Source organism: Variovorax saccharolyticus (assembly GCF_030316765.1).
Lineage (GTDB): Bacteria > Pseudomonadota > Gammaproteobacteria > Burkholderiales > Burkholderiaceae_C > Variovorax > Variovorax saccharolyticus.
Map to the genome: position 1 here is coordinate 167,585 of NZ_JASZYT010000010.1, position 111,058 is coordinate 278,642.

Consider the following 111,058-nt stretch of genomic DNA (forward strand, 5'->3'; position numbering starts at 1 on the left):
GAGATCGTGGTGCTGGTCTTGCTCATGCCCTTCTGCAGGTAGGCTTGCACTTCGGGCTCGTTGGTGTTCAGCAGCGCATAGGTGCGCACGCTGTTGGTGCTGGTGCCGAGCAGCCATCCGGCGGCCAGCCTCTCCTTCACGAGGGATCGCTTCGCCAGGTCGTTGGTGGCATCGCCCACGGCCTGCAGGCGCAGCACGCCGATGCAGGCGATGGCAGCCACCAGGGCCAGGATCAGTGCGAACCCGCCGCCGAGGCGGGTGCCAATCTTCCAGTCTTTCATTCCAGTGCTCCGATCGCTTCGTTGCTTGTCTCTGAGGCTTCGATGCGGCCGCTCTTCAGGCGGCCATCTTCTCGATCAGGCCCATGTCGTCGCTGGACATCAGCCGGTCGATATCCACCAGGATCAGCATCCGCTCGTCCAGCGTGCCCAGCCCGATCAGGTAGTCCGTGTCCAGCACCGAACCCATCGCTGGCGCCGGCTTGATCTGCTCCGCCGTCAGCGTGATCACGTCCGACACGCTGTCCACCACCATCCCCACCACCCGGCCTCCGATGTTCAGCACGATCACCACCGTGAACTGGTCGTAGCTCGGCGTGCCCAGCGCGAACTTGATCCGCATGTCGATGATCGGAACGATGATCCCCCGCAGGTTCACCACCCCCTTGATGTACTCCGGCGCGTTCGCGATCCGCGTCACCGCGTCGTAGCCCCGCAGTTCCTGCACCTTCTGGATGTCGATGCCGTACTCCTCGTCGCCCAGGGTGAAGGTGACCACCTCCAGGCGGTTCGCGTTCGCGTTCGCGAGGGCCGCGGCGGCAGCGCCGGCCGCATGGGATTGAAGGCTCGTGATCTCTGCCATGGGATTCCTTTGGATGGGGTGTGAGGGGTTGTTAAGGAAATGGATGCCGCCGGATCAGCCGAACTTCTGCATGATGCGAACCAGCTTCTGGCCGTACTGCGGATCGGTGGCGTAGCCCGCGCGCTGCAGGCCGTGCGCGGCTTCGGTCGGGTCGTCGGTCGCCAGCACATTGGCGTAGCGCGGATTGCGCGTCATGAAGCGCGCGTAGTCGGTGAAGGCTTCCTCGTAGGAGGCGTAGGCCCTGAACTTGGCGCGGATGCGCTGGGGTTCACCGTCCACGTATTCGGTGGTGGTGGTCTCGACCACCGGCCCCTGCCAGCTGCGGTCGGCCTTGATGCCGAACAGGTTGAAGCTCTGCGTGCCGTCGTCGGCACGGATCTCGCGCTTGCCCCAGCCGGATTCGAGCGCGGCCTGCGCCAGGATCAGCGGCGCCGGCACGCCGCTGGCGGCGCTCGCGGCCTGCGCGGAAGCGCCCATGCGGTTGACGAAGCTGTCGACGTGGCCCTGCAGCGATGCGACCGCACCGGCGGTGCCGCCCGAGCGATCGTTGTTGACCTGGTAGGCACTCAGGTCGGCGCGGACCGCGGGTGTGGCCTGCGAGGGCGAGGAACCCAGCGGGATGCCGGCCTGCGCCGACAGCGGCAGGCCGCCGCGCGGCAGCAGCGAGGTGCGCGCTGGGTTCGGCTCGCCGTCGTCCGCGCCCGAGGCCGCGGCTCTCTGCAGTTGCGCCAGCATCGCCTCGGCCAGCCCGAGTCCGCGGCCCGACAGGTTCTGCGACAGCTGCTGGTCCAGCATCGAGGTGTAGATCTTCTGGTTCTGGCCTTCGAGCAGGCCGCTCGACGGCGTCGCCTCGCGCATGCTCTTGAGCACCATGTTCATGAACATGGCCTCGAACTGCCGCGAGACCTGCTTGAGACCTTCCTCGGGCGAGGTGCGCACGGTGCGCCGCAGCGCATCCACACCCTGGACGTCGAGCGCGAAACGCTGGTCGAGCGCGCCGGCGCGACTCGCCGCGTCGGTGCCCGCCCATGAGTTGGCTGCAGAGATCGACATGCCGGCCTCAGATGATCTCGAGCTCGGCGCGCAGCGCGCCGGCCGACTTCATGGCCTGCAGGATGGACACCAGGTCCTGCGGATTCGCGCCCAGCGTGTTGAGGCCCTTGACCACATCGGCCAGCGAAGCGCCGCCGCGAATCATCTGCAGCGCGCCGCCAGGCTGGTTGATCGAGATCTCCGAAGTCTGCGAGACCACCGTGCGGCCGTTCGAGAACGGGCCGGGCTGGCTCACCAGCGGGTCGGTGTTGATGACCACCGACAGGCTGCCGTGCGCCACCGCGCAGTCGTTCACCCGGACCGCCTGGTTCATCACGACCGAGCCGGTGCGGGCATTGATGACCACCTTGGCCACCGCCTGCGTCGGCGTGACTTCGAGCCCCTCGAGCCGTGCCAGGAAGCCCACCCGCTCCTGCGGCGATTCGGGTGCCCGCACGCGGATCACGCGGGCATCGACCGCATCGGCCGTGCCACCGCCGAACTGGCGATTGATCGCCTCGACCGCGCGCTGGGCGGTGCCGAAGTCGGAACGCATGAGCTCGAGCGTGAAGGCGCCGTCGCCGCCCACCGAGGCCTCGACCACGCGCTCCACCGTCGCGCCGGCCGGGATGCGGCCCGAGCTCAGCTGGTTGATCTGCACCTTGCTGCCGTTGGCCGAGGCGCCGACGCCGCCGACCACCATGTTGCCCTGCGCGATGGCATACACCGCGCCGTCGACGCCCTTGAGCGGCGTCATGAGCAAGGTGCCGCCGCGCAGGCTCTTCGCATTGCCCATCGACGACACGGTGACGTCGATGTTCTGCCCGGGCCGCGCGAACGACGGCAGCTGGGCCGTGACCATCACGGCCGCGACGTTCTTGAGCTGCATGTTCACGCCCTGCGGGATCGTGATGCCCAGCTGCTGCAGCATGTTGTTCAGGCTCTGGGTCGTGAACGGGGTCTGCATGGTCTGGTCGCCGGTGCCGTCCAGGCCCACCATGAGGCCGTAGCCGATCAGCGGGTTGTCGCGCACGCCCTGGATGCTGGCCAGTTCCTTCAGGCGCTCGGCCCGGGCCGGCAGGCAGGCCGCGAGCGCGCACAGCGCCAGCAGCACCAGGCCCGCGCGGCGCGCGGAAGCGGAGATCGATGGGTGGGTCATGACTAGAAGGGCATCACGTTGAGGAAGAAGCGCTGCATCCAGCCCATGTGCTGGGCCTCGTCGATGTAGCCCTTGGCCGTGTATTCGATGCGCGCGTCGGCCACCTGGGTCGACAGCACGGTGTTGTTGCCGGTCACGGTGCGCGGGTTCACCACGCCCGAGAAGCGGATGAACTCGGTGCCCTGGTTGATGCCCATCTGCTTCTCGCCGCTGACCAGCAGATTGCCGTTGCCGAGCACGTCGACCACCGTGACGGTGATCACGCCGTTGAATGTGTTGGCCGCGTTGGCGCCGCCCTTGGCGGTGAGCGCGTTCTTGCCCGAAAGCTTGGCGTCCTGGTCGCGCAGCAGTCCGCCGAGCACCTTGGGAATCGAATCGAAGGCAGCCGACACGCTGCCGTCGCGGCTCGCGTTGGCACCCGAGTTCTTGCTGGCGTTGACCTTCTCGCTGATGACGATGGTCAGGATGTCGCCGACGTTGCGCGGGCGGCGGTCCTCGAACAGCGCGATGCCGCGGTTGGTTTCCTGGAAGATCGATCCGCTGGCCGCACGCGCCGGCGGGATCGGCTGCATTTCGGCACGCGCCGTCATCGGCTGGTGCACCAGCGGATCGCGCGGGATCTGCGCGCAGCCGGTGGCCAGCGCAAGGGCCAGCCCGGCCAGAAGAAGACGCGTGCTTTCGATCACAGCTGTGCGAGCCTTTGCAGCATCTGGTCGGAGCTCTGGATCGCCTTGCTGTTGATCTCGTAGGCGCGCTGCGTGGCGATCATGTTGACCAGTTCCTCGACCACGTTGACGTTCGAGGCCTCGACATAGCCCTGGCTCAGGATGCCGGCGCCGTCCAGGCCCGGGTTCACGAGGTTCGGGGCGCCCGAGGAATCGGTCTCGTTGTAGAGGTTCTCGCCCATGCTCTGCAGGCCGGCCGGGTTCAGGAAGGTGGCGAGCTGCAGCTGGCCGACCTGCACGGTCGCGGTGCTGCCGGCCTGGGTGATCGAGACGATGCCGTCGCGGCCGACCGTCATGCTGGTCGCGTTCTGCGGAATCGTGATGGCGGGCTGGATCGTGAAGCCGCTGGCGGTCACGAGCTGGCCATCGCGGTCGGTCTGGAACGAGCCGTCGCGGGTGTAGGAGGTGGTGCCGTCGGGCATCAGCACCTGGAAGAAGCCCGAGCCGTTGATCGCGACATCCTTCGGGTTGTCGGTCTTGGTCATGTTGCCCTGCGCATGGATGCGCTCGGTGGCGACCACATGCACGCCGGTGCCGACCTGCAGGCCCGAAGGCAGGCGGGTCTGGTCGGAGGTCTGGCCGCCGACCTGGCGCAGGTTCTGGTACATCAGGTCCTCGAACACCGCGCGGCTGCGCTTGAAGCCGGTGGTGCCGACGTTGGCCAGGTTGTTGGACACGACGTCGAGCTGCGTCTGCTGGGCTTCGAGGCCGGTCTTGGCCACATAGAGGGAACGGATCATTGAATTACTCCTGCGGGGGGATTTGCGAATCAGCCGTAGGCCAGCAGCTTGTTGGCCGACTGCGCGTTGATGTCGGCGGTCTGGATCGACTTCATCTGCATCTCGAAGCTGCGGCCGTTGGCGATCATGGCCACCATGGCCTCGACCGGATTGACATTGCTGCCCTCGACCATGCCGGCCGCGACGACCACGCTGTCGTCGGCCGGGGCCGGCGGCAGGCCGTCGCGCATGCGGAACAGGCCGTCGTCGCCGCGCACCAGGTCGGCGCTGGACGGGTTGACCAGCTTGAGGCGGCCGACCTCGGCCACTCCGGTGGCCGGGTCGCCGGCGCCGCGCGCCGCGATCGAGCCGTCGGAGGCGATGGTCACGGTCGAGCCGGGCGGGATCACCAGCGGACCGCCGTCGCCGACCACCGGCCGTGCGCCCATCGTCATCACCTGGCCATCGGCACCGACCTGCAGGTTGCCGACGCGGGTGTAGGCCTCGCCGCCGCCCGGCGTCTGCACCACCAGCCAGCCCTCGCCGCGCACCGCGACGTCGAGGTCCCGGCCGGTCTCGGTCAAGGCGCCGTGACTGAAGTCGGCGCCCGGCGTGGTGGCGGCGACGAAGGCGCGCGTCGGCGCCTCCTCGCCCACCACCGGCACCGCGCGGAAGCTGTTGATCTGCGCCCGGAAGCCCGGGGTCGAGACGTTCGCCATGTTGTTGGCGACCGAGGCCTGCTGCTCCATGGCCTGCTTGGCGCCGCTCATGGCGACGTACAACATTCGATCCACTGTGTGCTCCTGGTGTTGAGGGACTGCGTCGATTCAGAACACCGCGTCAGCGGATGTTCATCAGCGTCTGCATGACCTGGTCCTGCGTCTTCACGGTCTGCGCATTGGCCTGGTAGTTGCGCTGGGCGACGATCAGGTTGACCAGCTCGGAAGTCAGGTCGACGTTGGAGGCTTCGAGCGCACCCGCGGCCAGCGAGCCCTGCTTGGTGCCTTCGCCCGGCGTGCTCGTGAGGGCCGCGCCCGAGGCCTGCGTCTCCGCGTACATGTTTCCGCCCTTCGGCTCGAGCCCGTTCGGGTTGGCGAAGGAAGACAGCACGACCTGGCCCAGCAGCTTGGACTGCTCGTTGGAGAACTTGCCGGTGATGGTGCCGTCGGGATTGACCGAGAAGGAGGTCAGCACGCCCGAGGTGTAGCCGTCCTGGCTCAGCTTGCTCATGCCGTTGGCGGTACCGAACTGGGTCGTGCCCGTGAGGTCGAGCGTGATGTTGACCGGCGCCGAGCCGTTGCCGAAGGTCTTCGGCGGCACGACGATCGTGCCGCCGCCCGTGAGGTTGCCGTTGGCGTCGAAGGTCATGCTGGACAGCGCACCGGCGCCGATCGCCGCACCGTCGTACGTGCCGTGGACGTCCCAGCCGGTGGCGGTCTTCACGAAGTAGACCGACAGGTCGTGCGAAACGCCCAGCGAGTCGTAGATCGGGCCGGCCGCGTTGGAGTAGTTGAAGGTGTCCGAATCGGTCGGGTCGAACGGCGTCTTGGTGGGCACGCCCTTGCGCGAATCGAGATTGAACTCGGCGTCGACGCTGGTGGTGGCGTTCGGGGTCATGGCCTGGGTCGGGATCTGGATCGCCGACGGCGTGCCGCCGTTGATGCCGCCGCTGGCATTGACGCCGTAGCCGGTCAGGCGCAGGCCGCCGGCGTTGACGATGTAGCCGTCCTTGTCCTTGGTGAACTGGCCGTTGCGCGTGTACATGACTTCGCCGCTGGTGCTGGTCATGCGGAAGAAGCCGTCGCCGCTGAGGATCGCGACGTCGAGCGGACGGCTGCTGGTCTGCGTCACGCCCTGCGTGAAGTTCTGCACCACGCCCGACACCGAGGCGCCGAGTCCGACGCGCGAGCCCGCGTAGATGTCCTGGAAGGTCGCTGCCGCCGACTTGAAGCCGACGGTGCCCGAGTTGGCGATGTTGTTGCCGATCACATCGAGGTTGGCTGCGGCCACGCCGAGCCCGCTGACGCCCTGGGAAAAGCTCATGATGAATCCTTGGTTCGAAGCGTTGAAGAGAAGGCCCGCGACCGGGAGGCCGCCGGCGGAAGAAAGTGCGCGAGGGTCCTCAGAGGAACATCCGCACGTCGGCCAGCCCGATGCTCTGGCCCGATGCCAGTTCGAGCGTGACGCCGGTGGCGCCCTGCTTGACCGCCGCGACCTGCGCGAAGGTCAGTGCCGTGGCTTCGACGGCGGCGCCGCCGTTGGTCGCGGCCACCGTGAACTTGTAGCTGCCCGCGGGCACCACGTTGCCGGCGTCGTCCTTGCCGTCCCAGGTGACGGCGTTCACGCCTTCGGTCATGCTGCCGGCGTCGATGGTGCGCACCGTCTTGCCCGAGCCATCGACGATCTTGATCTCGACGTCGGCGGCCGTGCCCGGCAGCTGCACCGCGAAGGCCTGGATCGAAGGGTCCTTGCCCTCCTCCGGCGTCTGGGTGGCGAGCGTGTTGCCGGGCGACAGCACGTTGTAGCCAATCAGCGATGCCGCCTGCAGCACCTGGTTGGAGCCGGTCTGGCTCACCAGGCCCGACAGCGTGCTGTTGAGCTTCTCGATGCCGCTCACCGTGCTCATCTGTGCCAGCTGCGAAGTCAGTTCCGCGTTCTCCATCGGATTCAGCGGGTCCTGGTTGTTGAGCTGCGTCACCAGCAGCTTCAGGAAGCGCTGCTCGCTGTCGGCATTGGCGACGCTGGTCGTGCTGGCCGCCGCGCTGGCGGCGTTGGCGCCGGAAATGGAAGAGGTATCGGTGATGGCCATGAAGGGCTTTCTGGAGTGTTGTTACTGGCCGATGGTCAGCGTCTTGACCATCAGCGTCTTGGCGGTGTTGAGCACCTCGACATTGGCCTGGTAGCTGCGCGAGGCCGAGATCATGTTGGTCATCTCCTCGACCACGTTGACGTTCGGCATCGCGACATAGCCGTCGGCATTGGCGAGCGGGTTCCTGGGATCGAAGAGCATCTTGGCGGGCGAGGAGTCCTCGATCACGCCGGCGACCTTGACGCCGCCGATGTCCTGGCGGCCCGAGGCCGCGACCTCGAACACCACCTGCTTGGCGCGGTACGGCTGGCCGTCGGGGCCGGCTGCGCTCTCGGCATTGGCGAGGTTGCTCGCGGTCACGTTCATGCGCTGGGATTGCGCTGCCATGGCGGAGCCCGCCACGTTGAAGATGTTCATCGATGCACTGGGAAGCGGCATGGCGTTCTTTCGTTGTCTGCCGCTTACTGCTGCACGGCCGACAGCAGCGACTTGATCTTGGCGTTGATCACCGTCAGGTTCGACTCGTAGCGCAGCGCGTTGTCGGCGAAGTTGATGCGCTCGGCATCCATCTCGACCGTGTTGCCGTCGATGCTCGACTGGCTCGGCACGCGATACAGCAGGTCCTGGTCGGGCATCGATTTCGACTCGCCGGCCAGGTGGCGCGAGGAGGTCGTGGCAAGCGCGAAGGACTGCGACTGCCGGCCCTGCTCCACCGCCTGCGTCAGGCGGCTGGCGAAGTCGAAGTCACGCGCCTTGTAGTTCGGCGTGTCGGCGTGGGCGATATTGGCCGCCAGCACTTCCTGGCGCTGGGCCCGGAGATTGAGGGCTTCGCGGTTGAAGGCGAGTGCCGCATCGAGCTTGTCGATCATGGAGTTCCATCGGTTGGCGTCGCGTCCGCACTAGACGGCATGGCGACAGATGGAAAGCGAGTCTATGCATGCATCGCGTTCGCAATGGGCTGAACAAAGGGGCATTTCGCCAGCACTTCGCGACTTCGTGCCGCGGGGACCGTTCCTAGAATGACCCGGCGCCGGTGTGTGTCCTCCTTCCCTGTCCACCTGCGCTTGCCGAGGCACTCCCATGCAACATCGTCCCTTCCGGAACCGCTTCCTGCGCATCGCGCTGCCGGGGCTGCTGGCCGTGGCCGCCGCCTCTTCGGCAGCAGCTGCGTCGCCGCTGCCCGAGGGCGCGCGGGCGGCGATCGAAGCCCTGCTGCAGAAACAGACCAACGGCCTGCCCGGCAAGGTCAGTTTCAGCACCCAGGCCGCTGCCCTGCCGCCGTGCGACGACTTCGAGGCCTTCCTGCCCAAGGGCGCGACGCCCCGGGGCCGGATCTCGGTCGGCCTGCGCTGCCGCGGCGACAAGAGCTGGACCCGCTTCGTGCCGACCCAGGTCGCGGTCGAAGGCCGCTACTACGTCGCCGCGAGGGCCATCGAAGCCGGGGAGAGCCTGGGCGCCGCCGACGTGGCCGAGCGCAGCGGCGACCTCGGCGACCTGCCGCGTTCGGTGATCACCGAAGGCGCCGCGCTGCAAGGCATGGTGGCGACCAACCGGATCGCCGCCGGCGCGCCCTTGCGCAAGGAGTCGATGCGCGGCGTGGTCGTGATCCAGCAGGGCCAGACCGTGCAGCTGGTGGCCCAGGGCGCCGGCTTCACGATCAGCACCGAAGGCAAGGCCATGACCCGGGCCGAGATCGGCGCCACGGTGCAGGCCAAGACCCGCGACGGCCGCCTCTTGACCGGCGTGGCGTCCGAGGACGGCCAGATCCGACTTTCACAGTAGCCATTGAAGACGTTCTGTTTCGCCTGGTTTTCCACCTGGGCCGCCCGTCGAATTTTGTGCAAACTTCGCCTAAAGATCCTGCTGAAACCGCCGATATACGGGTCAGCCCTTTGAGGAACCATCTTGAAAATCGATCCACCCGGCCCTTCGGCCACGCCCCTCAGCCGCCCCACCAAGGCGGCAGCAGCCGCGACCAGCGGCATCGACGGCGCCGCGGCGCCCGCCACGGACGGAGCGCAAGCCATGGGACAAGTCCGAACCATGCCCAGCGCGCCCGGTGGCAGCGACTTCGACGCCGCCCGCGTCGCGGCGATCCGCGAGGACATCCGCGCCGGCCGCTACGAAGTTCACCCGGAGCGCATCGCCAGCGGCCTGCTGGCCAGCGTGCGCGACCTGCTCGATCCGGACGCCAAGCCATGAACACCATGCTGCTCTACCTGCACGCGGAGAAATCCTGCGTCGAGGAATTCCTGGCCGTGCTCGACCAGGAAGAACACGCGATGGCGAATGCCCGCTTCGGCGAACTTGCCGCGATCACCGAGCAGAAGATCGCCCTGCTGGACCGCATGGCGACCCTCGACCGCCAGCGCGAGACCGCCCAGGTGGCGCTGGGCTTCGAGCCCGGTCCGGCCGGTGCGGACGCCGCGGCAGCCGCCGCCGGCGAGCCGACCCGCCAGGCCTGGACGGCCCTGCTGGAACTCGCCGACGAAGCCAAGGCGCGCAACCTGCGCAATGGCTCGATGGTCCACACGCACCTCGACTTCACCCAGCGCGCGCTGCACTTCCTGCAGTCGAGCGTGCAACTGTTCTACGGCCCGGACGGCGCCCGCAAGACCGCCGGCGGCGGCAACCGCCTCGCCCTCGGCTGATTGAACTCTCCCCCACGCGCAACGCGTGGGGGTCGCTGCCCCCGAGCGGGCCGCCGGCCGTCCACGGCCGCCCCCTGATTGCCAAGCGCCAGTCCGAGCCTTCGGCCGTTCACCCTCCCCGCGAGTCCTTGCTGCGCACCGCGTCGCGCCAAGGCTGAGTCGCGCGCCTCTTCTCGCTCGGCCCCGACCGATCCGGGCCGGCCACCCCTTCCGAAAAGCACCATCGCGCCGTCCTGGAGCGCGGCCGCAGGCATGGCGCCGGTGTCAAGGCGCTGTCATCTGCTGACAGCAAGATCTGAGGCAAGTGTGGTGATTGTGGATTTTTGTGCGATTGATGCGCGAGCGATCGACGCCCTCGATTCCGCCACTTCACTGCCCCGGTCCTTCCCATGCCCTCCCCACCAAAGAAAGAGCTCCCATGCATGCCCGCTTCGCTTTTCCTCCCGCAGTACCCCTGACGGGCTGGCGATCGGTCGTCGTGTCGCTGTCGGCCGCCCTGGCGCTGAGCGCCTGCGGCGGCGGCAGCGACTCGATCCCCGTCCTGCCCTCGACCTCGAACCCCGCCGCCTCCGCACCGAACGCCGGCGGCAACACCGGCCCCGACGCGCCGGCGGCCGCGGCCAAGCCCGAACTGCGCTGCGCGCCCTGATTCCATCGAACGAAAAGAACCATGACTTCAAGACGCAACTTCCTGCGCGGCGCCGCCACCACGGGCATCGCCGCCGCCACGCTCGCTTCCTTCCCGCCGGCGATCCGCCGCGCGCTCGCGATTCCCGCCAACAACGCCACCGGCACGATCATGGACGTCGAGCACGTCGTGATCCTGACGCAGGAAAATCGCTCCTTCGACCACTACTTCGGCACGCTCCCGGGCGTGCGCGGCTTCGGCGACCGGTTCGCGATTCCGCTTGCCGGCAACCGCACGGTTTGGGAGCAGGAATACCTGGCCGGCCAGATCGTCACGCCCTACTACCTCGACAGCACCAAGGGCAACGCGCTGCGCGTGAAGGGCACGCCGCACGACTGGAACGACGGCCAGAACGCCTGGGACGGCGGCCGCATGAGCAAATGGCCGACCTACAAGAAGACCTCGACCGCGCCCTTCACGCAGTCGATGGGCTACTACCAGGAGGCCGAGCTCAAGTTCCAGTTCGCACTGGCGAACGCCTTCACGCTGTGCGATGCCTATCACTGCGCGATGCACACCGGCACCAACTCCAACCGCAGCTTCCTGTGGACCGGCACGAACGGACCGACCGGCGCCAACGTGGCGATGGTCACCAACGAGTGGGACGACATCGGCCCCTCGACCAGCGGCTACGACTGGACCACCTACCCCGAGCGGCTCGAGGCCGCGGGCGTCAGCTGGATCGTCTACCAGAACATGCCGTCGAACTACACCGACAACCCGCTGGCCGGCTTCAAGCAGTACCGCCGGGCCAACGAGGCCTCGGGCAAGCCCGTGAGCCATGACGGCAGCGTGGTGTCGCCGGCCTACGACCCGGCGACCGACAACGTCGGCAACCCGCTCTACAAGGGCATCGCCAACACGATGCCGGACGGCGGCTTCCTCGGCACCTTCAAGCAGGACATCCTGAACGGCAAGCTGCCGCAGGTCAGCTGGATCGCCGCGCCTTCGACCTACTCGGAGCATCCGAGCCCGTCGAGCCCGGTGCAGGGCGCCTGGTACATCCAGGAGGTCCTCGATGCGCTCACCGCGGTGCCCGAGGTCTGGAGCAAGACCGTGCTGATCGTGAACTTCGACGAGAACGACGGCTTCTTCGACCACGTCCCCTCGCCGGCGGCGCCTTCCAAGGACGGCGCCGGCGTGGCCGCAGGCAAGACCACGCTGAGCGACGCCGACATGGGCTTCGAGTACTTCACCCATCCGGCGCCTCCGGGCACCGTCGACCAGGACACCCCCGACGGCCGCGTCTACGGCCCCGGGATCCGGGTGCCGATGTATGTCATCTCGCCCTGGAGCCGCGGCGGCTGGGTCAACTCGCAGGCCTTCGACCACAGCTCCGTGATCCGCTTCCTCGAGGCCCGCTTCGGTGTCAAGGAGAGCAACATCAGCCCGTTCCGGCGCGCCGTGTGCGGCGACCTCACGAGCGTCTTCAATTTCGCCACGCCGAACTCCGAAGTGCTGCCCACGCTGGCCGGCCGCACGACCAAGGCCGGCGCGGACGCCCTGCGCGCTGCGCAGGACGCGCTGACGCAAGTGGCGCTGCCGGGCACCGCCGCGCTGCCCAAGCAGATCACCGGCACGCGTCCCTCGCGGGCCCTGCCCTACGAACTGCACACCAGCGCACGCTGCGACGCCGGGAGCGGCGTGGTGCAGCTGCTGTTCGCGAACACCGGCAAGCAGGCGGCCGTCTTCCATGTCTACGACAAGCTGCACCTGGACCGCCTGCCGCGCCGGTACATGGTCGAAGCCGGCAAGACGCTGGACGACAGCTGGGCCGCCATGACCGACGACGCCGGGCTCTACGATCTGTGGGTGCTCGGGCCCAACGGCTTCCATCGCCACTTCAAGGGCGACCTCAACGCGCTGCGCGCGAACGGCGCCGCCAACCCCGAATTGCGGGTGTGCTATGACATCGCCAACGGCAACGTCTACCTGAAGCTGGCGAACCCGGGCCGGAACGCCGCCAGGTTCACGGTCCGCGCCAAGGCGTACCGCACCGATGGCCCGTGGACGGCCAGCGTTGCCGGCGGCGCCGTCGTCGACGACCTGCACTGGGAGCTCGCCGGCAGCGGCCAGTGGTACGACTTCGCGGTCACCTGCGACAGCGATCCGCGCTACTACCGCCGCTTCGCCGGCCGCGTCGAGACCGGCAAGCACACGGTCAGCGACCCGGCGATGGGCCTGGCAGACCTCTGACCAGGCGCCACGCCGGCGGCGTCGAGGCGCCGCCCGATGCCCGCGTTCCGGCGCCGTTGCCGGAACGCGGGCGCAGTCGCTGGGGCGGCGTGTTCCAATCGCCCTCGCAGCCGAAGCCCGAACTCCTCCATCCATGCTTCAAGCCGAACGTTTCCTGCGTATTCGCAGCCTCCTGGCCACCTTCTCGCGCGTGAGCGTCGACCGCATCGTGCAGGACCTCGAAGTCTCGCGCGAGACCGTGCGCCGCGACCTGCTCGAACTCGAAGGCTACGGCGAACTGCGCCGCGTGCACGGCGGCGCCGTGGCCGCGGGACCCGAGCCCGAGCCACCGCTGTCGGTGCGGCTGATCGCGCGGCAACGCGAGAAGCGGGCCATCGCCAAGGCCACGGCGAGTCTGCTGAAACCCGGCCAGACCCTGTTCCTGGACGCCGGCAGCACCACCGCGATCCTGGCCGAGGAAATCGCGACGCTCAGCGGGATGACGGTGCTCACCAATTCGCTGAGCATTGCGCTGAAGCTCGCCGGCGCCGACGAGGGCCGCGCTTCGGGCAATGCGGTGCGGCTGCTTGGCGGCCAGATCGATGTGAAGAGCCAGGCCACGCACGGCGACGGCACCCTCGAGGACATCCGCCGCTTCTGCGCCGACGTCGCGCTGCTGTCGCCCGTGGGCCTGCATCCGAAGCACGGCGCGATGAGCTTCGAGCACCACGAGGCCGCGGTCGCGCGCGCCATGGCGGCGCAGGCGCGGCAGGTGGTGATCCTGGCCGACCACAGCAAGATCGGGCAGGCCAGCCGCGTCACCTACCGGCGCACCAGCGAGATCGACATCATCGTCACCGATGCCAAGGCGCAGGAATGCGGCGCGCTCGCCGCCCTGCGCAAGGATGGCGCGAAGGTGCTCATCGCCTGAGTGGTTCACATTCCCGACGCTGTCGTTGCCACACAACGAGTTTCCATCGCGTCGGTCGAGTTTGCATAGTTCCTGGTCGACTTTGCATAGGGCTCACGGGCACGCAATGTCGCTCGGATGCAATAGCCACAACTTCCCAAAAGGAGGTTGGCCCGGGGTCCGGCGGGAGCACCAAGTGCCAGTCACGGTGAGCCCTTCGCACCGGAGCCTCTGTTTAACCTTGGAGAAACTTGCAATGAAAAAATCTCTAGTCGCCCTGGCTGCTCTGGCTGTTGCCGGTATTGCCTCGGCTCAGTCGTCGGTCACCCTGTTCGGTGTGGTCGACGCCACGATCAGCAGCTTCTCGAACAAGACCGAAGGCCTTCTGGGCCAGAGCGTCACGACCAGCCAGACCGTGCTGCGCAGCGGGGGCTACAACTCCAGCCGCCTGGGCTTCCGTGGTACGGAAGACCTCGGTGGTGGCCTGGCAGCCAGCTTCTGGCTCGAAGGTGCTCTGAACAACGACGACGGCACCGGTGCAGCTACCGGCGGCGGCCAAAACTGGCAGCGTCGTTCGACCGTGAGCCTGGCCGGCGGCTTCGGTGAACTGCGCCTCGGTCGCGACTACACCCCGACCTACTGGAACGATTCGGTGTTCGATCCGTTCGGCACCAACGGCGTTGGTACCAACCTGATCTCGACCGCCAACGGCTACAACAACCCGGGCAGCATCATCTCCCAGGGCGGGTTCACCCAGAACACGACCTACCAGCGTGCCAGCAACTCGATCGGCTACTTCCTGCCGCCGAACCTGGGCGGCTTCTACGGTCAGTTCATGTACGCGTTCAACGAGAAGACCAGCTACGACCCGGGCACGCTGACGCCTCCTGGCGCTACGGCCTTCATCGCCAACCCGACGCAAGCCGGCCGCAACGAACGCGCCGGCCGCTACATCGGCGGTCGCGTGGGCTATGCCAACGGTCCGCTGGATGTCGCCCTGGCCTACGCTCAAAGCACCATCGCCTCGAACTACTTCGCCGGCACCACGAACAACCTCGACACGTTCAACCTGGGCGCTTCGTATGACTTCGGCGTGGTCAAGCTGTTCGGTGAGTACTCGAAGGCCGACCTGAAGCAAGACACCTCGTCGAACTTCGTTGCCGGCGCTACCAACCCGTTCGGCTTCCGTGAACCCGGCGCTGACGGCTGGCTGATCGGTGCCACCGTTCCCGTCGGTCCTGGCCTGATCCGTGTTTCGTACTCGGCAGTGGACTACAAGAACACCGGCGCTTTCATCAACCAACTGTTCGGCTTCCAACCCGATCCGAAGGCTGACAAGTTCGCCCTGGGCTATGTCCACAACCTGTCGAAGCGCACGGCCCTGTACGCAACGGTGGCTCGCGTGAGCAACAAGAACGGCGCCGACCTGACCGTCGGCGGCCCGGCCTTCTTCGCCGGCAACGCTGCTACCGGCGTGCTGACCCCGAAGAACTCGACCGGCTACGACTTCGGCATCCGCCACTCGTTCTGATCCGGCAACGGAATCACTCGGGTTCTCTGAGTCATTCCCGAAGGCGGTCCGGTGAACGCCGGTCCGCCTTCTTCCATGGTCAAGGAACGTCAAGGGAAGGTCTTCATGCAGAACGGTACTTCGTCCACCTGCGTTGCAGAGAAGCTGATCGACCTCAACGATCTCCGCATCTTCGCCTACGTCGCTTCGCTCTCCAGTTTCTCCCTGGCGGCCGATGCACTGCAGATCCACAAGTCGAGCGTGAGCAGAAGCATCTCCCGACTCGAAGCCATGCTGGAGACGCCGTTGCTCCAGCGCACCACACGCAAGGTCCTGCTGACCCAGCGCGGTGTCGATCTCGGTGAGCGCTGCGTCGAGCTGCTCTCGAAAATCAATGAAACGATCGGCCAGGTCGGCGGCATCGACACCGCACCGGTGTGCCTGGCGATCGGCCCCGGGCCCGCAACCATCGCCGATCCCGGCAAGGGCACGGCGGCGGTCGAGCGCAAGCCGCTGCATGCGATCGGACGCCTTCAGGCCCGGCTCGCGGCCGGGCGCATCGGGCGGCCGGCGGACACCGGCCGCTTTGCTCCGGCCGCGGCCTTCACGCCCTTGCCGAGCCACGGTTAGAGAGGATCGGCCACGCACCGAGGCGCGGCCGAACCGCCGCCGGCTCAGTGCTGGCTGCTTCGAAGACTCTGCCGCATCTTGCTGGGCGGGACGCGATACCAGTCCTTGAACTTGCGGCTGAAGTTCGTATGGTCGTTGTAGCCGAGCCGCGATGCGATGTCCTCGATCGACAGCTCCGTGTGCTGCAGATACCAGGCGGCATGCGTCTTGCGCAAGTCGTTCTTGATGTCGGAAAAGCTGAGGTCTGCGTCGGCGAGCCTTCTCGCGAGAGTCCGCGAGGAAACGCCCAGGTCCGGAGCCAGCGCGTTGAGATCGGGATTGGCGGTCAGGCGCTCGAGCAGCGCTTGCCGGACCCGATGAATGAACTCGAGGTGCCCGAGCTCCGACGCCATCTTCTGGCAGGCCTGCGCGGCGGCGTCGAACGCCTTCGCGTCGGCGGAGGGCGAAGGGCAGTCCAGCAGGTCGACGGGCAGTTGAAACGTCAGGCACTGCTGGTCGAACTCCACCCTGCGGACGTAGCGCAAGCAAGGCTCATCGCCGCCCTCCGGCCGGGCGTACGGCAAGCCCACCGTGAGTTCATCGACCGGCCGCCCCCCGATCGCCTCGACCATGCGGCAGTGCGCGCCGACGATGGACTGCATGACGAACACGTGCGTCTCGAACAGCGGACGCAACGGCCTGATCCTGAGGGTGCTCCATCGAGGGCCGTTGTCCAGCTGGAAATGCATGCTCCTGAAGATCAGCGTTGCGTGCCGGCTCAGGAATTCGAGCCCCTGTCCCAGGTTCGGGCTGGTCACCGCCGCGATGCCTACCGGGCTGTGATAGGGCTGGAGCATCGCGCCTGCGATGAGGCCCAGCGCGGGTTCTCCGCTGCACTGGATGGCCTGCACCACGAACCGGCGGAAGACGGAAAAATCCAGCAGCGGCTTCCCGTCGCCGAGATCCTGCCAGGACAAGCCCGCACGGGCGAGCACCTCCGAGGGCCTGATGCCGCGACTGTTCAGGCAGTCCAGGACGCCTCGGACGTAGATCGGATGCACGAACGGAATCGCGGCTTGGCTCTGGATGCTCATCAATCGGTCGGTCTTGCATGGCCGGGCGCCGCCCGGCGTTGCCGCGGGCCCTCAGGTCGATGCGTTGGATGTCGTGCCCCGCGACGGTCGATGACTCTTCGCGGAGAGAACCTCCCAATCTAGTCGCCTTGAGTGACACGACCGTGGCGGCTGCGTGACCGCCCGTGCAGCGCGAGGCAGCGCGCGGCGCCGACTGCGCGCCTGCTGCTACTTGTTGGGGTTGAGCAGGGCCTTCTCGCCCGTCGCGTGGCGCGAATAGACCGCGATGCGGTCCAGGCTCAGCGCCTCGACCAGCGAGAGCTCCGCCGTGTAGTGGCTCGCGAAGGTGGTCTTGAGCTCGGCCGCCACCCGCGCCTTGAGCTTCGCGGCGCCCTCGGGTCCGATCTTCTGCAGGAACGGGAACAGCAGCCAGCCTCCCATGCCCCAGGTCATGCCGAAACCGCGCGTGAACTCGGTCGGCCCGCGGTCCAGGCCGCCGTAGATGTAGACCTGCTTGTGGGTGCTGGAGCCGTAGCGGCTGTACTCGGTCGCCGTCTTGTTGAGTGCCGCTTCCATGCAGGTCAGGATCTGGCCCGCCAGCTTGCCGCCGCCGATGGCGTCGAAGGCCAGGGTGGCGCCGGTGGCGACCAGCGCATCGGTCAGGTCCTGCATGAAGGTGGGCGATTCCGTGCTGCAGACGTACTTGGCGCCGAGGCCGCGCAGGATCTCCTCCTGCTCCTTCTTGCGCACGATGTTCACGAGATCGATGCCGTCCTTGAGGCAGATCCGGTTCAGCATCTGGCCCAGGTTCGACGCCGCGGCCGTGTGCACCAGCGCCTTGTGGCCCTCGCGGCGCATGGTCTCGACCATGCCGAGCGCGGTGAGCGGGTTGACGAAGGCCGAGGCGCCCTCGGCCGCCGTCGTGCCCTCGGGCAGCGCCATGCACTGGGCTGCGGCGATCGAGCGGTACTGCGTGTACATCGCGCCGCCGAGCACCGCCACGGTCTTGCCGAGCAGCGCCTGCGCCTCGGGTGCCGCACCTGCCGCCACGACGACGCCAGCCCCTTCGTTGCCGACCTGCATGGACTGGTCCAGGCGCCCGGCCATGCTCTTCATCGCGGCTTCGGGAATGCTGGCGGTGACCACCGGCCGCTCGGCCGTGCCCGATGCCTTCGCGGTGCGCAGGTCGGCGGCACCGAACAGCAGTCCGAGATCGGACGGATTCATCGGCGCGGCCTCGACCCGCACGATCACTTCGTGGGCGGCCGGCTGAGGGATCGGGTCCTCCGACAGCGAGAGGGTCAGTTCTCCCTTGCTGCTGACGAGCGAGCGGATCTGAAGGGTGGTGGCGGGCAGTGTCATGGCGGTCTCCGGGTCTGGGGCCGGCCAGTATAGGAGTGGCGATTCAGGCGCGCTCGGCGCGCTGATTCAGCCTCAGGGCGTTGTCGGCGCAGGTCTTCCTGAACGCCCCGCCGATGCGCCGGTCGGCGGCGGCCCGGGTCCAGAACGCGAGGGCGGCCGCGCAGGCGGTGGTCCACGCCGCGCGCTGGGCAGGCAGCGGCAGCGGCGGCTGGAACTCCCGGGCCGGCACTTCGCCGCCAGCCAGCGGGGCGTAGAGCATCGGCAGCATGTCGTAGGTCGGAGCCAGCGCCAGCTCGCCCTGGGACGGCCGAAAACTCAGGTTTCCCAGGTGCATGTCGGTGTTCGCGATCAGCCGTCCGAACCACCAGAGATGCAGGATGCGCAACTCGTCTTCGGCCGAGAGCCAGCCGGCACCGGCCAGCCGGGCTGCGAGCCTCGGCCAGTCCATCACGCCCTCCCCGATCAGCGTGGCATTGACCGTGTCGAGACTCACGAGGCGGCTGCGGCCGAACATGCCGACGCGATCGAAGCGCTCCACCTCGAGAAAGGTGCGGCCGGCATGCACCGCCACCCGGCTGCGCGCGCTCTGCACGCCAGGCAGGGTGGCCGCGCAATCGAGCGCCAGATGCTCGGCCACCAGCAGATCGGCCCAGCGACGCACCGCCGGCGACCCATCGGCGCCGGAGAACTTCACCAGCACGTGCGGCGTCGCCTGGCGATCCAGGTCACGCAGCGCCGGGAACTTGGGAAACTCGCCGGCCGCGCTCGACCCGGCCACACCCTGCGCGATGGCCTGCTCGGCCAGTCGCCCATAGGCAGCGCCGACCCGCCTGCCCGGAATCGGCTCAGGCACCGACACCTTGGCCTGCAGCCAGCGCTCGCACGCCGGGTCGCCCAGGATCAGGTTGCCGCTGACGTCCGAGCCGCTGCGGCTCAGCACATGAAGAATGTCGTCGTCCGACCATTCGACCGGATTCGCCGGCACCTCGAACCGATGGTGCTCGGCCCGCGCGAACTGGCGCCCCATGTAGCCTTGGGGCCGCATGTCATGCAGCGGATAGGGAAGCCCGCCCCACCAACCGTCGCGCGCCTCGTCGACCAGGGGCCAGCCGGTACCGTCGAGCGGCATCATCGTGCCCTCGGGCATCACGGGGGCAAGGTGCGAGACGAGAGCGGCCTGCCCGTCGGCATCGACCTCGTACAGCGGCAGGTCGGACAGCACGCCCCGCAGCGGCCGGCGCAAGGCATAGCGTGCCCGGCGCGCCTTGCCACCGCTCACGATCCGATGGCCGAGCGCCTGCAGCATCCGGTGCAGCGTCGGCACGCTGACCCCCAACGACCGGGCCAGATCAGCCGCACTTGCCATGGGCTGCCGCGCAAGCACGGTTGCCAGTTGATCAAGGGCGGTCGGGCGTCCGGCTTCCACACTGAATGCTTGAGAAGATTGATGAGAAGATTCTTTTCATTCTCCCACAGGAGAAAACAATAATCTCCTCCCGGTTCCCGAGAAGATTCTCAGACGATCCGAGGCTCAGGGCGCCAGGTCGGCCGCCCCCGCGTCCGGGTAGGCCAGCACCCGATCGATGCGCTTGCCTTCGAGCGCCGCCACCTCGAAGCACCAGCCTGCGCAGTCGATGCGCTCGCCGACTTCGGGCAGCCGGCCCGAGACGAACATCAACAGGCCCGCCACCGTGTTGTAGCGGCCTCGATCCTCTTCGGGCAGTTCGCGGATGCCCAGGCGGGCGCGCAGTTCCGACACCGGCATCAGGCCATCGAGTTCCCAGACGCCGTCGGGACGCTCGCGGGCCCAGGCCTCGGCATGGGTGGCGACCTGCAGTTCGCCGGTGATCGCCTCCAGCAGATCGCGCGGCGTCATGAGGCCCTGCACCACGCCATACTCGTCGACCACGAAGACCAGCCGGCCGGCATGCGAGCGGAACTGCTCGAGCAGTTCCATGCCGGTCAGCGTCTCGGGCACGAACACCGCGGGCTGGGCCGAAGGCTCGATCGGGCCTTCATGGGCGGGGCCGAGCCTCAGCAGGTGCGCCACGCTGATCACGCCGACCACGTCGTCGAGCGAACCACGGCAGACCGGATACCAGGAATGCACCAGGTTCAGCGCCCCGGCCGCGGACACCTTCTGCAGGCACTCGGCCACGGTCCACGAGGCCTCCAGCCACTCGATGTCGGCCCGCGGAATCATGAGCGAGGTCAGCCGGCGGTCGTCCAGGTGGAACACGTTGCGCACCATCTGGTGCTCGTGCATCTCGATCACGCCGGCATCGACGCCCTCTTCTAGGCTGGCGGAGATCTCTTCTTCCGTCACCACGCGGGCCGCGTTCGAATCGATGCGCAGCAGCTTCAAAGTGGCGGCGGTGGCGCCCGACAGCAGCAGCACGAAAGGCTTGGCCGCCGTGGCCAGGCCGCGCATCGGCCGAGCCACGAAGCGCGCCACCGGCTCGGGGTAGAGCTGGCCGATGCGCTTGGGCACCAGCTCGCCGAAGATGATCGTGAAGAAGGTGATGCAGGTCACCACCACCGCGGTCGATGCGATGCTGGCCGTGCCGGCGCCGATGCCCCATCCGCGCATCGAGTCCGCCAGCGGCTCCGCGAAGGCGGCCTCGCCCACGATGCCGCTGAGCATGCCGATCGAGGTGATGCCGATCTGCACGCTGGACAGGAACTGCGTCGGATCCTCCATCAGCTTGAGCGCCGCAGCGGCGCCCGCATCGCCGGTCTCGGCCAGAGCCGCGAGGCGCGCCCTGCGGCTGGTGGACAGGGCCATTTCGGACATTGCGAACAACGCGTTGAGCGTGGTCAGCAAGGCCAGTAGAAATACATCCATGAAGGGGGGAGTGAATGGGGACACGGCACTTTACTTCACCTGTGGCATGCCGAGTCCAAACGGGCCACGCCTAGAAATACCTTGGCCGCGACCAGTCCTTTAGATACATTTAGGTACATATACAACACCCAGGTGGAGCGGAGATGCAAGACGGCTGGTGGTTCGCAAGCGGCGAAGAAAGGAATGGACCGCTCTCGACCGAGCAACTCCAGGCACTTCTCGACGCGGGTGCTGTCGGTCCGGCCACGCTGGTCTGGCGCCCGGGGCGCTTGGCCTGGAAGCCGGTGGCCGACGTGTCCGACTTCCATCAGGACCGCACGAGCGTTCGCGTCCACGGTGCAGTTGCCGAACCCGCGCACCGGCGTGAACCTGTCTTCGACCTCGTGACGCTGCCCGCCCCGAGGCTCGAATCGATCCGGCAAGAAGACCTTCCCGACTGGGCTCGTACAGGAGCGCCGAGCTCGAGCTTCCCCGTGCAGCCTGCGGTCCTGCACCTGCCGCTGGCGGGTCCGTGGCGACGCTTCTTTGCCCAGCTGCTCGACATCTGGTCGCTGTGTGTTCCCGTCGGCTACCTGCTCGGCATGGTCGCCGGCCGCTTCTGGCCCGCTTTCGGCCTCTGGATGTCGAGCCCGAGCTCCGGCACCGGCCTTGGGTTCTTGATGATTCCGCTGGCCCTGATTGCGCAGGCCTTCGTATTCGGCCTGTTCGGGACGACCCTCGGCAAGGTCTTGTTCGGCGTGCGCGTGACCTTGCTTGGCGGCGCCCGGCCCACGTTTCTCCAATACTTCGGGCGACTGCTGGGGTTGTACTGGGCGGGGCTGGGGCTGGGCGTTCCTTTCGTCAATCTGGTGACGATGTGGCGACAGTACGCACGCGTGAAGTCTGGCCAACCAGCGAGCTACGATGCCGCGCGCTTCCAGGTGCATGCCGTGTCGATGGGCGCAGCCAGGCGCTCGGTCGCCGCGTTCTGTGTCGTTGCGATGGTGGCGGTCTTCGGCTATCTGCAATACGGCGACTCGGAGGCGAACAAGAAATACTTCGCCGGCTTCGAGTGGATCAATCCCATCTCCAACAAGCGCGTGGACATCCCACCCGGCTGGGTATTCACGCAACAGGTGAATGCCGAAGGTGACCCCATCTTCACGTTCAGCTCCCACGCGGCCGGCGTGGTCAGCGTCTTCGCCCTGGAGGATGTCGACGAATCGGTGACGCTGGAGCAGTATCAACGCGCGTGGATTTCTGCAGTGCGTCCACAGATGGCCATCGATATCCGAGCCGATCCGATCAACGTCAAGGGCCGCTTTGGGCTGCAGATGCGCGGCGTGATGGTGAACAACGCCTCGCGGCGAATCCACACGACATTGGTCAAGAACGGAAGCCAGGTCTGGCGGGTGGTCAGTGTCGGGATGAACGGCAGGGAGCCCGAATCGGCAGCCACCGAGGGTCTCAGAGCCGCGCTGCTTCAATCCCTGCCTGACCGTCCCGAGCGGCCTCGGCGCGCCGCCCCGACCGAGGGGCGAGGCGCGGCGATCTAGCCGGGGGGCCGCCCCGCACGACGGAAAGGCATGGCCAAGGGCAAGGCCGGCTTGGTGAAACCGAGCATGGTGGAAACGCCCCCGATAAAGAATAGTCCCGACTCGGCGGATCGCAGCAGGCGGCCAGTTGCGGACGCAAGCCAGCATGCCGCAGCCCCATGCAAACGCCATGATCGAATCCCCTATTTCCAGCGCCCAGATCGTCGTACGGGTCTGCCTCTTCCTGGCAGGCGCCATCGCTGTATCCGGCGGCTGTCTGCAGATGGTGCTTGGCCAACCACAGACTGCGCCGCGCCTGGACAATGTCCACCGGTTCATGGCAGGCATCTATCTCGGCACCGGCATCATCTGCTTCTGGGCGGGCTGGACCGTGCGCCAGCAGGGGACGCTGATCTATCTGCTGGCGTTGGGCATCTTCATCGCCGCATGCGGAAGACTGCTTTCGATGTCGAAGGTGGGCCTGCCGAAACCGGCCGTCGTCTGGCTTGGCTACCTCGCACCGGAACTTGTCCTTCCGATCGTGATGGTGGTAGCGCAGGCTATGCAGTGAATTACAGTGCTCCAATGACCGACACGACGACGTTCCCTCCTGAACTTCAAGCCGCGATGCGTGAACGCGACGAAGCCTTCTATGCGGTCGATGCGGCGAAGTGGGGCAAATACACCGCGAGCCGCTTCACGACTGTCCAGCAGAACGGTCAGTTCATGTCTCGGAGCGAACGGATCGGCAACCTCCAGGCGCAGAAGCAGCGGCCCTATGTCCCGCGCGAACGCGAGCAACTCGAACAGCAAGGCGACCTTGCAGTGACTCGCTTTCTCAGCGGCGGACTGTGGGTCGTGGAGGTTTGGAAGCGCATCGACGGTGCATGGGCAACCGTCATGACTCAGGCCACCACGGCGTCTGCCGAAAAGCCCTGACAGGCCCCCACGCGCCTACCGGGCGCGCGGCACGGCACTCGTCAGCAGCGCCAGCGCCTGATTCAGTGTCGTGGTGGCGAATCGTTCGCCCTTCGAATATCCGATGCGCACCACCACGAGGTCGTGCGATGGCACCACGACGACGAACTGCCCGGCGGCGCCGAGCATGTAGTACGCCGAGGTCGGCACTGCCAGCGAACCGGTTCCATTGATCCAGAAGAAGCCGCCATAGATCGGGCGCTTGTCCGCGGCCCACGCGGGTGCCACGGTGCTCACGAAACTGACGAATCCCTCGGGGAGAATGCGCTCGCCATTCCAGACACCGTCCTGGAGGTAGAGATTGCCCAGCCGCGCCCAATCTCGCGCCGACATGAAGTCGTATCCCTGCGTGAGGAGGTTGCCGTAAGGGTCGGTCTCGATCACCATCGAGCGGATGCCGATCTTGTCGAAGACATTGCGCTGCGGGAACGACAGGTACTCCTCGCCGCGTTTCTCGACTGCAAGGCGCACGAGGTAGTTGGCCAGCACCGGATCGGTGTTGCGGTAGCGGCCCACCGCATTCGGTGGCCACTGCTGCGGCCGTGTCGACGCATAGTTGAAAGCATTGATCCGGCCTGTGTAGTAGTAGAGGTGGTCCGGATAGGTTCCGTCGGGATCGAAGTCCGGATCGTCCGGCGCCTTGATTCGCAGGCCACTGGACATGCGCATGATGTCCGAGATGCGGATCTGCTTGCGAGCATCGCCTTCGCCCTGCCACTCGGGAATCGGGGCAGGCTGATCGAGTTGATACACGCCCTGCTTGATGAGCACCCCGATCATCGTGGCGGTCACGCTCTTGCCCATCGACCAGGATTCGAGCGGCGTCGCCACACCGACGCCGGCCTGATAGCGTTCCCCGACGATCCGCCCCTTGTGCGTCACCACGAAGGCGGAGGTATAGGCCTCTGGATTGGCGAACGCGGCATCGACCGCCTGGGTCAGCTTGGCAGCATCGATGGCGGCCGGCAACGGATCGGACGGCAACACGTCTCCCATCGGCCAAGCCAAGGTCGAGGGGTCGGCCAGCGCGCTCTTGACTTGCACCGGCTTGAAGAAGACCTCGTCCTTCCCGGTCGGCAGCGTGATGCAGCCTTGCGAGCCGAAATGGCGCGCGACCAGCGTCGGGCCGTTCGGAATCGCAACCCGGACTTCATTCTTGCTGCGATCGACGACGGGTGCGGCCATCAGCTTGCGCTGGGCATAGGGCGCCACGAAGTAGCCAAGGCTTTCGGCAGCGACCGCAGGATCAAGTCCGGTGATGAATACGGCCGAACACAGGGTCTTCGCAAAGCCCGATGCGTGGTGCTCGAGGACGTTGCCTGGTGGCGGCACATAGGGCGTATTCAGTTCGAGGCACTTGGCCCGCGCATTCAATGCACTGGCCGCCGGCAATTGACTCGTGATGGAAGCTGCGTCGCATGCCGGGGCTGCGGACGTTGCAGCCGCACCGTTGCCAACCCCGACACCAACCCCGCCGCCGCCACCACCGCCCCCGCCGCCACAAGCGCCCAGCACCACGGTCAGGACCAGCGCCGCGACACTCGGCAGCCGCCTTCCGAAGCGCGTGGCGCATCGCTGCTGGCCATCGTCGTGGCGTCGTGGGCGCGGGTGTCTCCACCTCGGGAATGCTTCCAGGTTGCGGCGCAATTGAGTCTCCTCGTTGGAGGGCCAGTGTGCCTTAGCTGGATTCAAGACCCGGAAGACCTTCAGAAAAGTGCTTGCTGTGCGCTGGTCAGCGTCATGAAGTTCTCCCCCATGGGCTGGAGGATGGCATCGGCGATCGGCTGGATCTGCTTGCTCAGATAGTGTTCGTAGTCGATGCGGGAATGGCGCGTTTCCAGCGGCTCCGGCCCGTTCAGCGTCATGACGTATCGAATCCAGCCACCCCTTTGGTACTGCCGAGGTCGGTTGACCCGGCCGTTGTATTCGTCGGCGATGCGCGCCGCGCGAACCTGCGGCGGCACGTTGACCTGGTAGGCGTCGAGGCGATGGCGCAGGCGCTTCCGGTAGATCAGCAGGTCGTCCTTCCGGCCAGCCAATGTCGACTGCGCGTAGTCGGTCACGAACTCCTTGTAAGGCTCGCCCTGGAAGATGCGCGACAGCAGGCCCTCCTGGAACTGGCGCGCCAACGGGGTCCAGTCGCTGCGGGCCATCTCCAAGCCACGGTAGATCATCTCCTCCTTGCCCGCAGCATCCACGCTCAGGCCCGCGTAGCGCTTCTTGCTGCCGACGTCCGAGCCACGAATGGTGGGCATGAAGAACTTCTTGTAGTGGGTGTCGAACTCGATCTCGAGGAAGTTCGCGAGGCCGTGCTCCTCGCGCAGGACACGCGTCCACCAGTCGTTGATGTCATTCACCAGACTTGCCGCGATGGCGTGCGCTTCCTCGTTGCTGCGGGTGCGCTTGAGCCAGATGAAGATGGAGTCGGTGTCGCCATAGATGGCCTCGTAGCCCCGGCTCTCCACGAACGTGCGCGTGAGCTTCATCATCTCGTGCCCACGCAGGGTGATGGCGGATACGACCTCGGGATTGAAGAAGCGGCAGTCGGCCGCACCCAGCACCCCGGCGAAGGAGTTCATGAGCAGCTTCAGGGCTTGCGAGAGCGACTCGTTCCTGACCCGCTTGGCCTCGTCCCGAGCCCGCCAGAGGGTGGTCACGATTTCCGGCAGGCAATGCTTCTGGCGCGAGAACGCGGTCCCTCCCGGGCCCTTGACCACCATGGCGGAGTCGCTGGCGTTCGAGCCGTCCACGAAGCCGACGGGGTCGACCAGGAAGGTTCGAATGATCGAGGGGTACAGGCTCTTGTAGTCCAGGACCACGACCGAGTCGTAGAACCCTGGCTTCGAGTCCATCACGTACCCGCCAGGGAAGGCCTTGCTCGGAATCTCGCCCACGTTCGGCGCCACGTAGCCCAGGCGATGCATCCGCGGCAGATAGTGGTGGCTGAACGCGGCAATGGAGCCGCCGAGGTGGTCCAACTGCAGGCCCGTGGTGTGGGCGCGTTCGATCATGAACTGCAGCAGCTTCGCCTTGTCGAAGATGCGCAGCACCAGTTCGCAGTCCCGGATGTTGTAGAGCGCGAGCGCAGGCTTGTCCTCCTGGTATCGCCGCTCGATCTCCGCCATCTTGTCGTACTCGTCGCCGATGGCCTTGCCCTCGCCCAGCAGTTCCTGTGAAACGGCTTCGAGGCTGAAGGAGGGAAAGCTCCTCGACGCGGCCTTCAGCGCGTCGATGCCGTCGATGACCACCCGGCCGGGCGTGGCCGCGAACAGATAGCCCTGCTTTCCCGGGTGGGTTCGCCAATCGATGGGCCGGCGCTCCCGCCCCAGCAGGAGCTGTGCCCCGCAGCTGTCGGCCGCCTTCTGCAGCACTCGCAAGTCGAACTGAATGACGTTCCAGCCGATGATGACGTCCGGGTCGTTCCTCTCGAACCAGTCGTTGAGCTGCTCCAGCATGGCCTTGCGGGTCGGGCAATGGATGAGGGAGAAGCCCAGGGGCTCACCCGGCTCAGGTGGCGGCTCAGGTGGCGGCTCGGGTGGCGGCTCTCCGAGCATGAAGACGACACGCTCGCCCGTGCCATCCAGCGCAATGGAATAGAGTGCCTCGTCCTGGCTGGTCTCGATGTCCAGCGACACCACCTGCAGCACCGGCCGGAAATCGGGTGCCGGCTTCAGCTTGCAGTCGACGATGGAGAAGCGGTCCGTCCTCCCTCCTTCGACCAGCACGCCGGCAGTGATGAACCGCTCCATCAGGAAACGGTCGTGCGGTCGCACATCGGCTTCGAGGAGCGCGACGCCCTGGTCCCGCAGCGCACGCGCCAGTTGACCCAGTTGGCGAAAGTGCTTCGCGTAGACACCGACCACGGGTGCCTGCTGGAAGGTCTTCAGCGGAAGCTCGCGGAGCTCCATCCCCGGCATGGCGGCAAGCTGCGCTTCGACCGACTTCCTGTGCTTCGCATCGACGAATGCGACGGAGGTCCGTGACGACAGGATCACCTTCCTCGGCCCGGCATCGGTGGCGAGCCAGTACTCGATCTCGGTGCCGGCCGCGACATCACGCCAGCGGCGCGTGAGGATGAAGCCCTTGAATTCGGTGGGGAGCACGAGAGCCTGATGAATGGGGTGGCAAGGAAAGACGGGCTTGGACAGGACCGATTTTCGCGCTGTTGTCGCCGCCTTGCGCAGGCGAACGGGCGGTGCGTCGGAGCCGTGATCCGCGCTGGATGCGCTTCATGATAAAAACTGGCGCCGACCTCTCCGTGTTCGCGTGTGACAAGCCCCAAGCCAGAATGAGTGCCGCAGATTTTCTCCTCGCTCCCGAAGTCCAGAAGTTGCTGAAGATCGTTTTCGCAGCACCCGCCAGCAAGTTCTCCGTCGCGCAACTCGCAAAGATGGCCAGGCTGGAGGTCGACGAAGTCGAGCGGACCCAGGAGCATCTCGTCAAGAGCGGCATCCTGACCCGGCACGAGCCCAAGGCCGACGAAGCCGGGACGGTCGAAGCGAACATGTCCTTCGTTTTCTACGACGAGCTTCGGTCCATTGCGCTCAAGTCGTTCGCCGCCGCCGAGCCCATCCGCGCGATGCTGCGTTCGAAGTTCAAGGATTCGGTCCTGCGCGCCTTCGTGCTGGGGGAGGACAAGGACGCCACAGTGCAACTTGTCGTGGTCTACGGCCAGCTGGTGCCGGATGAAGCGAAGATGTCCATCGCGTGCCAGAAGCTTTCTGCATCGATCGGCCGGCACCTCGACGTTCACGTGATCTCCGGCGCCAGGTACGCGGCCCTCACGCCACGCGACGAGCTCGGGGCCAAGCTGGCTGACCACCGTGCGGTCGAGATCATCGGCCAAGGGGAGACCAAGGCGAAGCCGGCGGCGGAACGCGAAGGTCTGTTGCAGATCGCCAGGAAGAAGCTGAGCGCCCTGGCCCGATAGCTTCTGCGGCGCGTCGGAGCGCGCAGCAAGCCACCCTCTTCTAAGAAGCCTTCAGTCCGCCTCGCTCAACGCCAGCGGCTTGCGGAACACGCAGTTGCGCTTGACCGCGATGAAGCCGCACTCTTCGTAGATGCGGTTCGCGCCGTTCAGGTTCTGGCTGTCGACGCCCAGACCGGATTCCTGCATGCCCCCAGCGCGTTGGGCTCGCAAGCTCAAGGAGATCAGCGCGCGAGCGAGGCCCCGTCCCCGCCACGGCTCGCCCACGCTGATGAATTCCGTCCAGCCTCGCCTGAGCCCGTTCGCGGAGTTCCATGTCTCATCGATGTAGGTTCGCACCTGGCCTGCAACCTCGCCGGTGCGGACGTCCCACGCGACCTGCCAGAGATGAGGTTGAAAGACCTGGCTCACTTGCCATCGCCGGAAATCTGCCTCCACGGAGGGCGAGAAGCCCCAGTGGGTCCGGAACGCGCGTTGATGGGCGTCCCAGATCGGGCGAAAGTGTTCGGGCTGAACCGGCCGCACTTCCAGGCCCGGCGGCATGGCGAAGTCGGCGACGTCGTCGAGCGTCGGTCGCACCATGGTGAAGAAGTAGCGCTCGGGTCGATAGCCTGATTTCTCCAGGAGCGCCGCGCGCGCGGTTTCGCCCTGAGTGACGAAGGCATGGTGCGCATGCATCGGCGCGCTGCAGTGAGCCGCCGCCATCTCGCGCTGTCGCGACTCCAGCCAGGTGTGCAACGAGGCCCCTATTCCCCTCCGGCGCCAGCGTGGTGCGACAACGCCGAACTGCCCGTAGAGCTGGAGTCCGTCCGCCTGCGCCCAATGCCATGCACGCACATAGCCGGCGATTTCTGTGCCGGCCTGGGCGATCCACACATCTCGTTGCGGCACGCAGTCGGTGAAAGAGGCATAGTCCCGCGCCACCTCCTCGACCGTCCGGAAGAACCCGGTCTGGTCGGCGGCGAAGCTCGCGTTGGCGCAAGCCACCATGGCTTCGAAATCCGATGGGCCCGCAAATGCCCGAAAGCTCACGCCCTGTCGTCGACTATGCATCGATGCTCACTGCGGGCGGTTCTTGTAGATGATGCCGTCCTTCATGATGACCGCGAAGCTCTGCTCGGGTCGTGCCACCAGGCTGATGTCGACCGTCGGGTCGCCGTTGACGAGCAGCAGGTCGGCCAGCGCACCTTCGCGGACCACACCGACCTGGCCCGCATAGGGGCTGCGCTTGCCGGACAGCGCCAGCAGTTCGGCGTTGGTGCCGGTGGCCATCACCAGCACCTCCGACGGCGAGTACCAGCGCGCCAGGCTCGCGAGGATCGCGCCCTGCTGGCCCGCCAGCGCGCTCGAAAAGAGGACGTCGGTGCCGAAGGCCGTCTTGAGCTTGTACTTCTTCGCCAGCCGGTAGGTCTTGTCGGTCCCGGCGAACACTTCCTGCGCCTTGTTCCACTGGTCCGATCCGCGCGGAAACGCGTCGGCCATTGCGTCGGGGAAAGGCTGGGTGCTCAGCCAGGTCCCCTTGCTCGCCATGAGCCGGGCTGTTTCCTCATCCATCAGGCTGCCGTGCTCGATGCACAGCACGCCCGCGTTGACGGCTTGGCGGATCGCATCCGGCATATAGGCGTGCACCGCGACGTAGGTTCCCCAGTTCTTCGCGGCGACGACGGCGGCCTGAAGCTCGGGCTCGGTGAAGGTGATGGCATCGAGCGGACTGTGCGGCGACGAGACACCGCCCCCCGCGGTGAGCTTGATCTGCGATGCGCCGCGCATGAGTTGTTCACGCACGCGGATGCGGACTTCGTCCGGGCTGTCGGCAATGGCGGTGTCGCCCACCAGGTCATGCCGCGAGCCGGGCGCGCCCAGGGCGCGCGGCAGGTCAGTGAATTCGCGGAAGTCGCCATGGCCGCTGGTGACGCTGATCATCGCGCCCGAGGGATAGATGCGGGGCCCGGGAATCAGGCCGTCATCGACGGCCGATTTGAGGCCGAAGGCGGCCCCGCCCATGTCCCGCACGGTCGTGAAGCCGCGCATCAGCGCGCGCGTGGCCTCCACGCCGGCCACCACCGCGAGATACGAACGCTCGGCCTGCATGGCGACGGCCAGCGACGGGCCTGCGAACATGCTGTGCCAGTGCATGTCGATCAGGCCGGGCATCAGCACGCGGCCCGCTCCGTCGATGACCAGCGCATCGGCATCGGCTGGCAGGCCGGTGGCGATCCGCTCGATGCGGTTGCCCTTCACGAGCACGTCGCGCGGCGCGGACACCTGGCCCGAAAGCCCATCGAAGACCCGCACATTGCGGAACAGGGTCGACGCAGGCCTGGGGGGCTGCGCCGGCGCGCTTGCCGCCGGCTGGATGCCCGCTGCGACCTCGTGTCCATGGGCGTTGAGCGCCAGCCCCGCGAATGCGGCGGCGAACAGGAGTGCGAAGCATTGCGCGGTTCGCGAAAGAGACCATCTCGACATCGATTGACCTGGAGAGTTGCCGGTGCCGGGAACTTTGCCACAAGTAGCGGCGAGCATGAAGCGAGTCTCAGGCGCGAGCCTTGCCCATCCCGTCAGGCAGGAATGGGCGGATGTTGCCCATGGCCCGCGCAACGAACGCGTCCTTCTCGCCCACGGGCGCCACGTAGTGCAGCGCAGCCTCCGCGGCCTCGACGCCTTCCAGCCGCGCAATGACCCACGCGGCCAGGTAGGGTGACGCCAGGCAACCCCCCGCGGTCGCCACATTGCCGCGGGCGAAGAAGGGCTGGTCGAGCACATCCACGCCTGCCTCCTGGACCCAGGGCTTGGTGGTCAGGTCGGTGCAGGCGGAGACGCCCTCGAGAAGTCCCAGCCTGGCGAGGACCAGGGTGCCTGAACACTGCGCCGCAAGCAGCTGTTTCGCAGGGTTCAGTTGCAGGCGCGACATCAGGGCAGGGTCTGCCACGACATCGCGCGTGAGAAGCCCGCTGCCCACGATGACCGCATCGGCGCTGGCCGCGTCCTCCAAGGTGGCTTGCGACTCCACCACCAAGCCGTTCATGGAACGCACCTTCGCGCCGGGGCTGGCGATGGAAACGCGCCAGTCGGGCTTCTTGATGCGATTCAGGATTCCGAGTGCGACGAAGGAGTCAAGCTCGTTGTAGCCCTCGAAGGTCAAGATGGCGATGTGCATGGGGTTATCCTCGACGATTTGTACGCCTGCGCAGGCCATTGTTGCCGGACAACGGGTCAGTGCGCACGCGTTTCAAGGCTCGAGGGCCCATGGCACTTTTCTTGATCGGCGACGTGCAGGGCTGCGACGAGCCCCTGCAGCGCCTGCTGGACGACATCGCTTTCTCCCCCAGCCGGGACACGCTGGTGCTGCTCGGCGACCTCGTCAATCGCGGGCCGGCGTCGCTCGAGGTGCTGCGCCGCGTGCAGCGCCTGGGCGCATCCGCGTTGAGCCTGCTGGGCAACCACGACCTGCACCTGCTGGGCGTCGCCCATGGTGCCCGCAAGGCGGGCCGCAAGGACACGCTGCAGGCCATTCTCCAGGCCCCCGATCGCGACGCCCTGCTCGACTGGCTGCGCCATCAGCCGATGGCGCTGCATCGGCGCGTCGGCGACGGCGACCTGCTCATGGTGCACGCGGGCGTGCTGCCGCAATGGAGCGTCGAAGACACGCTCGCCCTCGCGGCCGAACTCGAATCGGTGCTGCGCGGCCCCGCGCTGGCCGACTTCCTGCAAACCATGTACGGCAACGAGCCGGCCCGCTGGAACGCTGCGCTCTCGGGCAGCGCGCGGCTGCGCGTCATCGTCAACGCGTTGACCCGGCTGCGCTTTTGCAGCGCCGAGGGCGAGATGGAGTTCGAGAGCAAGGATGGGGCGGCAGCGGCGCCAGCAGGCTTCATGCCGTGGTTCGACGTCCCCGGCCGGCGCACGGCGGCAGCCACGGTGGCATGCGGCCACTGGTCGACACTGGGTTTGAAGTCGCGGCCCGACCTGCTGTCGATCGACACCGGCTGCGTCTGGGGCGGTTGCCTGAGCGCCGTGCGCATCGGCGCGACGCTGCAGGACCGGGAGTTGATCCAGGCGGCCTGCCCCCAGGCTCAGAAACCCGGATGAATCAGCTCGACTGCTCGGTCGCCTTGAAGAGCGCGGCGACCTTGCGCTTCGTCTTGATATTGGCCGAGATGCCGCGCGCGGGCGCGGCCTTGGCGGCGGATTCCCAGGCCGGAGCGCCCTCGCGCTCGACCGGCGCCTCGTAGGGCTGCTCGAAGAACGGGTCGCGCGGCGCCGCCGGCGCGCGGTGCGGCCGGGTGCTGCGCACCGGCCGGCTGTCGCTGCGTTCGCGCGGGCGGTCGAGGGTGTCGAGCACATCGCGCGCATCGCCGGCCTCGCCCTCTTCGCGCCAGTGGCGGCGGCCGTCGTTGATGCGGCCGCGCGGACGGTCTTCCTCGAACTCGACCGGCTCGAGTTCGATCTTCTTCTTGATCAGCTTCTCGATGTCGGCCACCAGCCGGACGTCGTTGCCGCCGCTGGCGAAGCTCACGGCCAGGCCGGAGGCGCCGGCGCGGCCGGTGCGGCCGATGCGGTGCACGTAGTCCTCGGCGTTGAACGGGATGTCGAAGTTGAACACCGCCGGCACGTCCTTGATGTCCAGGCCGCGGGCGGCGACGTCGGTGGCCACGAGCAAGTCGACCTCGCCAGCCTTGAAGGCGGCCAGCGCCTTCAGGCGCTCGTCCTGGCTCTTGTCGCCGTGCAGGGCCGTGGTCTTGAGGCCCTCGCGCTCGAGCGAACGTGCCAGCCGGGCGCAGCCCAGCTTGCTGTTGACGAAGACGAAGGCCTGCGTGATGCCGCGCTGCCGGATGATCTGCTTCAGGGCCCGGCGCTTGTCGTCGTCGCTGACGCTGAAGAAGCGCTGCTCGACCGTGGAGGCGGTTTCGTTCGGCCGCGCCACTTCGATGGTGACCGGGTTCTGCAGGTAGCTGCCGGCCAGGCGCTTGATCTCGGGTGAGAAGGTGGCCGAGAACAGCAAGGTGGTGCGTTGCTTGGGCAGGTAGGACAGGATCCGCTGCAGATCGGGCAGGAAGCCGATGTCGAGCATGCGGTCGGCCTCGTCGAGCACCACGTACTCGACCTGGTTCAGCACCGCGTTCTTGGCCTCGATATGGTCCAGCAGCCGGCCCGGCGTGGCGACCAGCACCTCGACGCCCTTCTTGAGCTCGAGGGTCTGGGGCTTCATGTCGATGCCGCCGAACACCACCGCGCTGCGCAGGTTGGTGTATTTGGCGTAGAGCTTGACCTGCTGCGCGACCTGGTCGGCCAGCTCCCGCGTGGGCAGCAGCACCAGGGCCCGCACCGGGTGGCGCGCCGGCGAGGTGGAACTGTTCTCGTGCTTGAGCATCCGCTGCAGCAGCGGCAGCGAAAAGGCCGCCGTCTTGCCGGTGCCGGTTTGCGCGGCGCCCATCACGTCCTGGCCCGACAGAACCACCGGAATGGCCTGTTCCTGGATCGGCGTCATGGTCTCGTAACCCATTTCGGCTACGGCACGCGCGAGGGGTTCGGCCAGGGAAAGATTGGAGAAGGAGCTTGTCATTAAGCCCTCTATTGTCGCACTTTGGCGAAAAACGCCAGTGACAGCACGGTAACTGCCGCTTTTTCCCTCGAAGACGCCGTCGCCGGCTACAGCGTCTTGGCCGCGAAAGTGTCGCAATCCTGCATGTTTCCGGACTTGAAACCGGCCCCGAACCAGCGCTGGCGCTGGGCGCTGGTGCCGTGCGTGAAGCTGTCGGGCACGATGGCGCGGCCGGCCGAGCGCTGCAGGGCGTCGTCGCCGATCTTCTGGGCGGCATTCATGGCGGCCTCGATGTCGCCCGGGTCCAGCCACTGCTTGGACTGCTGCGAGTGATGGGCCCAGACGCCCGCCAGGCAGTCGGCCTGGAGTTCGACCCGCACGCTCAGGGCATTGTTCTGCGCCTGGCTCAGCCGCCCGCGCATCTGGTCGACCTTGCCCGTGATGCCGAGTTCGTCCTGCACGTGGTGGCCGATCTCGTGCGCGATCACGTAGGCCTTGGCGAACACGCCGGGCGCGCCAAGCTGGTTCTGCAGGGTGTCGAAGAAGCCGAGGTCGATGTAGACCTTCTGGTCGCCCGGGCAGTAGAAGGGGCCCATGGCCGACTGGCCGGTGCCGCAGGCGGTCGGCGTGGCGCCCCGGAACAGCACCAGCCGCGACGGCGTGTAGCTGCTCCCGTTGCGGCGAAAGATGTCGCTCCAGACCACCTCGGTGTTCTTCAGCACGGTCGAGACGAAGGCCGCCTCGCGATCCTCGGGCGGCGGCTTCTGCGCCGGCCCCTGCTGCTGCTGGACCTGCGGCGCCGGATCCCCGCCGCCGGCCAGCATGCCGAGCATGGTCAGCGGGTTGATGCCGAAGATCCAGCCCGCGATCAGCGCCACCGCGACCGTGCCGATGCCGACGCTGCGCCCGCCGATCGGCAGGCCGCCGAAGCCCCCGCCCCCACCGCCGCGACGATCCTCGACGTTGTCCGACTGCTCGTTGCCTTCCCATCTCATGACAAGCTCCTCGCCGTCTCCGGGACGGCCGTCGCGGAATGGTACGCGCTCATCGCGACGCCACGTAACCGACCTTCATCACGTCGCGGGATGGCTGCGGCCGGCCGGATGCGGCCGGCACGGCCGTGGCCGGCGCAGTCGCGGCGGCCGCGTAGTGGGCCTCGGCCTTGCGCACCTGGGACCGCGTCACCATGGCCATGGCCACCACCTGGACCAGCACCACCAGGGCCAGCACCGCGATCAGCAGCAGGCGGTAGGGATGGATCTCGCGAAGCTTCTGGAAAATCGGCATGTTCTCGCTCCTGGGGCCCCGCGGACGCCGCGTGGCATGGACTCCGAGAATGCCGCGCCGCGCCCGGTGGCACAGGCCGCGCAGCGCCCAAGACGCTGTAGGACCGCGCCGAACGACCCGTCAGCGGCTCAGGCCTTGGGCAGCGTGACGCCGCGCTGACCCTGGTACTTGCCGCCGCGGTCCTTGTAGCTCACTTCGCAGACCTCGTCGCTCTCGAAGAACAGCACCTGGGCGCAGCCCTCGCCAGCGTAGATCTTCGCCGGCAGCGGCGTGGTGTTGCTGAATTCGAGGGTCACATAGCCTTCCCATTCGGGTTCGAAGGGCGTGACGTTGACGATGATGCCGCAGCGCGCATAGGTGCTCTTGCCCAGGCAGATGGTCAGCACGTTGCGCGGAATGCGGAAATACTCCACGGTGCGCGCCAGCGCGAAGCTGTTGGGCGGGATGATGCAGCTGTCGCCGTGGAAGTCGACGAAGCTCTTCTCGTCGAAGTTCTTCGGGTCGACCACGGTGCTGTGGATGTTCGTGAAGACCTTGAACTCGGGCGCGCAGCGGATGTCGTAGCCGTAGCTCGAGGTGCCGTAGCTGATGATCTTGTGGCCGTCCTGCTCGCGGATCTGCCCGGGCTCGAAAGGCTCGATCATGCCGTTCTTCTCGGCCATGCGCCGGATCCACTTGTCGCTCTTGATGCTCATGTCGGGGTCCTTCCTCGGGGCCGCTATTCTAGGCAGCCCGCAGGGCTACCCCGCCTGGGAGATGACGGTGCGCTCGATCAGGCGGTCGTCGCCGAGCACGATCAGCGAGAACAGCAGCTCCTCCAGGTTGTTCGCCAGCGCGGTCTTGCGCGCCAGCAGGGGCGTGGCCTTCGGGTCGATCACCAGGAAGTCGGCCTCGCAGCCCGGCTGCAGGTTGCCGATGACCCCGTCCAGCCCCAGCGCCCGCGCCGCGCCGCCCGTGTGCCGCCACCACAGCTGCGAGGGTGGAATGCTGACGCCGGGTTTGGTCTGGCCCTCGCGGCCGACGTAGTAGGCCGCCAGCATGGTCGCGAAGGGGCTGAAGCTGGTGCCGCCGCCGACATCGCTGGCCAGCCCGTAGCGATAGCCGATGCGGTCGGCGCCCTCGAAGTCGAAGAAGCCGCTGCCCAGGAACAGGTTGCTGGTCGGGCTCACGGCCGAAGCGGTGCCGGTGTCGCGCATCAGGCGGCGGTCGTCGTCGTCGAAATGGATGCAGTGGGCATACACGGCCCGCTCGCGCATCAGGCCGAAGCCGGCGTAGACGTCGAGGTAAGAGCGGGCGTGCGGGAACAGCTCGCGCGCCCACTTCACCTCGTCCTTGTTCTCCGCCACGTGCGAGTGGATCCAGGTGTCGGGGTACTTCGCCGCCAGCTCGCCGGCGCCGCGCAGCTGCGCATCGGTGCTGGTGGGCGCGAAGCGCGGGGTGATGGCGTAGCCCAGGCGGTCGCGGTTGTGCCACGTCCGGATCAGGGCCTCGGTGTCGGTCAGGCTGCGTTCAGTTTGATCCCGTACACCGTCAGGCGAATGCCGATCCTGCAGCACCTTCCCCGAGATCATGCGCAACTGCCGCCTCTGCGCCGCCTCGAAAAACGCCTGCACCGACTGCGGATGCGAAGTGGCGAAGGTCAGGGAGGTGGTGACGCCGTTGCGCAGCAGCTCGTCGAAGAACACCTCGGCCACCTCGGCCGAATGGGCCGGGTCGGCGAAGCGGCTCTCGGCCGGGAAGGTGTAGTTCTCCAGCCAGGGCAGCAATCCGTCGGCCGGCGCGCCGATGATGTCGGTCTGCGGAAAGTGGATGTGCATGTCGACGAAACCCGGCGCCAGGATCCGGCCCGGCCAGTGCGTGACCGCGGCGCCCGGATGACGGGCCGCGACCTCGGCGAAGGCGCCCGCATCCTGCACCCTTTGCCGGCCCTGGCCGTCCGGGCCGATCACCAGCAAGCCGTCGGTGTCGAAAACCGGCTGGCCGGCGGCGTCGAATCGCAAAAGAGAAGCTCGGTAGGCGTGCATGGCACGGAGGGTAAGTCAGGTCTGGCGGTATGCAATGTGCTTGCGCATATGAAGGCTATATGTCACGAACGAATCGGCGGCCGGCGGCTTGCTGCCGATCGGCACCCAGTTGCTCGAACATAATCCAGCGCAACTTCCCCATCCGTTGTCGCCTGACGACCTCTCGCGACCCCAGGACCGCCGCCAAAGATGAAAGTGCTTCTCGTCGCCAACTACGAGCCCGATGGCCAGAACAGCATGCTCGCCTTCCGTCGGGTGCTGGAGCGCGAACTCCCGCGGCAGGATTGCGAGGTGCGCGTCGCCGCCCCGGTCGCGCGCGTGCTGCGCCTCGCGCCCTCGCCGCGCTGGCGCAAATGGTTCGCCTACGTCGACAAGTTCGTGCTGTTCATCCCGTCGCTGGTGCGCGCCGCACGCTGGGCCGACGTGGTGCATGTGACCGATCACTCCAACGCCATGTACGTCCGCTGGCTCGACAGCCGGCCCAACGTCGTCACCTGCCACGACGTCATCGCGATACAGGCCGCCAGGGAGACGGGCGCCGACGCCAGCGTCGGGCGCACCGGCAGGCTGTTCCAGCGGCTGATCGCCAAGGGGCTGGGGCGCGCCGACCTGATCGCCTGCGTGTCGGACCTGACGCGCCGCGAGCTGCTGGCGCTCGAGCTGGCCGATGCGGGCAGGGTGACGACCGTGGTCAACGGCCTCAACGACGATTTTTCCCCGGTGCCGCCCGACGAGGCGCAGCGCCTGCTCGCGCGCTTCGAGCTGGCGCCGGAGAACGGCTATCTGCTGCATGTGGGGATGAACCTCCCGCGCAAGAACCGGCCGGCGGTGGTCCAGGCCTTCATCGCGCTGCACCAGCGGGCGGCGGCGAACGGCCGGCCTGCGCTGGCCGGGACGCTGGTGTTCGTGGGCCCGAAGCTGTCGTCCGAGCTGGTCGAGCTGCTTCGCACGCACGGCCTGGCCGACCGCGTCAAGGCGATCCAGGATGTGTCGCACGCCGAACTGCGGGCCCTCTATTCCGGCGCCACGGCCCTGCTGTTCCCATCGCTCCAGGAAGGCTTCGGCTGGCCGGTGATCGAGGCCCAGGCCTCGGGCTGCCCGGTGTTCACCTCCGACCTGCCGCCGATGAACGAGATCGGCGGGCCGGGCGCGGTGTACGTCGACCCGCGCGACCCGGACGCCATGGCCGCGGCGATCGAGCATGCCGCTCCCCGCCTGGGCGAGATGCGGCGCCTCGGCCTCGAGAACGCGACCCACTACAGCGCCGCGCAGATGGCCGCGAACTACGTCGCAAGCTACCGCCGCGCGAACACCGGGCGCGGGGCGCATCCATGAGGAAGCTGCTGCAACTGCTCGTGGTTCCGATGCCCTGGACTTTCAAGCGCTGGCTGCTGCGCCGCTTCTGGGGCTACCAGATCGCGGACGGCGCCCGCATCGGCCTGTCCTATGTCTTTCCGCGCCACCTGGTGATGGGGCAAGGCGCCTACATCGGCCACCTGAACGTCGCCATCCACCTCGATCGGCTGGAATGCGGCGCGCATTCGATCATCGAGCGCTCCAACTGGATCACCGGCCACGCGCGCTCGGGGAGGCACTTCAAGCACCGGACGGAGCGCGACCCGGTCCTGCTGCTCGGCGAACACGCGGCGATCACCAAGTCGCACATCATCGACTGCACCGACAAGGTCGAGATCGGCGCCTTCACCACGATCGCCGGCTATCACTCCCAGCTCATCACGCACGGCATCAACGTGGTGGAGGGCCGCCAGGACTGCAAGCCGATCCGGATCGGCGCCTACTGCCTGGTCGGCACGCGAGTCACCGTGCTGGGCGGTGCGGCGCTGCCGGACCGCTCCGTGCTGGGCGCGGGATCGGTGCTCAACAAGGCCCACACCGAGGAATTCGCGGTCTATGCGGGGCAGCCGGCGGTGCGGGTCAAGGAGCTGCCGGCCGACGCCGCCTACTTCCATCGCCCCCGCGGCTTCGTCAACTGACCCGGCCGCGGGGCGGTCGGGCCGAGGCAGGGTTCAGGGCGCTCTGCGGGCCACCTTGCCCTGCACGCCCTCGACCAGCCAGTTCATCTGCAGGATCTGCTCGTCGCTGAGGCTCTGGCCCTTGGCAATCACGACCCGGCCCTCGTTGTCGCGCACGTCGGCGAACGCCTGAAAGGGCTTCAGCTTGCCGGAGGCGATGTCCTGCTGGCGCGCCATCACCTCGTCCTGCACCGGCTTGGGCACCTTGCTGCCGAAATCGCCGACCCGGATCATCCCCTCCTTGACGCCGCCCCAGACGCTGCCGCTCTTCCAGCTGCCGTCGAGCACCGCGCGGGCGCGCTGCGTGTAGTAGCCGCCCCACTGGTGCGTGACCGCGGCGATCTGCGCATCGGGCGCGACCTTGCGCATGTCGGAGTGATAGGCCACGGCCAGCTTGCCGCGCTCCTGCGCCGCCGCCATCACGGCGGTCGAACCGGTGTGGAAGGCGATCACGTCCACATCCTGGTTGAACAGGGTCATCGCCGCCTCGCGCTCCTTCGGCGGGTCGAACCAGACGTCGAGCCACACCACCTTGACCTGCGCCTTCGGGTTGACCGAGCGCATGCCCAGCGTGAAGGCGTTGATGCCCTGCAGCACCTCGGGAATCGGAAAGCCCGCGACATAGCCCGCCACGTTGCTCTTCGTCATCCGGCCGGCCGCCACGCCGGCCAGGTAGCGGCCCTCGTAGTAGCGCGCATTCGCGATCGCCACGTTGGGCGCCGTCTTGTAGCCGGTGATCGACTCGAACTTCACGTCGGGGAAGTCGCGCGCCACCTTCAGCGTCGGCTCCATGTAGCCGAAGCTGGAGGTGAAGATGAGCTGGTTGCCCTGCCGCGCCAGGTCGCGGATCACGCGCTCGGCATCGGCACCCTCGGCGACATTCTCGACATAGGTGGTCTTGACCTTGGCGCCGAGCGCGGCCTCGACCGCCTTGCGGCCGTCGTCGTGCTGGCGGACCCAGCCGGCATCGGTGACCGGCGCGACGTAGACGAAGCCGATCTTCAGCGGATCGGCCGCGGCTGCGGGTTGGGAAAAAGAAGGCGATAAAAAACAGGCGGCCGCAAGCGCGGCTGCGAGGTTTTTGTACATGGTGTTCCTCTACATGGCCCCGGAATGAAAGAGGCGCCGCGGGGCAGCGGCGCCGACCTTCATTTTAACGGAGCCGCGGGCGCCGGCCCGGCGCGGCAGAATGCGGGCACCAGGAACGCCCTCATGCAGCGATCAAACCCCTTCGACCGCCACGGGAAACGCCACGCATGGCGCTAGATGCAGCCCTGCCCGCCGCCGCAGGGGCGACCGCCGACCCGGCGGCCGACGCCGAACGCCTGGCGCGCGAGCGCCGCCGGCTGCTGCGATTCCTGCTGCGGCTGGGGCATCTGCTGCTGGCCACGGGCGCGGCGGCCGGCGTGGTCGAGACCAGCCTGCGGCGCGTGGCCCAGACCTACCGGGTCGAGCACTTCAACGCCCTGGCGCTGCCCACCGTGGTGTTCGTGAACTTCACCGACGAGGAGTCGCAGCAGATCGAGTTCACCGCCGAGCAGGGCCTGGTGCTGCGCTTCGACCAGATCGAGGCGGCCTACGAGCTGGCCCGCGACGCCGAGCGGGCGCCGATCGATCCGGTCGAGGGACTCAAGCGCATCAACGCCATCCTCGCCATGCGGCCGGCCCTGGGCCTGGCCTGGGGCGTGCTGGGCCACGTGCTCGTGACGGTGGGCATCGCGCTGGTGCTGCGCCCTTCGGCCGACGTGGTCGGCGCCGCGGCCTTCTTCGGCGGCATCGTCGGCGTCCTCAAGGTGCTGGCGCGCAACCGCGGGATCATCACCACGCTGCTGCCCACGGTGGCTGCCTTCGTGGTGACGCTGGTGTCGCTGCTGGCGGCCCGCCACGGCTTCGCCGCCAGCCCGATCTACGTGCTGGTGGCTTCGCTCGTGACCTTCCTGCCCGGCGGCACGCTGGCCATCGCGACCATCGAGCTGGCCTACGGCGACGTGGTCTCGGGCGGCACGCGCTTCGTCTCCGGCCTGCTGCAGCTGGTGTTCCTGGTGCTGGGCATGCTGGCGGGGGCCTCGATCGTCGGCCTGCCGCCGGACACCCTGTTCCCGCCCGTGCCGGATACCGCGGTCCGGGCCTGGGCGCCGTGGCTCGGCGTGCTGCTGTTCGGCGTCGGCCACACGCTGCACTACTCGGCGCGGCTGCACACCCTGCCCTGGCTGCTGGTGCTGCTGTGCGTCGCGCAGGCCGGCCAGCTGGCCGGCAACGCGGTCTTCGGCGGCTACATGAGCGGCTTCTTCGCGGCGCTGCTGATCACGCCGGCCTCCTACCTGGTGCAGTACCGCCTCGGCGGGCCGCCGTCGATGGTGACTTTCACGCCGGCGCTCTGGCTGCTGGTTCCGGGCTCGCTGGGGCTGATCGGCATGGCCGAGCTGGTCGGCAGCGACCGGCTCGCCGGGGTCGAGAACTTCGTTGCCACGCTGTTCTCGATCGTGGCGATCGCGCTCGGCTCGGTCATCGGCACGGGCGTCTACAACGCGCTGTTCGATCCGGTGCTGCAGCGCGCCGGAACCATGGCCGACGCGATGCTGCGCTACCTCAAGCTGCGGCGCTGACGCCGCCGGCCCGGACCAGGCCGGGCCCGGGCACGCCGACGCTGTCGCGCACCGCCTCGCGCAGCAGCGCGGCCAGGCGCGCCACGGGCGCCGCCGGCTCGGCCTGGGCGCAGGCCATCGCCAGCGCGATCTGCGGCAGGGCCGGCAGGCCGGTGCCGGCGCGATCGAGCACGCGCACGTGGCGCGGCAGGCCGAAGGAGGTCCGCGCCGAGAGTCCCAGGCCGGCCGAGGTCCCGGCCCACAGCGCCGACAGGCTGGCGCTGGTGAAGGCGTGCCGCCACGGAATGCCGGCCCGATCGAGCACGCGGGTGACGATCTCGCGCAGCGGACAAGGCGCGTCGAGCAGCACCAGCGGCAGCGGCTCCTTCGACCGGCGCGGACCGGCGCCCAGGCGCTCGGCCCACCAGGGCGCCTCGACGGCTTCGGGCCCGGCCGACGCGATCCATTGCAGCGGCAGCCGCACCAGCCGCTCGGTGTGGGGCAGCGGCTCGGCGCCCTCCACTTCCCAGATCAGCGCCAGGTCGAGCTGCCCCAGAGCCATGCGCTCGCGCAGTTCGGCGCTGCGCGCCACGCAGGCCTCGATGCGCAGCCTGGGATGGGCGCGCGCGAAACGGCCGAGCACGCCGGGCAGCAGGTTCTCGCCGAGGTCTTCCTGCAGCCCGAGGCGGACCCAGCCCTCGAGGTCGGCGCCACGCATCGCCGCCGCGGCCTCCTCGTTGATCTCCAGCAGGCGATGGGCGTAGGCCAGCATCGTGTGGCCGGCATCCGTCAGTTCGAGGCCGCGTCCGGCCTTGCGCAGCAGCGGCGTGCCGGCCTGGGATTCGAGCTTCTTGAGCTGGGCGCTCACGGCCGAGGTCGAGCGGCCCAGCTTGTCGGCCGCCCTCGCATAGCTTCCGAGGGCCACGCCGGTCGAGAAACTGCGCAGCACATCGAGGTCGAACAGCACTTGGGTCATCGTCGATCATCCCATTTTTGTGGACGGATGATCGATTATTCTCTGATTTTCAAAACCTTTGCAGAGGCGGACACTGCGCCGCATGACGCCATCCGCCCGCATTGATTCCTCCCCGTCGCACCGCTGGAAGGTGCTCGCCGCCGGCGTCGCCGCGAACGCCGCCTTCTCGGTGGCCTTCAGCGGCATTCCGATGACCGCGGTGCTGATGCGCACCGGCTACCGGCTCGACAACGCCACCCTGGGCCTGGTGCTCGGGCTGATGGGCCTCGGCATCGCGGTCAGCGAACTGCCCTGGGGCCTGCTAACAGACCGCTGGGGCGACCGGCCGGTGCTGCTGACCGGCCTCGGCGCCACCGCGGCGGCCCTGGTCGGCATGGCATGCCTGGCAGCGCCCTCGGGCTCGCAGGTGCCGGGCATCGACTGGCTCGGCAGCGGCCTGCTGCTGGTCGGCTTGCTCGGCGGCAGCGTCAACGGCGCCAGCGGACGGGCGGTGATGGTCTGGTTCGCCGAAGGCGAGCGCGGGCTCGCGATGAGCATCCGCCAGACCGCCGTGCCGCTCGGCGGCGCGCTCGGCGCCTTGCTGCTGCCCGCGGTGGCGCTGCGTTTCGGCTTTGCCGCGATGTACGGCCTGCTGGCCGCGTTGTGCGCGCTGAGCGCGCTGCTGGCCTGGGCCTGGGTGCACGAGCCGGCGCCCTCGGCGCAGCGCGCCGCGTCGCCTATCGGCGCGAAGCCGGCGCGCCAGGACGGCCCGCTGCGCGATGCCCGGGTCTGGCGGCTGGTGGCGGGCATCGGCATCCTGTGCGCGCCCCAGTTCGCCGTGCTGTCCTTCGGCACCGTCTTCCTGCACGACTTCGGCCATGCCGGCCTGGCCGCGATCGCAGCCGCGATGACCGTGGTCCAGATCGGTGCGATGGCGATGCGGGTCTGGAGCGGCCGCTGGACCGATCGCCGCCGGAATCGCCCGGCCTATCTGCGCGCCTGCAGCCTGCTGAGCGTGCTGCTGTTCTCGGCGCTGGCCGCCCTGGCGCTGGCCGGCGAGGCGGCCGGCGGCGCTTCGGGGCCACTGCGCGCGCTGCTGATCGGGTTGTTGGCGCTGAGCGGGATCTGCGTCTCGGCCTGGCACGGCGTCGCCTACACCGAGCTGGCCACCCTGGCCGGCGCAGCGCGTGCCGGCACCGCGCTGGGCATGGCGAACACCAGCGTGTTCCTGGTGTGCTTTCTCACGCCGCTGGGCATTCCGCACCTGTTGGCGCTGCGAGGCTGGCCGCTGGTGTGGCTCGTGGCCGCGGCCTGCGCGGGGGCCGCGCTGCCGCTGCTGGCGGCCGCCGCGAAGCCGGCTCAGGCAAAGGCGTCGAAGGCCGCGTTGAGCCGGTCGACATAGGCCCGCTTGGCGACCGCATCGACGAAGCTGCCTTCGAAGCTGTTGGCCGCCAGCTGCCAGGCATGCTGCGCCGTGAGCCCGGTGGCGGCGAAGGTCTCGGTGAAGTTCTGGTTCATGTAGCCGCCGAAGTAGGCGGGGTCGTCGGAGTTGACCGTGGCCACCAGGCCGCCGTCGAGCAGCGCGCGCAGGTTGTGCTGCGAGAGGTCGGGGAACACGCACAGCTTGAGGTTCGACAGCGGGCAGACGGTCAGCGGAATGCGGTCCTCGGCCAGCCGCTTCATGAGCGCGGCGTCCTTGGTGCTCTGCACGCCATGGTCGACGCGCTCCACCTTGAGCACGTCGAGTGCGCTCCACACGTAGGCCGGCGGGCCTTCCTCGCCGGCATGCGCAACCAGGTGGAAGCCGAGCTCGCGGCAGCGCGCGAACACCCGCGCGAACTTCTCGGGCGGATGGCCGAGCTCGCTCGAATCGAGGCCGACGCCGATGAAGCGGTCCCTGAAGGGCAGCGCCTGCTCGAGCGTCTCGAAGGCGGCCTCCTCGCTGAGATGGCGCAGGAAGCACAGGATCAGCTCGGCATCGACGCCCAGCTTCGCCTTGGCGTCGACGCAGGCGCGGTGCAGCCCGTCGATCACGGTCTGCATCGAGACGCCGCGCTCGGTGTGGGTCTGCGGGTCGAAGAACATCTCGGTGCGGATCACGTGGTCGGCCGCCGCGCGCTCGAGATAGGCCCAGGCCATGTCGTAGAAGTCCTGCTCCTTCAGCAGCACGCTGGCGCCGGCGTAGTAGATGTCCAGGAAGGTCTGCAGATTGGTGAAGGCGTAGGCGGCGCGCAGTTCTTCCACGCTGGCGTAGGGGATCGTGACGCCGTTGCGCTGCGCCAGCGCGAAGATCAGCTCGGGCTCGAGCGAGCCTTCGATGTGGATGTGCAGCTCGGCCTTCGGCATCGCGCGCAGCAGCGCGGGAAGGCGGTCGGCGGCGATGTCGCGGACGGTGCGTTGCGGGATGGTCATCAGCAGACTCCGAAGGTGATGCCGCGCATTTTGAGGTGGCGGCGGTAGAGGGAGGAGGCCTTGTCGGCCACCGTGTGAAGTTCGGCGCGCAGGTCGAGCGGCAGCCGCTTGGGGCTTTGGGATTCGAGCACCGGCTTGTCCTGCAGGAAGATGGTGTCCTGGAAGGCGCGCACGGTCGCCTCGTCGCGCTCGAAGTCGGAGGTGGCGAAGCGGAACCAGACCCGGCAGCGCTCGGCGTCGACCGGGCAGATCTGCAGCGCGATCGACTCCCGGTAGCCGTCAAGGCCGATGCTCGCCGCCTCGGGCACCTTGGTCAGCACGGCCGCATAGGGTGCCGTCACCTCGTAGCTGTATTCGACCTGTGCCGGGGCGGTCGAATTGACCGTCGACTGCGGCTGCCATGCCTTGCAGCCGGTCGCGCGCAGGCCGCCGGGCGTGGCCTCCACCCGGTAGTCGTCGATCACGGCCATCTCGCGCGCGCCGAGCCAGCCTTCGTGCACGAAGCCGAAATGCGCCATGTCGAGGAAGTTCTCGACCAGGCGCGGGGCGCTGGTCTCGACGTCGTAGGGGCCGCAGCTGATCTTGCGCATGCGCGCGTCGTCCTCGGCGGCGAAGGCGGGCAGCGGCGCATCGCCGCCCTCGGCGTCGAGCCGGACCCACACCAGGCCCTGGGCCTCGAGCGCGGCATGCGTCGCGGCCCGGTGGGTGGCGGGCGGCACGAAGTCCGGCAGCGCCGGCACCTGCACACAGCGGCCGCCGGCCTCGAAGCGCCAGCCGTGGTAGGGGCATTCGAGCGTCGCAGCGCCGTCGCAGGCCACGACCCGGCCCAGCGAGAGCCGCGCGCCGCGATGCGGGCAGCGGTCGGCCCAGGCATGGACGGCGGCCGCGCCGTCGCGCCACAGCACCAGGTTCTCGCCGAGCAGGCGCACGGCCATCGGCGCCGCCGCGACCTCTTCGGCCAGCGCCACCGGATGCCAGAGTTGTCTTTCGATCATCATCGTGGGAGCCGAAACGAAAAAGGGTTGCCCCGAGGACAACCCTTCGCACCGGGGAATCCGGTTCGTCGCCGGCTTACTTCTTGTCGCCGCCCGGCACCTTGCCTTCGACGCCCTTGACGTAGAAGTTGACGCCGCTCAGGAACTTGTCGTCGGCCACCGCGCCGGCAGCGACCACTTCCTTGCCGTCCTGGTCGACGATCGGGCCCTTCCAGATCGAGAAGCTGCCGTCTTTCAGGCCCTTCTTGATTTCCTCGACCTTGGCCTTGGTCTCGGCCGGCACGTCCTCGGCGATCGACACCAGGTCGATCGCGCCTTCCTTGACGCCCCACCAAGTCTGGCCGGTGGCCCACTTGCCGTCCAGCACGTCCTGCACCGCCTTGGTGTAGTACGGCGTCCAGTTGATGATGGCCGAGCCCAGGTGGGCCTTCGGGCCGTAGGCGGTCATGTCGGAATCCCAGCCGAAGGCGCGCTTGCCCTTTTCCTGGGCGGTCTTGAGCACGGCCGGCGAGTCGGTGTTCTGGAACAGCACGTCGGCGCCGCCGTTGATCAGGGCGGTGGCGGCCTCGGTTTCCTTGGGCGGGCTGAACCATTCGTTGACCCACACCACCTTGGTCGAGATCTTCGGATTGACCGACTGGGCGCCCAGGGTGAAGCTGTTGATGTTGCGCAGCACTTCGGGGATCGGCACCGAGCCGACCACGCCCAGCGTGTTGCTCTTGGTCATCGAGCCCGCGATCACGCCGGCCATGTAGGCGCCTTCGTAGGTGCGGCTGTCGTAGGTGCGCATGTTCTCGGCCGTCTTGTAGCCGGTGGCGTGCTCGAACTTCACTTCCTTGTTGTCGGCCGCGACCTTGAGCATCGGTTCCATGTAGCCGAAGGTGGTGCCGAAGATCAGCTTGTTGCCCTGGCCCACCATGTCGCGGAACACGCGCTCGGCGTCGGCGCTCTCAGGCACGCTCTCGACGAAGGTGGTCTTGATCTTGTCGCCGAATTCCTTTTCGATCGCCTTGCGGGCGTTGTCGTGCGCGAAGGACCAGCCGCCGTCGCCGACCGGGCCGACGTAGGCGAAGGCGATGTTCAGCGGTGCCTTCGGTGCCGGTGCCGCAGCGCTGGGCGCCGGGGCGGCAGGCGCCGCGGCGGGGGCTGCTGCCTCTTCCTTCTTGCCGCAGCCGATGAGGGCGGCCGAAGCGACCGCGGTCAGGGCAGCCAGCTTGAGCAGGGAACGCTTGTTCAGATCATTCATTGTTCGAAATCCTCGAAGGACGGGTTGGCGGAGAAACAAAAGGAAACGTGATTATGAGCCGGGGTAGAAGGGTTTCCCAATCGAAGCCGGCATGTTGACGCGGATAAATGCGGGGTTGCGCGAGATCAGCGCCAGCACCACGATCGGCGCGATATAGGTCAGCATGCTCAGGAACTGGCTCGGGATGTTGACGCCGGTGCTCTGCAGGTGAAAGCCCAGCATCGAGACGCCGCCGAACAGGTAGGCGCCGAGCAGCACCCGCACCGGCCGCCAGGTCGCGAAGGTGGTCAGCGCGAGCGCGATCCAGCCGCGGCCGGCGACCATGCCCTCGACCCACAGCGGCGTGTAGACGGTCGACAGGTAGGCGCCAGCGAGCCCGCACAGCGCGCCGCCCGCGATCACCGCCAGGAAGCGGATCCGGCGCACCGGATAGCCCAGGGCGTGCGAGGACTCCGGCGACTCGCCGACCGAGCGCAGCACCAGCCCGGCGCGTGTGCGGTACAGGAACCAGATCAGGCCGATGGTCAGCGCCACGGCGAAATACACCATCGGGTGATGGCGGAACAGCGCCGGGCCGATCAGCGGGATGTCGCCCAGGACCGGCAGCGCATAGGACACGCTCTCGGGCAGCTTGGCCTGCACGAAGTTGATGCCGACGAAGGCCGAGAAGCCGACCCCGAACAGGCTCAGCGCCAGCCCGGTCGCGTACTGGTTGGTGTTGAGCCAGATCACCAGCACGCCGAAGAAGGCCGCCAGCAGCGCGCCGGCCAGCATGCCGGCCAGGAAGCCGAGCCAGGGGTTGTGCGTGACCACCACGGTGGCGAAGCCGGCGATCGCGGCGCACAGCATCATGCCCTCGGCGCCGAGGTTGACGATGCCGGCCTTTTCGTTGATCAGGAGACCCAATGCCGCGATCGCGAGGACGGTGCCGGCGCTGAGCGTGGAGCCGAGCAGGAGTGCGTAGCTTTCCATCATGCGGCTCCTTCGGTCGGGCGGGCCACGGGGGCCGTCAGGGGTGTACTCGCTTGCAGAGAGCCGGTCCCGGAGGTCGAGACGACCATCTTGACCGCCGCCTTGCGCTTGATCCGGTAGGCGATCAGCGTGTCGCAGGCCAGCAGCGTGAACAGCAGCAGGCCCTGGAACACGCCGGTCAGGGATTTGGGCAGCCCGAGGCGCGACTGGGCGAGTTCGCCGCCGATGTAGAACATGCTCATGAGGATGGCGGAGAAGATCATGCCGACCGGATGCAGCCGGCCGACGAAGGCGACGATGATCGCCGCGAAGCCGTAGCCCGCCGGCACGTAGGGCGTGAGCTGGCCGATCGGGCCCGCCACTTCGAGCGCGCCCGCCAGGCCGGCCGCGCCGCCTGAAGTCAAGAGCGCGATCCAGACCGCGCGCCGGGCCGAGAAGCCCGCGTAGCGCGCGGCCGCCGGCGCCAGGCCGCCGACCTGCTGGGCGAAGCCGGCGCGGGTGCGGAACAGGAAGATCCACAGCGCCGCCGAGCCGGCCAGCGCGATCAGCAGGCCGATGCTCACGCGCGAACCCTTGATGAGCCGCGGGATCTGCGTCACCGCGTCGAAGGTCTTGGTCTGCGGGAAGTTGTAGCCCTGCGGATCCTTCCATGGCCCGTAGACCATGTAGCCCAGCAGCAGCACCGCGACGTAGACCAGCATCAGGCTCACGAGGATCTCGTTGGCGTTGAACTTGTCGCGCAGGAAGGCCACGATGCCGGCCCAGACCATGCCGCCCAGGATGCCCGCGACCAGGATCGCTGCGACGATCCAGCCGCCGGTGGACTTGTCGGCCAGCAGGGCAACGCCGCCGGCCGCGATGGCGCCGAACACGAACTGCCCTTCGGCGCCGATGTTCCAGACGTTGGAGCGGAAGCACACGGCGAGGCCGAGCGCGATGATCAGCAGCGGCGTCGCCTTGACCATCAGTTCGCCGAGCGCGTAGCCGCTCTTGATCGGCTCCCAGAAGAAGACCGCCAGGCCCTTGACCGGGTCCTTGCCGAGCAGCGCGAACAGCACCATGCCGATCAGCACGGTGATCAGCAGCGCCAGGATCGGCGAGCCGTAGCTCCAGAAGCGCGACAGCTGCGGGCGGGGTTCGAGCTTAAGCATGGGCCACCTCCTTGGCCGCCGCGGCGGCGTGATGCGCGCCGTCCCAGAGTCCGCTCATCCACTCGCCGATCTGCGGCACGGTGGCGGCGGCACGATCGATCGAGGGTGACAGCCGGCCCTTGGCGATGACGTGCAGGCGATCGCAGATCTCGAACAGTTCGTCGAGCTCCTCGCTGACCACCAGCACCGCGCAGCCGGCGTCGCGCAGCGCCAGGATCTCGCCGCGGATCAGGGCCGCGGCGCCGACGTCCACGCCCCAGGTCGGCTGCGAGACGATGAAGATCTTCGGGTCGGCGTCGATCTCGCGCCCGACGATGAACTTCTGCAGGTTGCCGCCCGACAGCGAGCGCGCGGCGGCGTTCGGGCCGCCGGCCTTGACGTTGAAGCGCTGGATGATCTTGCCGGCATGCTGCTGCAGCGCGCCGGTGCGGATCCAGCCGCCCTTGCCGACCGCGTTGCTGCGGGTCAGCAGCATGTTCTGCGCCAGGCCGAGGGTCGGCACCGCGCCGCGGCCCAGCCGCTCCTCGGGCACGAAGTGCAGCCCCAGCGCGCGCCGCCGGCGCGGCCTGAAATGCGCGGCCGGCTCGCCGAAGACCTCGATCATGCGGGCCTCGGCCCGCGTGTCCTCGCCCGAAAGCGCGTAGAGCAGCTCCTTCTGGCCGTTGCCCGAGACGCCCGCGATGCCCACCACCTCGCCGGCCCGGACGTCGAGCGAGATGCCGTCGAGGTCGACCCCGAACTGGTCCTCGCGCGCCAGGCTCAGGGCCTTGACCCGCAGCGCCACGCCGCCGACCTTCACCGGCCGGTGCTGCAGCGGCGGCGGCTCGGCGCCGATCATCAGCCGCGACAGCGATTCGTTGGATTCCTGCTGCGGATTGCACACGCCCGTGACCTTGCCGCCGCGCAGCACGGTGCAGGCCGTGCACAGCTCGCGGATCTCGTGCAGCTTGTGGCTGATGTAGAGGATGCTGCAGCCTTCCGAGGCCAGTTTCTTCAGCACCACGAACAGTTTCTGCACCGCCTGGGGCGTCAGCACGGAAGTCGGCTCGTCGAGGATCAGCAGCTTGGGGTCGGTGAGCAGCGCGCGGATGATCTCGACCCGCTGCATCTCGCCGACCGACAGCGTGTGGACCGGCCGGGCTGGGTCGATGTCCAGCCCGTACTCGGCCGCCTTGGCCTGGACCCGGCGCGCCACCTCGGCCAGCGCCAGGCTCTTGTCGAGCCCGAGCCAGACGTTCTCGGCCACCGTCAGGGTGTCGAACAGGCTGAAGTGCTGGAACACCATGCTGATGCCGAGCGCCCGCGCCTCTTGCGGGTTGCGCACGTTGACCGGCTGGCCGTTGAACATCACGCTGCCTTCATCGGGCTTGACCGAGCCGTAGATGATCTTCATGAGCGTGGACTTGCCGGCGCCATTCTCGCCGAGGACCGCGTGGGTTTCGCCGGGTTCGACCACGAGCGAGACGTCGCTGTTGGCGACCACCGCGGGATAGCGCTTCGTGATGTGCGCGAGCTGGAGTCTGTGGATTGTCATGCCTGTGCCTGGCCTTTTGGTTTTTAGCGACGCATTGTCGTCAGTGTCCGCCGATATAAATGAACTTGAACAGGAAAACGCCGCCGATCAGCCACACCATCCAGTGCACCTGCCGGCCCTGGCCGGTGAACAGCTTCAGCACCGCGTAGGTGATGAAGCCGAAGGCCAGGCCGTTGGCGATCGAATAGGTGAAGGGCATGGCCAGCGCCGTGACCGCCGCCGGGATCACCTCGGTCGTCTCGTCCCAATCGAGTTCGGTCAGTTCCCTAAGCATCAAACAGGCCACGAAGAACAGGGCGGGCGCCGTGGCATAGGCCGGCACCGCGCCGGCCAGCGGCGAGATCACCAGGGCCGCCAGGAACAGCACCGCCACCGTGAGGGCCGTGAGGCCGGTGCGTCCGCCGGCCTGCACCCCGGCCGCGCTTTCCACATAGGCGGTGGTGCTCGAGGTGCCGAGCAGCGAGCCGGCGAAGATCGCGCCGCTGTCGGCCAGCAGCGCCTTGTTGAGCCGGTCCATCTTGGCCGGCACCAGCAGGCCGGCGCGGCGGGCCACGCCCATCAGGGTGCCGGTGGCGTCGAACAGCTCGACCAGGAAGAACACCAGGATCACGTTGAGGATGCCGCCCGAGAGCGCTGACTTGATGTCCAGCTGCAGAAAGGTCGGTGCGATCGAGGGCGGTGCCGCGAAGATGCCGTGGAAGGCGTTGCCGGCGAAGAAGAAGGACGCCACGGTGACCGCGATGATGCCGATCAGGATCGCGCCCGGCACCTTGAGCCGGTCGAGCACCACGATCAGGAAGAAGCCGATCGTCGCCAGCACCACCTGGGGCGTGTGCAGGTCGCCGAGCGTGATGTAGGTGGCCTTCGAAGGCGCCACGATGCCGGCGCTCTTGAGCGCGATGATCGCCAGGAACAGCCCGATGCCGACCGTGATCGCGATCCGGATCGAATGCGGGATGCCGCGGATGATCAGCTCGCGCAGCTTGAACACCGTGACCAGCAGGAACAGGCAGCCCGAGACGAACACCGCCCCCAGCGCCGCCTGCCAGGTGAAGCCCATCTGGCCGACCACCACGTAGGCGAAGTAGGCGTTCAGGCCCATGCCCGGCGCCAGCGCGATCGGGTAGTTGGCGTAGAGCGCCATGATGCCGGTGCCCAGGGCGGCGATCAGGCAGGTGGCGACGAACACCGCGTCCTTCGGCATGCCCGCGTCGCCGAGGATCGACGGGTTGACGAAGATGATGTACGCCATCGTCAGGAAGGTCGTGAGGCCCGCCACCAGTTCGGTGCGCACCGTGGTGCCGTGCTCGCTGAGCTTGAATATCCGCTCCGCCCAGCCGCCCGCGGCAGGGCGCGGCGAGGTGACGCGCTCATGGGGCTCGAGCGCTTGTTCTGTCCGGTTCATCGCTTTGTCTCCGTCTCTTTATGGGGTGTCCGTGGCGTTCCTGTCGGTGTCGCGACGCCGGCGCGAAATCTCGAATCGGCCTAGTCGGGCGCCGGCGCGGCGGGCGGCGGCCGCAGCGACGCCGCCACCGCCTTGGCACGCTCGCGCAGCCAGCGCGCCGAGCTCGACGAATGGGTGCGCTCGTGCCACAGCTGGTAGTACATGAGGCGCGGCAGCGGCACCGGGCAATCGAGGATCGCGACCGGCAGCCGGTCGACGAAGCGCTCGCAGTACTGGCGGCCGGTGGTCAGCACCAGCAGGCTCGAGGCCACCATGTCGGGGATCAGCCCGAAGTGGGCGCAGCGGGCCATGATGTTGCGCTGCCGGCCCATCTCGTCGAGCATCTGGTCGATGATCCCGCGCGCGCCCGGATGCAGCGGGGTCGGCGCGATGTGCTCGGCCGCGAGCCAGCTCTCGAGGTCCCAGCCGCGGCGCACCGCCGGATGGTCCCTGCTGACCAGCGAGACGATCTCGTCGCCGAAGAGGCGCGCCATGTGCAGGTCTTCCGGCGGCTTGAGCCAGTTGCCGATCACCAGGTCGACCTGGCCGAGCGACAGGTGCGAGTGGTAGTCCGAATCGGAGGACAGCGGGTGGATCTCGATGTGGCACAGCGGTGCCTGGCTCTTGATCTGCGCCACCAGCAGCGGCAGGAACTGCGGGTCCATGTAGTCGCTGGCCGCGATCCTGAAGGTGGTGGCCGCGGTCTGCGGGTCGAAGCCGCGGGCGTCGCTGAACAACACCTCGGCCGAGCGCAGGATGGCGGCCGCCGGATCGATCATGCGCAGCCCGGCATCGGTCGGCACCATGCCCGAGCCCGAGCGCACCAGCAGCGGGTCGCCCGACAGCTCCCGCAGCCGCTTGAGGGCGGCGGAAACGGCGGGCTGGTACATCCCCAATCGGATGGCGGCTCGCGAGACGCTGCGGTCGGTCAGCACGGTGTGTAGAACCCGGATTAGATGAAGATCGATCTTGTCGAGAAGCGCCTGGTCTCTCATGACTGCCCGCCGTGGTCTGGAATGTGCGGGCAGTTATACAGCGCAGCAATCACATGAAAAGGCCCTCAGGCGCCAGCCTGAACCGCGGTGATCGCGTTCAGGATCGCCTCGCTGGTGGCGGGCGCCCGCAGCGGCGGGTCGACCTTGTGATCGCCGGCCGCCGACACCGCATCGCGGATCGCGAAGAAGACCGAGAACGGCAGCAAGAGCGGCGGCTCGCCGACCGCCTTGCTGCGGTGGATCGAGTCCTCGAAGTTCTGGCCCTCGAACAGCCGCACGTTGAAGACCGGCGGACAGTCGTTGGCGGTCGGGATCTTGTAGGTGCTCGGGGCATGCGTGGTCAGCAGGCCGGTCTTGGGATGCCAGACCAGCTCTTCGGTCGTGAGCCAGCCCATGCCCTGGATGAAGGCGCCCTCGACCTGGCCGATGTCGACCGCCGGGTTCAGCGACTTGCCGGCATCGTGCAGGATGTCGGCACGCAGGAGCTTCCACTCGCCGGTCAGCGTGTCGACGACCACCTCGCTCACGGCGGCGCCGTAAGCGAAGTAGAAGAACGGCCGGCCGAACATCTTGTCCTTGTCCCAGCTGAGGCCCGGGGTGGCGTAGAAGCCGTCGGACCAGAGTTGCACCCGGTCGAGGTAGGCCTCGCCGACCACGGTGCCGAAGGGCAAGGTGCGGCCGTTGACCTCGACCTTGTCGTTGGCGAAGCGCACCTGCGACGCTTCGCCGCCATGGCGCGCCGCGGCGCAGGCGGCCAGCCGCTCGCGGATCTGGCGGGCGGCGTCCTGCGCCGCCTTGCCGTTCAGGTCGGCACCGGTCGATGCCGCCGTGGCCGAGGTGTTGGCCACCTTCTGGGTGTCGGTCGCCGTCACCCGCACGCTCTCGAAGCTGACGCCGAGCTCGTGCGCCACCACCTGCGCCACCTTGGTGTTGAGGCCCTGCCCCATCTCGGTACCGCCGTGGTTCACGAGGATCGAGCCGTCGGTGTAGACATGGACCAGCGCGCCGGCCTGGTTGAAGTGCTTGACGTTGAACGAAATGCCGAACTTGAGCGGCGCCAGCGCGATGCCGCGCTTGAGCACCGGGCTCTTGGCGTTGAAGGCCGCGATCTCCTCGCGCCGCGCGCGGTAGCTGCTGCTGGCCTCCAGTTCGGCCACCAGCTCGTGGATGATGTTGTCGCTGACCAGCTGGCCGTAGGGCGTGACGTTGTTCTCGCCCTTGCCGTAGAAGTTGACCCGCCGCACGTCGAGCGGATCGCGGCCCAGTTCGCGTGCCACGCTGTCCAGGATGTTCTCGATCGCGATCGCGCCCTGCGGCCCGCCGAAGCCGCGGAAGGCGGTGTTGCTCTGGGTGTTGGTCTTGCCCGAGTAGCCGTGCATGGCGACGTCGGGCAGCCAGTAGGCGTTGTCGAAGTGGCACAGCGCGCGGGTCATCACCGGCCCCGACAGGTCGGCCGAATGGCCGGCGCGCGAAACCATCGAGATCTCGGCGCCGAGGATGCGGCCCTCGTCGTCGTAGCCGACCTCGTACTCGTACCAGAAGCAGTGGCGCCGGCCGGTGATCATGAAGTCGTCGTCGCGGTCCAGCCGCAGCTTGACAGGCCGCTGCAGCTTGTTCGCCGCCACCGAGGCCACGCAGGCGAACAGGGCCGATTGCGATTCCTTGCCGCCGAAGCCGCCGCCCATGCGCCGGCACTCGACATGCACCTCGTTGGCCTGCAGGTGCAGCGCATGCGCCACCAGGTGCTGCATCTCGCTGGGATGCTGGGTCGAGCAGTAGACGTGCATCGCGCCGCCCTCCTTCGGGATCGCGTAGCTGATCTGCCCTTCGAGGTAGAACTGCTCCTGGCCGCCGACGTCGAGCTCGGCCTTCAGGCGGTGCGGTGCCTTGGCGATCGCGGCCCGCGCGCCGCCATCGTTCGTGCTGCGCACCAGGTGCATCGGCGGCACCACGTACTGCCCCCTGGCATGCGCATCCTGAGGCGTCAGCACCGGCGGCTCGGCCTCGATGTCGAGCGCCTCCCTGGCACGGGCCGCGGCGCGGCGGGCGGCGTCGCGGGTCTGGGCGACCACCGCGAACACCGGCTGGCCCAGGTAGCGGATGTCGCCGCTGCAGAGGATCGGATCGTCGTGAATGATCGAGCCGCAGTCGTTGCTGCCCGGGATGTCGGCCGCGGTGAGCACGGCGACCACGCCCGGCATCGCCCGGATGGCGTCGAGCTTCATGTCCTTGAGGCGCCCGTTGGCCACCGGCGACAGGCCCAGGGCGCAGTGCAGCGTGCCCGCGAGCTCGGGGATGTCGTCGATGTAGGTGGCTTCGCCGGCCACGTGCAGGGCGGCCGATTCGTGCGGCCGGCTGATGCCGACGCGGGCGCCGTCGTCATGCGCCCGGGCCTCGGCCTTGGCGTCGATGCGCGCGGCGGTGTTGGTCAGGTAGTCGGCGAAGGCCTCGGCGGACTGGAACAGGCTGGGATCGAGGGGTTTGTTCATCTCAGGCTCCTTCGACGCTCGCGCTCGTTTCGTGGGGCATCACGCTCCAGACGCTTGTGGCTTCCACCGGCAGCGGGTCCTGGGTGCGGGTTTCGAGCCACAGGCGCTGCAACAGGTTCTGCGCCACCTGCAGCCGGTAGTCGGCGCTGGCGCGCATGTCGGTCAGCGGCTTGAAATCCTGCGCCAGCGCCAGCTTGGCGGCGTTGACGCTGGCCTGGGTCCAGGGCTTGCCCGCCAGCGCGGCCTCGGCCTGGGCGGCGCGCTTGACGGTCGCGGCCATGCCGCCGAAGGCGAGGCGGATCTCTTTCACCACCTCGCCGTCGAGCGCGATCGAGAAGCCGGCGCACAGGGCCGAGATATCGCAGTCGAAGCGCTTGCTGATCTTGTAGGCCCGCACCTGGCGCGTGAGCGCGGCGAGCGGCACCGCGAGGCCCTGCACGAACTCGCCCGGCTCGAGCCTGTTCTTCATGTAGTCGACGTAGAAATCGGGCAGCGGCATGCGGCGCACGCGTTCGCCGCGGCGCAACTCGATCTCGGCATCGAGCGCCATCAGCACCGGCGGCGAATCGCCGATCGGCGAGCCGTTGGCGACGTTGCCGCCCATGGTGCCGGCGTTGCGGATCGGCGGCGAGGCGAAGCGCAGCCAGACATCGGTCAGGCTGGGCACGCGCCGGACCAGCGCGCGGAAGGCGTTCTCGAGCGAGGCGCCGGCGCCGATGTAGAGCGAATCGGCACGCTCCTCGACCACCTTCATCTCGGCGACGTCGCCGACCGAGATGATGTCGCCGAGATCGCGGAACTGCTTGTTGACCCACAGGCCGACATCGGTCGAGCCCGCGAGCAGCTGGGCGCCCGGCTTGGCCTCGCGCAGCGCGGCCAGTTCGGCCAGCGTGGTCGGGGCATGGAAATGGTCGATGCGCTGGCCCAGCGGCGCGGCGTAGTCGAAGGTGGCGTCGTGCCTGAGGCCGGCGAGCGCCTGCACGACGGGGGCGGTGTCCAGGCGCACGCCGGGCAGGTCGAACATGCGCTGGCCGGCATCGAGGATCGGCCGGTAGCCGGTGCAGCGGCAGAGGTTGCCCGAAAGGTCATCGGCCAGTTGCTGGCGGGTCGGCTGGGTGCCGCCTTCGCGGTGGTGTTCGTAGGTCGACCACAGCGACATCACGAAGCCGGGGGTGCAGAAGCCGCACTGCGAGCCATGGCAGTCGACCATCGCCTGCTGCACCGGGTGCAGGCGCTGCACCGGATGCTTCTCGTGGCGGGCCGGATCGTGCCCGTGGCCGCACTGCGCCTTCAGGTCCTCGACCGTGAACAGGGCCTTCCCATGCAAGGTCGGCAGGAACTGGATGCAGGCATTGACCGTCTGCAGGCGCAGGCCGCCGACGGCGCCGGTTTCGCCGGCCTCGGCCAGTTCGCCGATCACCACGGTGCATGCACCGCAATCGCCCTCGTTGCAGCCCTCTTTGGTGCCCGTGCAGCGGGCGTCCTCGCGCAGCCAGTCGAGCACGGAGCGGGTCGGGTGCACGCCGCTCACATCGACGATGCGGCCGCGATGGAAGAAGCGGATCGGTTGGGTGCTCGGGGTCATTCGCATCTCGTGGGGGGTGTCGGTCAATGTCGTGACGATCAAAAAACGGGCCAAGTCGAAGTTAGTGCTTTGCGGCGCCCGATGCATATATTCGAGGCCATAGCACCTATGCGGCGAGCGGTATGCGCGGCGCGGGAAAACCCTGAGGACGGGAGCTATTGTGGCCCTGCGCGTTGCCGGGTTCCAGGGCTGGCGCCGTTGTCGCCCCGGGAGATCGAAGCTACGCTACGCGGACACGCGCGCAGGAGACAACCATGACGGCCAGCTACGTGGAAATACAAGGCGCCCAGGCGGATATCGACCTCTGGGATCGGTTGATCACGGACCAGAACGCCCTCGTCGTGGTCCTGATGCAGAAGATGTCCGAGGTCGGAAGCACCGACGCGGCGTGGCTCGACGAGCGGATCACGCAGGCGGAGAGCATCGAGAATCGCCTGGTGGTCGGGCTCGATCGCGCCCAGCGTCGATTGCGGGGCCTGATCTAGAACCCCCGGCTGCGCGATTCAGGCCGCCTCGTCGTCGACGCCGAGGTAGACCCGGCGCAGCACCGCGTCCACCAGTTCGATGGGCGTGTCGTACTCGGGCATGGCGCGGATCAGTCCGTTCATGCGCCGGTCGATCAGCAGCATGGCCAGGCCGTGCACATAGCCCCAGTCGGCGGCCGCCTCCAGCGCCTCGGCGCCGACCAGGCGCGGCGGCGCCGTCTCGCCCGAGGCCTCGCCCACCTGCATGTCGGCCAGCACGCGCATCGCCCCCGCGGTCGCCTCCGCCAGCACCGGGTTGCGCATGTCGATGCGATCGTTGCTGAACATCAGCCGGAACAGCGCCGGGTGGTCGTAGGCGAAGTGGACGTAGGCATGCGCGATGTTGCGGCTGCGCCGGTAGCGGTCGCCGCCCCCTTCCAGCGCCCGGGACATCGCATCGCGCAGGCGGCGCATTCCGACCGCCGCCAACTGGCTCAGCAGGCCCGTGGTGTCGCCGAAGTGGTGCTTGGGCGCGGTATGCGAGACGCCGGCTTCGCGGGCGATGGCGCGCAGCGCCAGGCCCGCCAGGCCGTCGCGCACGAGCACGCTCTCGGCCGCGGCAAGCAAGGCTTCCGGCAGGGCCCCGTGGTGGTAGGGGCGCACGGGTTCGGGTGACTTCCGGCTCCGGGAAGCCTTGGCGGATGGAGCGGACTTGGCCGCCTTATTGGCCGCGGCGGGGGCCGGCGACTTCTGGGCAACGGGCATGAGGAAAATCTTACCACTGTAAAAATCGCTTGACGAGAAGGGCCGAGTCGGAGATATTTCCACTGGAAAGATAATCCATCGACCCGGAGCCATGATGAACCCAGCCCCTGAGTCCCTGCCTTCGGTGGCCAAGCCCACTGCGCGCAGCCCGATCGATTTCGAGACCGACCTCGGCCCCCTGCCCCTGCGCGGCGAGCTGCCCGACGGCCTGGTCGGCGCCCTGGTCCGCAACGGGCCCAACCCGGTGTTTCCCAACCCCGCCGAGCACTGGTTCGTGGGCGACGGCATGCTGCACGCCTTCTACCTGGCCGACGGTCAGGTGCACTACCGCAACCGCTGGATCCGCACCCAGCGCTACCTGGCCGAGCGGGCGGCCGGCAAGCCGCTGCAGAACTCGCTCGGACAGGGCGGGGCCAAGGACGACGGCGTCGCCAACACCAACGTCGTGGCCCACGCCAGTCGCCTGCTGGCGCTGGAAGAGGCCCACCTGCCGATGGAAATCGACCTGGCGACCCTGGGCACCCGCGGCCCGACCGACCTGCAAGGCGGACTGAGCGGCCCTTTCACCGCCCACCCCAAGACCGATCCGCAGACCGGCCAGATGCTCTTCTTCGGCTACGGAACGCCGGCGCCGCTGTCGGCCGGCATGCGCTTCGGCGTGATCGACGCCGACGGCAGGGTCGAGCGCCTGGAACAGTTCGAGGCGCCGTACGCCAGCATGGTCCACGACTTCGCGATCAGCGCACGCCACGTGATCTTCCCGGTCAGCCCCCTGACCGGGAGCATGGAACGCGCCCGTACCGGCCGGCCGCCCTTTGCCTGGGAGCCCGAATACGGCACCCGTGTCGGCCTGCTGCCGCGCGGCGGCCGCATCGAGGACATGGTGTGGTGGCGCGGTCCCGCCTGCTATGTGTTCCACGTGATGAACGCCTTCGAGGCCGATGGCTGCGTGCACGTGGACGTCATGCAGTTCGCCGCACCGCCGCTGTTTCCGCGCATCGACGGGACGCCTGCCGCCAACGACAAGGAGGCTGCACGCCTGGTGCGCTGGACCTTCGACCTGGCGGCTGCCGAAGGCAATCCCTCGCCTGAGTTCAGCCAGCGCCTGCTCGACCCGACGCCCGGCGAGTTCCCGCGCATCGACGAGCGCTACACCGGCCGGCCCTATCGCCACGGCTGGATCGCATCGCACGTCGGCGAGGGCACCGAGATGCATCTGTACTGCGCCCTCACGCACATCGACCTGGCGACCGCGACGCGCGAGAGCTGGTTCTTCGACCCCCAGGACCGCGTCTCCGAAGCCGTCTTCGTGCCGCGCTCCGCCGACGCGCCGGAGGGCGAGGGCTGGCTGCTCGCCGTGGCGTGGCGCGCAGCCGAAGATCGCAGCGACCTCGTCGTCTTCGACGCCCAGCATGTCGCCCGCGGCCCGGTCTGCGTCGCCGAGCTGCCGCACCGCGTGCCCGGGGGCTTCCATGGCGGCTGGTTCCCGGCCGGCTTCCCCGGCGCCACGCGCTGAACCCCCTATCTGGAGAACCTACATGGGCATGCTGCTCGCCTTCGCACCGTTCATTGCCTACGCCGTGCTGCAACGCACGCTCGGCGCCCTGCCGGCCTTGACCATCGCCGCCCTGATCTCGCTGGCCTTCACCGCACGCGACGCCTTCACGCCGGGCCGCCATGTGAAGGCGCTCGAGATCGGCTCCGCCGTGCTGTTCGGCGGCCTGGCGCTCTTCACCTGGCTCACCAAGGCCGACTGGCCGATCCTGCAGGTGCGTCTCTGGGTCGATGCCGGCCTGATGCTGCTGGTGATCCTCACGCTGGTCATCCGCGAGCCCTTCACCCTGCCCTACGCCCGCGAGCAGGTGCCGCAGGAGCACTGGAACAGCCCGCAGTTCCTGCACGTGAACAATGTCATCACCGCGGGATGGGCCGTGGCCTTCGCGGTGCTGGTGCTGGCCGACCTCCTGATGCTGTACCTGCCGGACGTCCCCCTCTGGGTCGGCGTGGCGGTCACCCTGGCCGCGCTGGGCGGCGCCATCCAGTTCACCAAGTGGTACCCGGAACGCGTCCGCAATCGCGCGGCCCGCCCGCTCTGAGTATCCTGCGTGTGCGTCCGGCGCCTTTCCGGCGCGGTTCACGCCATGCGTCAGGAGTGCTCGCCATGTCCATGCGACGACTTTTTTCCGCCTTCATGGCGGCCCTTGCAACGGCCTGCTTCGCATGGGCACCGCCGGCCGCCGCGCAGTCGGGCGCCGCGGCCCTGCGTGCGTCCTACGAGAAGCTCGCGCCGAGCTTGGCCAGCAGCCCGTTCGGGCGGCCGATGGTCCTGACTTCCGCCGAAACGCAGCAAAGCCTCAAGGGCGAGGTGTACGGCGTGCTGGACCGCCCGCTGGCCAAGGTCAGCGCCGCGCTGGACAAGCCGGAGAGCTGGTGCGAGATGATGATGCTCCACCTCAACAACCGTGCCTGCCGCATCGACGCGGGCCAGAAGACCCTGACCCTGAGCGTGGTGCGGAAATATGACATCCCCGTCGAAGAGGCCTTCGAGTTGAGCTTTCGCGGCCGCCTCGTCAGCGCCACGCCCGACTACTTCGAAGCCCGGTTGAACTCCGGCAAAGGGCCGTTCGGCACGAGCAACTATCGGATTGCGCTGGAAGGCATCCCGTTGGAGAACGGCAAGTCGTTCATCCACTTCAGCTACGCCTACGACCAGAGTTCGGCGACCCGGGTGGCGTCCAAGGGCTACCTGGCCACTTTCGGGCGCGGCAAGGTGGGCTTCACGGCCGTCGGCAAGGAGCCCTCCGGCGAACCCCGGCTGGTGGGAGGCATGCTGGGCCTGGTGGAGCGCAACGCGATGCGCTACTTCCTGGCGGTGGACGCCTACACGGAGGCGCCGGACGCCTTCGACAAGCGGCTGGTGCTCTGGTACTCGGGGACCGAAAAGTACCCGCGGCAGCTGAACGATCTCAGCCAGGCCGAGTACCTGAAGCTCAAGCAGTCGGACCGGCAGCGCCAGGGCACGCAACGGCCCTGAAGCCGAAGCCCCCTGCAAACCCGGCGGCCTCCGATACGCGCCCGTCACCCAGGCGCACATCGCGCTGGCAATCGGCCTGCGGCATCCGCACAATGCCGTCGAAGGACCGACGCGAACACGCATGGAATTCGTATGCCAGCAGAACCCACTTCCTCAGCCCCGCCGCCGGCATCGTCCAGCGACCTGGCGCGGCTGAACACCGACCTGGCCATCGAGCGCACCCTGATGGCCGCCGATCGATCCCTGATGGCATGGGTGAGGACCGCGCTGTCGATGATCAGCTTCGGCTTCACCATCTACAAGGTGCTCGAAGCCATGCAGCAGCAGGCCGGAATGCCGGCGCCCACCGAGTCGCCGCGCAACATGGGTCTGTTCCTGACCGCCCTGGGCACCCTGGCCATGGTGATGGGCACCATCGAGTACTGGGTGCGGCTCAAGTCCTTGCGGCGGGACATGCGCCTTCACCTGATGCAGCCCTCGCTCATCATGGCGCTGATCATGTCCATCACCGGCCTGGGCATCTTCGCGGGAATCATCCTCAGGCTGCTTTGAGCGCGCCCGATGCCACGCGTGGCGCCGGGCGGCCCGGGTCCGTGGCCTCGCCGGCTACCTCGCCCCTGCCATGTCCGGCGTGCCGCCCTGCTTGGCCGGCGCCCTGTTGGGATTGCGGTCCTCGCGCGCCGTGGCGCGCGCCTGCCCTGCCGCCGCCGCCCTGCCGGTGCCGATGGCGTCGCTCTGGGCCGATGTCGCCTGATCGCCACCCGGCTTCTTGACCTTGCCCTGGGGCCGCGCATCGACCCTGCTCTGTGCCCGCTGCTGCGGCTTGCTGTCGGTGATCACCTGTTCCTGCGATGAGGTGCCCGCCGGGTTCTGCGCGTAGGCGCCGGCGGCGAAGAGTCCTGCCATCATCACTGCGACTAGTTTTCTCATTGCGATGCCCTCGATGTGTGTTGAAGCGCCGGCCCTTTCGAAGCGTTCACGGTCGGCGAGGCCATTGTGGAACTCCGCCGGATCAAAATCCAGACCGGCTTCCACGGGCAAACACGTACGTGGCAACTGCCAGCTCACTTCGGATCGGGGTGCACGCGACGCACCGCGGCACGCAGTTCGCGCACGCTGACCGGCCGCGCCAGGAAGTCCGTCGACTCCAGGCGCGCGATGTCCACGGCCGTGCGAAAGGCGCTGTGCGGACCCAGCACGATCACCGGCAGTGCCACGCCCCGGCGCCTCAGTTCGCGCACCAGCCGCAGCGTCGCCGCCTCGTCGACATCGGCGGAGGCAATGAGGCAATGGCTCGCGTCAGCGGGCGGCCGGGCGAGAAAGGCCTCGCCGTCGTCCACGAAGACGAGCGCATCGGCGACTCGTCCCAGCGCCGATTCGATCCATGCGCGCTCATCCTCGCTGAATCCGACGACGTGGACGGTGGTGGACATGGCTTCGGCGTCTCCCGAGGCAGTAAGGGGCCGGATGGCCCTCCATGGTGCTGCCATTCGGGCGGCGCGACCATCCCGGCGGCCACGCAGCACCACGTACGTGGATGCGCCGCTAGCGACGGAAGCCGACGAAGGCGGGCCCGCCCCAGCCGCCCCAGCCGCCCCAGTCCATGGCGTTCATCTCGTTCATCTGGGCCGCCTCCAGATTGTTGTTGCTGAGCTGCTTGGCCACGCGCAGCCGCTGGTAGTCCTGGAACTGGGGCAGGCCGCCGACATAGGCGAGGTTGTTCATCGAATCGGGCAGCACGTAGTAGGTCGTGCCCTGGTAGTTGACGGGCGAGACCTTGTCCTTCGGAAGCTTGGCCAGCAAGGCCTGCTGGTCCGGCTTCGACGGCGTGATGACCTTGAAGCCGGCGGCGATGGCCAGGTTGTCGTTGCTCAGCGCGCTGTCGGTCGCGCAGCCGGCGACCACTGCGAACGAGGCTGCAGCGGCCAGGCATTTCAATGCATCGAATCGTTGGTTCATGGTCGTTCATCCAATGAAGATTTGTTGACGGGAAGCGATGTTGAACTGCGCGCCCGCCCGGGTGTATCCGGGCGGCCACCGGCATCACGTACGTGGCGCAGACGACTCGCCTACTTGCCCCCCAGTTCGATCTGGGGGTTTTCGCCGGTGTCGTAGCGCACCACCACGCCGGTGGGATTGAAATAGACATAGAACAGGCGCGGCATGTAGTTGTCGATGTACTGCCAGCTCCACACGGCGCCATCGAAGGAGCTCACGCGAGTGACCTGATACGGCTTGCCATAGGCGCGCAGCACATCGGCCTCGGTCCACTTGTTCAGCTGGATCGGGTTGTCGTAGAGCGGATAGGTCAGCATCGAGCGCACCGCGACCACCCGGCCGGCGGCGTCGAGATCGACGTTGTCGACCTGGTAGCCCGCAGGCTCGCGCGAGTATTGCAAGCGCTCGCCGCCGCCCGGCAGCGCATAGGTGGCGGTCGGCTTGCCCAGTTGCTGCAGGGCCTGGGTGCGCGTCGAGCCGATGGGCAGGCGCGCGGGATCGGAAGCGCAGCCGGCCAATGCGCAAAGGACCGTCGCCGCAACCCATAGCGTCCAAGCCGCATGCATGATGGCCTCCTGCGGGAACCTGAATTCGAGCGGGCGTCCCGGCCCGACCGATCAGCGAATCGTCGGCCCGTCCGCCCACGACGGTCAATCCCGGCGGCTACTCAATCCACGTACGTGGACGGACACGCAGCGCCCGCCGTGCGCAGCGGCGACGCCGTCCCGGCTATCGATCGCCCTTGACGCCGGGGCTCGCGTAGTAGGCCGCGAGGGCGCTGATCTCCTGCCCAGTCAACTGGCGCGCCACGCTGCGCATCTGGGCGCTGATGTCGTTGTGCCGGCGGCCCGAGGCGAGCGCCTGCAGTTGCACTTCGAGATAGGCCCGCTGCTGGCCTCGCAGGCCGGGCGCTCCGGGCGTGAATGCGAGCGGTCCATGGCAGGCCGCACACGCCGCGATGCCGCGCAGGGGATCGCCGACCTCCACCAGCCGACGCGCCACCGCATCGGCCGATGTGCCGGCCCCGCCGCCAGCGCCCGCGAAGGGATCGGGCAGCGAGGCGTAGTGCGCCGCCAGATCGCGCACGTCCTGCGGCGACAGGCCCGAGACGTACCCACCCATCACGGCGGCATCGCGCCTGCCGCTTCGGAAATCCTCCAGCTGCTTGTAGATGGCCGCCTGGCTCTGCCCGGCAAGGTTCGGAAAGATGGCGTCGGTGCCGACGCCGTTGGCGCCATGGCAGTTGTTGCATGTGGCGGCTGCGAGCACGGCGCCCCGGGCCGCCTTGCCCTCGGACAGAAGCTGCCGCGTGGCCGCGGTCCAGGCCACGTTCGAGGCCGACACCCCGGCTTCGACGGCCGCCTGCGGATGGCGGACCGGAAGGCCGATGGCGCTGCAGATCACATCCCAGAGTGCCGGCCCGCCCGCGCCCTCCGCCTGCCTGGCCGGCAGCCAGACGAAGCCCGCCGCGACCGCCGCGACCAGCAGTGCAGCGGTCGTACCGATCCACACCGCGAAGCGGTGGTCACGGGCCGCAGGCGTGCGGCTGCGGCTCATCGCGCCTCGACCGGATAGGTCGCCACGCCGCTGCGCTGCAGTGTCAGGATCTGCGCGATCGGGAAGCCGTAGTTCACCACGGTCAACGCCGCCACCAGCGCGATCCAGACGCCGAAGCCGTTCAGCGATGCCGGCAGCCGCGAGGGCGGGCGCAGCGCCAGCGAGAAGCGCAGCGGAGGCTGCACACTGACCGGCCCGCGATGCGAGCCGAGCAGGCCGAGCACCAGCAACAGGGTCGAGAACACCAGGATCGCCCCGCCGACCGCCGAGATGCTGACCCAGAGCGCCTGCGGCGCCAGCGCCGGATCGCTGAAGTCGTAGTAGGCCATGCGGCGGGGCTGGCCCATCATGCCGACCACGTGCCAGGGTAGCGTCACGACCAGCATGCCGATGAACCAGCTCCACAGCTGCCAGTGCATGAGCTTCGGCGCGATCGCCCGCCCGGTCATCCGCGGCCACAGCTCGTAGGCGATCGCGAAGTACATCATCACGACCGAGCCGCCGTAGATCAGGTGGAAATGCGCCGTCACGAACTGCGTGTTGTGCACCGTGGCATTGAGCGCATAGCTCATGTTGATGAGCCCTCCCGCCCCGCCCAGGCCCAGCATGAGCAGCGACAGCCCCGAGGCCAGGACCAGGGGCCGCTCCCAGGGCAGTGCCGCGACCCAGCCGAAGATGCCGCGCCCGCCCCGCAGGCGCCCGGCGATCTCGAGCGAGGCGCAGATGGTGAAGATCGTGAGCAAGGTCGGCACCGCCACCATCCCGGTGAAGACCGCGTGCAGGAACTTGAAGCCGGCGCCGACCTGCGGGTCGGCAAACAGGTGATGCATGCCGATCGGCATCGAGAAGACCAGCAGTTGCAGAAAGGCGATGCGGCCCATCTTGTCGCTGTACAGCCGCCCTCCGGCGGACTGCGGCAGGAGCACGTAGAACGCGATGTAGGCGGGCATCAGCCAGAAGTAGACGATGGCATGCAGGGTCCACGAGAACAGCATCCGCGCCAGCCCCGCGTCGATCGAATCGGTCAAGCCGAAGGCGTTGGGCAGGATCAGGAAGGCGATCTCCAAGCCCACGCCCAGCGAGGTCCAGGACCACAGCAGCGCACCCGCCGTGGTGGCGAACATCGCGAGCGGAACCGGCCTCCCCGGGTGGTCGCGCTTCCAGCGCCTGAAGTGCCACACCATCAGGCCGACCCAGATCCACGAGCCCGCGACCGCCAGCAGGATGCCGCCGTAGTACCAGGGGCTTGCGAGCAGCGGCGGGTAGAAGGTGTAGAGCACCGTGGCCCTGCCCGCGGCGACCGTCGCGAGTGCGATCAGTGCGCCCGCGCACACCATGGCCAGCGAGGTCCATGCGAGCCGCATGCCGTGCATCGGCCGGCCCAGCGAAACCGCGCAGACCGCATAGCCGAAGCCCATCACGATCAGGGTCGGGAACACGTAGGCCAGCGTGGTGCCATGTGCGGTGACGGCCGCGTAGTACCGCTCCGGGTCGACCCATCGGTGCAGCGGGCTGCGCACCAGCATCTGCCACGCACCCAGTGGCACCGCGAAGGCGAGGGCCGTGAACGCCACCCAGAAGTGGGCCAGCACGAGGCGGCTACTGCCCTGCACAGGATGCCCTCGGCTGCTGGCCATGGAGGCGATCGAACTCGGCCCGCTCCAGCACCTTGACGCGGGCCCACATCCCCTCGTGGCCCACGCTGCAATACTCGTGGCAGGGCATCAGGTGATCGGCCGCCGCGTCGAAGCGCGTGCGGACCTCGGCCACATAGCCGGGTATCACCATGGTGTTGACGTTGGTTCCCGTGACCAGAAAGCCGTGGACGACGTCCGGGCTCGTGACCCGGATCTTCACGGGCGTCCCGGCGGGCAGCACGATGCACGAGGGCACGAACGAATACTGCTGCGCGATCAGCCGCACGACAGCCGTCCGGTCGGGCCGGATCTCGGTGCCTAGGTTGCTCTCGACGAACTCGCCCGACAGGTGCAGCCGGCTCGCGTCGATGGTCTCGACGCTGGCCGGCGACATCGCGGTCCAGTGCAGGCCCGAATAGACCATGACCGCGAGCACCACGGCGATCACGCCCGCCACCACCCAGGACCATCGACGCTCGAACCGGTCGACGACCCGCGCAGCCGCCAGCTCGACCGACTCAGCCAAGGGACCCTCGCGGAGCGAAGACGAAGAAGAAGAACGCGATCCACAGCGCCAGCAGGACGAACACGGCCAGGCCGGCCACCGCCAGCGCACCGCGCGGTCCCGCGCAAGCGATCTCCATCAGCTCTTGCGGACTGCCGTGGAAGGCGACGTTCTCCGCGTGCGTCGCGGCTGACACATGCCCCATGTCCGGCGGGTCGCGATTCGGGGCGGCGTCCATGGCTGCTACTTCGCCGGGGTGGCGGCCAGTGCGGCCAGCACCGTGGCCGGCCTGAACGGCACCGAGCGCAGGTGCGCGCCGGTGGCATCCAGCACCGCATTGGCGATCGCCGAGGGCACGGCCGAGGTGGTGGGCTCGCCGGCGCCCCAGGGCGCTTCGCCCGGGCGATCGATCAGGTCGATGGCGACCTCCGGCACGTCCGTGAAGGTCAGGATCGGGTAGCTGGCCCAGTCCAGGCTGGTGACCGCGCTGCGATCGAAGGCGAGCCGCTCCACCAGGGTGCGGCTCACGGTCTGGACGACGTTGCCTTCGAGCTGATTGCGCAAGCCGTCCGGGTTGATGATCTGGCCGCAGTCGTGCACGACGAACACGCGCTCGACCTGGATCCGCCCGCTGCGCCGGTCGACCGCCACGTCCGCGACCAGTCCGACGTAGGTGCGAACGAGCTCGTACTTCGCGTAGCTGACGCCACGGCCGCGCGCCAGCGGGCCGGTGTCGCGCGCGCGTGCGCCACGGGGCTGCCAGCCGGCGAAGCGGCGCAGGCGCTCGAGCAGTTCCAGGCCGCGCTTGTCGCTCAGGTGGCGCACGCGGTACTCGAACGGATCGGTACCGGTCGCGGCCGCGATGTCGTCGATGAAGCTCTCGTTGCCGAAGGTGTTCTGCATGCGCCCGGGCGCGCGGATCCAGGCGGCCGGAAGCGGCGTGTCGTGCAGCCAGTGCGCCGCAAGCTGGCTCGAGGGAAGGTCGTAGGGAATGCCCAGGCCGGGGTTGTGGGTGCCGGGGCTGTCCGGGCCGGCCTTCGGCAGGCCCGCGAGCACGGCGCCCAGCAGGGTGACGCCCGAGCGCTTCATCGGCCGCTCGGGCAGGAAGATGTCGGCCTCCCAGGCGGCGATCCGTCCCTGGGGGTCGATCCGCGCGCGGTAGTCCAGCAAGGTCGGCGGCCCCTTCGGGTCCCAGCCGTGCTCGTCGTGCCGCATCCATTGCAGCCGCACCGGACGCCCGGCCTGCATCGCGATCAGCGCCGCCTCCGAGGAGCAGTCGTCCGCTCCGTTGCGCCCATAGCAGCCCGCGCCCTCGACGTAGATGCAGCGCACGCGCTCCTCGGGCAGGCGCAGCATGGTGGCCAGTTGCCCGCGCAGCATGTGGCTCGCCTGCGAGGGGGTCCAGACCGTGAGCCTGCCGTCCTTGAAATCGGCGACCGCGCACGACGGACCGATCGAGCCATGGGTATTCAGCGGGAAGTCGTAGCTCGCGCGCAACTGCCGGCCGGCACCGGCCACCGGCGTCGACGGCCCGCCCGTGCGTTGCAGCACCTCGTCGCGATCGACCTTCGCGCCGCGCATGTAGGCCACGAGGCGAGCCTCGTCGGGCAGGCCCTCCGCGGCGCCCCACTTCGCCACCAGCGCGCGCGATGCACGGATGGCGGCCCATTCGTCGCTCGCCAGCACGGCGAGGAAGTCGCCCTGGCGCACGGCGCGCAAATAGCCCGGGATGTCGCGGCAGAGCGTGTCGTCCCATGACTCGAGCCTGGCGCCGAAGGCCGCCGGATGCACGACGCGCGCATGCACCATGTCCGGCACCCGCACGTCGTGCACGAACTCGAAGCTGCCGAAGATCTTGGCCGGAATATCGAGGCGTCGGACCGGCTTGCCGACGATCCGGTAGTCCTTAGGATCCTTGGTGCGCACCGCCGGATCGAGCTTCATCGTCAGGCTGCGGCCCTGCAGCAGCGCCGCGTACGTGACGCCCGGGCCGCCCGCCCGCGGCGCCACGGTGCCCGCCTGCACCGCCAGCTGGTCCCTGGCCACGCCCAGGCGGGCGGCAGCCTGGTCCAGCAGGGCCTCGCGCGCCGTCGCCGCCGCCCGGCGGATCTGCATGCCGCCGGCCTGGATCGACAGGCTCGAGTCCGTCGGATGCTGGTCGGGCGTGAGCAGCGTGTCGCCCTGGATCGTGGCGACACGCTCCAGCGGCACATCGAGTTCCTCGGCGACGATCTGGGTGAGCGCCGTGAGCACGCCGGTGCCGAGCTCCACCTTGCCGCTGTACAGCGTGACGCTTCCCTGGCTGTCGATCGCGAGGAAGCCGCCGACCTCTGCCGGATCGACGCTCCTGGCCGCAGCGGGCCTGCCCGCCGCTTGCGCGAACGCGATCTCCGGCGGCGGCCCGAGGGCGAAGCCCACCACGAGCGCACCGCTGCCTTGCAGGATGGCGCGACGGGAGAGCTGGGGGTGGCGGGACATCGCAGCCCTCAGGCCATCTGCTGCGCGGCCCGCATCACGGCGCGCAGGATGCGCACATGGGTGCCGCACTTGCACAGGTTGGCCGCCAGCGCCTGTCTCACCTGGGCTTCGGTCGGACGCTTGTTGCTCGCCAGGAAGGCGGCCGCCTGCATGATCATCCCGTTGATGCAATAGCCGCATTGCGCGGCCTGTTCCGCGATGAAGGCCTGCTGCAGCGGATGCGGCTTCGCGGCCGTGCCGAGCCCTTCCAGCGTCACGATCCGGGCCCCCGCCACGGCCGAGACCGGCATCACGCAGCTGCGCAGCGCCTCGCCGTCGTAGTGCACGGTGCAGGCGCCGCACTGCGCCAGCCCGCAGCCGAAGTGCAGGCCGTGCAGGCCCAGCTGGTTGCGCAGCGCATAGAGCAGCGGCATCGCCGGATCCTCGGTCCGAAGCTCCGTGGCCTCGCCATTGACGGTCAGCTTGATGGTCGTGGTGGTCAAGGTCCGCTCCCGAAGGCCAGGTCCGGCCCGTCATCGCCCCCGGGAGGCTGCCCCGGGGGCGCTGCCACGCTCAATGAGCCGCGGAACTCGACTCCTGGAGCTTGCGCAGCACTTCGTCCAGGTTGAAGGCGGCGGGCTTCTGACGCGGCGGGAACTTCACGAAAGCATCGATCTGCTGCGACACCGTCCCCTGCATCGCATAGACGATGTAGGCATGCGAGATCACCCAGTCCCAGTAGGTGTTGGAGTTCTCGTCGGCCCGCTCGAAGGGATCGCGCCGCAGGTTGAACATCTTGGGCGCCCGGTACTTGACGAAAGGCTCGAACCAGCACTGCAGCGTCTTGGCGCGCTGCTCCATCAGCACGACCTTCCAGTCGTGCATGCGGATCGCCATGATCTCGCCGTCGTCGCTGATGTAGAAGAAGGTCTCCCTCGGGCTGGCCTGCGTCTCGCCGCTCAGGTAGGGCAGCATGTTGTAGCCGTCGATGTGCACCTTGAAGCTCTTCTCGCCGACCTTGCTGCCGTTCAGGAGCTTCTCCTTGACGTCCGTCTCACCGACCGCGGCGAGCAGCGTCGGCAGCCAGTCCTGGTGCGAGACGATGCCGTTGACCACGGTGCCGGCCTTGAACTTGCCGGGCCAGCGCACGAAGCAGGGCACGCGCCAGCCGCCTTCCCAGTTGGTGTTCTTCTCGGCCCGGAAGGGCGTGATGCCGGCGTCGGGCCAGCTGTTGTAGTGCGGGCCGTTGTCGGTCGAGTACATCACGATCGTGTTGTCGGCGATGCCGAGCTGGTCGAGCTTGTCGAGCATCTGGCCGATGTGCTCGTCGTGCGCCACCATCACGTCGTTGTAGTCGCCCTGCCCGCTCTTGCCCTTGTGCTTGTCGGCGCAATGGGTGCGGAAATGCATGGCGGTCGTGTTGTACCAGAGGAAGAAGGGCTTCTGGTCGGCGTGGCACTTGTCGATGAACTGCAGCGCCGCCTCCGTCGTCTCGTCGTCGATCGTCTCCATCCGCTTCTTCGTCAGCGGGCCCGTGTTCTCGATGGTCTGCCCGCCCTTGCCGTCCGACTTGCAGCGCAGCACGCCGCGCGGTCCGAAGCGCTGCCTGAAGGCGGGGTCCTTCGGATAGTCGGGGTCCTCGGGTTCCTCTTCGGCATTGAGGTGGTACAGGTTGCCGAAGAACTCGTCGAAGCCATGCACCGTGGGCAGGTACTCGTCCTTGTCGCCCAGATGGTTCTTGCCGAACTGTCCGGTCGCATAGCCGTGCGGCTTCAGGAGCTCGGCGATGGTCGGGTCTTCGGCATGCAGCCCGACCGAGGCGCCGGGCATCCCGACCTTGGTCAGGCCGGTGCGGATCGGGTTCTGGCCCGTGATGAACGCCGCCCGGCCGGCGGTGCAGCTTTGCTGGGCGTAGTAGTCGGTGAAGGCGACGCCCTCGTTCGCGACCCGATCGATGTTCGGCGTCCGATAGCCCATCTGTCCACGGCTGTTGTAGCTGATGTTCCACCAACCGACATCGTCGCCCCAGAGAATCAGGATGTTCGGCTTGCTCGTCATGGTAGTTCCTCGCACGGTGAGTGATCGGCGATGGCCCGCCGCTGCCGCGTACGGTGAAACGCGGGCACCGTGCGCCGGGGGATGCTATGACCGCCCGGCCTGCCTGCCTATCCCGGTGACCACGCACGAGCACGTACGTGGCGTGGCGTCACTTGCGGAACTTCCAGCGCAGCACGTGGTTGATCAGGCTTCGAACCACCAGATAGGGCAGCACCGCCAGCACGGCGGCCACCATGATGGCCTCGCCCGGGTACACCCAGCGTTGCACGATGAACTGGTAGGCCGCATCGATCACGATCGCCAGCAGGAACACCTTGCCCACGTGCCGCCAAGCCTCCTTCAGCAGGGTCGTGCGCTGGGTCGAATCGGTCGCCAGGGCCCAGAAGTAGAGCGGACGCCCCTCGCGCGCGTCCTGCCGGCCGGCCCGGAAGGCGAAGAAGGCCGCCATCAGCGGCTGGACGACGAAGCGGAACGACAGCGGCGCGTGCCTGCCGCTCGTGATGTCGGTCCAGGTCCGGACGAAGGCGTCGACGATGAGGTCCATGACCCGGACATTCTCGAAGCCGCCGCGACCGGCGGCAATCCCGGCGGCTACGCAGCGCCACGTACGTGGCGCCGCCCTGCGCGCTCAGCGGGAGCGCGTCACGCTCGCAAAGGTGCCCGGCGGCGGCAGTCGCCTATCCCGAAAGCCGGATTGACGGCCACCCCGCGATGTGGCGATGATGGCCGCCGCGATTCCTGACGCCGACGAATAAGGAGAGTCCCGCCGCGATGGACCCGTGGCAGCGGTGGGACGGAGGAATGTTCAACCACGCAACGAACGCGGTGCATGACCTTGCGGGATAGCCCCTGGGCACTGCCGACGCCGGTTCACAGCTCTCGCTGCGCGAGGCGGGGGCGAGGTCGTGCCAACTGCCGACCGTCACCGCCATGACCGCCCTGGCCCTGTCATCTTCCGCGCGGCCGGCGCCCCGCAACCTGCAGGACCTGCTGCGCTTCGAGCGCCTGCTGTCCGACCTGTCGGCCACTTTCATCGCCGTGCCGGTTCACGACATCGACCGCGCCATCGCGCAAAGCCTCGAACGCATCGTGAAAGCCCTGGACATCGATCGCTCGACCTTGACGCGCGTCACGCTGACCGGCAGCGCCGAGGTCACGCACTCCTATGCGGTCCAGGGTGTCGCGCCCGCGCAGCGGTTCCTCCCCGCGCGCGACTCTCATCCGTGGGCGCTTTCGATGGCGATCGCGAACCGGCCGGTCGCGTTCTCGCGCCTCGACGACCTGCCGCCGGAAGCCGGCGTCGACAAGGAGAGCTGGCGCCGCAGCGGCCTGAAGTCGCAGGTCATGATGCCGATCATGGTGGCGGGACATCTTCACGGCGCCCTCATCTTCGGCACCGTCCGATTCGAGCGCGAATGGCCCGACGAACTCCTCGGCCGGATGCGGCTGCTGGCGGAAATCTTCGGCAGCGCCCTGGCCCGCAAGCGCGCCCAGGAGGAACTCGAGCTGGCGATCGGCTTCGAGCGGCTGGCCAGCGGCATCCTGGCTTCGCTGGTGATGTCCAAGCCCCACGAGCAGAGCGAAGCCATCTTGCGCGGGTTGCGCGAGATCGGCGAATTCGTGGGCGCCGAGCGGGTCGCCCTCTGGCAGGGGATCGGCAGCGGCGCGCGCTACGACCCCGGCCAGCATTGGCATGCCGAAGGCTTCGCGGCGCCACCGGGCACGCGCGGAACCGGCTACCTGCCCTGGCTCAGCGGCCGCGTGGCCGCCGGCCATGTGGTCAGGCTGGCCACGCTCGACGAGCTTCCTTCCGCAGCGCGCCTGGACCGCGACACGCTGAAGGCACTGGGCATCCGCTCCTTGCTCGTGGTGCCGGTCGCGGGAGAAGCGGCCAGCGCGCTCTCGATCGCGACGGTGCAGCGTGAACACGCCTGGCCCGACTCCCTGCTGCCCGGCGTCCAGCTGCTCGCCGAGGTGTTCGGCAGCCTGCACGCGCGCGAGTCTGCCGAGCGCCGCCGGCTCGCCGCGGAAGTCGAGGCGGCGCACTGGCGCGAGCGCCTGGCGCATCTGGTGCGGGTCCATACGGCCGGGGAGATGTCGGTCGCGCTGGCCCACGAGATCACGCAGCCGCTCGGCGCGATCGAGAACTACGCGATCGCCGCGCGGCACCGCGCCACCGAGGCATCGCCCGACATGCCAAGGGTCGCCGAACTGCTGGACAAGGTGATCGGCCAGTCCACGCGCGCCGGCGACGTGGTGACGCGCATGCGCAGCATGGCGCAGCGGCACGAGCTCGACCCGAAGCCGATCCGCATCGAGCACGCGGTGCGCGAATGCGTCGGCATGGTGAAGATGGACTGCGACCTGCGCGACATCCGCATCGAGCTGCCGGCCGCAAGCCCGCTGCCCGAGGTGGTCGTCGACGAGATCCATGTGCAGCAGGTGGTGCTGAACCTGCTGCGCAATGCGATGGAGGCGATCGAACTCGCGCCGCCGGGCGGTGCGAGGGAGATCGCGATCGCGATCCGGGCCGGCGAGCGCGACGAGGTGCGGGTCGAGGTTGCCGACCGCGGCGTCGGCATCGCCGAGGGCGACCTGGAGCGGGTCTTCGAGTCCTTCTACTCGACCAAGTCGAGCGGCCTCGGCGTGGGCCTTGCGATCTGCCGCAAGCTGATCGAGGCCCATGGCGGCAAGCTCTGGGCTTCGCACAATCCCGGCGGCGGCGCCCGGTTCAGCTTCACGCTGCCACGGCTCCAATAGGGGCACGCCAATGACCGAACCCACGGTATTCATCATCGACGACGACGAGGCCTATCGCGACTCGGTGCGCGAACTGGTGAACTCGATCGGCCTCGCCACCGAGGTCCACAGCTCGGCGCTGGAGTTTCTCGACCGCTTCGATCCGTCGCGGCCGGGCTGCCTGGTGCTCGACGTGCGCATGGCCCGCATGAGCGGCCTCGCACTGCAGGAGCGCCTGTCCGCGATGGGCGCGCGCATCCCGATCGTCTTCATCAGCGGCCATGGCGACATCACGATGGCGGTCAAGGCGGTGAAGGACGGCGCCGTCGACTTCGTGCAGAAGCCCTACCGCGAGCAACAGCTGCTGGACGCCATCGACGAGGCCCTGCGGCGCGACGCCGGCATCCGGGCGGCACCGGCGGCCGAGGCGAACCAGGGCCTGGCCAAGCGGGTCGCGGCCCTGACCGATCGCGAACGCGAGGTGATGTCGCTGGCGCTCAAGGGCTTGCCGAGCAAGGTCATCGCCAAGGAACTCGCGATCAGCCACCGCACCGTCGAGCAGCATCGCAGCCGGCTGCTCGAGAAGCTGAACGTCAACTCGATCACCGAGCTGCTGCGATTGAACATCCAGCTTCCGTCCGAATAGGCCGCCGCGCGCAGGCAGCCGGCTAGGACTTCCTGACGATCGACGTGGCGATGGCCTGCGTGATGGTCATCTTCATCTGGTCGCCGACCTTGACGCCGTTGAGCATGGCCGGGTCCTTCAGCTTCACCTCGGTGAAGTGACCGAAGGGACCCCGGACCATCACCGTGCCCTTGGCCTGGTCGATGGCCCAGATGTTCGACACCATCGTGGTCTGCTTCATCGCAGCGCCGCCGGGCAGCTGACCGACCTGGGCGCGGTCGACGGCCGCCGTCGACGATGCCATGCGGATGCCGTTGCCGGTCTGGAAGTCCAGCGCCACCGACTGGATGTAGGTGGCATCGACCATGTCGCCGACCTTGACCTGGGCCAGGTTCTTGACCCGCGCATCGACCATGACCGCGAATTCGTTGCCCTCCGGCCCCTTGAGCGTCACGATGCGGTTCTTCGGATCGATCGCTGTCACCAGCGCGGAGATCGAGACTTCCTTCAGCAGGTCGCGGACATCCAGCACCTTGGGAGTGCTCGAAGGCGTGCTCGGCTGCGCCAGGGCCGGCGCGCCGAAGGCCAGCGCCGAAGCCAGCGCGAGAACTGTGTACTGGGCTGCTTTCATTTCAGGTTTTCCTTTCACGTCCGGGTAGTCGGGGCGCTCGCCGCACCACAGGCCTGATCGCAGTGATCGCTCGCACTCCGCCCTGCGGATTTTCATGATTGCGATGCCGGGCGCCATCCGGACGGCCACGCAGGACCACGTACGTGACCTAGGTGGGCACCGGGATAGGCGCCAGCGCACCGCGCCTTGAGAATGTCCCGCAAGCGTCGACAGCCACGGCTCGTTTTCCAGTCCTGGAGGCTTCCATGCAGCGCTACATGCGGCCGCTCGCGGCCCGGACCCACGCCTTGAAGGCACTCCCTTGCGCGATCCTGCTCGGCATGGCACTGATGCAGAACCCCGCCGCGCAGCCGGCGGCGGGCGCGGGGCCCGTGGTCTTCCTCGACCAGGGCTGGACGGCCGCCGAACGGGCCTGGTACTACCAGGTCTCGCAGGGCTCGGCCGTGATGTCCTACGACCTGTTCCTCAACCTCGAGCTGGCGGGCAGCCAGGAACTGTTCCGCTCCGACGCCAACAGCGATCGCTTCGGCCTGATCACGCAGCCCGCTGATCCGCAGAACAACCCCGACGCGCTGCCCATCGGACTCAGCAAGACCATCGTCAGGAGAAAGGGCAGCAGCGTGGACGACGTGCAGGTCGGCCTGACCTGCGCCGCCTGCCACAACGCGCAGCTGAACTACCAGGGCAAGCGCATCCGCATCGACGGCGGCGCCGCCAACACCTTCGACATGATGGGCTACGTGGGTGCCCTCGACGATGCGATGCAGGCCACGCTGGCCGACAAGCAGAAGTTCGATCGCCTGGCGGTCCGGCTCGGCGCCATGAGCGCGGAAGCCAAGACGGAGCTCGGCAAGCGCGTCGAGCGCGAGGCCGGCCCGATCCGCGACTACCGCACGCGCACGCTGGCGACGCCGACCGTCTGGGGGCCGTCCCGCATCGACGCCATCTCCGCCATCGTCAACCGCCTGCTGGCCATCGAGACCCGCATCCCGCAGAACAACTCGACCCCGCTCGCGCCCACCAAGCCGCCCTTCCTGTGGAACGCGCCACACGGTTCCTGGACCCAGTGGCGGGCCTCCCAGCAGGACCCGATCAATCGCAACCTCGTCGAATCGATGGGCGTCTACCTGCCGATGAACCTGCATTCGAAGTCGCCGGCGGAAGGGCTCTTCGAGTCGAATGCGCAGTTGCTCAACCTGCAGCAGATCGAGAACCAGCTGACGCGGCTCGCGCCGCCCAAGTGGCCCGAAGAGATCTTCGGGCGGATCGACCGCCAGAAGGCCGCCGCCGGCAAGGCGCTGTTCGCCACCCACTGCGCCAGCTGCCACAACGCCTGGCCCTACACGTGGACGCCGCCGAACAAGTACGGCAAGCGCTTCCTGGAGGTCGGCGTGGTGCCGCAGAAGTATGTCGGCACGGACCCCGGCCAGTTCGACAACCTGCGGCCCTATGCGATCACCGGCAACCTCGCGCCCTTCCTGCCGGAGCCCTTCAAGGACAAGGAGGTCATTCCGACCGGCGCGCTCTACCTTATCACCCAGAAGCTGGTCCTGGACAAGGCACTGTCCGAGCTGAAGCTCGACGAACAGCAGACCATCAACCTGCACGGATACCGCGAGCTGCCGCCGGCCCGGCAGACGGAGGATGCCTACAAGGCCGCGCCGCGCGACGGCGTCTGGGCCACGCCGCCCTTCCTGCACAACGGCTCGGTGCCGAATCTCTACGAGATGCTGGTTCCGGCCAGGGAGCGGACCAGGAAGTTCTACGTCGGGCGCGAGTTCGATCCGGTCAAGGTGGGCCTGGACACCAGCGGCAAGAGCGGCAGCTTCCTGCTCGACACCTCGCTGCGAGGCAACTCGAACGCCGGCCATTCGTTCGAGAACAGCCCGCGCGGCAACGGCGTCATCGGCCCCTTGCTGACCGAGACGCAGCGCTGGGCGCTGGTCGAATACCTGAAGTCGATCCCCGAGGAAGCGGGCCGCGTCACGCCCTTCGGCGGCCCGCCGAACGCGGTCACGGGCACCAGCAAGTGGTCTCGCAAGTGAGCGACCCGCCATGTCCGACCATGTAGATGGACCGCGCCAGATCGGCGATCCCGCCGCCGACCTGACCGACCTGTTCGCCTTCGCCAGCCCGGCGGATGCCGGCCGCACCGTGCTGGCGGCGAATGTGTTTCCTTCCGCCGGCACGCAGGCGATGTTCTCGAACGCGATCGACCATGCCATCGTCGTGCGGCGGCTCGCGATCGCCGGCACGGGCGAACAGACCCGGTTCAGGCCGGGCGATCCGGAGCTTCGCTTCAGCTTCCGCTTCGATGTGCTGGAGCGCGCCGCGGCGGGCAAGAGGCCGGTGCAGCGCGGCACCTGCACCCTGCCGGGCGGCCAGACGATCCGCTTCGTGGTCGACGACGAGAAAGGAGCCAGCTCGGCCGACGGCACGTACCGCGTGTTCGCGGGCCTGCGCTCCGACCCCTTCTACCTGGCCTGGATCGTGGGCGAGATGAAGAAGTTTCCGAACCTGCTGCAGCACGACAACGTGCTGAGCTTCCTGATCGAGTTCGACACCGGCCGCGTGCTCGAACCGGCCAAGGGCTCGCTGTTCGGCGTGATCGCCGAGACCATCCCGATACCGAAGCCCGGCGGCTTCATCGGCCACGACCCGCCGCGCATCGACTGGGTCGGCCGTCCCGAGCAGACCAACATGCGGCTCAACAACAACGGCTTGGCCGGCACCGATGACCTGCGCGACCTCTGGAACCAGCAGACGCCCTTCGCGATCTCCGAGGAGTTCATGCCCCTGTTCCGCAAGCGCATGGTCGACAGCCTGAAGAACTGGGACCTGCGCGACGGCAAGGCCGACTGGAGCCCCGCTGCGCTGGCCGCCAACGCCAGCATGTTCCTCGACGACTTCATGGTCATCGATGTCGCGAAGCCCACCACCGACACCAGCCACCTCGAGATCGAGAAGAGCATGCTCGCGGGCCGGCCGCACCAGACCGGCGGCGGCCGCACGGTGAACGCCGACGTCATCGACATCCTGCTCACCTGGATGGTGAACCACGACCGGGAGTTCCTGCAGGGTGGCTCGACCGGTGCGACCAAGCCGGGCACCTCGGCCTTCCCCTACCTGGCCGCGCCGAACGCGGAACTGCAGAACCTGGCCTTCTCGGTCGATCTCGCGGCGCCGCCCGAGCAGGTCTGGGCCCTCATCGGCGGCTTCGGCGGCGACTGGCATCCGTTGATCGCGAGCGTGAAGCTGACCGGCACCGGGGTCGGCCAGCTGCGCACCATCGAGACCATCGACGGCAAGCAGATCATCGAGCGGCTCGACGCCATGGACGACAGGCAGCGCAGCTACCGCTACACCTCGATCGCGGGCATTCCGGCCACGGACTACACCGGCATGCTGGACGTCAAGCCCAAGGGCAGCGGCAGTTCGGTCGAATGGCGCGTGCAATACATGCCGGGCGGGCAGCCCGACATCATCGTGAAGACCATCAGCTCGACCTTGCTGAAGTCCGGCCTCGACAGCCTGAAGCCGCGCTTCGGCGTTCCCAGATGAGCGCCGACCCCGAACTCCCGACCGGACCGGTGCAGGCCACCGACGGCGCCATCGCCGCCATCAACCTGCGAAGCACCCTCGCGCAGTCCTGGAACCGCTTCTGGCAGGCGCCGCTGCGCACGGGCATCGCCGAGGGCCTGGTCGAGCAGGAACAGCTCGCCGCGCAATTTCTGGGCGATCTCGACGCCTGCGAGCGGCTGGAGCAGCTGGCTTCACACCTGCTCCGGCGCGACCCGGAGAGCGCACGCACGGCGCTCATCGAGGCCCAGGTCGCGGCATCGGTCCACCGCTTCGCCCACGCGCGGCAATGCCTCGCGCGGGCCACGCAGCGCGGCGGGCCCGCGCCCGCCATCGAGCGGCTCGCGATGAGCATCGACCAGGCTTGCGGCGTCTCGCCCGAGGCCCTGCTGGAGCGGCGGCGGCGCGTCGCCGCGGCGTCGGGGCGGCTCGAGGATTGGGTGCCCCTGGGTTCCCTGCTCGACGACCTGGGCGAGGTCGACGAAGCGGATCGCGCCTACTGCCGCGCCCTGGGCGCCTACCGCGATGTCTCGCCCTTCGCCGTGGCCTGGGTCTGCTTCCTGCTCGGTGTGCTGTGGGGCGAACGGGCGCCGCAGCCGCAGTCCGCGCGCGCGGCCCGCTGGTATGCCAAGGCCATCGAATACCTGCCCGGGTACGTCAAGGCGCGCGTGCATCTGGCCGAGATCCGGAGCGCCGAAGGCCGCGCCGGCCAGGCCCGCGCGCTGCTGCTTCCGGCGCTCGCCAGCGGCGACCCGGAAGTGAGCTGGCGGCTGTCCGACGTGGCCATCGTGCAGGGTCGGCCGGCCGAGGCGCGGGCACTGTCCGAAGCCGCGCGCCTCGGCTTCGAGGCCTTGCTGGCGCGGCATCCGCTCGCCTTCGCCGACCACGCGGCGGAGTTCTATGCCGGCAGCGGCGGCGATGCGCGCCGGGCCTTCGAGCTGACCCGCATCGACCTCGCGAACCGCCCGACGCTGCGGGCCTTCGAGTCGGCCCACGAGGCGGCGACCCGGGCCGGCGAGACCCAGGAGGCGGCAGGTATCCTCGCGGCGGCCCGCCGGCGCTGGGGATCGACGCCCGCCTTCCGGCAATCGCCGCTGGCCGCCCTGTCGCCGCGCACGGAGGAAGACCATGCCGATTGACCGCAGGACTTTCGTACTCGGCAGCGGCGCGGCGCCCGCCGTGGGCGCATTCGCCGCCTTCGGCACGCTCGCCGCCGCCGGGGCCGCAGCGCCGCCGGCGGCTGCGCTGCCCGCCGTCGCCGCCGGAGCTTCGCCCGAGCTGCGGATCCTGGGATGGAACCCCGGCGAAGCCCAGCCGGAGGCTGCCGCCTGGATCGCGATCGACACGCAATGGCGCGCTGCCTGGCACTGATCCGGGCCCTGGCCCTGGCCGGCAGGCTCGCGGCATCGCTGCGGCTGCGCCTTCGGCGCTCACGTACGTGGCTGTACGTGGCCGCCGGGATGGTCTTGTGGCGTGGGCACTCACACAATGGCTCGATCGGTCCACAGCCCAACAAGGAGCTCGCCATGAGCAAGTTTCTCGCCATCCTGATCACCGGCCTGGCCGCGGCAGGCGCCTACGCCCAGAACCCGCCGGGAACCTCGTCGCAGGAGCAGGTCATCACCAACTCCAAGCCCCAGGAGCGCGCCCAGGACAAGGCCAACGCGCGGCCGCAGGGCGAGGTCAGGAAGATCGGCGGCGACGAGGTCAACTCGCCCCTGAACGACAACATCGGTTCGGGCAAGGCGGCCGCCGCCGGCCAGGCCCGCGCCAACGCCCGTGAGGCCGGCAACCCCGGCACGGCGCCGGGCCAGTACCCCGCGCCGCCCAACACGCCCGGCATGCCGGCCGCCAAGTAGCGCCTTCGGCAGCTGCGGGCAGGTACGTGCCCCGCCTCAGCCTCGACGCTCCCTGAAGAAGGCCGGGGTCTGGCCGGTCCACTTCCTGAAGGCCTTGCGAAAGTTCGAGGTATCGGCGAAGCCGCTGCGCTCGGCGATCTTGTCCACCGACAGCTCCGTTCGCTCCAGCAGCTCGACGGCCAGGCGCTTGCGCACGCCGTCGATGATGTCCTGGTAGCTGGTGCCGGCATCGGCCAGGCGGCGATGCAGCGTCCGGGTCGACACGTGCAGCCGCGCGGCCATGTCTTCGGCCCGGGGCACGGCGCCGGCGCTGTTGAGGCAGGCTTCCTTGATAGACTTGACCAGCAGGTTCTCGCCGCCGATGGCCTCGAGCATGCGGCCGCAGAAGTCGGCCGAGAGGCTGGCCGTGATCGGGTTGGCGTTGGGCAGCGGGAGCGCCAGCAGGGCGGCATCGAACTGCATCTGCATGGCATCGGCCGCGAAACTCACCGGGCAATTCAGGATCTCGGGGTAGCGGGCGGCACAGGCCGGCGCGGGGTAGGGCAGGAGCATGCGCCGCGGCTGGAACGGCCGCTCGAGGATGCGCCCCATCAGGGTCACGATCGAGCTGAACCAGAACTCGGTCGCCAGGGGGAGCAGGCGCCCGAGGTCCAGCACGTCGCGGCCCTCGAAGATCGCCACCTCGCCCTCGATGCGGAAGCTCTTCTCGAGCACCGGCCCGGCCAGCCGCACGTGCTGGATGCCGAAGTTCACCGCCTCGCCCAGGGTCGCGCTGCTCAGCAGCACATAGCCGAAGACACCGAAGTCGGGGATCCGCTGCCGCTGCCCGGCCAGGAGGCCGATCGCCGGGTCCGGCGACAGGCGCTCCACGTTGTCGAAGAGCGCGAACTTCTGGCGCTGCGAGAGTCGCGCGTTGTGGTCCGTGATCGCCAGCGGCGAGATCCCCGTGCCCTCGAGCACCGCCGCCGCGTCGACGCCGAGCCCGGCCAGGGTCTCCACCAGCGCCGGCAGGCCCAGCGTGCTCTCGCTCGGCGTCTCCATGTCGCCGCTGCCGTGGCGAAACAGCAGGGACGACATCGCGGGGGACGGGCGGCCGGTGGGCTTGCGGGGCACGGGGTCAGCTTGAAGTGTTGGCAGATTTTCACCCGATTCTGGCGGCGGGCAACCTAGGCGCCGACCGCCCGGACGTCTACATTCAAGCTCCAAGCACGGGCTGCCGCCTGGCACCCCCAGTCCCATGGAGACCTCATGACCCACACCCTGGACGCGCCGCGCGCAGAACCCGTCGACCGCGCGCAGCAACGCGTCGCCCAGCTCTTCGCCGCCCAGCAGGCTGCCTTCGCCGCGGCGCCCTGGCCCGACGCCGACCAGCGGCGCGAACGGCTGAGGTCGCTCAAGAAGCAGGTGTCGCGCTATCAGGACCTTCTTGCCGAGGCCATGAGCCACGATTTCGGCTACCGGTCGGAAGCGGAATCGAAGATGCTCGACCTCCTGGGATCGATGCTCGAGCTCGACCACGCGATCAGGCATGTCCGGCGCTGGATGAAGCCGAGCCGGCGCTCGACCGAGCTGCTGTTCATCAGCAACAGCATCCGGGTCGAATACCAGCCCAAGGGCGTGGTCGGCGTGATCGTGCCCTGGAACTTCCCGGTCTACCTGGCGCTCGGGCCGCTGGTGGCGGCGCTGGCCGCCGGCAACCGCGTGATGGTGAAGATGCCGGAGGTGACGCCGGCCACCAACGCGGTGCTCAAGCGCATGCTGGCCGAGGTGTTCGCCGAAGACCTGGTGGCGGTGGTCGGCGAGGAACTGCTCGACCCCAATGCCTTCACGTCGCTGCCCTTCGACCACATCGTGTTCACCGGCTCGCCGGCCGTCGGCCGCATCGTCATGCGCACGGCGGCGGAGAACCTCACGCCGGTCACGCTCGAGCTGGGCGGCAAGTCGCCGGCGCTGGTCACCCGCAACTACCCGGTCGCCGACGCGGCCAGGCGCATCACCCACGGCAAGTCGACCAACTGCGGCCAGATCTGCGTGTCGCCCGACTACGCGCTGGTGCCGCGCGAGCATGTCGCCGAGTTCGTCGAGGCCGTCGGGCTCAGCTTCAAGAAGTTCTACGCCGGCAAGACGGTCGGCAACGCCGACTACACGGCCATCGTCAACGAGCGGCAATACCAGCGCCTGCGCGGCCTGCTGGACGATGCCCGCGCCAAGGGGGCCACGGTCGCGAGCTGCGCGCCGATGCCGACCGGCGAGGGCCGTCAGATGCCGCTGCAGATCCTGACCGATCTCACGCCCGACATGCGCGTGATGTCCGAGGAGCTCTTCGGCCCGATCCTGCCGGTCGTGCCCTACGACACGATGGACGAGGCGATCGCTTTCATCAACGCCCGGCCGCGGCCACTGGCGCTCTACTGCTTCAGCCATGACGCCGGCGAGCGCGATGCGCTGCTGCGCCGCACGCATTCGGGCGGCGTCGCGATCAACGACTGGGGCTGGCAGGTGGTCAACCACGACGCGCCCTTCGGCGGCATCGGCAACTCGGGGATGGGCACCTACCACGGCGTGGAGGGCTTCCGCGAGCTGTCGCACGGGAAGACCGTGTTCAAGCGCCAGCGCCTGTTCCCGATCGATCTCTTCTATCCGCCCTACGGCAGCTTCGTCCAGCGGCTGGCACTGCGGTTCTTCGTCGGACGCGCCGATGCCGGCCTGGCGGCCAGGACGACCCCTTCCGAACACCAGGCCTGAGCGCCGGCCTCGCGCGCGCGAGGCGCCTTGATCAGCCTGCCGGGTGCAGCTCGGCGGCGCTGCAATGGGCCAGGAAATCCGCGCTCGCACGGCCCAGCCGCTTTTCGCGGTGCAGGACGATGGCGAGCTGGCGGCTGGCCTTGGGCAGGCGTGTCCGCAACTCGACCAGATGCCCGTCCGCCACGCTCTGCTGCACGGCATGGCGTGACAGGCAGCCCAGGCCATCGCCGGCCGCCACCACCCGCTTGATCGCCTCGGTGCTGCCGAGCTCGAAGCCGACGCGGACCTGCCCCAGGTGCTTCAGCAGCCACTCGTCCGCGAACTGGCGGGTGCCGGAACCGTGTTCGCGCAGTACCCAGGTGGCGCCGGCGAGCTGGCGGGTCGTCGCGCAGCGATCCGCCAGCGGGTGATCGGGCGCGGCGAGTATCACCATCTCGTCATCCAGCCAGGGCCGCACGACCAGGTCGGAATGGGTCTGGGAACCTTCGACGAAGCCGATGTCGACTTCGAGGGCCGCGACCGCGTCGATGACGTCGCGGGTGTTGCCGATGCGAAGGTGGATCCGGCTCTTGGGGTGGCGCTGGGTCCACCGCGACACCAGGCTCGGCAGCAGGTATTCGCCGATCGTGAAGCTGGCGGCCACCCGCAGCGGCGCGGCGTGCTCGTCGGTGAACAGCGCTTGCACCTCGGCCGCCTGCTCGACCAGGGCCTGGGCCTTGGGCAGCAGAGCGCGCCCGTTCTCGTTGAGCAGCAGACGCCGGCCGATGCGGTCGAACAGCTCGACCCCGAGCGCGGCCTCGAGTTCGGCCAGCGAGGTGCTGGCCGCGGACTGCGAGCGCGCGATGCGGTCGGCCGCCGCGCGCGTGCTGCCGCTGCCCGCGGTGGCCAGGAAGACCTCGACCTGGCGCAGGTTGAGGCGCAGGCGCTGGAAGGATTGCTGATCTGATTTATCGATCATTGATATCGAAATTATCCGCTTTTTTCTTTTATCTCCTCTGCCTACCATCACCTTTCCTCAAGGCGCCGAATTCCGCGCACTTGCCCTCCACGCAGAGTCCCGAAGAGAAGTACCCGTGTTCAATTTCCTGCCGCCCACGCTCGCGGCCGACACCGCCACCAGCCCCGCAGGCCTGCCGCAGCACCTGGGGCGGCTGCTGCCCGGCATGGGCCTCGCGTGCGTGCTGGCGATGGCCGCCACGCTGGTGTCCACCTTGCACGGAGGCCCCCAGTTCCTGTATGCGCTGTTCTTCGGCGTCGCCTTCCACTACCTCAGCGAGGACGCCAAGACCCGACCCGGCATCGAGTTCTGCGCCCGCAGCGTGCTGCGCATCGGCGTCGGGCTGCTCGGTGCGCGGATCACGGCCAGCCAGATCGCCGGCCTGGGCTGGAGCACCGCGGCGATCGTCATCGTCGCCGTCGTGAGCACGCTGCTGTGCGGGGTGCTGCTGGGAGCGCGCCTGGGCATGAACCGCGCCCAGGGCGTGATGTCGGGCGGCGCGGTCGCGATCTGCGGCGCCTCGGCCGCGCTGGCGATCTCGGCGGTATTGCCGCGCAGCAAGGAGAGCGAGCGCTTCACCCTGATGGTCGTGGTGACCGTGACCGTGCTGTCCACCCTGGCCATGGTGATCTATCCGCTGATCGCCAGGCTGCTGCACCTGCCGCCCGAGCTCGCGGGCCTGTTCCTGGGCGGAACGATCCACGATGTGGCGCAGGTCGTGGGCGCCGGCTACATGCTGGGCCAGGAAACCGGGGACTACGCCACCATCGTCAAGCTGTTCCGCGTTTCCATGCTGGCCGTGGTGGTGGTGGTGGTGTCGGGCCTGTTCAAGCGGCAGCGCGCGGCCAGCGAAGGCGCCCGCGCCGGTGCCAGGCAAGCCCTGGTGCCCTGGTTCCTCTGGGTCTTCGTGGCGCTGGTGATCATCAACTCCGTGGGCGGCGTGCCGGCGGCCGTGCAGAACGGCCTCAACGACATTTCCCGTGCCTGCCTGGTGATCTCCATCGCGGCGCTGGGCGTGAAGACTTCATTCGCGCAACTGGCCCGCGCCGGCTGGCGGCCCTTCGCGCTGCTGCTGGTCGAGACGCTGTGGATGGCCGGCTTCGTGCTGGCCGCCATCCTGCTGCGAAGCTGATCACTCGGCAGGCTCGAGCACGAAGTCGAAGCCCAGCGTATGGAAAGGCCCCGGCTGCAAGCTGCCGTCGGGCGCGCTTCCGGCGGCATGCGATGCGAAGTTGCCGATGAGCGAGCTGCGCACGCCGAACACCGCATCGCTGTCCAGATACTCGTCGCCCGCGCGGAACACGTGCGTGATCAGCGTCTGGTAACCCGGCGCCCGGATCATGAAATGCACGTGGGCAGGCCGCCATGGATGGCGCCTGGTGGCCCGCAGCATCGCGCCCACCGGTCCGTCGGTGGGAATCGGATAGGCCACCGGCATCACGCCGCGGAACCACAGCCGGCCCCGGGCGTCGGTGCGCAGGACGGCGCGGCCCTGCGGCCGGTCGAGCGCCGGGCGCTGCACATCGTAGAAGCCTTCGGCGTCGGCCTCCCAGACATCGACCTCGGCATCGGCGACCGGTTCACCGTCGCGCCCGCGAACGGTGGCGTCGACGAACAGCGGCTCGCCCGCCGCGCCGCCCGAGATGTCGCCGCCGAGCGGCAGCCGCGGCGCGCCGGGCACGTGGAAGGGCCCGAAGACGGTCGCCTCGGTGGCCTGCGCGCTTTTCGAATGGTTCATCGCCACGGTCAGCATCGACAGGCCCAGCGTGTCCGACAGCAGGATGAACTCCTGCCGCTGGCCATCGCACTTCTGGCCCGTCGCGGTCAGGAACTCGATGCCGGCCGCCCATTCGGCCTCGGTCAGCTTCACCTCGCGCGCGAAGTCGTGCAGGTGGCGCACCAGCGCCGACATCACTTCCTTCAACCGCGGGTCTTCGCAGCCCGCCATGCGGTCGAGCACGGCGGCGGTGATGGTGTTCTCATTGATGTTTCGCATGGGGATGAAGCTCCAGTTTTTCGGCGACCCGGGCGACCGGCATCGAACGCTTGGAGGCCGCCGGATCGCGCAGCGCCAGGCGGCGCTGGGTCGGGAACAGCGACCAGCCCCAGTGCTGCTGCGCGTAGCCCCAGAGGCCCTGCTTGAAGAAGATGGTGACGACGATCGCGAGCAGGCCGAGCCCGAGCAGGTACCAGGTGCCGTAGTCGCTCAGGAACTTGTTGAGCGCCCAGAAGATCAGCGCACCGACCAGCGGCCCCTCGATGCGGCCGATGCCGCCGATCACGACCATGAAGATCGCGAAGGCGGTCCAGTTGACGCTGAAGGCAGCGTCGGGGCTGATGCGCAGGTTGCCGACGAAATACAGCGCGCCCGCCAGGCCGGCGCCGAAGGCAGCGACCACGTACACCGCGAGCTTCATGCGGGCGACCGGGATGCCCTGCGACTCGGCCGCCACCTCGTTGTCGCGGATCGCCAGCAGCGCCAGGCCGCGCTTGCTGCGCAGGAACAGGTAGACCAGCGCGATCGCCGCCACCACGCAGGCCAGCGCCATCCAGTAGGTGACGCTCTCGCGGGTCGCGCGCTCGATGCCGCGCAGGGCGGTCAGGGTGGTGCCCGAGCCGCCGCCCACCGCCGACACGTTGGCGAAGCTGAGCCGGAACACTTCGGCGATGACCCAGGTGCCGATGGCGAAGTAGCCGCCCGCGAGCCGGAAGGCGACGAAGGACACCGGCACCGCGATCAGCGCGGCCGCCAGCGCACCGAGCGGGATGGCGACGAAGGGATTGACGCCGGCGAAGTTGCCGAGCATCAGCATCACGTAGCCGCCGAAGCCGAAGAAGGCCTGCTGCCCGATGCTCACCATGCCGCCGTAGCCCGCCAGCAGGTTCCACATCATCGCGAAGATGAAGTAGCAGGCGATCTCGACGAACTCGCGCATCCAGCTCGACTCGCCCCACAGGGGCAGCGTGGCGGCGCCGATCACCAGCACGGCGGCGACCCACAGCAGGGAGCGGCTGGCGTCCGTGCCGCGCACGACGTCGAAGGTCCGAGGGTTCATGTCCGGGTCCATGGGGTTCGGCCTCAGCCGCGGGTCTTGGGAAACAGTCCCTGCGGCCGCAGTACCAGCACCGCGAGGAACACCAGATGGCCGAACCAGATGCCCCAGCCCGGATCGAGCCGGAAGCCGATCTGCTGCGCCAGCCCGAGGATCATGGCGCCGGCCAGCGTGCCCCAGAACGAGCCCATGCCGCCGATGATCACGGCCTCGAAGGCGAACAGCAGCAGCAGCGGCCCGTCCGAAGGCGAGACCGTGGTGCGCATGCCCTGCAGGGCGCCGGCGATCGCGATCAGCACGAAGGCGATCCCGGTGGCCAGTGCATAGACCTGGTTGGCCTTCAGGCCCATCAGTTCGGCGATCTCGCGATCGTCGGAGACCGCACGGAAGGTCCGGCCCAGCGGCGTGCGCGCGAACATCCACTGCATCGCCGCGGTGGCCGCCAGCGCCACCCCGAGGATCAGCAGCGGCAGCAGGCCGAGCGCCAGCGAATCGCCGATCCGCACCGACTCGGTGGCCAGCGGACCGACCTCGATCGAGCGCGGATCGGCCGAGAACAGCTCCAGCAGCAGGTTCTGGATCACGATCGAAAGGCCGAAGGTGACGACCAGCGAGGGCAGCGGGTCCTTGCCCAGCGTGCGGTTGAGCACGTGGCGCTGCAGCAGGTAGCCGGCGCAGAAGGCGACCGGCAGCACCGCCAGCACCACCCACAGCGGCGCGCTGCCGGTCAGCGAGACGCCGGCGATGGCGGCGAACGCGGCCAGGATGATGAAGTCGCCCTGCGCGACATTGGTCAGGCGCATGACGCCGAACATCAGCGACAGGCCGAGCGCGAACAGCGTGTAGAGGCCGCCGAGCAGCAGGCCCTGGATGAAGGTCTCGATCATGGCGCGGCCGCCTCCGCATGCGCCTGGAGACCGAAGTAGGCTTGCGAGATCTGCTCGCGCGTGAGCTCGCTGGAGCGCCCGCTGAGCGATACGCGCCCCTCTTGCAGGCAGTAGACGCGCTGCGACACCTGCTGCGCCATGCCGACGTCCTGCTCGACGATCACCACCGTCATGCCCTCGGCCGTGATGCGCGGCATCGCGGCGTAGATCTCGCGGATCACGATCGGCGCCAGGCCGAGCGACAGTTCATCGCACAGCAGCAGTTCGGGATTGCTCATCAGCGCCCGGCCCAGCGCCACCATCTGCTGCTGGCCGCCCGACAGCGAGGTGCCGGGCTCGGCGCGCTTGTGGGCCAGGACCGGGAACATCTCGTAAAGCCGCTTCAGGTTCCAGGGGCCGCTGCGGCCGCTCGCCGCGCCCATCAGCAGGTTCTCCTCGACACTGAGGCTGGCGAACAGCCGCCGGCCTTCGGGCACCATGGCCAGGCCGCGCCGCACGATCTCGCCGGGCGCCAGGCCGCCGATCGGCAGGCCCTTGAAGTGGACCGCCTCGCGCGGCGCCCGCACCAGGCCGGCCAGGCATTTCAGGAAGGTCGACTTGCCGGCGCCGTTGGCGCCGATGACCGCCAGCAGTTCGCCGGCGTGCAGTTCGAAGTCGATGCCGAACAGGGCCTGGGCATCGCCATAGAAAGCCTGCAGGCCGGTCGTCGAAAGCAATGCCGTCATCCTTCGATCCCCATGTAGACCCGCCGGACCTCGGGGTCGTTCATCACCGCGCGCGGTGCGCCTTCCGCCAGCTTCTGCCCGAAGTTGATGACCAGCAGCCGATCGGCCAGCGACAGCAGCGCATGCACCACGTGCTCGATCCAGATCATGGTCACGCCGCGCGCCTTGATCTGCTGCAGTTCCTCGACCAGTTGCCGCGCCTCGGGCTCGGTCAGGCCGCCGGCGATCTCGTCGAGCAGCAACAGCTTCGGCCGGGTCGCCAGCGCGCGCGCCAGTTCCAGCCGCTTGCGGTCGAGCAGCGTGAGCGCCCCGGCCGGCTGGTTGGCGCGCGCCATCAGCCCGGTCTGGGCCAGCACCTCGTGCGCCGTCTGCCAGGCCTCCTGCTCGCGCTGCCGGGCCCCGAAGCAGGCGGCGGTGACGAGGTTCTCGAACACGCTCATGTTGCCGAAGGGCTGCGGCACCTGATAGCTGCGGCCGATGCCCGCGTGGCAGCGCTGGTGCGGCTTGAGTCCGGTCACGTCGCGCCCGTCGTACTCGACCCGGCCCGCATCCACGCGCACGTCGCCCGAGATCAGGTTGAACAGCGTGGTCTTGCCCGCGCCGTTCGGCCCCAGGATGCCCAGCGTCTCGCCCTCGGTCACCGCCAGCGTGATGTCGTCGGTGACCTTGAGCGCGCCGTAGGCCTTGCTGACGGCGTGGAGTGCAAGCAGCGCCATGGCGGTCAGCCGGGCATCGGGCGCAGCGCTCCGCCGACCGGGATGTTCGGCGCCGCCTCGTTGTTGACGATCGTCAGCTCGTGCCTGTAGCGGCTGCCCTTGCCCCACTGGCCCAGCACCAGCGGGGTCTTGCTGACATTCCTGAACGGGCCCTGCCCGCCCCACTTGACCGGCCCGACCACCGTCGCCAGGGAGGTCGCGGCCACCGCGTCGCGGACGTCGGCAGCTTTCTGCGATCTGGCGCGCGCGAGCGCATCCGCCGCCACCTCGAACAGGGCGTGCGCGAAGCCGATCGGCTGCGTCCACTGCTTCTTCGCCCCGGTCTCGTAGGCCTCGGCCAGCGCCTTGGCGCTCTGCTTCGTGAGGCTCGAAGTGAAGGGATGCGACGGGCTCCACCACACCTCGGTCGACAGGCCGTCGCCGAGATCGCCGAGCGCATCGATCGCGCCCGGGAACAGCAGCGCCTTGCCGAGCGTGATGATCTTCGGCCGGAAGCCCTGCTGGCGCGCCTGCGTCAGGAAGGTCTTGGCGTCGGGCGGAATCACGACACCGGTGACGATCTCCACGCCGTCTTTCTTGAAGGCCGCGATCTGGGCGCTGAAGTCCTGCGTGCCGTTCTGGAAGCGGCCCGGATCGACCAGCGTGAAGCCCATCTGCGCGAGCGGCTTCGGAAAGCCGAGTTCCTTGTCGCCCCAGGCGTTGCCGTCGCCGTCGTTGGGGAACAGGCCGCCGACCTTCTTGTTGGTCGGGATGGTCTTCCAGCCGCTCGTGAAGTTGGCGATGACGTCCTCCAGTCCCCAGAACAGGTGGTAGGTCCAGGCGAAGCCCTTGGCCGGATCGCCCTTGCGGCCGAAGAACCAGGGCTGCCACGGCACCACGCTGGAGATGCAGGGCACTTCGTTGAGCTCGCAAGCATCGCTGACCGGGTTGGCCGTCTCGGGCGTGCCCGCGGTCAGGACCAGCGCGACCTTCTCCTTGAGGATCAGGTCGTTGGCGACCTCGCCCGCGCGGTTCGGATTCGACTGGCTGTCCTTCAGCACGATCTGCACCGCGAACTTCTTTCCGCCCACGCCGATGCCGTCCTTGAAGGCGGTCTTCATCTGGTCGATGACCCACTTGTCGGCTTCGCCGAAGGGCGCCAGCGGTCCGGTCTGCGGCGACACGTAGCCGATCTTCAGCGTGTCGGCCGCGAACACCAGCGGCGCGGCGCCGCCGGCGGCCAGCGCGGCCGCGGCCTGGGTGAACTGTCTGCGATTGAGGGTCATGGTGGTCTCCTTCTCTGGTCTTCTCTTCGTTGCACAAGCCGGTGCCGGCGCCGTCCGTCAGCGCGGCGCATCGCCGTCGAAGGCGCGCTGCAGCAGCGCGCGGATCGAATCGCGCTCCGCCGGCCCGAAAGGGCGCGGATTCCAGTAGGGGTTGGCCACCGCGAGATCGGCGGCGTGGTCGAGGTCGGCCTCGCGCATGCCGATGTCTTTCAGGGCGTGCGGCGCCCCGTTGTCGCGGGCCAGCGCCTGCAGCCCCTCGGGCGCCGTGGCGCTGCCCAGCGCCTGCGCGATGTCCGTCATCGCGCGCGGCGCGGCCTGCGCGTTGAAGGCGACGGCATGCGGCAGCAGCACCGCGTGCACCTCGGCATGCGGCAGGCTGAAGCTGCCGCCCAGCGTGTGGCAGAGCTTGTGATGCAGCGCCATCCCGACGCCGCCGAGCACGCTGCCGCAGAGCCAGGCGCCGTAGAGCGCATCGGCCCGCGCCTCGATGGCGTCGGGCTGCCTGCGGATCGCCGGCAGGGCGCGCGCGATCGCGGCGATGCCTTCGCGCGCCATCAGGTCCATGACCGGATTGCTGTCCTGTGCATAGAGTCCTTCGGCCGCGTGCGCGATCGCGTTGATGCCGCTGGTCACGCTCAGGCCCACGGGCAGCGTGCGCGTCAGTTCGGGGTCGTAGATGACGGTGCGCGGCAGCACGCGCACGTCCTTGCCGGTCTTCTTGAGCCCGCCTTCGGTCAGGCCGTAGATCGGCGTCATCTCGCTGCCGGCATAGGTGGTCGGAATCGCGAGGATCGGCAGGCCCGAGTCGAGCGCGATCGCCTTGCCGAGGCCGGTGGTCGAGCCGCCGCCGATCGCCACCGCGCAGTCGGCGTCGAGCCGGCGCGCCAGCTCGCGGGCCTCGCGCGCGGTCTCGATCGGCACGTGCATCACGGCGCGATCGAAGACGCCCGCCGCCTTCGCGCCCAGCATCGCGGCCACGCGCTCGGCCTGCGCCCGCTGCTCGGGCGTCGACAGCACCAGCGCACGGCGCGCGCCCAGCGCGTCGATCTCGCGCGCCAGATGGGCCAGCGCGCCGGCGCCGAACACGACGCGCTGCGCATGGCTGGTGTGGACGAAGTCGCGCATGGTGCTCAGCGCACGAAGTGCGGCGGGATCTGGGCGTCGACGTTCACCCACACGCTCTTGACCTGCGTGTACTCGCGCATCGCGTCGAAGCCCATCTCGCGGCCGTAGCCGCTCTGGCCGACGCCGCCGAAGGGCGAGCCCGGATTGACGCGCTTGTAGCTGTTGATCCAGACCATGCCCGCGTGCAGGTCGCGCGCGACGCGATGGGCGCGCTGCAGGTTGGCGGTCCAGAGGCCGCTGCCGAGGCCGTAGTCGGTGCCGTTGGCGATCTGCATCGCCTCCTCGTCGTCCTTGAAGGTGAGCACGGTGACGAAGGGGCCGAAGACTTCCTCCTGCGCGATGCGGTCGCGCCACGACCTGGCCCGCACGATGGTCGGCTGCACATAGCAGCCGCGCGCCAGTTCGCCGCCGGGTGCCGCGCCGCCGGCCAGCACTTCGCCGCCCTGCTCTTTCGCGACCTCGACGTAGTGCAGCACGCGCTCGCGATGCTGCGCGCTGGTGAGCGGGCCCATCTCGGTGGCATCGTCGAGCGGGTTGCCGAGCCGGATCGACTGCGCCAGCGGAACGAAGCGCTCGAGGAAGGCATCGGCGATCTTCTCGTGCAGCATCAGGCGCGAGCCGGCGATGCAGGCCTGGCCCTGGTTGTGGAAGATGGCCCAGGCGCTGCCGTTGACCGCCGCCGGCAGGAAGGCGTCCTCGAAGACGATGTTGGGTCCCTTGCCGCCGAGCTCCAGCTGCACCTTCTTGAGATTGCCGGCGCTGGCCTGCACCACGCGGCGCCCGGTCGCGGTGCTGCCGGTGAAGGCTACCTTGGCGATCTCCGGATGCTCGGCGATGTACTGGCCGACCACGCTGCCCAGCCCCGGCACCATGTTGACCACGCCATCGGGCATGCCGGCCTCGGCCATCAGCTCGACGATCTTGAGCGAGCTCAGCGGCGTGATCTCGGCCGGCTTCATCACGATGCAGTTGCCGGCCGCGAGCGCCGGCGCCATCTTCCAGCTGGTGAACATCAGCGGGAAGTTCCACGGCACGATCTGGCCGACAACCCCGACCGGCTCGCGCAGCGTGTAGTTGAGGAAGCCGGCCTCGACCGGGATCGTCTCGCCCTGGAACTTGTCGGCCATGCCGCCGAAGTAGCGGAAGCAGGCCGCGGTGCGCGGCACGTCGAGCTTGCGCGAATCGCGGATCGGATGGCCGGTGTCGAGCGACTCGAGGCGCGCGAGCTCCTCGCCGTTGGCCTCGATCAGGTCGGCCAGCCGCAGCAGGATGCGTCCGCGGTCGGCCGCCGCCATGCGGCTCCAGGCCGGGAAGGCGCGCTTCGCGGCCGCCACCGCGCGGTCGACGTCGGCCTTGCCGGCCAGCGCCACCTCGGCGATGGTCGAGTTGTCGTGCGGGTTCAAGGTCGCCAGCGTCTCGCCCGACTCGGCATCGACGAAGCGGCCGTCGATGAAGAGCTGGTGGCGGATCGGTGTCTTCAGGCCGGCGGCCTGCTGGATGTCTGCGAGGGTCATGGGGTGGTTCACTTGTTCAGCCAGGGGTAGCGGGCGGTGTCCTTGCCCGCGTAGTCCGGGTCGAGGTAGATGAAGCAGCGCTGGATCAGCCAGTCGCGGATCTCGAAGACATCGCACCAGCGGCCCGCGCCCCATTCGGGCACGCCGGCGCGCCACGGGCCATCCGCGTGCTCGCCGAAGCTGGTGCCCTCGCAGGCGAACAGGTCGCCGCCCGAGAAGATCCAGTTGAAGCCCGCGTAGTCGTGGCGGATCGATTTGCCGCGGCTGCCCACCTCGCCGAACAGCTGTCCGATCTGGGCCTTGCCGTTCGCCAGTCCCCACTTGGGGAAGTACACCTGGGCGTCGTCGGCGAACAGGTCCAGGATCGAGCCGCCGCTGGAGGTGACGCCGCCGTTGTCGTAGGCCTTGAGGTATTCGAGGGCCACCGACTTGCGTTGCTCGTCGGTCATGGTTTGACGGGTGAGTGCCATGGTGAGTCTCCTTCTTCACTGCTGACGTGAGGGCGCACCGGCGCAGCCGGTCGGGGCTGCCGGATTCAGGTCGCTTCGCGGCGAGCGCCGCGCGGTCTTGCGCGCGGCCTCGGCCTCCGTCCTAGAACTGGACCGGGATTTCCGGGCTCTCGCCCTTCTGGATCTCGTAGACCAGGCTCGGCGAGCCGTTCTCCCAGACCAGCAGCATCGAGCGCTTCGGGCTGAAGCCCTGGTGGCGGCAGTAGGCCGGCATGGCCGCCATGTCGCCGGCCTTCATGATCACGCGCGCCATCGGCCGGCCGGTGTTCTTGTCGCCGCAGTCCCAGTGGATCTCGTCGGTCATCTGGAAGAACCATTCGACGCGGTCGTTGCCGTGGATGATCGGCAGGATGTGCTCCTCGGTGGTCGGGCACATGTAGCTGTGCTTGACGACCGAGGTGAAGCTCGGGTTCCAGGTCACTTGCGAGCGGCTCAGGAAGCCGAAGAGATTGAAGGCGTGCACCTCGTTCTCGAAGCCCGGCTCGGGGTGCAGCTCGGGCTGCGCCTGGTCGACGTCGGCGAAGGCCCGGTTGACCGGCGCGCCGCGCGCGTCGCTGCGCAGGTCGAGGTCGCCCTTGAGCCCGACGCAGCGCGTGGCGAGCTCGCGCGCCCGCGTGATCCTGGCCGTGTTGCTGCCGTTCTTGCGGCCGTAGGGCGAGCCGGTTTCCTGCGGCGCCGAGAACGGATCGAAGCTCTCGTTGGTCCAGTCGTCGAGCATGGCCTCGAAGGTGGCGCGGATCTGCGCGGTCGGGAAGTTCTCGAGCAGGTCGATGCCCGCGTCCTTCATGGTGCCGTTGAAGCTGCCGGCATAGAGGTCGACCGACTGGTAGTGGTTGACCGTGCCGACCACGTCGTCGAAGTTCACCCAGCCGTAGAAGAAGCCCCAGGCGACGTCGCGCATCAGGGCGCGCAGGTAGTTGCCGATGTCCATCGTGTGGCTCATCGGCCGGCCGTCGCGGGTCTTCCAGGTGATGTGGGCGAAGTACTCGTCGCGGCGGAAGCCGAAGCTGCCGAGCGAGAAATCCTTGTAGCCGAGCGTGGCGTCGGGCTGCGACGCGATGACCTTGGCGAGTTCTGCGGGTGCGTTCATGGCGGTGCTCCTCGGTGGCTCAGTGCATCTGGCAGATGTCGGCCCACTTCTCGACCGAGAGCTCGCCCTTGCAGGTCTGCAGCACGATCACGCCGGGCTCGCCGGCGCTGCGGAACTGGTAGGCGGTGTTCTTCGGCAGCAGGCCCTGGTGGCCGCGCGAGAGCCTCATCCAGCCCATCTTCGGGCCCTTCGGTTCGCCCTTCACGAGCACCGCGCCGTTCTTCTCCGCATCGGCGACGGCCTGCCCGGCGTCGAGCTTGACCAGGTGGATCTCGACCTCGCCGTCCATCACCAGCGCGAACTCGTCGTGGGCGCTGGTGTACCAGGGCGAACTGCCCTCGGCGCGCAGCGCCTCCAGCACGTAGATCTGGTTCTGGCCGAACACCACCTTTTCATAAGGCTTGCTCTTGCTCGCGATGTCGAAGCAGTTCGAGAACGCGTAGTGGCGGACGTCGTCGGCGATCGGCTCGACGTGGCCCTTCTGGTAGTTCTTCAGCGACCCGAAGCGGGTCTGGTAGGCAGCGGTCATGGGTTGTCTCCTCAGGTGCCGGACAGTGCAGCCTCGGGCTGCGGTGTCTGCACTTTAGGAAACGGGGGGCCGCTGCGGTAGGCCTCAAAAGCGGGCCGCATTGTTCGGTGAATCCGGTCAATGCGCAGGGTTTACCCTCAAGGCATCAAGCGTCGGTGATCAGTCCCGCCGGCAGCAAGCCGCGCTCGATCATGGCTGCGTCCCACGGCGGCACCTTCGCGAAGGCGGCCGTGATGTGCTCGATGAAGAGCCTGAGCTTGAAGGCATTGCGCGAGGTCCCCGCATAGACCGCGCTGAGCGAGAAGGACGACAGCTGGTGCTCCGGCAGCACGACCTGCAGCTCGCCGCGCAGGATCGGGTCGCCGGCCACCAGCGTCGGCAGGCAGACGATGCCGGCATGCTCCATCGCGTACTCGCGAAGCAGGTGAACGCTGTTGGTCAGCAGTGCGGCGCTCATGTACATCGTGACCTGCTCGCCGGCGCGATGGAAGGTCCAGCGGTCGCGCGTCGGATAGCCCGAATAGAGGCCCAGCGCGTGCTTGTGCAGCTCGCGCGGGCTCGCCGGCATGCCGTGGGCGCGCAGGTACTCGGGCGTGGCGCAGAACACCCGGCGCACCGGGAACAGCGGCCGCGACACCAGCTCGGTCGAGGCCGCCGGAAAGATCTGCAGCGCGCAGTCCACGCCGGCCTTCACCGGATCGACCACTGCATCGCTGACGATCAGCTCCAGGTGGATGTCCGGGAAGCTGACCTGGAAGGCCCGCAGCAGCGTCGCGAAGCGGCCCAGCACGAAGCCGGTCAGCGCATGCACGCGCAGCGTGCCGGTGGGCCCTTCCTTGGCATCGCGCATCTGGTCCATGATGTCGTTGGCCCGGCCGACCAGCTCGGTGCAGTCGCGCAGGAAGGCCTGGCCGACATCGCTGAGCCGCACCACGCGCGTGCTGCGGTGAAAGAGCGGCGCACCGACGTGGTCTTCCAGCTGCTTCACGCGGCTGGTGACCACCGACTTCGACACCCGCATCTGCCGTGCGGCCTCCGCGAAGCTCTGGGTCTGCGCGACGCGCACGAATGTCTCAATGTTCTCGAGTCGATCCATGGGTCAGCAATGTAGCGACTCCGGGCAGGCCCGGCGGCGCCTCACCCGGCGGTGCTGCCCGTCAAGCCGCGTGAACGGCCTTGCCGCGACCGATCTGCACCGGGTGCGCGAGCCTGTGCTTGCCCGGCAGTGCGACCCAGTCGGTCGACTGGCCGAGCAGGCTCGCGTTGCTGTAGAGCAGCTCCGCCCTGGCGCTGCCGCGCCCTGCGTCCAGCGCGACGATGCAACCGTTCTCGATGGTCACGCCGACTCCCTCGAACATCGCCTTCAGGCGCAGGTTCAGGTGGTCGGTGATGGCCGGAACTCCGGCGAACTCCAGCGCGACCTTGAGCTTGTTGTCGCAGACGACGTCATGCTTCGCCAGGAACATGTGCGTGGGCTGCCCCGACCCGCGCCGATCCGCGGTCGCGGCCTTCTGCAGCTCCGCCGTCTTGGCCCACGCCTGGGCCACCAGCTCCAGCACGTCCAGGTTCAGCGCCGAGGCCACCCCTTCCTGGATCTTCGCTTCCAGAAAACCCTTCTCCGGTCCTTTCGAAGGGGCGGCGTCATCGCCCTGCAGATGCATCTGCGACGAGTCGATGGCAAGGTCATGCGGCAGCAGGGCCGCGAGCGTGAATGTCGAGTCGCTCATGCTGCTTCTCCGTGGATCGCCACCAGGCTGGGCCGAGCGACCAGTTCGCCGGCCGGGCGCACGCCCGAGCCGACCGGCAGCCACTGGGTGCGCACCTGAAACGACGCGGCCGGGCCGGCCGCGGGCGACGCGGCTTCGAGCGACCAGGCGCCGAGGCCGACCGATACCGACAGCGGCTTTACCACCTGGACCGGCTTGGGCCACCACCATCGCACGGCCGCCGCCGCGAGTCCGGCGCCGAGCAGCGCGAACAAGGCGGCCCAGGACCAGCGCTCACGCTGCGCAGCCGCGAACGCAGCCTGCAGGCGGCGCGTCTCGTCTTCGAACTGCAGAACGCGCGTGGATGTCGCCGCCAGTTCGTTGCGCTGCCTTTGGGCCTCCTGCTCCCGGTTCGCGATGCGCTGGTTGGCCGCTTCCAGCGCCTGCGCGGTTCTCGCCTGATCGGCCTTCGCCTGCGAGAGTTCCTGGCTGGCCTGGTCGAGCCGGGTGCTCGCATTCCCGGCCTGGGCCCGAAGCGATTCGATCAGCTTCGAGAGTTCGCCGACCTGGCCTTGCAGCGCCCGGTTTGCGGCTTGCTGCTGGTTCGCGTCCCTTTCGGTCTTCGCCGCCTGGGCCTGCTCCTTCTGATGCGCGGAGGTCGCCGCCGCATCGGCGGCCCCAAGCGCGGCGATCCGTGCATTCAACGACTCGATGGTCCGGCGCAGCTGCAGGATCTGGGCGTTCAGGGTGTCGATGGTCTGTCGCAGCTGCTGGTTCTGCGCATTCAGCCCCCGGTTGGACTCCCTCAGCGCCTCGTCGCCCTGTCCAGCCGGTGGCGGGGCCGCGGCACCCTTGGCCAGGGCGCCGAGCGCGAGTCCGATCCCGAGCCCCAGCGCGGCGCCTTCGCCGGCGGACACCCTGCCCCCGGGCCTTGCGGGAGGGACCTGTCCGGACGGGCTCTGGCCTGCTTGCGGCGCCGCACCCTCTCGCGCCCCTGCTGCGCCGGCAGGAGCCTGACGGGGTGCGACATCGCCCCTGACTTGCGCCGCAGTCATGCCGGCGCATGCGGCGAGCGCGAGGGCGCAGAGTGCGGCTTGGAGGCGACAGCCCTTGTGACGTGGCTTCATGCCACGCACTCTATGGCGTCGGCGTGCGCTGCGAAACCTTCGGATTGGGGATGGTCGGACCGGGCAGCAACAGGATCTTGCCGACGCTCTCGCCCGATTCCATGCGCCGATGCGCCTGGGCCGCATCGGCGAGCGGGTAGCGGCTGTCGATCACGGGCCGGATCGCGCCGGCCGCCAGGGCGCCAAGCCATTGCTGCGCGAAGCGTTGAGTCATGGCCTGCTTGACCTCGGGAGGCCGCGACTTCATGACCGTGCCGAAGATCTGCAGATGGCGGTACAGCAGCAGGTCCATGGGCAGCGCGGCGCCTTCCGCGCCTCCCAGCAGGCCCACGACCACCATGCGTCCGCCCACCGCCAGCGAACGCAGGTTGCGCTCCAGGTAGGGGGCGCCGATGAAGTCGATCACGACGTCGACGCCTTTGCCCTCCGTCCTGCGGGCCACCACGGCCTGGAAGTCGTCGCTGCGGTAATCGATGACCTCATCCGCCCCGAAGCCCAGGACCGCATCGCGCTTGTCGCCGCCCGCGGTGGCGAACACACGCGCGCCGGCAGCGTGCGCGAGTTGCACCGCGGCCGAGCCGACACCACCCGCCGCCGCATGGATCAGCACCGACTCGCCAGCCTGCAGGCGGGCCAGATGAAACAGGGCTTCGTGCGCGGTCACGAACACCTCGGCGACCGCACCGGCATCGACCAGCGCGAGGCCTTCTGGCACGTGCATGGCCATCCGGTGATCGATGCGCGAGAGTTCGGCATAGGCGCCGCCGCCCACGATGCCCATGACGCGGTCACCCACGCGGAAGCCCTGCACCAGCGGCCCCATCTCGACCACGGTGCCGGCAATCTCCAGGCCCATCGTGTCGGCGTCGCCGAAATAGGCGCGGCCGTAGGCACCCTTGCGATGCGAGAGGTCGGCGCGATTGACCCCGATGGAAGCGTTGCGCACCAGCAGATCATGGGGTCGGACTTCCGGTGCGGCGATCTCGCGGCTCACGAGCACTTCGGGTCCGCCGAAGTCGTCGAAGACGATGGCTTGCATTGATTTTTTCTCTTTCATTCCAGGGTGATCTTCAAGTCCTTGACTGCCTCGGCCCACGCCTTGTCCTGCTGGGCCAAGAACTGTCGAAATTGCTGCGGAGTGCCTGTCTCGGGCTGCATGCCGAGCTGTTCGAGCCGCTGGCGCAGCGCAGGGTCGGCAAAGGCCTGGACGGCCGCCTTGTTGAGCTTGTCCACGATGGCCGGCGGCAGGCCGCGCGGGCCGAAGAAGCCGAACCAGCCCTGGACGCCGAAGCCCGGGTAGCCGGACTCGGCCACGGTGGGCACATCCGGCAGCATCGGCACGCGGTTCGGCCCCGTGACCGCCAGCACCTTGATGCGCTTGCTGGCGTGGTAGGTCATGGTGGTGGCCAGCGAGGTCTCGAACGACAGGTCGACATGGTTGGCCAACAGGTCCTGCATCGCAGGTGCCGCGCCCTTGTAGGGGACGTGGACCATGTCGACCTTGACCGCCTTGGCGAGGATCTCCGCCGTCAGGTGCGGGATCGAACCGGGGCCCACGCTGGCATAGGTGACCCGGCCCGGGTTCGCCTTTGCATGCTTCACGAACTCCGGGAAGTTGTTGAAGGGCGTGCCGGGGGCGGCAATCACGGCGCCCGGCGTATTCACCAGGTTCGTGATGGGCGTGAAGTCGCGCGCGGGATCGAAGGGCAGCTTTCGGCTCAGGTGCGGGCCGATGGACAGGGCACTGACCGTCAGCACGCCCAGGGTGTAGCCGTCCGGCGCGGCGCGGGCCACGGCGTGCGTGCCGATGTTCCCGCTGGCGCCCGCGCGGTTGTCGACAACCACGGCTTGCCCGAGCGACGCACTCAGGCGATGGGCCAGTTCGCGCGCCACCACGTCGGTGACGCCACCGGCCGGGAATGGAACGACGAGCGTGATCGGCCGGCTCGGGTAGTCGTCCTGCGCGAAGGCGGCGCCGCACAGGGCAGCCGCTGCACACAGCAGCGCAGCCGCGCCACGGCGCCAGGTGCTCCGGTTCATGAGCTTCATGGTCTTGTCTCCTTGTTCGTCCTGCGGATGCCGGCCTCAGATCTGGCTGATGAACTTCGTGCTGAGGTAGCTCTGGATGCCTTCGGCACCGCCTTCGGAGCCGTAGCCGCTGTCCTTGATGCCGCCGAACGGCAGCTCGCAGACGATCATCTGGGCGTGGTTGATGCCGATCATCCCGGCTTCCAGTTCGTTGCCCACGCGCACCGCGGTGCGCGTCGACTCCGTGAAGGCGTAGGCCGCCAGGCCGTACGGCAGGCGGTTGGCCTCGGCGAGGGCTTCGTCGATGGTCTCGAACGGGCACACCACGGCCAGCGGGCCGAAAGGCTCTTCGTGCATGACCCTCGCGTGCGCCGGCACGTCCGTGAGGACGGTGGGCTGCCAGAACAGGCCCGGCCGATCGATGCGCCCGCCCCCGGTGCGCACGGTGGCGCCACAGGCGCGGGCGTCGGCCACCAGGGCCGCGATGGCCTCGACGCGCCGCGCGTTCGAGATCGGACCCACCTGCGTTTCGGGGTCCAGGCCATCACCCACCTTCAAGGCCTGCGTTTCGGCGACGAACTTCGACAGGAAGGCCTCGTACACGGGGCGCTGCACCAGGATCCGCGTGGGCGACAGGCAGATCTGCCCGGTGCCGCGGAACTTGCCCGCCGCCACCAGCCGGGCCGCCGCGTCGAGGTCGGCGTCGGCGAACACCAGCACCGGCGCATGTCCGCCGAGTTCCAGCGTGATGGGCTTGAGCGCCTGGCCGGCTTGCGCCGCCAGCAGTCGACCCACCGGCACAGAGCCGGTGAAGGAGACCTTGCGGATCACCGGCGACTCGATGAGATGGCGCGAGATCAGCTCGGGCACGCCGAACACCACGTTCAGCACGCCCTTGGGCAAGCCGGCGTCGTCCAGGGCGCGTGCAATCGCCAACGCGGTTGCCGGGCACTCCTCTCCGGGCTTGAGCACGACGGAGCAGCCTGCCGCCAGTGCGGCCGCGATCTTGCGGCTGGGCGTGATGGCGGGGAAGTTCCAGGGTGCGAACGCCGCGACGGGCCCGATCGGCTCCTTGTGGACGCGCTGGTGCACCTCCGGACGCCTCGAAGGGACGGTGCGGCCGTAGACACGGCGCCCCTCTTCGGCGAACCACTCGAAGTAATCGGCGGCACTGGCGACCTCGTACTGCGCCTCGTGCAGGGCCTTGCCCTGCTCCAGGGTCAGCTGCCTGGCGATGGCCTCGGCGCGCTCGCGCAGAAGGGCCGCGGTACCGCGCAACACCTTGGCCCGATCGTAGGCGGGCGTTCTGCGCCAGACCTCGAAGCCGCGATCCGCTGCCTCCAGTGCGCGATCCAGATCCTCTCGACGCGCATAAGGCACGCGACCGATCACCGCCCCGGTCGCCGGATTGAGTACCGGCGAGTTGTCCCGGCCCGCCCCGCCGATCCACTCGCCCTCGATGAAGAGAAACAGCTCGTCATACTGAACAGACACCTGCATTCCTTTGCTTTGCATGCTTAAATCGATGAAGTCGAGGGATCGTATGGGGACACCTTCAAGCGGACAATCCCTCGCTCTCGCGAAACATCTTTGCAAGGAACGCAAATATGAGCCAAGCCCGCACCATGGAAAACCTGGAGGTCTTCGTCGACACGGTGCGTACCGGCTCCTTCTCCGCCGTGGCGCGGCGCAGGGGTGTGGCCGTGTCCTCGGTGGCGCGGCAGATCGATGCGCTTGAAGAAGAACTGAAGGCGTCGCTGTTCACGCGCTCCACGCGCGCGATGCGCCCCACCGACGCGGGTGAACTGCTGTTCCGCCGCGCGGTCCAGATCCTCAGCGATCTTGCCGATGCACGCAGCGAGGTCAGTTCGGTCGAGGCTGCGGTCGAAGGCGTGCTGCGCGTGAGTTGCCTGCCCACCTTCGGACGGCGCTACGTGGTTCCCTGCCTCGCGAAGCTGTTGCAGGCCCACCCGGGCTTGAGCGTGGAGCTGGACCTGACGGAGCGGCTCGCCGACCCGACCACGGAAAGGCTCGACCTAGCCATCCGCTTCGGCAACCTGCCCGACAGCGCGCTCTTCAGCAGCCGGCTCGCCGACCAGGCCTACGTCGTGTGCGCTGCGCCGGACTACCTGCGGCGCCAGGGCCCGCTGCAGGCGCTGGACGCCCTCGACAACCACCGGCTGATCGACAAGCGCCGAAGCCAGAGCCCGCTCGGCTGGCGCGAGGTGTTGGGAGAGGACCTGCTGCAGCACGGCTGCTGCGTGTTCGAAGCGGACGACTTCGACGCCCAGCGTCAGGCCGCGGTCGACGGCGTCGGCATCGTCCGCCTGCCGGATTGGGTCGTCGGGCACGACATCGGCCGCGGAGCGCTGGTGGCCTTGCATCCGCAGGGCCTGCCTGCCGCCGAGGCGACCGGGATTCATCTGGTGCGCGCGCTGCCGCGTCCGAGTGCCCGCCTGAAGGCCTTCGCGGCCGCATTGACCGACTTCGTCGGCCGGCCGGCGAGCTGGCAGCGCGCGATGAACGGCGAAGCGTGACGGGGGGCGAACTCGAGGCGCCGCGCAGCTAGCCCGCCCGCCGCGCCGGCCACAGACGCAGCGCCAGCGCGCCCACGCCCGACGCCGTCGCCAGCGCGGTCACGCCCATCCAGCCCCATTGCGGCAGCAGCAGAGCGGCCAGTGCGGAGCCCACGGCCATGCCGATGAACATGCCCGTGAACAGCACCGCGTTGAGCCGGCTGCGGGCCGCGGGCTCGATGCCGTAGACGATGGTCTGATGGGCGATCAGCGTGGCCTGCACGCCGAGGTCGAAGCCGACGGCGCTGACCGCCAGCAGCCACAGCCGGGCGTGGGGCGACAGCAGCGGCATCAGCGCCATGGCCGCGAACGACAGCACCACCAGCCCGGCGCCGAGGCGCGTCACCCGTTCGGGGCCGCGGCGGTCGGCCAGCCGGCCGGCCAGCGGCGCAGCCAACGCGCCGGCGGCACCGGCCAGCCCGAAGGCGCCGGCCGCAGCGCTGCCGAGATGGAAGGGCTCGCCATGCAGCATCACGGCCAGCGTCGACCAGAACGCGCTGAAGCCGATCGCCAGCAGCCCCTGCGCCAGGGTCGCCCGGCGCAGACCGGGATGGCGCCGCCAGAGCGCGGCCAGCGAGCCCAGCAGCGCACCGTAGGCCAGCTGCGTCGTCGGCCGGAAGCGCGGCAGGCCGCGCCAGGCCGCAGCGCCGATCAGCGCGACGCTCGCCGCCGCCAGCACGAACATCGCGCGCCAGCCGAAATGCTCGGCCACGAAGCCGCTCACGACGCGCGACAGCAGGATGCCGAGCAGCAGGCCCGTCATCACCATGCCGACCACCTTGCCGCGATGCGACTCGGGCGCCAACGTGGCCGCGGCGGGCACGATGTCCTGCGCCATGGTGGCGGCCAGGCCGATCGCCAGGCTGGCCACCAGCAGCAGCCCGATGCCGGGAGCAGCACCGGCCAGCAACAGGGCCGCGCACAGCGCCGCCGCCTTCGCGAGGATGATGCGGCGCCGGTCGAAGCGATCGCCGAGCGGCGCCAGCAGCAGGAGGCCGAGCGCGTAGCCCAGTTGCGTCAGCGTGGGCACGAAACCGACCTCGCGGGTCGAGGCGCCGACGTCGGCGCCCAGGACGCCCAGCATCGGCTGGCTGTAGTAGATCGACGCCACCGCCAGGCCGGCGCCGCTGGCCAGCAGAAAGACCAGCGAAGCCGGCATTTGCGCGGGCATCGCCTGGGCGTCGCCTGCAGCGCTCGCATGCGCCACTTGAATGGAAGACATGGTGAAAACCCTTGATATCTTGAATGAGCTGGAGTTTGGCCCTGCAGCCTTCCTCTTGGTAGTCATCAAGAGCGCACAATAGTTATACGTTCGACGCATACAACTCTTGCAACCATGCCGCCGTCCACCCTGCCCTCCGCCATCGTCGCCTCGTCCGACCGCATCGAACTGATGAAGACCTTCGTGCAGATCGTCGAGGCGGGCAGCCTGTCGGCCGCGGCGGCGCAGATGCGGACCACGCAGCCGACGGTCAGTCGCCGGCTTCAGGCGCTGGAGCGCCTGCTCGGGGTGCGTCTGCTGCGCCGCTCCACGCATGCGATGAAGCTGACCGAGGATGGCGAGCGCTGCGTCGAGCGCGCCCGGGAGCTGATCGAGAGCTGGCAGGCTTTCGAGTCCGACCTGCGGGGCGACGACGAGGAACCCGAGGGCATGCTGCGCGTGGTGGCGCCGCACGCCTTCGGCCAGCAGTTGCTGGTCGGGCCGCTGGCCGCCTACATCCGGCGCCATCCGCGGGTCAGCGTCGAATGGCTGCTGCACGACCGGCGCCCCGACTTCATCGCCGAGGGGGTCGACTGCGCGATCCAGGTCGGCGAGGTGAACGACCTCGGCGTCGTCGCCATCAAGCTCAGCGAGGTACCCCGCATCGTGGTCGCTGCGCCCTCGGTGCTCGAGGGCTTGCCGGCACCCACGCACGCGCGCGAACTCGCGGCACTGCCGTGGCTCGCGCTGCGCACCTTCTACCGCACCGAGATCCTGCTGTCGCACGCCAGGAGCGGCGAGAGCTGCCGCGTCGCCCTGCGCCCGCGCCTGAGCACCGACAGTCTCTACGCCCTGCGCAGCGCCGCCGTGATGGGGATGGGCGTGTGCGTGGGCTCGACCTGGCTCCTGGCCGAGGAGCTTGCGCAAGGCCGCCTGATCCAGCTGGCGCCCGAGTGGCAGGCAGCCGCCCTGCCGGTCTATCTGACCTATCCGCAGGCGCGACTCCAGCCGCCCAAGCTGAAGCGATTCATCGAGGCGATGCGCTTCGAGTGGCCGACGTAGATCGCAGGGAACGAGGTTCCTCCACGGCCCGGAATCTTGCATCTGTAAGAGACCCGCCCGCCGCATGAAATCGGCCGGAAACGCCGGCCACCGACAGTCGAGGCGTCGCCTGAGTCGCGGCACACAAGGAGCACCGATGACGCCTCGCCACCTCGCACTGCACGCCCTCCCACCAGCCGCTCCGGCGCTTTCCACATGACCACGCCGGACCGCCCTCGCGCGATCATCGCCGGCGGCTCGCTCAGCGGCCTGTTCGCGGCGACCACCCTGCGTGCCGTCGGCTGGGATGTCGCGGTCTTCGAGCGCTCGCCGGACGCACTCGACAGCCGCGGCGGCGGCATCGTGCTGCAGCCCGACGTGCTGGCCGCCTTTCGCTTTGCCGGCGTCGGCCACGCCGACGCGCTGGGCGTGCGATCGGGCGACCGCATCTACCTCGACGCCGAGGACGGCGTGATCCACCGCTCCTGGATGCCGCAGACCCAGACCTCCTGGAACATGCTCTACGGCGCCATGCGAAGGGCATTGCCGGCCACCTGCATCCATGCGGGCGAACGGCTGGTGAGCTTCAAGCAGACGGGCGAGCGCGTGACGGCGCTGTTCGCGAGCGGCCGCCTGGAGCGAGGCGATCTGTTGATCGGCGCCGATGGCGCGGGCTCCACCGTGCGCAGCCAGTTGCTGCCGGGGCTCAAGCCGACGTATGCAGGCTATGTCGCCTGGCGCGGGCTGGTGCCCGAGTCGGCATTGGCCCCTGCGGCTGCCGCCAGGCTCGGCAGCGCCTTCGTGTTTCAGCAAGGGCGCGACCACCTCGTGCTCGAGTACCGGGTTCCCGGCGAAGACGGGTCCGTGGCCGAAGGCGCCCGGCGCTGGAACTGGGTCTGGTACCGCAAGGTGCCCGCCGGCTTGCCGCTGACAGAGCTGCTCACCGACCGCGACGGCGTGGCACACGCGTTCTCCTTGCCGCCCGACGCGCTGCGGGATGCACCGATCGCCGCCTTGCGGCGAGATGCGCGGCAACTGCTGGCGCCGAGCCTGCGCGAACTGGTGCTCGCCACCGAAGCGCCCTTCATTCAAGCCATTCTCGACCTGGCGGTCCCGCGCATGGTGTTCGGACGCACCGTGCTGATCGGCGATGCCGCCTTCGTGCCGCGACCGCACACCGCAGGCAGCACGGCGAAGGCGGCAGCCGACGCGCTATCGCTCGCGAAGGCCGTGGCGCCGGGCCAGCGCGCCATCGACACCCGCTTGGCGGCCTGGGGAGCAGAACAGTTGAACGCCGGTGCCTGGATGGGCGAACGGGGCATTTCGATGGGCAACGAGATCATGGGGATCGCATGATGTGGCCCATGGTCGTCGACGACGGCCCCACCCGCATCTCTCCACTCGTGAGGACACCGAAATGACCAGGCAATGCACGCACACCGCAGGCATCCGGCAAGTGCTGCCCAGCGCCAAGGGCTGCGAGGAATGCCTCAAGACCGGCAGCAACTGGGTCCATCTCCGGCTGTGCCGGACCTGCGGCCACGTGGGCTGCTGCGACGAGTCGCCCAACCGCCATGCGCGCGCGCACTTCCATGCGACATCGCACCCTGTCATCGAAGGCTACGACCCGCCGGAAGGCTGGGGATGGTGCTACGTCGATCGCGTCGGGCTGGACCTCGGCGATGACACGACCCCGCAGCTCGGACCGATCCCCCGGTACTTCTGACTGTTCAAGTCCGGTCGTCGTGCGGACTGCCCGCGGCATACAGCACCGCGCGCGGCGCACGGCACAGGCCCCACAGGCGAACGCCGGCGAGTTGCGCCAGCCGCACGCCCATCGCGAGCGTGCCGAGCAGCTTGTCGAGTGCGTTGTGCCGGCCCACGTCTTCCATCACGTCGAGCAGGTCGCCAAGCTCCCCGGTTTTGCTTGCGGCCAGATCCGCAGCGCCAGCGCGGCAGTGGCCGCGAGCGCGGACAGCGCGCTGACCGCGATCCACCCCCATTGCGCGAGCAGCAGGGCACCCAGCGCCGAACCGACCGCCATGCCGATGAACATGCCCGTGAAGAGCACCGCATTGAGGCGGCTGCGGGCGCCGGGATCGATGCCGTAGACGATGGTCTGGTGCGCGATCAGCGCAGCCTGGATGCCGAGGTCGAAGCCCACCGCGCCGGCCGCCAGCAGCCAGAGCTGGGCGCCGGGCTGCAGCAGGCCGGCGAAGGCCATGGCCGCGAACGACAGGACGACCAGCGCGGCGCCCAGCCGGGTCACCAGTTCGGGGCCGCGCCGGTCCGCGAGGCGGCCGGCCATCGGCGCGACCAGCGCGCCGGCCGCACCCGCGAGGCCGAAGGCCCCGGCGGCGGCGGCACCGAGATGGAAGGGCTCGCCATGCAGCATCACGGCCAGCGTGGACCAGAAGGCGCTGAAGCCGACCGACAGCAGGCCCTGCGCCCAGGTGGCGCGGCGCAGTGCCCCATGCCGCTGCCACAGGCTGGCGAGCGAGCGCAGCAGCGCGCCGTAGCCCAGCTGCGTGGTCGGCCTGAAGGCCGGCAGCATGCGCCAGGCGCTGGCGCCGACCAGCGCGATGCTGGCCGCCGCCAGGACGAACATGGCGCGCCAGCCCCAATGCTCGGCGACGAAGCCGCTGACCACGCGCGACAGCAGGATCCCGAGCAGCAATCCGGTCATGACCGTGCCGACGACCTTGCCTCGATGGACTTCCGGGGCCATCGTGGCCGCCGCCGGAACGATGTCCTGTGCCATCGTGGCCGCCAGCCCGATGACGAGGCTGGCGCCCAGCAGGACCGCAAGCGAAGGCGCCGCGGCGGCGAGCAGCAGCGCCGCGCACAGCAGCGCGGCCTTGAGCAGGATGATGAGGCGCCGGTCGAAGCGGTCGCCCAGCGGCGCGAGAAAGAAGATGCCCAGGGCGTAGCCGACCTGCGTGAGCGTGGGCATCAGCCCGACGGCCCGGGCCGATGAGCCGATGTCGGGCCCGAGGATGCCGAGCATCGGCTGGCTGTAGTAGAGCGCCGCCACCGAGGCGCCGGCGCCGCCTGCCAGCAGCAGGACCAGCGAAGGCTTCAGCAGAGCGGCGGCCGCTACAACCCGTAGCTGCGCCGGATGGGGCGAGGTGTTCATGGCTAGGGCTCCTTGTCGATGAATGGCGGCCTCGATCCTCGGTCGGCGGCATTTCCGCTTCGCATCAAGTTCGGCTCCGGGCATTTCATCTGCAACATGGTCGTCGGCCATGAAACGACGCGGCAATCCGCGCACCCCACAGTGCATCCATGGACCCGGCAACGCATCGGCCGGCCGTTCATCTCCAACCCCGATGCAATTCACAGAGGCCGCTTTCATGACCACCACACTCGAATCCACTCTCGCCCGCCGCCAGGCGCCCTTGCGCACCCCGACCGCCCTCGGCGCCGATGCCCGGCGCGACATCGGCGCCGGCCTCGCGGCCCTGCTGGCGGACAGCTTCGCGCTCTACCTGAAGACGAAGAACTTCCACTGGCACATGTCCGGCCCGCACTTTCGCGACTACCACCTGATGCTCGACGAGCAGTCGGACCAGGTCTTCGCCCTCACCGACCCGCTCGCCGAGCGCGCGCGCAAGCTCGGCGGCAGCACGCTGCGCTCGATCGGCGACATCTCGCGCCACCAGCGCCTGTCGGACAACGATGCGCCCTTCGTCACGCCGGGCGACATGCTGGCCGAACTGCGCGAGGACAACCTGCGCCTGGTCGACTACATGCGCGCCACCCATGCGATGTGCGACGCCCATGGCGATGTCGCCACCGCGAGCCTGCTGGAGAACTGGATCGACGAGGCCGAGCGGCGCGCCTGGTTCCTGTTCGAGACCGGCCGCGCGGCCTGAACGGACTGCACGGTGCGAGCCCTCGCAAGGGCTCGCATCGCGCGGCTCAGTGCAGCACCTGCACCTGCGGCTCGAACACGTAGCCGGCGCCGCGCTCGGTACGGATCATCTTCGGCGCCGAGGCGTCGACCTCGATCTTGCGCCGCAGCCGCAGGATCTGAACGTCGATCGAACGGTCGTACACCTCGGCGCCGTGCAGCCGCGACAGCTCCAGCAACTGGTCGCGCGACAGCACGCGCTGCGGCTGCTCGCACAGCGCCAGCAGCAGGTTGAACTCGCCGTTGCTCAGCTCGACGCGCTGCCCCTCGGGCGAGGTCAGCCGGCGCGCCAGCAGGTTGAGCTCCCAGCCCGCGAACCGATAGGCGCGGCGCTTGCTGCTGCGGACCGGCGACGCCACATCGGTGCGCGCCTGGTAGCGGCGCAGCACGGCGCGGATTCGGGCCAGCATCTCGCGGTTGCTGAAAGGCTTGGTGACGTACTCGTCGGCGGCGATCTCCAGGCCCATCACCCGGTCGGCCTCGTCCTGCTTGCCGGTGACGATGATGACCGGCAGCTCGCTGGTGTCCCGCAGGCCGCGCGCCAGCTGCATGCCATCCTCGCCGCCCAGCCGCAGGTCGAGCATGACCAGGTCGATCACGCTGTCCT

109 protein-coding genes and 1 pseudogene (2 of these 110 cut by a window edge) are annotated in these 111,058 nt (G+C 68.6%); 36 read left to right on the top strand and 74 right to left on the bottom strand.

Translation table 11 applies throughout. From position 1 onward, the window contains the following. From QTI45_RS27305 to flgB, 11 genes are all read right to left on the bottom strand, one after another. Window positions 1-281, bottom strand: the 5' portion of a protein-coding gene (locus QTI45_RS27305; protein WP_286656559.1) for a methyl-accepting chemotaxis protein. The gene continues 1,294 nt to the left of window position 1, outside the view; only the first 281 of its 1,575 coding nucleotides appear in the window; it begins with the start codon at window positions 279-281; its stop codon lies beyond the left edge, outside the window. Between the two features lie 55 nt (window positions 282-336). Further along, window positions 337-861, bottom strand: coding sequence for a chemotaxis protein CheW (locus tag QTI45_RS27310; protein WP_286371497.1), 525 nt, complete (start codon window positions 859-861; stop codon window positions 337-339). 54 nt (window positions 862-915) lie between these two features. Then, complete coding sequence (gene flgJ / locus QTI45_RS27315) at window positions 916-1,914, bottom strand: flagellar assembly peptidoglycan hydrolase FlgJ (protein WP_286371498.1); 999 nt, start codon at window positions 1,912-1,914, stop codon at window positions 916-918. 7 nt (window positions 1,915-1,921) lie between these two features. Next, on the bottom strand, window positions 1,922-3,052 hold the full coding sequence (locus QTI45_RS27320; RefSeq protein ID WP_286371499.1) for a flagellar basal body P-ring protein FlgI: 1,131 nt from the start codon (window positions 3,050-3,052) through the stop codon (window positions 1,922-1,924). 2 nt (window positions 3,053-3,054) lie between these two features. Continuing rightward, a complete protein-coding gene (locus QTI45_RS27325; protein ID WP_286656560.1) occupies window positions 3,055-3,738 on the bottom strand; it encodes a flagellar basal body L-ring protein FlgH in 684 nt (227 codons plus the stop codon). Next, the gene (gene flgG, locus QTI45_RS27330; RefSeq protein ID WP_286371501.1) at window positions 3,735-4,517 is read right to left on the bottom strand and encodes a flagellar basal-body rod protein FlgG; all 783 of its coding nucleotides are present in this window, start codon (window positions 4,515-4,517) and stop codon (window positions 3,735-3,737) included. Before flgG ends, QTI45_RS27325 begins: the two co-directional genes overlap by 4 nt. A 29-nt stretch (window positions 4,518-4,546) precedes the next feature. Then, window positions 4,547-5,290 (bottom strand): flagellar basal-body rod protein FlgF, encoded by a 744-nt coding sequence (flgF, locus tag QTI45_RS27335; RefSeq protein WP_286656561.1) that lies wholly within the window; start codon window positions 5,288-5,290, stop codon window positions 4,547-4,549. A 46-nt stretch (window positions 5,291-5,336) separates the two neighbouring features. Beyond that, the gene (gene flgE / locus QTI45_RS27340; RefSeq protein ID WP_286656562.1) at window positions 5,337-6,539 is read right to left on the bottom strand and encodes a flagellar hook protein FlgE; all 1,203 of its coding nucleotides are present in this window, start codon (window positions 6,537-6,539) and stop codon (window positions 5,337-5,339) included. Window positions 6,540-6,618: 79 nt separating this feature from the next. Continuing rightward, entirely contained in the window at window positions 6,619-7,305 is a 687-nt protein-coding gene (locus tag QTI45_RS27345) for a flagellar hook assembly protein FlgD (protein WP_286656563.1), read from the bottom strand. Window positions 7,306-7,326: 21 nt separating this feature from the next. Then, on the bottom strand, window positions 7,327-7,722 hold the full coding sequence (gene flgC, locus QTI45_RS27350; RefSeq protein ID WP_286371661.1) for a flagellar basal body rod protein FlgC: 396 nt from the start codon (window positions 7,720-7,722) through the stop codon (window positions 7,327-7,329). A gap of 44 nt (window positions 7,723-7,766) precedes the next feature. Beyond that, complete coding sequence (gene flgB, locus QTI45_RS27355) at window positions 7,767-8,174, bottom strand: flagellar basal body rod protein FlgB (RefSeq protein WP_286526945.1); 408 nt, start codon at window positions 8,172-8,174, stop codon at window positions 7,767-7,769. Window positions 8,175-8,385: 211 nt separating this feature from the next. On the opposite strand from flgB, the gene flgA reads away from it, so the two are divergent. The 8 genes from flgA (at window position 8,386) to QTI45_RS27395 (ending at window position 15,869) form a co-directional block, all read left to right on the top strand. Then, window positions 8,386-9,087, top strand: coding sequence for a flagellar basal body P-ring formation chaperone FlgA (gene flgA, locus QTI45_RS27360; protein ID WP_286371506.1), 702 nt, complete (start codon window positions 8,386-8,388; stop codon window positions 9,085-9,087). Between the two features lie 123 nt (window positions 9,088-9,210). Continuing rightward, complete coding sequence (gene flgM / locus QTI45_RS27365) at window positions 9,211-9,507, top strand: flagellar biosynthesis anti-sigma factor FlgM (protein WP_286656564.1); 297 nt, start codon at window positions 9,211-9,213, stop codon at window positions 9,505-9,507. Further along, window positions 9,504-9,956 carry a flagella synthesis protein FlgN gene (locus QTI45_RS27370; protein ID WP_286371508.1) on the top strand — a complete coding sequence of 151 codons (453 nt, stop codon included), beginning with the start codon at window positions 9,504-9,506 and terminating at the stop codon, window positions 9,954-9,956. The genes flgM and QTI45_RS27370 overlap by 4 nt, the downstream gene beginning before the upstream one ends. 418 nt (window positions 9,957-10,374) lie before the next feature. Beyond that, window positions 10,375-10,605, top strand: coding sequence for a hypothetical protein (locus QTI45_RS27375; RefSeq protein WP_286656565.1), 231 nt, complete (start codon window positions 10,375-10,377; stop codon window positions 10,603-10,605). Between the two features lie 21 nt (window positions 10,606-10,626). Next, a complete protein-coding gene (locus QTI45_RS27380) occupies window positions 10,627-12,840 on the top strand; it encodes a phosphocholine-specific phospholipase C (protein WP_286656566.1) in 2,214 nt (737 codons plus the stop codon). Window positions 12,841-12,973: 133 nt separating this feature from the next. Further along, window positions 12,974-13,750, top strand: a complete 777-nt coding sequence (locus QTI45_RS27385) for a DeoR/GlpR family DNA-binding transcription regulator (RefSeq protein ID WP_286656567.1) — start codon at window positions 12,974-12,976, stop codon at window positions 13,748-13,750. A gap of 235 nt (window positions 13,751-13,985) precedes the next feature. Next, window positions 13,986-15,260 (top strand): porin, encoded by a 1,275-nt coding sequence (locus tag QTI45_RS27390; RefSeq protein ID WP_286371512.1) that lies wholly within the window; start codon window positions 13,986-13,988, stop codon window positions 15,258-15,260. A gap of 51 nt (window positions 15,261-15,311) precedes the next feature. Next, window positions 15,312-15,869, top strand: coding sequence for a LysR family transcriptional regulator (locus QTI45_RS27395; protein ID WP_286656568.1), 558 nt, complete (start codon window positions 15,312-15,314; stop codon window positions 15,867-15,869). Between the two features lie 44 nt (window positions 15,870-15,913). Here QTI45_RS27395 and QTI45_RS27400 read toward each other — a convergent pair whose 3' ends face one another. The 4 genes from QTI45_RS27400 to QTI45_RS27415 form a co-directional block, all read right to left on the bottom strand. Further along, window positions 15,914-16,942 carry an AraC family transcriptional regulator gene (locus tag QTI45_RS27400; RefSeq protein WP_286656569.1) on the bottom strand — a complete coding sequence of 343 codons (1,029 nt, stop codon included), beginning with the start codon at window positions 16,940-16,942 and terminating at the stop codon, window positions 15,914-15,916. A gap of 207 nt (window positions 16,943-17,149) precedes the next feature. Continuing rightward, entirely contained in the window at window positions 17,150-18,283 is a 1,134-nt protein-coding gene (locus QTI45_RS27405; RefSeq protein ID WP_286656570.1) for a zinc-binding dehydrogenase, read from the bottom strand. Between the two features lie 43 nt (window positions 18,284-18,326). After that, window positions 18,327-19,709 (bottom strand): type II toxin-antitoxin system HipA family toxin YjjJ, encoded by a 1,383-nt coding sequence (gene yjjJ / locus QTI45_RS27410; protein ID WP_286656571.1) that lies wholly within the window; start codon window positions 19,707-19,709, stop codon window positions 18,327-18,329. 105 nt (window positions 19,710-19,814) lie between these two features. Continuing rightward, window positions 19,815-21,128, bottom strand: a complete 1,314-nt coding sequence (locus QTI45_RS27415) for a hemolysin family protein (protein ID WP_286371662.1) — start codon at window positions 21,126-21,128, stop codon at window positions 19,815-19,817. A 143-nt stretch (window positions 21,129-21,271) separates the two neighbouring features. Here QTI45_RS27415 and QTI45_RS27420 point away from each other — a divergent pair, with 143 nt between their 5' ends. From QTI45_RS27420 to QTI45_RS27430, 3 genes are all read left to right on the top strand, one after another. Beyond that, on the top strand, window positions 21,272-22,663 hold the full coding sequence (locus tag QTI45_RS27420) for an RDD family protein (protein WP_286656572.1): 1,392 nt from the start codon (window positions 21,272-21,274) through the stop codon (window positions 22,661-22,663). Window positions 22,664-22,832: 169 nt separating this feature from the next. After that, complete coding sequence (locus tag QTI45_RS27425; protein ID WP_286656573.1) at window positions 22,833-23,213, top strand: DUF4345 domain-containing protein; 381 nt, start codon at window positions 22,833-22,835, stop codon at window positions 23,211-23,213. A gap of 14 nt (window positions 23,214-23,227) precedes the next feature. Next, window positions 23,228-23,581 (top strand): nuclear transport factor 2 family protein, encoded by a 354-nt coding sequence (locus QTI45_RS27430; protein WP_286656574.1) that lies wholly within the window; start codon window positions 23,228-23,230, stop codon window positions 23,579-23,581. 15 nt (window positions 23,582-23,596) lie between these two features. Here the strand turns inward: QTI45_RS27430 and QTI45_RS27435 are convergent, their stop codons facing one another. Together QTI45_RS27435 and QTI45_RS27440 are read right to left on the bottom strand one after the other, a co-directional pair. Next, the gene (locus tag QTI45_RS27435; protein ID WP_286656575.1) at window positions 23,597-25,267 is read right to left on the bottom strand and encodes a serine hydrolase domain-containing protein; all 1,671 of its coding nucleotides are present in this window, start codon (window positions 25,265-25,267) and stop codon (window positions 23,597-23,599) included. Between the two features lie 59 nt (window positions 25,268-25,326). Then, a complete protein-coding gene (locus QTI45_RS27440) occupies window positions 25,327-27,723 on the bottom strand; it encodes a DNA polymerase II (protein ID WP_286656576.1) in 2,397 nt (798 codons plus the stop codon). Between the two features lie 119 nt (window positions 27,724-27,842). Here QTI45_RS27440 and QTI45_RS27445 point away from each other — a divergent pair, with 119 nt between their 5' ends. After that, window positions 27,843-28,550, top strand: coding sequence for a hypothetical protein (locus QTI45_RS27445; protein WP_286656577.1), 708 nt, complete (start codon window positions 27,843-27,845; stop codon window positions 28,548-28,550). A 51-nt stretch (window positions 28,551-28,601) separates the two neighbouring features. Here QTI45_RS27445 and QTI45_RS27450 read toward each other — a convergent pair whose 3' ends face one another. Genes QTI45_RS27450 through QTI45_RS27460 form a run of 3 tightly spaced genes read right to left on the bottom strand, consistent with a single transcriptional unit; the run spans window position 28,602 to window position 31,704 of the window. Further along, window positions 28,602-29,579 (bottom strand): GNAT family N-acetyltransferase, encoded by a 978-nt coding sequence (locus QTI45_RS27450; protein ID WP_286656578.1) that lies wholly within the window; start codon window positions 29,577-29,579, stop codon window positions 28,602-28,604. 27 nt (window positions 29,580-29,606) lie between these two features. Continuing rightward, complete coding sequence (locus QTI45_RS27455) at window positions 29,607-31,145, bottom strand: metal-dependent hydrolase family protein (RefSeq protein WP_286656579.1); 1,539 nt, start codon at window positions 31,143-31,145, stop codon at window positions 29,607-29,609. Beyond that, window positions 31,081-31,704: a DJ-1/PfpI family protein gene (locus QTI45_RS27460; RefSeq protein ID WP_286656580.1), complete on the bottom strand. Its 624-nt coding sequence runs from the start codon at window positions 31,702-31,704 to the stop codon at window positions 31,081-31,083. Before QTI45_RS27460 ends, QTI45_RS27455 begins: the two co-directional genes overlap by 65 nt. 89 nt (window positions 31,705-31,793) lie before the next feature. Here QTI45_RS27460 and QTI45_RS27465 point away from each other — a divergent pair, with 89 nt between their 5' ends. Further along, a complete protein-coding gene (locus QTI45_RS27465) occupies window positions 31,794-32,636 on the top strand; it encodes a symmetrical bis(5'-nucleosyl)-tetraphosphatase (RefSeq protein WP_286656581.1) in 843 nt (280 codons plus the stop codon). A 1-nt stretch (window position 32,637) separates the two neighbouring features. Here QTI45_RS27465 and QTI45_RS27470 read toward each other — a convergent pair whose 3' ends face one another. From QTI45_RS27470 to guaD, 5 genes are all read right to left on the bottom strand, one after another. Continuing rightward, a complete protein-coding gene (locus tag QTI45_RS27470) occupies window positions 32,638-34,110 on the bottom strand; it encodes a DEAD/DEAH box helicase (protein WP_286371526.1) in 1,473 nt (490 codons plus the stop codon). A gap of 86 nt (window positions 34,111-34,196) precedes the next feature. Then, complete coding sequence (gene ypfJ / locus QTI45_RS27475; protein ID WP_286371527.1) at window positions 34,197-35,084, bottom strand: KPN_02809 family neutral zinc metallopeptidase; 888 nt, start codon at window positions 35,082-35,084, stop codon at window positions 34,197-34,199. A 49-nt stretch (window positions 35,085-35,133) separates the two neighbouring features. Beyond that, complete coding sequence (locus QTI45_RS27480) at window positions 35,134-35,376, bottom strand: hypothetical protein (protein ID WP_286656582.1); 243 nt, start codon at window positions 35,374-35,376, stop codon at window positions 35,134-35,136. Between the two features lie 128 nt (window positions 35,377-35,504). Next, window positions 35,505-36,071, bottom strand: a complete 567-nt coding sequence (gene dcd / locus QTI45_RS27485) for a dCTP deaminase (protein WP_286371529.1) — start codon at window positions 36,069-36,071, stop codon at window positions 35,505-35,507. 45 nt (window positions 36,072-36,116) lie between these two features. Next, window positions 36,117-37,400, bottom strand: coding sequence for a guanine deaminase (gene guaD / locus QTI45_RS27490; protein ID WP_286656583.1), 1,284 nt, complete (start codon window positions 37,398-37,400; stop codon window positions 36,117-36,119). Between the two features lie 189 nt (window positions 37,401-37,589). Between guaD and QTI45_RS27495 the strand changes: the two genes are divergently transcribed. Further along, window positions 37,590-38,735 carry a glycosyltransferase family 4 protein gene (locus tag QTI45_RS27495; RefSeq protein WP_286656584.1) on the top strand — a complete coding sequence of 382 codons (1,146 nt, stop codon included), beginning with the start codon at window positions 37,590-37,592 and terminating at the stop codon, window positions 38,733-38,735. Further along, window positions 38,732-39,394 carry an acyltransferase gene (locus QTI45_RS27500; protein ID WP_286656585.1) on the top strand — a complete coding sequence of 221 codons (663 nt, stop codon included), beginning with the start codon at window positions 38,732-38,734 and terminating at the stop codon, window positions 39,392-39,394. The genes QTI45_RS27495 and QTI45_RS27500 overlap by 4 nt, the downstream gene beginning before the upstream one ends. Before the next feature lie 33 nt (window positions 39,395-39,427). Here the strand turns inward: QTI45_RS27500 and QTI45_RS27505 are convergent, their stop codons facing one another. After that, window positions 39,428-40,522, bottom strand: a complete 1,095-nt coding sequence (locus tag QTI45_RS27505; RefSeq protein ID WP_286656586.1) for a BMP family ABC transporter substrate-binding protein — start codon at window positions 40,520-40,522, stop codon at window positions 39,428-39,430. 167 nt (window positions 40,523-40,689) lie between these two features. Here QTI45_RS27505 and QTI45_RS27510 point away from each other — a divergent pair, with 167 nt between their 5' ends. Further along, window positions 40,690-42,039 (top strand): threonine/serine exporter family protein, encoded by a 1,350-nt coding sequence (locus QTI45_RS27510; RefSeq protein ID WP_286656587.1) that lies wholly within the window; start codon window positions 40,690-40,692, stop codon window positions 42,037-42,039. Here QTI45_RS27510 and QTI45_RS27515 read toward each other — a convergent pair. Continuing rightward, a complete protein-coding gene (locus QTI45_RS27515) occupies window positions 42,023-42,994 on the bottom strand; it encodes a LysR substrate-binding domain-containing protein (RefSeq protein ID WP_286656588.1) in 972 nt (323 codons plus the stop codon). The two genes, QTI45_RS27510 and QTI45_RS27515, sit on opposite strands and share 17 nt — an antisense overlap. A gap of 82 nt (window positions 42,995-43,076) precedes the next feature. Between QTI45_RS27515 and QTI45_RS27520 the strand changes: the two genes are divergently transcribed. Then, window positions 43,077-44,375 carry an MFS transporter gene (locus tag QTI45_RS27520; protein ID WP_286656589.1) on the top strand — a complete coding sequence of 433 codons (1,299 nt, stop codon included), beginning with the start codon at window positions 43,077-43,079 and terminating at the stop codon, window positions 44,373-44,375. On the opposite strand, the gene QTI45_RS27525 is transcribed toward QTI45_RS27520, so the two are convergent. The 10 genes from QTI45_RS27525 to xdhA all read right to left on the bottom strand — a co-directional run bounded on the left by QTI45_RS27525 (window position 44,333) and on the right by xdhA (window position 57,802). After that, on the bottom strand, window positions 44,333-45,385 hold the full coding sequence (locus QTI45_RS27525) for an adenosine deaminase (protein ID WP_286656590.1): 1,053 nt from the start codon (window positions 45,383-45,385) through the stop codon (window positions 44,333-44,335). The genes QTI45_RS27520 and QTI45_RS27525 overlap by 43 nt on opposite strands. Continuing rightward, window positions 45,385-46,380, bottom strand: a complete 996-nt coding sequence (locus QTI45_RS27530; protein WP_286371538.1) for a Rieske 2Fe-2S domain-containing protein — start codon at window positions 46,378-46,380, stop codon at window positions 45,385-45,387. Before QTI45_RS27530 ends, QTI45_RS27525 begins: the two co-directional genes overlap by 1 nt. 76 nt (window positions 46,381-46,456) lie before the next feature. Continuing rightward, window positions 46,457-47,626 (bottom strand): BMP family ABC transporter substrate-binding protein, encoded by a 1,170-nt coding sequence (locus QTI45_RS27535; RefSeq protein WP_286371539.1) that lies wholly within the window; start codon window positions 47,624-47,626, stop codon window positions 46,457-46,459. 51 nt (window positions 47,627-47,677) lie between these two features. Further along, window positions 47,678-48,598 (bottom strand): ABC transporter permease, encoded by a 921-nt coding sequence (locus QTI45_RS27540; protein WP_286656591.1) that lies wholly within the window; start codon window positions 48,596-48,598, stop codon window positions 47,678-47,680. After that, a complete protein-coding gene (locus QTI45_RS27545) occupies window positions 48,598-49,749 on the bottom strand; it encodes an ABC transporter permease (protein ID WP_286656592.1) in 1,152 nt (383 codons plus the stop codon). The genes QTI45_RS27540 and QTI45_RS27545 overlap by 1 nt, the downstream gene beginning before the upstream one ends. Continuing rightward, window positions 49,742-51,283 carry an ABC transporter ATP-binding protein gene (locus QTI45_RS27550; protein ID WP_286656593.1) on the bottom strand — a complete coding sequence of 514 codons (1,542 nt, stop codon included), beginning with the start codon at window positions 51,281-51,283 and terminating at the stop codon, window positions 49,742-49,744. Before QTI45_RS27550 ends, QTI45_RS27545 begins: the two co-directional genes overlap by 8 nt. Before the next feature lie 40 nt (window positions 51,284-51,323). After that, the gene (locus QTI45_RS27555) at window positions 51,324-52,688 is read right to left on the bottom strand and encodes an NCS2 family permease (RefSeq protein ID WP_286371543.1); all 1,365 of its coding nucleotides are present in this window, start codon (window positions 52,686-52,688) and stop codon (window positions 51,324-51,326) included. Window positions 52,689-52,768: 80 nt separating this feature from the next. Continuing rightward, window positions 52,769-53,722, bottom strand: coding sequence for a LysR family transcriptional regulator (locus QTI45_RS27560; protein ID WP_286656594.1), 954 nt, complete (start codon window positions 53,720-53,722; stop codon window positions 52,769-52,771). Window positions 53,723-53,787: 65 nt separating this feature from the next. Next, entirely contained in the window at window positions 53,788-56,211 is a 2,424-nt protein-coding gene (gene xdhB, locus QTI45_RS27565; protein ID WP_286656595.1) for a xanthine dehydrogenase molybdopterin binding subunit, read from the bottom strand. Window position 56,212: 1 nt separating this feature from the next. Next, the gene (gene xdhA, locus QTI45_RS27570; RefSeq protein WP_286656700.1) at window positions 56,213-57,802 is read right to left on the bottom strand and encodes a xanthine dehydrogenase small subunit; all 1,590 of its coding nucleotides are present in this window, start codon (window positions 57,800-57,802) and stop codon (window positions 56,213-56,215) included. 248 nt (window positions 57,803-58,050) lie between these two features. Here xdhA and QTI45_RS27575 point away from each other — a divergent pair, with 248 nt between their 5' ends. Beyond that, the gene (locus tag QTI45_RS27575; protein ID WP_286371546.1) at window positions 58,051-58,281 is read left to right on the top strand and encodes a hypothetical protein; all 231 of its coding nucleotides are present in this window, start codon (window positions 58,051-58,053) and stop codon (window positions 58,279-58,281) included. 18 nt (window positions 58,282-58,299) lie between these two features. On the opposite strand, the gene QTI45_RS27580 is transcribed toward QTI45_RS27575, so the two are convergent. Further along, window positions 58,300-59,025, bottom strand: a complete 726-nt coding sequence (locus QTI45_RS27580; protein WP_286656596.1) for a TetR/AcrR family transcriptional regulator — start codon at window positions 59,023-59,025, stop codon at window positions 58,300-58,302. Window positions 59,026-59,119: 94 nt separating this feature from the next. On the opposite strand from QTI45_RS27580, the gene QTI45_RS27585 reads away from it, so the two are divergent. The 4 genes from QTI45_RS27585 to QTI45_RS27600 all read left to right on the top strand — a co-directional run bounded on the left by QTI45_RS27585 (window position 59,120) and on the right by QTI45_RS27600 (window position 62,611). Further along, on the top strand, window positions 59,120-60,541 hold the full coding sequence (locus tag QTI45_RS27585; protein ID WP_286656597.1) for a carotenoid oxygenase family protein: 1,422 nt from the start codon (window positions 59,120-59,122) through the stop codon (window positions 60,539-60,541). Between the two features lie 22 nt (window positions 60,542-60,563). Beyond that, window positions 60,564-61,121: a DUF3159 domain-containing protein gene (locus QTI45_RS27590; RefSeq protein WP_286656598.1), complete on the top strand. Its 558-nt coding sequence runs from the start codon at window positions 60,564-60,566 to the stop codon at window positions 61,119-61,121. Between the two features lie 65 nt (window positions 61,122-61,186). Further along, window positions 61,187-62,059, top strand: a complete 873-nt coding sequence (locus QTI45_RS27595) for a hypothetical protein (RefSeq protein WP_286656599.1) — start codon at window positions 61,187-61,189, stop codon at window positions 62,057-62,059. 132 nt (window positions 62,060-62,191) lie between these two features. Further along, window positions 62,192-62,611, top strand: a complete 420-nt coding sequence (locus tag QTI45_RS27600) for a YidH family protein (protein WP_286656600.1) — start codon at window positions 62,192-62,194, stop codon at window positions 62,609-62,611. Window positions 62,612-62,665: 54 nt separating this feature from the next. Here the strand turns inward: QTI45_RS27600 and QTI45_RS27605 are convergent, their stop codons facing one another. The 12 genes from QTI45_RS27605 to QTI45_RS27660 form a co-directional block, all read right to left on the bottom strand. Continuing rightward, window positions 62,666-63,094 carry a cell envelope biogenesis protein TolA gene (locus QTI45_RS27605; protein ID WP_286656601.1) on the bottom strand — a complete coding sequence of 143 codons (429 nt, stop codon included), beginning with the start codon at window positions 63,092-63,094 and terminating at the stop codon, window positions 62,666-62,668. Between the two features lie 29 nt (window positions 63,095-63,123). Beyond that, complete coding sequence (locus tag QTI45_RS27610) at window positions 63,124-63,492, bottom strand: response regulator transcription factor (RefSeq protein ID WP_286371553.1); 369 nt, start codon at window positions 63,490-63,492, stop codon at window positions 63,124-63,126. A 112-nt stretch (window positions 63,493-63,604) separates the two neighbouring features. Further along, the gene (locus QTI45_RS27615) at window positions 63,605-64,018 is read right to left on the bottom strand and encodes a hypothetical protein (protein WP_286656602.1); all 414 of its coding nucleotides are present in this window, start codon (window positions 64,016-64,018) and stop codon (window positions 63,605-63,607) included. A 110-nt stretch (window positions 64,019-64,128) separates the two neighbouring features. Next, window positions 64,129-64,623 carry a hypothetical protein gene (locus QTI45_RS27620; protein WP_286656603.1) on the bottom strand — a complete coding sequence of 165 codons (495 nt, stop codon included), beginning with the start codon at window positions 64,621-64,623 and terminating at the stop codon, window positions 64,129-64,131. A 163-nt stretch (window positions 64,624-64,786) separates the two neighbouring features. After that, the gene (locus QTI45_RS27625; protein ID WP_286656604.1) at window positions 64,787-65,614 is read right to left on the bottom strand and encodes a c-type cytochrome; all 828 of its coding nucleotides are present in this window, start codon (window positions 65,612-65,614) and stop codon (window positions 64,787-64,789) included. Beyond that, window positions 65,611-67,251: a cbb3-type cytochrome c oxidase subunit I gene (locus QTI45_RS27630; RefSeq protein WP_444813317.1), complete on the bottom strand. Its 1,641-nt coding sequence runs from the start codon at window positions 67,249-67,251 to the stop codon at window positions 65,611-65,613. The genes QTI45_RS27625 and QTI45_RS27630 overlap by 4 nt, the downstream gene beginning before the upstream one ends. Then, window positions 67,214-67,777 (bottom strand): cupredoxin domain-containing protein, encoded by a 564-nt coding sequence (locus tag QTI45_RS27635; RefSeq protein ID WP_286656605.1) that lies wholly within the window; start codon window positions 67,775-67,777, stop codon window positions 67,214-67,216. Before QTI45_RS27635 ends, QTI45_RS27630 begins: the two co-directional genes overlap by 38 nt. Further along, window positions 67,770-67,994 carry a hypothetical protein gene (locus QTI45_RS27640; protein WP_286656606.1) on the bottom strand — a complete coding sequence of 75 codons (225 nt, stop codon included), beginning with the start codon at window positions 67,992-67,994 and terminating at the stop codon, window positions 67,770-67,772. The genes QTI45_RS27635 and QTI45_RS27640 overlap by 8 nt, the downstream gene beginning before the upstream one ends. 5 nt (window positions 67,995-67,999) lie before the next feature. Continuing rightward, complete coding sequence (locus QTI45_RS27645) at window positions 68,000-70,234, bottom strand: xanthine dehydrogenase family protein molybdopterin-binding subunit (RefSeq protein WP_286656607.1); 2,235 nt, start codon at window positions 70,232-70,234, stop codon at window positions 68,000-68,002. Between the two features lie 8 nt (window positions 70,235-70,242). Then, window positions 70,243-70,716 carry a (2Fe-2S)-binding protein gene (locus QTI45_RS27650; protein ID WP_444813318.1) on the bottom strand — a complete coding sequence of 158 codons (474 nt, stop codon included), beginning with the start codon at window positions 70,714-70,716 and terminating at the stop codon, window positions 70,243-70,245. A gap of 70 nt (window positions 70,717-70,786) precedes the next feature. Then, entirely contained in the window at window positions 70,787-72,271 is a 1,485-nt protein-coding gene (locus QTI45_RS27655; protein ID WP_286371556.1) for an arylsulfatase, read from the bottom strand. A 148-nt stretch (window positions 72,272-72,419) separates the two neighbouring features. Next, window positions 72,420-72,815: a hypothetical protein gene (locus QTI45_RS27660; protein WP_286656608.1), complete on the bottom strand. Its 396-nt coding sequence runs from the start codon at window positions 72,813-72,815 to the stop codon at window positions 72,420-72,422. Window positions 72,816-73,201: 386 nt separating this feature from the next. Between QTI45_RS27660 and QTI45_RS27665 the strand changes: the two genes are divergently transcribed. Beyond that, complete coding sequence (locus tag QTI45_RS27665) at window positions 73,202-75,031, top strand: ATP-binding protein (protein WP_286656609.1); 1,830 nt, start codon at window positions 73,202-73,204, stop codon at window positions 75,029-75,031. 10 nt (window positions 75,032-75,041) lie between these two features. Next, window positions 75,042-75,656 (top strand): response regulator transcription factor, encoded by a 615-nt coding sequence (locus QTI45_RS27670; RefSeq protein ID WP_286371559.1) that lies wholly within the window; start codon window positions 75,042-75,044, stop codon window positions 75,654-75,656. A gap of 22 nt (window positions 75,657-75,678) precedes the next feature. On the opposite strand, the gene QTI45_RS27675 is transcribed toward QTI45_RS27670, so the two are convergent. Beyond that, window positions 75,679-76,266, bottom strand: coding sequence for a hypothetical protein (locus tag QTI45_RS27675; protein ID WP_286656610.1), 588 nt, complete (start codon window positions 76,264-76,266; stop codon window positions 75,679-75,681). Window positions 76,267-76,511: 245 nt separating this feature from the next. Between QTI45_RS27675 and QTI45_RS27680 the strand changes: the two genes are divergently transcribed. The 5 genes from QTI45_RS27680 (at window position 76,512) to QTI45_RS27700 (ending at window position 81,704) form a co-directional block, all read left to right on the top strand. Then, window positions 76,512-78,311: a di-heme-cytochrome C peroxidase gene (locus tag QTI45_RS27680; RefSeq protein ID WP_286656611.1), complete on the top strand. Its 1,800-nt coding sequence runs from the start codon at window positions 76,512-76,514 to the stop codon at window positions 78,309-78,311. A 10-nt stretch (window positions 78,312-78,321) separates the two neighbouring features. Then, window positions 78,322-79,827 carry a DUF4331 family protein gene (locus QTI45_RS27685; protein WP_286656612.1) on the top strand — a complete coding sequence of 502 codons (1,506 nt, stop codon included), beginning with the start codon at window positions 78,322-78,324 and terminating at the stop codon, window positions 79,825-79,827. Beyond that, on the top strand, window positions 79,824-80,984 hold the full coding sequence (locus QTI45_RS27690; RefSeq protein ID WP_286656613.1) for a tetratricopeptide repeat protein: 1,161 nt from the start codon (window positions 79,824-79,826) through the stop codon (window positions 80,982-80,984). The genes QTI45_RS27685 and QTI45_RS27690 overlap by 4 nt, the downstream gene beginning before the upstream one ends. Then, window positions 80,974-81,216: a hypothetical protein gene (locus QTI45_RS27695; protein WP_286656614.1), complete on the top strand. Its 243-nt coding sequence runs from the start codon at window positions 80,974-80,976 to the stop codon at window positions 81,214-81,216. Before QTI45_RS27690 ends, QTI45_RS27695 begins: the two co-directional genes overlap by 11 nt. A 155-nt stretch (window positions 81,217-81,371) precedes the next feature. Then, window positions 81,372-81,704: a cell envelope biogenesis protein TolA gene (locus tag QTI45_RS27700; RefSeq protein WP_286656615.1), complete on the top strand. Its 333-nt coding sequence runs from the start codon at window positions 81,372-81,374 to the stop codon at window positions 81,702-81,704. A 36-nt stretch (window positions 81,705-81,740) separates the two neighbouring features. On the opposite strand, the gene QTI45_RS27705 is transcribed toward QTI45_RS27700, so the two are convergent. Further along, a complete protein-coding gene (locus QTI45_RS27705; protein ID WP_286656616.1) occupies window positions 81,741-82,817 on the bottom strand; it encodes an AraC family transcriptional regulator in 1,077 nt (358 codons plus the stop codon). 135 nt (window positions 82,818-82,952) lie between these two features. Here QTI45_RS27705 and QTI45_RS27710 point away from each other — a divergent pair, with 135 nt between their 5' ends. Further along, complete coding sequence (locus QTI45_RS27710; RefSeq protein ID WP_286656617.1) at window positions 82,953-84,449, top strand: coniferyl aldehyde dehydrogenase; 1,497 nt, start codon at window positions 82,953-82,955, stop codon at window positions 84,447-84,449. 31 nt (window positions 84,450-84,480) lie between these two features. Here the strand turns inward: QTI45_RS27710 and QTI45_RS27715 are convergent, their stop codons facing one another. Beyond that, complete coding sequence (locus tag QTI45_RS27715; protein ID WP_286656618.1) at window positions 84,481-85,407, bottom strand: LysR family transcriptional regulator; 927 nt, start codon at window positions 85,405-85,407, stop codon at window positions 84,481-84,483. Window positions 85,408-85,612: 205 nt separating this feature from the next. Between QTI45_RS27715 and QTI45_RS27720 the strand changes: the two genes are divergently transcribed. Then, window positions 85,613-86,578: a YeiH family protein gene (locus tag QTI45_RS27720; RefSeq protein ID WP_286656703.1), complete on the top strand. Its 966-nt coding sequence runs from the start codon at window positions 85,613-85,615 to the stop codon at window positions 86,576-86,578. On the opposite strand, the gene QTI45_RS27725 is transcribed toward QTI45_RS27720, so the two are convergent. From QTI45_RS27725 to QTI45_RS27805, 17 genes are all read right to left on the bottom strand, one after another. Continuing rightward, complete coding sequence (locus tag QTI45_RS27725) at window positions 86,579-87,442, bottom strand: intradiol ring-cleavage dioxygenase (RefSeq protein WP_286656619.1); 864 nt, start codon at window positions 87,440-87,442, stop codon at window positions 86,579-86,581. Next, window positions 87,426-88,502 (bottom strand): branched-chain amino acid ABC transporter permease, encoded by a 1,077-nt coding sequence (locus tag QTI45_RS27730; RefSeq protein ID WP_286656620.1) that lies wholly within the window; start codon window positions 88,500-88,502, stop codon window positions 87,426-87,428. Before QTI45_RS27730 ends, QTI45_RS27725 begins: the two co-directional genes overlap by 17 nt. 23 nt (window positions 88,503-88,525) lie before the next feature. Then, window positions 88,526-89,386: a branched-chain amino acid ABC transporter permease gene (locus QTI45_RS27735; protein ID WP_286656621.1), complete on the bottom strand. Its 861-nt coding sequence runs from the start codon at window positions 89,384-89,386 to the stop codon at window positions 88,526-88,528. Then, window positions 89,383-90,111 carry an ABC transporter ATP-binding protein gene (locus QTI45_RS27740; protein ID WP_286656622.1) on the bottom strand — a complete coding sequence of 243 codons (729 nt, stop codon included), beginning with the start codon at window positions 90,109-90,111 and terminating at the stop codon, window positions 89,383-89,385. Before QTI45_RS27740 ends, QTI45_RS27735 begins: the two co-directional genes overlap by 4 nt. After that, window positions 90,108-90,827: an ABC transporter ATP-binding protein gene (locus QTI45_RS27745; protein WP_286656623.1), complete on the bottom strand. Its 720-nt coding sequence runs from the start codon at window positions 90,825-90,827 to the stop codon at window positions 90,108-90,110. The genes QTI45_RS27740 and QTI45_RS27745 overlap by 4 nt, the downstream gene beginning before the upstream one ends. A gap of 5 nt (window positions 90,828-90,832) precedes the next feature. Beyond that, a complete protein-coding gene (locus QTI45_RS27750; RefSeq protein WP_286656624.1) occupies window positions 90,833-92,092 on the bottom strand; it encodes an ABC transporter substrate-binding protein in 1,260 nt (419 codons plus the stop codon). Between the two features lie 57 nt (window positions 92,093-92,149). Next, window positions 92,150-93,217 carry a maleylacetate reductase gene (locus QTI45_RS27755; RefSeq protein ID WP_286656625.1) on the bottom strand — a complete coding sequence of 356 codons (1,068 nt, stop codon included), beginning with the start codon at window positions 93,215-93,217 and terminating at the stop codon, window positions 92,150-92,152. A 5-nt stretch (window positions 93,218-93,222) separates the two neighbouring features. Next, window positions 93,223-94,686, bottom strand: a complete 1,464-nt coding sequence (locus QTI45_RS27760) for an aldehyde dehydrogenase family protein (RefSeq protein WP_286656704.1) — start codon at window positions 94,684-94,686, stop codon at window positions 93,223-93,225. Between the two features lie 53 nt (window positions 94,687-94,739). Then, window positions 94,740-95,201, bottom strand: a complete 462-nt coding sequence (locus tag QTI45_RS27765; RefSeq protein ID WP_286371577.1) for a nuclear transport factor 2 family protein — start codon at window positions 95,199-95,201, stop codon at window positions 94,740-94,742. A gap of 121 nt (window positions 95,202-95,322) precedes the next feature. Further along, on the bottom strand, window positions 95,323-96,330 hold the full coding sequence (locus QTI45_RS27770) for a hydroxyquinol 1,2-dioxygenase (protein ID WP_286371578.1): 1,008 nt from the start codon (window positions 96,328-96,330) through the stop codon (window positions 95,323-95,325). A gap of 19 nt (window positions 96,331-96,349) precedes the next feature. Next, complete coding sequence (locus tag QTI45_RS27775; RefSeq protein WP_286656626.1) at window positions 96,350-96,859, bottom strand: cupin domain-containing protein; 510 nt, start codon at window positions 96,857-96,859, stop codon at window positions 96,350-96,352. Window positions 96,860-97,004: 145 nt separating this feature from the next. Continuing rightward, complete coding sequence (locus tag QTI45_RS27780) at window positions 97,005-97,955, bottom strand: LysR family transcriptional regulator (protein WP_286371580.1); 951 nt, start codon at window positions 97,953-97,955, stop codon at window positions 97,005-97,007. Between the two features lie 61 nt (window positions 97,956-98,016). Beyond that, on the bottom strand, window positions 98,017-98,586 hold the full coding sequence (locus QTI45_RS27785) for a hypothetical protein (RefSeq protein WP_286371581.1): 570 nt from the start codon (window positions 98,584-98,586) through the stop codon (window positions 98,017-98,019). Beyond that, the gene (locus QTI45_RS27790; protein WP_286656627.1) at window positions 98,583-99,482 is read right to left on the bottom strand and encodes a hypothetical protein; all 900 of its coding nucleotides are present in this window, start codon (window positions 99,480-99,482) and stop codon (window positions 98,583-98,585) included. The genes QTI45_RS27785 and QTI45_RS27790 overlap by 4 nt, the downstream gene beginning before the upstream one ends. A 220-nt stretch (window positions 99,483-99,702) precedes the next feature. After that, window positions 99,703-100,731 (bottom strand): NAD(P)H-quinone oxidoreductase, encoded by a 1,029-nt coding sequence (locus tag QTI45_RS27795; protein WP_286656628.1) that lies wholly within the window; start codon window positions 100,729-100,731, stop codon window positions 99,703-99,705. A gap of 14 nt (window positions 100,732-100,745) precedes the next feature. Then, a complete protein-coding gene (locus QTI45_RS27800) occupies window positions 100,746-101,741 on the bottom strand; it encodes a Bug family tripartite tricarboxylate transporter substrate binding protein (RefSeq protein WP_286656629.1) in 996 nt (331 codons plus the stop codon). 36 nt (window positions 101,742-101,777) lie between these two features. Beyond that, window positions 101,778-103,220 (bottom strand): NAD-dependent succinate-semialdehyde dehydrogenase, encoded by a 1,443-nt coding sequence (locus QTI45_RS27805; protein WP_444813319.1) that lies wholly within the window; start codon window positions 103,218-103,220, stop codon window positions 101,778-101,780. Window positions 103,221-103,327: 107 nt separating this feature from the next. Here QTI45_RS27805 and QTI45_RS27810 point away from each other — a divergent pair, with 107 nt between their 5' ends. Beyond that, the gene (locus QTI45_RS27810; RefSeq protein ID WP_286656631.1) at window positions 103,328-104,257 is read left to right on the top strand and encodes a LysR family transcriptional regulator; all 930 of its coding nucleotides are present in this window, start codon (window positions 103,328-103,330) and stop codon (window positions 104,255-104,257) included. Between the two features lie 28 nt (window positions 104,258-104,285). Here QTI45_RS27810 and QTI45_RS27815 read toward each other — a convergent pair whose 3' ends face one another. Beyond that, complete coding sequence (locus QTI45_RS27815) at window positions 104,286-105,518, bottom strand: MFS transporter (RefSeq protein ID WP_286656632.1); 1,233 nt, start codon at window positions 105,516-105,518, stop codon at window positions 104,286-104,288. Between the two features lie 114 nt (window positions 105,519-105,632). Here QTI45_RS27815 and QTI45_RS27820 point away from each other — a divergent pair, with 114 nt between their 5' ends. From QTI45_RS27820 to QTI45_RS27830, 3 genes are all read left to right on the top strand, one after another. Next, window positions 105,633-106,559, top strand: coding sequence for a LysR family transcriptional regulator (locus QTI45_RS27820; protein WP_286656633.1), 927 nt, complete (start codon window positions 105,633-105,635; stop codon window positions 106,557-106,559). A 195-nt stretch (window positions 106,560-106,754) separates the two neighbouring features. Then, window positions 106,755-107,894 carry an FAD binding domain-containing protein gene (locus QTI45_RS27825; protein WP_286656634.1) on the top strand — a complete coding sequence of 380 codons (1,140 nt, stop codon included), beginning with the start codon at window positions 106,755-106,757 and terminating at the stop codon, window positions 107,892-107,894. Between the two features lie 61 nt (window positions 107,895-107,955). Then, on the top strand, window positions 107,956-108,264 hold the full coding sequence (locus tag QTI45_RS27830; RefSeq protein ID WP_286371590.1) for a UBP-type zinc finger domain-containing protein: 309 nt from the start codon (window positions 107,956-107,958) through the stop codon (window positions 108,262-108,264). 4 nt (window positions 108,265-108,268) lie between these two features. Here the strand turns inward: QTI45_RS27830 and QTI45_RS27835 are convergent. Together QTI45_RS27835 and QTI45_RS27840 are read right to left on the bottom strand one after the other, a co-directional pair. Further along, window positions 108,269-108,499: pseudogene (locus QTI45_RS27835) on the bottom strand (formate dehydrogenase accessory sulfurtransferase FdhD); the annotation flags it as partial. Beyond that, window positions 108,430-109,674: an MFS transporter gene (locus QTI45_RS27840; RefSeq protein WP_286656635.1), complete on the bottom strand. Its 1,245-nt coding sequence runs from the start codon at window positions 109,672-109,674 to the stop codon at window positions 108,430-108,432. The gene QTI45_RS27840 and the pseudogene QTI45_RS27835, both read right to left, overlap by 70 nt. A gap of 217 nt (window positions 109,675-109,891) precedes the next feature. On the opposite strand from QTI45_RS27840, the gene QTI45_RS27845 reads away from it, so the two are divergent. After that, window positions 109,892-110,413: a Dps family protein gene (locus tag QTI45_RS27845; protein WP_286369321.1), complete on the top strand. Its 522-nt coding sequence runs from the start codon at window positions 109,892-109,894 to the stop codon at window positions 110,411-110,413. A 46-nt stretch (window positions 110,414-110,459) separates the two neighbouring features. Here QTI45_RS27845 and QTI45_RS27850 read toward each other — a convergent pair whose 3' ends face one another. Then, window positions 110,460-111,058: the 3' portion of a response regulator gene (locus QTI45_RS27850; RefSeq protein WP_286656636.1), read on the bottom strand. Its footprint extends 136 nt past the window's final position; the window shows 599 of its 735 coding nt (coding positions 137-735); its start codon lies beyond the right edge, outside the window; the stop codon is at window positions 110,460-110,462.

Coding starts and splice junctions, on each gene's coding strand:
- QTI45_RS27400 (WP_286656569.1), bottom strand. CDS start 16,942: ATGAGCATCCAGAGCCAAGCCGCGATTCCGTTCGTGCATCCGATCTAC.
- QTI45_RS27715 (WP_286656618.1), bottom strand. CDS start 85,407: ATGATCGATAAATCAGATCAGCAATCCTTCCAGCGCCTGCGCCTCAAC.
- QTI45_RS27755 (WP_286656625.1), bottom strand. CDS start 93,217: ATGCGCGACTTCGTCCACACCAGCCATGCGCAGCGCGTCGTGTTCGGC.
- dcd (WP_286371529.1), bottom strand. CDS start 36,071: ATGAGCATCAAGAGCGACAAGTGGATCCGGCGCATGGCCGAGAAGAAC.
- QTI45_RS27585 (WP_286656597.1), top strand. CDS start 59,120: ATGAACCCAGCCCCTGAGTCCCTGCCTTCGGTGGCCAAGCCCACTGCG.
- QTI45_RS27640 (WP_286656606.1), bottom strand. CDS start 67,994: ATGGACGCCGCCCCGAATCGCGACCCGCCGGACATGGGGCATGTGTCA.
- QTI45_RS27550 (WP_286656593.1), bottom strand. CDS start 51,283: ATGACAATCCACAGACTCCAGCTCGCGCACATCACGAAGCGCTATCCC.
- QTI45_RS27405 (WP_286656570.1), bottom strand. CDS start 18,283: ATGACACTGCCCGCCACCACCCTTCAGATCCGCTCGCTCGTCAGCAGC.
- QTI45_RS27660 (WP_286656608.1), bottom strand. CDS start 72,815: ATGGACCTCATCGTCGACGCCTTCGTCCGGACCTGGACCGACATCACG.
- QTI45_RS27445 (WP_286656577.1), top strand. CDS start 27,843: ATGCGCTTCATGATAAAAACTGGCGCCGACCTCTCCGTGTTCGCGTGT.
- QTI45_RS27775 (WP_286656626.1), bottom strand. CDS start 96,859: ATGACCGCTGCCTACCAGACCCGCTTCGGGTCGCTGAAGAACTACCAG.
- ypfJ (WP_286371527.1), bottom strand. CDS start 35,084: ATGAGATGGGAAGGCAACGAGCAGTCGGACAACGTCGAGGATCGTCGC.
- QTI45_RS27625 (WP_286656604.1), bottom strand. CDS start 65,614: ATGAGCCGCAGCCGCACGCCTGCGGCCCGTGACCACCGCTTCGCGGTG.
- QTI45_RS27320 (WP_286371499.1), bottom strand. CDS start 3,052: ATGACCCACCCATCGATCTCCGCTTCCGCGCGCCGCGCGGGCCTGGTG.
- QTI45_RS27780 (WP_286371580.1), bottom strand. CDS start 97,955: ATGGATCGACTCGAGAACATTGAGACATTCGTGCGCGTCGCGCAGACC.
- QTI45_RS27530 (WP_286371538.1), bottom strand. CDS start 46,380: ATGATCGAAAGACAACTCTGGCATCCGGTGGCGCTGGCCGAAGAGGTC.
- QTI45_RS27430 (WP_286656574.1), top strand. CDS start 23,228: ATGACCGACACGACGACGTTCCCTCCTGAACTTCAAGCCGCGATGCGT.
- QTI45_RS27710 (WP_286656617.1), top strand. CDS start 82,953: ATGACCCACACCCTGGACGCGCCGCGCGCAGAACCCGTCGACCGCGCG.
- QTI45_RS27555 (WP_286371543.1), bottom strand. CDS start 52,688: ATGAACCGGACAGAACAAGCGCTCGAGCCCCATGAGCGCGTCACCTCG.
- QTI45_RS27545 (WP_286656592.1), bottom strand. CDS start 49,749: ATGCTTAAGCTCGAACCCCGCCCGCAGCTGTCGCGCTTCTGGAGCTAC.
- QTI45_RS27695 (WP_286656614.1), top strand. CDS start 80,974: ATGCCGATTGACCGCAGGACTTTCGTACTCGGCAGCGGCGCGGCGCCC.
- QTI45_RS27630 (WP_444813317.1), bottom strand. CDS start 67,251: ATGGCCAGCAGCCGAGGGCATCCTGTGCAGGGCAGTAGCCGCCTCGTG.
- QTI45_RS27615 (WP_286656602.1), bottom strand. CDS start 64,018: ATGAACCAACGATTCGATGCATTGAAATGCCTGGCCGCTGCAGCCTCG.
- QTI45_RS27520 (WP_286656589.1), top strand. CDS start 43,077: ATGACGCCATCCGCCCGCATTGATTCCTCCCCGTCGCACCGCTGGAAG.
- QTI45_RS27470 (WP_286371526.1), bottom strand. CDS start 34,110: ATGACAAGCTCCTTCTCCAATCTTTCCCTGGCCGAACCCCTCGCGCGT.
- QTI45_RS27390 (WP_286371512.1), top strand. CDS start 13,986: ATGAAAAAATCTCTAGTCGCCCTGGCTGCTCTGGCTGTTGCCGGTATT.
- QTI45_RS27480 (WP_286656582.1), bottom strand. CDS start 35,376: ATGCCGATTTTCCAGAAGCTTCGCGAGATCCATCCCTACCGCCTGCTG.
- QTI45_RS27800 (WP_286656629.1), bottom strand. CDS start 101,741: ATGAAGCTCATGAACCGGAGCACCTGGCGCCGTGGCGCGGCTGCGCTG.
- QTI45_RS27730 (WP_286656620.1), bottom strand. CDS start 88,502: ATGAACCCTCGGACCTTCGACGTCGTGCGCGGCACGGACGCCAGCCGC.
- QTI45_RS27575 (WP_286371546.1), top strand. CDS start 58,051: ATGACGGCCAGCTACGTGGAAATACAAGGCGCCCAGGCGGATATCGAC.
- QTI45_RS27655 (WP_286371556.1), bottom strand. CDS start 72,271: ATGACGAGCAAGCCGAACATCCTGATTCTCTGGGGCGACGATGTCGGT.
- QTI45_RS27510 (WP_286656587.1), top strand. CDS start 40,690: ATGGCGCTAGATGCAGCCCTGCCCGCCGCCGCAGGGGCGACCGCCGAC.
- QTI45_RS27370 (WP_286371508.1), top strand. CDS start 9,504: ATGAACACCATGCTGCTCTACCTGCACGCGGAGAAATCCTGCGTCGAG.
- QTI45_RS27345 (WP_286656563.1), bottom strand. CDS start 7,305: ATGGCCATCACCGATACCTCTTCCATTTCCGGCGCCAACGCCGCCAGC.
- QTI45_RS27595 (WP_286656599.1), top strand. CDS start 61,187: ATGTCCATGCGACGACTTTTTTCCGCCTTCATGGCGGCCCTTGCAACG.
- QTI45_RS27540 (WP_286656591.1), bottom strand. CDS start 48,598: ATGGAAAGCTACGCACTCCTGCTCGGCTCCACGCTCAGCGCCGGCACC.
- QTI45_RS27740 (WP_286656622.1), bottom strand. CDS start 90,111: ATGACGGCATTGCTTTCGACGACCGGCCTGCAGGCTTTCTATGGCGAT.
- QTI45_RS27590 (WP_286656598.1), top strand. CDS start 60,564: ATGGGCATGCTGCTCGCCTTCGCACCGTTCATTGCCTACGCCGTGCTG.
- flgB (WP_286526945.1), bottom strand. CDS start 8,174: ATGATCGACAAGCTCGATGCGGCACTCGCCTTCAACCGCGAAGCCCTC.
- QTI45_RS27770 (WP_286371578.1), bottom strand. CDS start 96,330: ATGAACGCACCCGCAGAACTCGCCAAGGTCATCGCGTCGCAGCCCGAC.
- QTI45_RS27420 (WP_286656572.1), top strand. CDS start 21,272: ATGCAAGACGGCTGGTGGTTCGCAAGCGGCGAAGAAAGGAATGGACCG.
- QTI45_RS27525 (WP_286656590.1), bottom strand. CDS start 45,385: ATGACCATCCCGCAACGCACCGTCCGCGACATCGCCGCCGACCGCCTT.
- xdhA (WP_286656700.1), bottom strand. CDS start 57,802: ATGCGAATGACCCCGAGCACCCAACCGATCCGCTTCTTCCATCGCGGC.
- QTI45_RS27815 (WP_286656632.1), bottom strand. CDS start 105,518: ATGTCTTCCATTCAAGTGGCGCATGCGAGCGCTGCAGGCGACGCCCAG.
- flgA (WP_286371506.1), top strand. CDS start 8,386: ATGCAACATCGTCCCTTCCGGAACCGCTTCCTGCGCATCGCGCTGCCG.
- flgC (WP_286371661.1), bottom strand. CDS start 7,722: ATGAACATCTTCAACGTGGCGGGCTCCGCCATGGCAGCGCAATCCCAG.
- QTI45_RS27750 (WP_286656624.1), bottom strand. CDS start 92,092: ATGACCCTCAATCGCAGACAGTTCACCCAGGCCGCGGCCGCGCTGGCC.
- QTI45_RS27375 (WP_286656565.1), top strand. CDS start 10,375: ATGCATGCCCGCTTCGCTTTTCCTCCCGCAGTACCCCTGACGGGCTGG.
- QTI45_RS27840 (WP_286656635.1), bottom strand. CDS start 109,674: ATGAACACCTCGCCCCATCCGGCGCAGCTACGGGTTGTAGCGGCCGCC.
- QTI45_RS27580 (WP_286656596.1), bottom strand. CDS start 59,025: ATGCCCGTTGCCCAGAAGTCGCCGGCCCCCGCCGCGGCCAATAAGGCG.
- QTI45_RS27670 (WP_286371559.1), top strand. CDS start 75,042: ATGACCGAACCCACGGTATTCATCATCGACGACGACGAGGCCTATCGC.
- QTI45_RS27810 (WP_286656631.1), top strand. CDS start 103,328: ATGAGCCAAGCCCGCACCATGGAAAACCTGGAGGTCTTCGTCGACACG.
- QTI45_RS27380 (WP_286656566.1), top strand. CDS start 10,627: ATGACTTCAAGACGCAACTTCCTGCGCGGCGCCGCCACCACGGGCATC.
- QTI45_RS27500 (WP_286656585.1), top strand. CDS start 38,732: ATGAGGAAGCTGCTGCAACTGCTCGTGGTTCCGATGCCCTGGACTTTC.
- QTI45_RS27600 (WP_286656600.1), top strand. CDS start 62,192: ATGCCAGCAGAACCCACTTCCTCAGCCCCGCCGCCGGCATCGTCCAGC.
- QTI45_RS27735 (WP_286656621.1), bottom strand. CDS start 89,386: ATGATCGAGACCTTCATCCAGGGCCTGCTGCTCGGCGGCCTCTACACG.
- QTI45_RS27720 (WP_286656703.1), top strand. CDS start 85,613: ATGGGCCTCGCGTGCGTGCTGGCGATGGCCGCCACGCTGGTGTCCACC.
- QTI45_RS27560 (WP_286656594.1), bottom strand. CDS start 53,722: ATGAGAGACCAGGCGCTTCTCGACAAGATCGATCTTCATCTAATCCGG.
- QTI45_RS27825 (WP_286656634.1), top strand. CDS start 106,755: ATGACCACGCCGGACCGCCCTCGCGCGATCATCGCCGGCGGCTCGCTC.
- QTI45_RS27460 (WP_286656580.1), bottom strand. CDS start 31,704: ATGCACATCGCCATCTTGACCTTCGAGGGCTACAACGAGCTTGACTCC.
- QTI45_RS27310 (WP_286371497.1), bottom strand. CDS start 861: ATGGCAGAGATCACGAGCCTTCAATCCCATGCGGCCGGCGCTGCCGCC.
- QTI45_RS27610 (WP_286371553.1), bottom strand. CDS start 63,492: ATGTCCACCACCGTCCACGTCGTCGGATTCAGCGAGGATGAGCGCGCA.
- QTI45_RS27425 (WP_286656573.1), top strand. CDS start 22,833: ATGATCGAATCCCCTATTTCCAGCGCCCAGATCGTCGTACGGGTCTGC.
- QTI45_RS27495 (WP_286656584.1), top strand. CDS start 37,590: ATGAAAGTGCTTCTCGTCGCCAACTACGAGCCCGATGGCCAGAACAGC.
- QTI45_RS27745 (WP_286656623.1), bottom strand. CDS start 90,827: ATGGCGCTGCTTGCACTCCACGCCGTCAGCAAGGCCTACGGCGCGCTC.
- QTI45_RS27685 (WP_286656612.1), top strand. CDS start 78,322: ATGTCCGACCATGTAGATGGACCGCGCCAGATCGGCGATCCCGCCGCC.
- QTI45_RS27385 (WP_286656567.1), top strand. CDS start 12,974: ATGCTTCAAGCCGAACGTTTCCTGCGTATTCGCAGCCTCCTGGCCACC.
- QTI45_RS27805 (WP_444813319.1), bottom strand. CDS start 103,220: ATGCAGGTGTCTGTTCAGTATGACGAGCTGTTTCTCTTCATCGAGGGC.
- QTI45_RS27415 (WP_286371662.1), bottom strand. CDS start 21,128: ATGGATGTATTTCTACTGGCCTTGCTGACCACGCTCAACGCGTTGTTC.
- guaD (WP_286656583.1), bottom strand. CDS start 37,400: ATGCACGCCTACCGAGCTTCTCTTTTGCGATTCGACGCCGCCGGCCAG.
- QTI45_RS27845 (WP_286369321.1), top strand. CDS start 109,892: ATGACCACCACACTCGAATCCACTCTCGCCCGCCGCCAGGCGCCCTTG.
- QTI45_RS27465 (WP_286656581.1), top strand. CDS start 31,794: ATGGCACTTTTCTTGATCGGCGACGTGCAGGGCTGCGACGAGCCCCTG.
- QTI45_RS27620 (WP_286656603.1), bottom strand. CDS start 64,623: ATGCATGCGGCTTGGACGCTATGGGTTGCGGCGACGGTCCTTTGCGCA.
- QTI45_RS27680 (WP_286656611.1), top strand. CDS start 76,512: ATGCAGCGCTACATGCGGCCGCTCGCGGCCCGGACCCACGCCTTGAAG.
- QTI45_RS27830 (WP_286371590.1), top strand. CDS start 107,956: ATGACCAGGCAATGCACGCACACCGCAGGCATCCGGCAAGTGCTGCCC.
- QTI45_RS27795 (WP_286656628.1), bottom strand. CDS start 100,731: ATGCAAGCCATCGTCTTCGACGACTTCGGCGGACCCGAAGTGCTCGTG.
- QTI45_RS27645 (WP_286656607.1), bottom strand. CDS start 70,234: ATGTCCCGCCACCCCCAGCTCTCCCGTCGCGCCATCCTGCAAGGCAGC.
- QTI45_RS27725 (WP_286656619.1), bottom strand. CDS start 87,442: ATGCGAAACATCAATGAGAACACCATCACCGCCGCCGTGCTCGACCGC.
- QTI45_RS27700 (WP_286656615.1), top strand. CDS start 81,372: ATGAGCAAGTTTCTCGCCATCCTGATCACCGGCCTGGCCGCGGCAGGC.
- flgE (WP_286656562.1), bottom strand. CDS start 6,539: ATGAGCTTTTCCCAGGGCGTCAGCGGGCTCGGCGTGGCCGCAGCCAAC.
- QTI45_RS27535 (WP_286371539.1), bottom strand. CDS start 47,626: ATGAATGATCTGAACAAGCGTTCCCTGCTCAAGCTGGCTGCCCTGACC.
- QTI45_RS27690 (WP_286656613.1), top strand. CDS start 79,824: ATGAGCGCCGACCCCGAACTCCCGACCGGACCGGTGCAGGCCACCGAC.
- flgG (WP_286371501.1), bottom strand. CDS start 4,517: ATGATCCGTTCCCTCTATGTGGCCAAGACCGGCCTCGAAGCCCAGCAG.
- QTI45_RS27765 (WP_286371577.1), bottom strand. CDS start 95,201: ATGGCACTCACCCGTCAAACCATGACCGACGAGCAACGCAAGTCGGTG.
- QTI45_RS27665 (WP_286656609.1), top strand. CDS start 73,202: ATGACCGCCCTGGCCCTGTCATCTTCCGCGCGGCCGGCGCCCCGCAAC.
- xdhB (WP_286656595.1), bottom strand. CDS start 56,211: ATGAACAAACCCCTCGATCCCAGCCTGTTCCAGTCCGCCGAGGCCTTC.
- QTI45_RS27675 (WP_286656610.1), bottom strand. CDS start 76,266: ATGAAAGCAGCCCAGTACACAGTTCTCGCGCTGGCTTCGGCGCTGGCC.
- QTI45_RS27515 (WP_286656588.1), bottom strand. CDS start 42,994: ATGACCCAAGTGCTGTTCGACCTCGATGTGCTGCGCAGTTTCTCGACC.
- flgJ (WP_286371498.1), bottom strand. CDS start 1,914: ATGTCGATCTCTGCAGCCAACTCATGGGCGGGCACCGACGCGGCGAGT.
- QTI45_RS27820 (WP_286656633.1), top strand. CDS start 105,633: ATGCCGCCGTCCACCCTGCCCTCCGCCATCGTCGCCTCGTCCGACCGC.
- QTI45_RS27505 (WP_286656586.1), bottom strand. CDS start 40,522: ATGTACAAAAACCTCGCAGCCGCGCTTGCGGCCGCCTGTTTTTTATCG.
- QTI45_RS27785 (WP_286371581.1), bottom strand. CDS start 98,586: ATGAGCGACTCGACATTCACGCTCGCGGCCCTGCTGCCGCATGACCTT.